Origin of the sequence: Streptomyces flavidovirens DSM 40150 (assembly GCF_000429085.1) — a bacterium.
GTDB classification, from domain to species: Bacteria; Actinomycetota; Actinomycetes; order Streptomycetales; family Streptomycetaceae; genus Streptomyces; species Streptomyces flavidovirens.
In genome coordinates, this window is record NZ_AUBE01000012.1 from 1 (window position 1) to 115,343 (window position 115,343).

A 115,343-nucleotide genomic window follows, 5' to 3' on the forward strand; every position below is an offset into this window, starting at 1 on the left:
CACCGGCGAGAACACCATCTCCTGGCGCGACCCGACACCAGCACATCAAAGCCGCATCCCAGGATGAAACAACAGGATGAAACGACCTCTTAGAGCAGAGGCTTGGCCGATTCCCTGGCGAGACGTGACCGATGGCCCTGTACGCCTGGTCCAGGCCGTGCTCAAGAGTCTGTGATGCTTCGCTGGCTGCGGCGACGCCGACGCGGAATCCCGCACCTTCTCCTCCGGCGACGCTTCTCAGAAGTCCGTTTTGCAAGCTGCCAGCTGTTCGTAACTCTTCTGCGCCGCCCTGCGGGGTCACCCCGTTCAGCCCACGCACCAGCCGTGTCGCACTCACGGAGGCAGGTATTCAGGGCAGCGGAGAGCGGAGCCCGCCCGGGAACCCTTCGCACGTCGACCGGGCGGGCCGCGTCATCCGGACTCTTCCTCGTCGGCCTGCTGGTGATCGCGTTAATCGGCAGCGCCCTTCGTCTGACCATGACGGCGCGCGCCCGAGCCCAGGCGTCACTCGTGCTGGTGGGTCCGGGCGTGGGCGCTCCACGCGGTCACCAGACTGCGAGAGGGTGAGCGGGTGCGCTACCGGATCATGCCCATTGTCTTCATCGTCCTGCTGGGCGTAACCGGCTGTACCGCTGTAACACCTCAGGTGAAGCCGCACCCGAGGGTGTTGCTGCCTGCCGGGAACCGTTCCTCACCGCTGGAACTCCAGCCGGTGCAGCAACGGCCGTCAAAGCCGCAGGCCCGTGAGGAACTCTCAGCGGCCGACAAAGCCATCAAACCGGACAAGAAACCCAGTGGGGACCGCCCAGGTCCCTCGGCCCGAATGAAGACTCCGGTCCAGCCGCGCAAGACCTACATGGGACGCGTTGTTCTCGGCGGAGCTCGCATGAAACCGTCCCCCGCTCACCAGCAAATCCTTCGCGATCTCCGCGGTCTGCTCACCTGCCGCGAACCGCCCACCGGCCTCCAGCCGCAACCGTTCACGAGCCACCCGACGCTCAGCGGACAGACCCCACCCTCGCCATAACGCATAGCAACGGCATACCGCAGGGATCACCGCACGTCACTACCCGATGCCAGACCGAAAACCTCAATAACGACCGGTCATACCTCGCCCACTTCACCCTCATGGGCGATCCGCAAATGGTGATTCAATATTTCCCCAATGGAAAATATATTCACCGTCTGCTTCCCTAAACGTAACTTCGACTCCGGCGGCTGGTAGATCGAATTCAGCGCGCAGCCACCCGTCCATTGCGAGTGCAGCAACTTCGGATCGGTAGTCACTCAATGGCGCTTGAAGCGAGACTACCTGAATACCAAGTCCTTCGGGATAGCGTGACGCCAAGATTTCTGCGTGCAGCGCCAGCCCAAAGGAGAGCCAAGCGGCATCTTTCCAGTAAAGTCCGCCAATTGGGTGGGATAGCCAAACCTGCTGGTGGATCCGCAGTGAGTGGTCGGCGGGCGGAGTGGATACAAGGGTGCGGGCTGTCAAGTTGGCAGCCAGCCCGCCAACCGGGCTGCGGAGTCGGTATTTGAATGATGTTTCCATGGTCGCCCTTAGTCGAATTTCAGCAAGTGGAATACGGAGCGACTGAAATAATTTTCGATCCCCATCCCGGTGTACCCTCTGACATGATCATAAGCGTGAGGCAGTCCGTCTCCATACAGGCGACTATGCGCCTCCATGAAAGTATCCACCTCGTCGGTTGATTTGCCGTCAACATCAAACCTGTTCATTCGCCCGAAGTCGTCGCCCGAGATCTTGAACGACAATATGTCGACCTCGAATCCGCGATCGCGGAGCCTCTGCGCGTACGCTTCTGCAGCTGCCCGGGTTTCCCACGCGTAGACGCCCTCTCCGTACTGACCTCGGGTGTCATCTGTTGGCCAGGGCTCACCACCTTGGCGCAATCGAGCTGCGTCAACTGGGTCTTGTATCGTGTGGTACTCGTGACAGGCTGCCAGCCCCAGAGGATCGGTCCACGTGTGTGGATTGTGCACGTAGGCAGTGGGGTTGGGAGCGGGGTCGAGCCCAAGAGGATCAACGGTGAGGTAGCGCGCGGTCTCCGGATCGTAGTGCCTGAAGTAGTTGTAATGGAGACCGGTCTCCGGGTCGAAGTACTGCCCAGGAAATCGCAGTGGCGTATAGGCCGTAGCCGTCCGGTTCCAAGCCGTCTTTCCCCAGAGCGTGCTGCGGGTCCGCCACGCAATGTCGCCCTGTTCGTCAACGAGTTCTGTCGGGGTGCCGACGAGGTCTGTGACGACCGCGTAGAAGCGACAGTCGATGTCCTCCTGGGAGGCGTCGGCTGCCGTAATGCGTTCCGTTTGAGTCAGGGGGCGTAGGCCGTCGTGGTCCCAGGTCAGGGTCAGCCCGCCCGATGACGTATCCGGCGCGTAAGCCGTCTGTTCACACAGCGTGGTGCCGTCCCAGGTGAAGTCGACCTGTTCCGCGATCGTTTCGGAGCCGTCTGCCGCAAGGCGCTGTTTCGCGATGCGGCGGCCCAGTGGGTCGTACAGGTAGCGCCAGGTCGTACCGTCCGGTGTGAGGACCGAGACCAAGCGGTCCTCCGCGTCCCACGTGTAGCGCCAGGTGTCCGGCTTGCTGGAGAGGCGCGGCTTTTGACGGAGTGTGATGCGGCCCGCCGTGTCGTGTTCGTAGCGGACTCCGCCCGCAGCACGGATTCGTGTCCCGGTGTAGGTACGCGGGCCCACCGCATCCTGACCCGGCATGGGGGTCGGCCAGGATGCCGATGTCTGGTTGCCCGCCTCGTCATATGCATATTTCTCCGTCCAGGCTGCCGCGTGGACCGCGGTGACCCGGCCTGCCGCGTCCAGGTCGAAGCGGCTGGATCCGTTGAGCTGGTCGTCGATGCCGACCAAGTTGCTGTCCGGGCGGTATGCGTAGGCGCGCTGTTGGATGCGCTGGTTGGCCGGTCCGAACAGCTCCTGTTTGGTCAGGCGGCCGAGGTCGTCGAAGGCGCTGGTGAGAGTCAGAGCTCCGCCGAGGTGGCGGGAGAGTTCGCGGCCTGCCGCGTCGTGCGCGAAGGTCAAGGCCCGCCCAGAGGTGCTCAGTTCGGTGCGGTTGCCTGCAGCATCGTGCTTCCAGATGCTGACCGCACCCATTGGGGTGGTGCGGCCGGTTCGGCGGCCCAGTGTGTCGTAGGTGTACGTCACCGTACGGCCGTTGACCGTCTCAGCCAGCAGGCGCCCTGCATCGTCCCGCTCCAGCGTCAGGTCTGCGTCCGGTCCGGTCGCCCGGGCAAGGCTGCCCATGACGTCGTACGCGTATGACGTCACCGCCCCAGCGGCATCCTTCTTCGCTGTGCGGCCCAGCACATCGCGCTCGAAGCGAATCAACGAACCGGAGGCTGTTGTCCGTGTCGTCAACTGGCCTGCTGCGTCATGGGTGTACGTCAGCGCCCGGTCGTCGAAGTCTGTTTCGGCTATCAGGCGGCCAGCCGCGTCGTACTCGTACCTCCAGGTGAGGCCCTGGGGGTTGGTGACCTTCCGGAGCTGGAGTTCCGTGTCGTGCTCGAACTCATAGCGGACCCCGTCCGCACCCGTGCGAGCCGACATCAGATCGAAGTGCGTGTACTCGAAGGTCGAGACCGCGCCCATCGCGTCCGTGTGCGAGGTGCAGTTGCCCTCCCCGTCGTACGTCCACGACTCCGTACTCCCGTCCGGAGCGGTGCGCCGGGCCAGCTTTCCCTCGACCGTCCACACCAGCCGCGTCCTCGCGCCCAGCGGGTCGGTGACCGCGACAGGACGTCCGAAACGGTCCCGCTCATAACGCGTCACAGCGCCTAAGGGGTTGGTGACTTCTAGAGGGAGGCCTGCGGCGTTGCAGCGGACCGTCGTCCTCGCGCCGAGTGCATCCGTCACCCCGGACAGGTGGCCCAGCTCGTCGTACGCGAAACGAGTCGTGGCACCCGAGGAATCCATCTGCTCCGTGCGATTGCCGAACTCGTCGAAGGACTGGGCGATGTATATGCCATCGGCTCCGGCGATGGAGACGGGCATTCCTTGGTCGTTGTAGCCGGCGCTGGTGTAGCGGCCGTCTGGACGGACGACCATCACTGTGCGGCCGGCCTTGTCGTACGCGTAGCTGATCGTGCGGCCCAGTGGGTCGGTGACGCTCACGGGACGGTCGTACCGGTCATATGTGGTGAGGGTGGTGGCCCCATCCGGGGCGATCTCTTTGACGACCTGAAGGTCACGGTTGACGTGGTAGCGCGTGCTGTGGCCCAGAGAGTTGGTGGCGGTGATGACCCGGTTTCCGGTCTGGGGATCGGTGTCGTCGTAGGTGAATGTGTTGCGCAGGTGACCGGCTTCGCCTGACTGAGAGATACATCGTGCCTGGTCGTCGTAGACGTACCTGTAGGACGAGTTGTTGGTGTCGGTCCAGGCGGTGATGCGGCCGAGTGAGTCGTTGGTGAAGCGGGTGGGTATGCCGGAGGATTTGGTCACCGTCGCCAGGTGGCCGTGTACGTCGTAGCCGAAGCGGACCAGTTCCTGGTCGCCACCGTTCTCTGACGCGTGGACGAGGTGCAGGGCGGTTATTCGGCCCTCGGCGGTCGTGATCTTGAGGTGATAGCCGGCCGAGTGCACGACGCCTGTCGGGGCGCCTTCGGTGTCGTACTCGAAGGTGAGCCACTGGCCCGAGCGGTCGATGATCTGCGCCAGGAGCGCGATGCCGTTGCCGTCGCCGCCCGGGGCGGCGAAGTCCCATATTCGGCCGCTCAGCTCGTCGGTGACCGTGTAATCGCCGTGGGCGTCGATGGTCAGCGGGTACCGGCCGCCCTCCAGGGGCAGAGTCGGCACGCCGGGCGCCGGGTGAGGGTAGGCCAGCATGGCCCCGTTGTCACGGATGAAAATGACGCCTTCGGCGTCGATCTCCAGGCGCTGGTCAGCGGTAGAGGTCCAGTGGGGGCCGAACCAGCGGCCGGCCTGGTAAGACGACTCGAACTGCCGGGTGAAGACCAGCGGCAGTCGGGCGGGCAGTGACACGTCGGTCTGGGACAGCGCCATCCGGCCGGTGGCCATGTCGATGGGGTCGCCGAACCACTTGCACTTCAGCTCCCGGGAAAAGTCCTTGAGCGCCCCGCCGACACCTCGGCGTGCGGCACCCGTGCCCGCTCCTCGGGCCGCTCCCCGGGCGGCGCCCTTGGCCAGCGCGCCCGCGCCCTTGGTTCCGATCAGGTTGGACAGCAATCCACCGGCGGCGTCTCCTCGGTCGCTGGACCACCCGGAGCCGATGATGCCCTTCGGGATCCGCTCGGGATGAGCCACCGTGCCGAGCAGATTCATCGCCAGCGCATGGTGCTGCTTGCTCCACTCCGCGGGATGGGTCAGGTTGTAAGGATCCAACGGGTTGAGCGTGCGCACCATCACCACCGCCTCGCCCGCACCCTTGGCGAAACCGCCGACCAGGTGCGCAAGCTCCATGCCCGAACTCAGCACATGGTCCTTGGCCTCGGCACCGAGCCGGTCACTGAACGCCGGCTTTTGCGGCGCCTGCTCCAAAGCCTGCTTCACACGGCGATACGCGTCGCGTGCCGCTTCGGTGCGCTGGCGGCGGGCCTCGGTCAGGATCTCCTGCGCCTCGCGTCGGGCCGCTTCGCCCGGGTCCTGGAAGCTACCCGGCTGGGTCGGCCTGGGGCCCGGATCACCACCCGCCGCGGCAACCTTGTTGTACTGGGTGGCGGCCTGGTTGTACTGGGCGACCTGCGCGTCATACACCTTGGCCGCGCTCTGACTCGCCCGTTGAGCACTCTCGTACGCCTCGATCGCGGCCAAAGCCTGCCCCTGCGCCCAGCTCACCGCTTCCCCGTACGCCTTCAGAGCCTTGCCGGCCTCCTCACACGAGTCGGCCGCCTTCAACCACGCCGGCGGCTGCATCCCGAACTTCTCCCGGAACGCGTCACCCGCCTTGCCCTGCCAGGCACCACTGTCCAGACCACGCAAACCCTGACCGACCGACTCGAACGCCTTGCCGAAGTCAGCCAGATGGGACGCCCGCGCCTGAATCGCCGGGGCGCTGCCGTGGATGAGTTCCCTGGGGTCATCGCTCTCGCCCAGCTGCCGCTCGGGGACATCGCCGCCCAGGCGGTTGCTCACACCTTCGCCGTAGTCCCGCACGCCCTCGGCGATCCGGTCGGCGCCCACCGAGGACAACCCGTCGGCCACCTTGTCCGTGACCCGGTGAGTGGCCTCGCCGACGCTCTCCTTCGCGGAATCCAGGGCGCCCTCAGCTTTGGCGCCGATGCTGTCGACACCACTCTTGATCGCGCTGCCTATATCGGGCAGGTCGAGCCCCATCAGCGCTCACCCCCCGCAGAACCCCCGGCAGAGCTCTGCTCTGCTTCGGGCGGGCCGTCCCACTGCCATTCGGTGTCCTCCTGCCACCCGGTCAACGGCGACGTCTCGAAGTCCTCCACCACCTGAGCATCAGCCTCACGCTTCGCGTTCTCGGCCTCCACGAAGGACTCCACGCTGTAGTCCGCGTCCATCACATGACCGATCACGTTGCCCTGGAGCATCGTGTCCTTCACGGACGTCTTCTCGATCTCCTCCTGAGTGGCATACGGGTTGCCGCCGACCTGATTCCACACCGTCTTGAACGTGTTCGCGGCATACCGTTCCTGCTCGTGATACAGCCCTGCGTTCAAGCCCAGCCCGAACGCAAAATCGCTCGCGTCCTGCATCAGGGTCCGTACTCCCCAGCCCCACCGGTCGCAGAACTCCGCGAAAATCTCCTGCAGGGCCCTGTCACCCAACTCCAACCCGGCCAGCTCCAACTCGTCGAAGCCCCGCCCCAGATTCGCATCGACATCGAGCCCGAGCTCCTTCAGCTCATCCATCGCCCGATTGATGCCCCTGGTGATCTCACCCAGCGACTCGGTATCCGCCCGGTACCCACCCCCGCCACTCATACCGCAGCCCCCACCCCATCCAGCGCCACCACATCCGGCACAATCCCGCGTACCGGCGGCAACATCATCGGAGCTGCACCTGCGACATCGACCGCGACCCCCACCAGCCCACCGATATCCGGAATCACCTGATCCACAAGCCGGGCCCCGAACACCGGCACCCACTCATCGATGACCTCGCCCCGCTGCCCGGCGAAGGACTCCAGCGTCTCCATGCTCGTGAAAGCGAACAACCAGCGGACCGGCCCCGTCGCCACCGAGAGCAACGCCCCGTCCACCACGGGCACCAGCACCTCACTACGCCGGAACTCACCCACCAGCGACCGAAGGTCCCCCTCACCAGTCCCCGCCAACTCCGTCAACCGCAACGCCAACGCCTCACCACGCATACCCGCCACCCCCGTTGCTCATTGCGTACGCGAACCCTCACCGTAACCGACAGGTCCGACAACCCTCCCTACGGCATGCGACACCGGACACGCAAGTGACGTAGAGAAGCCTAGTACTGCAACGGTCTTTGCGGTGACGGTTGGGCAGGTTCAGGTGGTATGTGGCCGCGCCGTTTGTAGTGGCTGATGCGGGCTTGGTGCTGCCGTCTGCGTCGCCAGTGTGACCAGTGCAGAACGTGGTCGACCGGGGCTGGCCGGCGGTATGTGAGGTGGTGGATCAGGCGTCGCAGTTCAGGGAGGCTCAGCGGGACGAGTCCGGGGGATCCGTTTCTGCTTTCCCTGTGCCGAGTTCGCGGGCCCGCAGGATCGTGAGGCAGGCGTGGGCGGCCATGGCGAGGGTGATGTGGCGGTGCCAGCCCGGGTAGCGACGGACCTGGTAGTCGTCCAGTCCGCACTCCTGCTTGGCGGTCTGGAAACATTCCTCGATCGCCCACCGGGCACCGGCGACGTGGATGAGCTCGTCGAGTGTGGTGCCGACTGAGCAATAGGCGATGTAGTAGGAGATCTCCTCGGGCCGGCGGACACTGCGACGGGCGATCACCCAGTGCCGCCGGTCTTCCCGGTGCCAGGGGCGGACCTCCACCCGAGCCCAGTCATAAACGCGGGGACCGTGGGCTCCGTTGCCGCAAGAGCGGCGCTTCCACTTCTGCCTCGGCAGGCCATTGAACAGGTCGTGCACAGGGTGGTCGATCGCGAAGCGGGTCACGACGGTGTCGTGGCGGGTGGTGGCCATCACGTGGAAGACGTCCGCCCGCTCCAGCTCGGTGCGCCAGCCTTTGGAGAAGCCATAGGCAGCGTCCGCGGTCACCCACCGGAACGGAATCTTCTCGTCGATTGCGCGGCGGACCATCGCCTTAGCGATGGTCACCTTCGTCTCGAAGCTGACCGCGTCGTCGATGCCGGCCCGGCGGCACCGGTCACGGTCCTCCGTCCACGACGTGGGCAGGTAGAGACGGCGGTCGATCAGCGTGCGGCCGCGTTCGGTGGCATAGGCGAGGAAGACCCCGACCTGGCAGTTCTCCGTCCGCCCGGCGGTGCCGGAGTACTGCCGCTGGACCCCGGCCGAGGCCATCCCCTTCTTCAGGAATCCGGTGTCGTCCACGATCAGGACCGCCTCCGGGGCGCCGAGGTGCTCGACCACGTAGTCCCGCACGTCGTCGAGGACCTCGCCGGCATCCCAGTCGATCCGGTTCAGCAGCCGGTGGATCCGGTCAGGGCCTGCGTGACCCGCCTCCTCCGCCAGCGCCAGCCGTTCTTCCGCTCGAGCGGAGCGATCAGCCCCTGCATGTACGCCAGAGCCGACTCACGCGGCTCCGACCTGGAGAAACGGTGCACGGACCGCTCGTGCAGAGCCTCCAGTTCACCAACCCACGCCCAGACCTCAGCAAGTTTCCCACCCATGATCAGGCCCAACGACCCGCATGCCCAACCGTCACCGCAAAGACCGTTGCAGTATTAGTGCCGTATCAGGCAACGTTCGCCCTGTTGTTGTCCCGTTCTATTGAACCGCGGCGGGAACGAGTCGCTGCTGTGGGCTGTTATAGTCCCGGCCCGACGAAGGGGGCCGCTCGTGGCCAAGGTCAACATCAGTCTCGATGCCGAACTCGTGGTGGAAGTAATGGTCCTGGCCGGTGTCGGCTCGCCCCAGGACGCCGTCGAAGCAGTCGTGCGTGACTACATCGCCCGGGGACACCGCACCGAGGCACGCACCGAGTTCAAGGAGCAGAGCCAGCACGAGGTCGAGGTCAAACCGCAGGAGCCCCAAGGCTGACCACTGTGATGCGTGACGTCGCTCCAGCTTGGTGCTGTCGCTGTCGGCGGAGGGCCTCACGCACGGGGAGATCTCTTCTCACCTGGCCGACGTCTACGGCGCGGAGGTGTCAAAGCAGACGGTCTGCACGATCACGGACTACACGAGCGCTGGGCTGCGGATGGTCTGGCGCTCACGCCGGAACACCGGCGTGGACACGGAGCCCTGTATGCCGGGCTGAACCGTGGGCGCCCGGACGTGGCCGGCCGCGGCGAGCCCTGGTCTGGTTCCCGTTGCCCAAAGCGCGAGCGGCGACCGACAGAAGCCCTGCTGACGCGCAGGGTGTTCCCGGGCCGTGCCGTACCGGTCACGCCCTGTGCAGAGGTGCAGGAGGGCGATGGTCAGTGCTGTCCTGCTCGTCTGGACCGCTTGCGGGGTTCTGTACAGACCGGATTGCCATGTGATGTCCAATCTTCCCCACGCGATAGCCGAAGGGAAGAGGCAAGTGTGTCCGGGGGGCGGCTAGTAGTGCTTCGTTAGGTTCTGGGCTGTCTGTGGCGGCTTCGTTGGGTGGGTAGAGGTTGTCCGCACGTGGTGCAGGTAACGACCCAGCACCTCAGTAGTTCCTGCAGGAGATCGAGGACCTGGTAGAGGGTCAGGCCGGTGTGCGGACTTTTGGGTCGAGGCGCCTGGAGGGTGAGAAATTCATGGGCGGTGGTGACGAGGGTGACGTGGTGGTGCGAGCCGTGCCAGGTGCGGCCCTCGAAGTGGGACAGTCCGAGTCCGTGCGATCCGCCAGCGCATCTTCGCCCATTGCACCGGGTCAGCGGCCGCAGTGGTGGCGGGCAGGTTCGATATCCAGTAGTCCGACGGAGTGTCGTGTCCGTCCGGCCATTCGACCAGGAGCGTCCGGGCGGGCAGGGCATCCAGCATCAGGCCCCGCAGATAACACGCACCCCATCGCCGCTGATCCCGCCGCGGCAGCGAGGCGAACACATCGGTAACGAACTCCGTTAACTCACCCCGGAGTCGTTCCACCTCCCCCAACCTCATGCCAGGACGATGTCCACCACCAGGTGAGATCACCACCGTAACGAAACACTACTAGGTGCCGGCGGTCTGGGTCTCGCTCACCGTTTCGCGCTGAGTAACTCCCGCTACCGGGGGTTTGTTGCTCGGGGGTGAGGAGGAACGAGAGGAGCATCACCGCGGCGGCTGCGACGGGCACGTAGCGGACGTCGGAGGCTCCGATGACAATGCCTCCGATGGCGCTGGCCACGCCGCTGCCGAGGTAGAGGCCCGCGATGTTGAGCGCCATGGCGGTCATGCCCGCCTGCGGTCCATCAGCGCCCGTGATGCGGCCCTGAATTGGAGGCGTGGGTCCCCACGCGATGATCGACCAGAAGGTGATACAGCCCCCAGGAGGATGGGGCTTCCGACCCCGCTGAAGGCCAGCCCCGAGGCCAGTGCGAGCGCCATAGCGTGTCCACCGACGACGAGTCGCAGGCGCCGGCCCGTGACGAGCCGGCGCCAAGTGGCGGCCGTCCGCGCGCCTCTCCCCCGGGCCGGTCCTGCTGTGCGCGCCTCCCTCCCCCCTTGGCTTCGCGAGCGGCGTCGCTACCCAACGGACATGGTGGCCGGTGGCTTTGGTGGGGTATGCAGTGTGCCGACCGCCGCTTGACGGGGATTCGAGAGGCCTGGCTCGCCGAGGCCGTCCGCCGCGAGCCCGCCCTCCCGTCGCCAAGAAGGCCCGCTCCGAAGCATCTTGTAGCGATTCCGCAACACACAGACTCTTCACATCGTATGACTTCGTGCGAAGATTTCGTCCCCCGTGCTCCGTGGGGCGGGCCGGGGTTACAAGGGAGAGCCTTCGTGAAGAAAACGACGTTCCGGGCCATGGTGGGCGCCGCGCTCGCGGTTGCCGCCGCCGCGGTCGTGCTGCCCGGCACCGCGGGTGCCTCTTGGTACAAGCATGCCGTTCCGGCCGGCTCAGGCACTGCCGACCGTCCAGCCGCCGACGCCTTCGGGCGGGTCGCGGATGCCGTGCTGACTGAGCGCACGGCCGCCCTGCTCGACGGCCCACAGCGCCGGCGGTCCGGGTCGCCCGCCAGTGGTGACGTGCGCCTGTCGGCCGGCTTCGTACGGTCGGAGGACGGCGCCGAGACCTCGTTGCGCGACCGGAAGAAGCGCCTGCGGGAACTGGGTGAGGCGTACACCGCCGCCGACACCGACGTGAAGGTGAACGACGTCGAGGTGCGCGGCGGCAAGGCCTCGGTCCGCGTCACCGAGTCCACCACGCTCACGTACAAGAAGATCCGGGGGAACGAGCCGGCCACCACCGGATTCCAGGCGTACCACGAACTCGCCTTCGCCAGGACGCCGGACGGCCGGTGGTCGCTCACCGGTATACGTCCCACCGATACCGGCCTCGCCGCCGTCAACGCCCCGCTCAAGGCTCCGCAGGTCCAGGCCGCGGCCGACAACGGGCTGCCGACCGCCACCCCCGCGTCCACGAGGCGGCCCTCGCGGCTGCCCGCCCGGAAGCCGACCAGCAACAGCAACGGTCTCGACTACGCGGCGATGGGAGCGTACGCGGAGAGGTACTGGAGCAGGTACAACCCCGCCTACCCCTCGTACGACAGCGCGGGTGCCGGCGGCGACTGCACCAACTTCGTCAGCCAGGCGCTGAAGGCGGGCGGCTGGAAGCACGCCCCCGGCTCCTGGGACGACTACCGCAAGTGGTGGAGCGACCCGAAGCTGGGCAACACCCTGTCCTTCGTGGGCGTCAACGAGTGGTCATGGTTCGCCCTCTCCAGCAAGCGGACGACCAACCTCTCCAACGTCTGGGCGATGGGTGTCGGTGACGTTCTCCAGATGGACTTCGACCGGAACGGATCCAAGGACCACACCATGATGGTCTCTTACCGGGACCGTTGGGGTACGCCGTACTTGACCTACCACTCCACCAACACCTACCGGAAGTCGGTGGCGAGCATCATCGCCTCCTACCCGAACGCCACGTACTTCGCCTACCGCACCTGACACAGCCGCGGCCCCCTCAGCCCTGGAGGAGGGGGCCCACGCTCGGGGGCGACGGGCAGCGTCGCGAGAACACCGGTTCCGCGCCTGGGCACGAACCGGGTCGAGCGCCCGTTCCATATTTACCCACCATGCCGGACATGCCTTGCCGTTACGCCGGAAGAAGCACCGATCGGCGGCCACGCGGACCGTACCTGGGACAAGCGGATCCGTGAACTGGTACGGCCCGACGTGCTCATCCTCGACGACTTCGCCATGCGCCAGCTCGGAGCGTCCCAGGCTGATGACCTCTACGAGCTGGTCAGCGAGCGACAGGGCAGGTCCCTGATCATCACCAGCAACCGGGCGCCCAGCGACTGGTATCCGCTCGTCGTGAACTTACCCCTGGGGAATAACGCGATCGTCCACAGGAGGAGAGAAGCGGACACCGCCGTTACGTAGCAGCGGTCCGGTTCCAGGACCCCCACTGGCCGTCGGACCTCTCCAGGAGCTGCGAGGGAGGACGAGTACTGGACGACACCGCCGCCCGGCACACCAGCCGATCAAGTCGCCGCTCGTTCAGTACTGCGACGACGCCCGTGCGATCAAGGTTCAATGAGACGCGCTCAGCCTTCGGCGAGACAGGACACAGAGTGCCCCATGTGACTGGGCACGCCAGTTGGCCCGGCTGGACAACTCCGATGCTCAGAAGTCGCTCCCAGGGGGGCGATCAGCCAGAGCGAGGCCCCTGCCGCACCGGCAGGGCCCACGCCGTTGGTGAGCCGACCAGGTTCACTGACGCCGCCCATCGCTCCTCCGGCAGCCCTGCACCCCTGTACCCCCCCGCATGCGCGTTCAGTTAGGCTAACCTTGCCTGGCTGCAGGTTCGAGCCCGGTGCCGCAGGTGGCAACCCATAGGACGGCAACCAACCCATTGGACGGAACGGGCAGAGGCAGGGCTCAGGTGAGAGACGGGGACCGGGCTAGTGCGCCGTCGTGCGCCCGCTGGGGCGGGACGCCCATGCGGATGACGGGCGTCCCGGATTCCGGCCCGGAGCTCGGGACGGGGCGGCGTGGATAGGATCGCGCTCACGGCCGGAGCCCTGTATGTCATTGTCCTGCTCCGCGCCGGAGGGACGTTCGCCGTCGGGTGGCTCGCCGGCGCCGGTGCCCGGCGCAGCAGGTTCGCCGAGCGGATCTCCTCGGCGAAGTTCCGGCGCGCCGAGCGGGCGATCCAGCGGTGGGGCGCGCCGGTGGTGGCCGTCTCCTTCCTGACCGTCGGCTTCCAGACCGCCGCCAACTTCCTCGCGGGCAGCATGCGCATGCCGTTGCCGCGCTACCTCCCCGCCCTGTTCGTGGGCGGAGCGGCCTGGGCGCTGATCTACGCGACCGTGGGGCTCGGCGTGCTAGGAGTGCTGGGAAGGCTCTTCGCCGAGCAGACGGCCCTCGGGGTGTCCGCCGTGGCCGTACTGCTCCTCGCGGTGTGCGGGGTAGTGGTGTACCGCAGAAGGAGGGCGGCCCTGTCCTCCCGTGACACCGTGGCCGAGGAATCATGAGCCCGTCCCGCGAGGGCGGATGCCGCGGCGGGCGAGATGGACGCGCACGCGGCCTCAGCTCTCCCGTCGAACAGCGCACGGGGATCGACTCGACCGCATGCGGGAGATCGCGGCAGCCGTACCCCATGCGGCAGCGGCGAGCAGCAGTGATGGCTGACAACTCCGTATCGCTAATCCCGGTCGCGCCTGCTGGCCTGAGCCGCCGGGCCCAGAGGTTCGTCGAGGTGGACGGCGTCCGTGTCCCCCGGCAGGACATTCGGCGACGCCACCGCGACGCGTGGATCGGGTACGGGATCCCCGCTGCGGAGATCGAACGGGCCGCGGCCTTCCAGGACCGCTGGGGTGGGATTGCCCTGCCTCCTGCCCCTTTCTATGAAGGCGGCCCCCGCATCCCGGACGCGGACCTTCCCGAGGGCTCGGCCACAGAGGGATGGTAGTTTCCGGCAGGGAGTTGCCGGGTGTCCATGGCCTACGGATTCATGATCGGTCCCGAAGGCGCGTTCGGGATCGACGCCTACCGCTGGACACCCCTGCATACCAGCACAGACGGATGGGTGGAGTCCTTGGCCCTTGCCGCCCACGCCCATCGCTGGGCCGAGACCGTCACAAGGATCAAGGGCAAGGCGGTGGAGGCATTGGACCTCGGCGGCTACGACCCGGTACCTGAAGTGCAGGGCCTGACCGAAACCCGGTGGCGAGGCAAGGACTCACTCATCGCCGTCTACCGAGGCGAGACCGTCGGCCTTGACGCACCTCAATGTCTCGAAGCCCACGTCTACGGCGGCCTCGACGAGTGGGGGCTCCACGGCGGCTGACCGCTCGACCTACGTGACCGGACGGGCCAACTATCGCTCAGTCACCATGTGTGTGCGCGAGCGCGCGGGAAATGGAGATGCTGGCTCCTGGCCTGCGCAGGCAGGACCTCGGCATGTCGACCGATGTGAGTGGACTGATCGAGTGTCGGCCGGGGGCCCGGCTGTGGGGCCCCGACAACGAGGACACCGTATGGGAAGCCGGCATCGACCTCTTCCTGCTGAACAGGGGCAACGCCTACGACGGATTGGCCTGCCTCCTCGGAATCCGCAACTCGTTCGGCTTCCACCCCCCTGGCCGAGGGGCGCGGCCTCCCGGATGACGCCTCCGATGGGCTGCGCAGTGAGTACGCCGCCTACGGTGGCCCGGACGACGTGCACGGCACCACCTGACTGACATGGGCCGAGCTCGCAGCCACCGACTGGCAGGAGACAGACGCCACCGGCACGCGAAGCCGCGCCTCGGCCGCGGGGGCCGATACCGACTGGGGCCGGTCTGGAGCTCGAACGTGGAGGCGGCGGCCGGCCCTGGGTGATCAGGGCGGTGACGTGCAGGATCCGGTAGAGGAGTTTCTTGGGTTCTGCAGCCGCGAGTTCGCCGTCCAGCAGGGGGACGCGGGTCCGGGCGAGGAGGTCGATCGCCGCGAGGCGCGAGGTCGGCCCATGTCAGCCAGGCGGTGTTGAGCGGGAAGTGGCGGGAGGAGAAGCGGCCGAAGCCGGTGCTCTTGCCGCACCGGATGTGGACCTCGACGGTGGTGTGTCCGCGGTGGCGGACCTCCAGTAATTGGGCCGATCCGGATGTGAACGGGGTGTCGGTGAGGATGACCTGGTGCCGCAGGTCCTCGTCCTGGTTGAAGAGCGAGAGCTGGGCTCCGGGGTGGGGACGTTCGCGCCGCCGCCGCATGGATCAGCATTCTCTGTCCGGGGCGCACACCCGCGACATCCACCAAAGCCTGCCGGGCGGTCATCGCGGCCAGCGGCAGCGCGGCGGCCTGCACATGGGTCAGCCGGGCGGGCTTGCGGACCGTTCGATGCGGGCAGCCACGCCAATGCGCAGCGCACTTTCGTGGCAGCCCTGCACGCCGCGGCAGAAGGAGGCGACCGCCGTCTGGGCGCCCACATCCTGCAATGCATGGCCCGGCAGATGTCTCACCTCGGCCACGTCGACGACGCCCCCGACCTGGTCGCGCTCGCCCAGTACGGCGCCCGCCGGCACCTCTCCCCCGCCACCACATCGATGCTCGTGGCCCTGGAGGCACGCTTCCAGGCGATCCTCGGCCGCATCGACGACAGCGAGGCGGCAGCCGACCGAGCCCTCGCCGCCTTCGACCGTGTCAACCCGGCCGACGAGGACCCTCACATGGCGTTCTTCGACGCAGCCGAACTCCAGGCCACTCTCGGCATGGCGCACCAGATCGCTGCCAGGCACCTCGACAAGGGCACGGCCCGCACCCGCCACGTTCGTCTGTCCGCCGACCTCGTGGGCGCAGCCCTCGCCGCCCGCCCTGACCATCGCCGGCGCAGCCGGGCCTTCGAGCATCTCGGCCTCGCCCGTACCCACCTCGCCGCCGACGACGTCGATGGAGCAGCCGAGGAGACCACGCACTGCCTGCAGATGCTCGGCACCGTCCGCTCCCGCCGCGTAACCGACCGGCTCGGCGAGCTGTACGCGGAAGCCGAGCCGGTCGCAGAGACAGCACCCGAGCGGGAACTGCGAGAGCGGATCCACAACCACCTCGCCGCGGCAGGCTGAGCGCAGCCGACCGAGTGAGGTCGGCGGCCGGTGACGCAGCGAGGGGCTGCCAGCCCGGCAGGTCAGAATTGGGCACGGCCTCCGATGTACTTCGTCTTCTCACACGCCATACGGTTGGACCCCTTGAATTTCACGCAGAGCTTTGTGTCGGTACCGGTCTGCAAGTTCGACCACGTGTGACTCAAGCTCTTGCCCACACGCTTCGCTGTCGCGGTATCGAAGCGCCTGCCGTCCCAATACAGCGTCACCGCCCTGCTCTCGCCCGTACGGCCCGAGACGGCGATCAGGGCGTGCTGGGACAGGCCGTAGTCGAGCGGCCGGGTCGGCCTGGCGTGTGAGACAGATCGGCAATGACGGCGCCGCGGATGGCGCCCAGGGCGCGGGCGACGTTCAGCAGCTGGTACGCCTGCGCGCGGCTGATGCCGAACTGCGCGGGCGCAGTACGGCTCCCACGGGCCTTCTCACAGGTTGCGTGGGTCGGTGTCAGTGCTGGGGGCGACGATGTTCAGTATCTACTCTGTGGACGAGAGGACACCGTGAGCACCACCTTCGCCCTGACCGTGATCGAAGAGCACGGCGCCCGTCCGGACCTCGCCGGGCTCATCGAGAGCGTGCACGCCACGATCTGTGTGATCGCCGAGGAGTTCGACGTTCCGGAGATGATGCTGACGGTGGTGCTCACCGGTGACATCACGGCGTCGGTCCGCGCGCACAGCGAGATCGAGCGGGACTTCACCCCCGAGCGGTCCGGCGGCGGCATCGTGAAGGGCAAGACGATCAGTCTGGTCCGTGACTTCAGCGAGACGGTCATCGTTCTCGATGCCGGCGATGCGACAGTCAAGGAGGAGTTGGACCAGGTGGAGCTCCTTCACCTGATCGCGCATGAGTACGGGCATGCCATCATCGGCCGACTCCGCGCGGTAGCCGGTACACGGCCGCCCAAAACAGCCCGTGACAAGACGCCGGAGGAGGCGGCCGCGATCTGGGCGTACGAGGCCGCCGACGAGTTCCGGTGCGACATGTTCTCCAACGCACTCCTGGGCCAGTTCGCCACCGTAACGCCGCGCGATGGCGGAGAGTCCAGGCCGCTTAACCTTGCCGACTTTCTCGGCGAGGACTACCGCAACGCTTTCTCCGACCTTCTCGATGATGTGCACCCTGGATGGGCCGATCTCGTCCACGCCTACCGAACGCACAAGATCGGCCTGAACGAGATGTACGGAGACTTGCTCTTCGACACCGCCGCGATGCTCAACCTGATCGCACACGCGGACGCCGTGGAGAAGGCTCGCGGGAACGAGCCCCTGCTGACCGGTTACGCGGACCACCCTGCAGTCCAGCAGCTTCTGGGCCCTGTATGGACGCACATCCGCGAGGTGCTGAATACGACTGGGACCCTGCCGCCGCTGGCCGACTTCGCAGCCGTGGACCGCGCTCTCCAGGACTGCGGCCGGCAAATGGTGGCCATGTGGGCGTCCCTGGGTGTCACCGCGCATCTGACAGAGGACGACCAGACTGTACGTCTCGGTGAGTTGACGGGCAGCCTGAGCGACTCCGTGAACGCCTCCCTCGGGATAACGCGTTCGCGTGCGTGCGAGTGGATACGCCGGTTGCCACATGTGGACACCGGTGGATCACGGCTCACATCAAGACCATTGCGGATGGCTCGCCCGCCAGCCCCGTCAGTCACCCGGCCAGGCCGACGGCCGGGAAACAGCGCCGGCGTTGGCAGCGTCCTGACTTCGCGCATGACGGAGGCGGCAGGCCGGCGCGGGTGCCGCCCCCGGCATGCGCGAAGTCAGCTCCGCGCGATAACCCTTGCATCAGAACGAGCGCCACTGCGGCGCTCGCACCGACGCCGGCACGTGGCGCCCGGGCCCCGGCCGATATGTGTCGGCCGGGGCCCAGCTCCCGTCAGCCGGTCTCGCGCCACCAGGCGGGAGACACGCTGAGTTTCCACACGTCACCCGTCGGCCCATGGGTGGCGGCGTCCACGCGGACCAAGATCCTCACGCCGGACTCGGGAACCCGGTAGCGGTGGAAGTCCGCGGCCGTCCCGTCGTCGTCCGGTTCGACCGAACAGCCGAGGCCGGTGATCGCGGCGACCAGGTCCTCGAAGGGCACCCGAGGGGCGAAGTCGCCGTACGCGCTCCGGAGGGGTGCCGGCACGGCCGACTCCGTGTCCCACCGCAGCCGGTGCACCTGAACGCTGATCCCGAAGCAGGGCCAGGCACCGTGCTCCTCCTGGAACGACAGCTCCACGAGCCCGTAGTCACGCCGCAGCAGACCTCCGTCCGCGTCGTCGACGTAGTCGGTCCCCAGCCGGTCCACCCACTCGGCGGGCTGCGCGCCGATGCCCACGCCCAGTACGTCGCCGCGGGCGGCGACGTGGGCGTAACAATCCAGATCGGACATCTACATCTTCTCCATTGCCTCGATCAGCGCCTGCAGCTCGGCCGTCCGGTCGTTGCTGAAGCGCCACTGCGGATTGCGGCCTTCCTTCATGGCCTTGGCGCTGGACTCAAAGACCTCCTTGGCGCCCTTCGTCACCCTGATCATGTCCGCGCGCACCTTGGGGTCGGACTTGATCGTCGCGATGACGGCGTCGACCTGCTTCTGCGTGGCGATGCCGCGCGACAGCCGGAACGCCTCGCCCCGGATGCCGCCCTTGCCGTCGGGGCGCAGGACTACCTCCATGCCGTCCTTCATGTTGACGTGAGCCCCCTTGGTGACCCAGTCCTGGTCCACCTGGCCGACGTGGTCGATCTCAAGGCTGCACTTGTTCTTCTTGGCATTGTGGACCAGGACGGGCGTGCTTCCGGCGAGCACGTAGTACGTGTGCAGCCGGGCGACGGTGAGGTTGTGGACCGTCTGTGGAACGGTACTCGCATCGACCGCGATGATCTGCGTGGACGTTCCCGTGCTGGTGCGCAGCCACGCCCCGGGCGTGAGGTCGACGGCGTAGGTCCAGCCGTCGGGGCCGAGCGTCCGGAACGGGTGGTGATCGGTCGCCGTGATCGTGTCCGTGCGGTCGCCGGCCGTGCCGTCGGTGTCCACGGTGACTGTGACGAGTCGCTTGTCCCCGGATCCAGTGATCAGGTCGGTCACAGGTTCCGGCCGGGTGTGGCCCGTCTCAGGATCGGTGGCCAGGACCTTGTCGCCCTCGCGTATCCGCTCGATCGGCGTACTGGTGCCGTCGCCCATGAGGACCAGAGTTCCGGCCGGAAAGCTGTTGTCCGTGACACTTCCAGCGACGCACGTGGCCTTACGGGCGTCCCTCACATGGTCTCCGGTGAGGACCTTCTTGCCGACCTTGAGCCAGCGCAGTACCACCAGCGCGCCCATGGCCCGGTCGAGCCCGCTGAGCTCCTCCTCAGTGGCGAGGTCCTTGCCCGTGACGGCCTCTATGACGCCCTTGCCGTCCCCGATCCCGGGCATCAGGTCCAGCAGCAGACCCATGCGGCGCTGCTGCTCGTCGGCGTCGAGTCCGGAGGTGCCGGAGCTCCAGGTGTCCTTGATGTGGGAGAAGTCGAACTCGATACCGGGCATCTCCTTGAGCTTCTCGGCGCCCTTCTTAATGCCCGGCACGTGCTTGTTGAGCTCGTCCATGCCCTTGTTGGCCTGGCCGATCCCCCGGTTCATGTCCCCCATGCCCTTGTTGGCCTGGCCGATCCCCTGGTTCAACTCCTCCATGCCCTTGTTGGCCTGGCCGATCCCCTGGTTCATCTGCTCCAACGCACCGTTGACCTCGCCCAGCGACTTGTTCATGTCGTCCATGGCCCGACTCATCTGGCGCAGACCGGCGTTGATCTGGCCGAAGTCCTTGCCCATTCCCTCCAGACCAGTCCTAATGCTCTTCGCGGCCTTCTGGAACTCCGGGTCGCCGACGATGGCAGCCAGCGCGAAGATGATCTGCAGGAAGGCGACGGTGACCTCGGCCAGGGCCAGGACGGTCTGGATGGTCTGGTTGACCTTCGCCAGCCGGTGATCGACATCCTCCCGTGCGGCGGTGTAGGCGGCGTGGATTCGCTTCTCCGCCTCAGCCCTGGTGGCCGGGTCGGCGATCTTGGAGGGGTCCTGCTTCACCGCCTCCTTCAGCTGCTCGAATCCGGCGAGTTCCTTGCGCAGATTGGCGAAGTGCTGGGTGCTGTCCTTGTGCAGGTAGTGAATGGCGTATCCAGCCACGCCAACGCCGACGCCGACCCGGATCGCCTTGTCGGCGAACTCCCGGTAGCAGGCAGGCTTCTCCAGCAGCGGCTTGGCTCCACAGCCGGAGTACTTGGCGGCGGCCTTGACGATTCCCGCGATCTTTTCGGTGGCGTCAGCGGCCGCCTTGCGGTTCTCGATACCCTCGGCCGCCGCCGCGGTCTTCTCCCCCAGGCCCAGGCAGAGAAAGACCGCCAGGACCGTCAGAAACGCGACAGTATGCCGCGTCATACGGTGATGCATGCGCGAACCCAGAGTCCTCGGACGAGAACTCCCCCTTTAAGTTACCGATCAGTAGCGTACATGGCGCCGCCACCGATCAGCGCGAACGGACAGGTCACAGTGGTCGGTTGATCCAGTAAATGACGGACAGCTGACCGACGGACGCGATGCGCACGTCTTCGTCATCGGGGGTCACCGGCGTCCCACTGGCGGAAGCCGCAGGGGCCGGCCGCCGCGGCGTCCAGGACGTCCCAGACCGTCTCTTCCGCGCGCTCGGGCAGCCGGTGAGCGCCTTCGCGGCCTGCGCAGAGAGCCGGACCGCGTACGGCTGACCGGTCACCGGCGCTTCCTGCAAATGTCCTCCAGGCGAAGAAGCGGTCTCGTCCTTGCCGGAGGCGAGGACCCGTCGACCGCCGGGACGGAGTCAATGCGGGCCTGCCAGACGTGGACGACCTCGTACAGCGTGGTGAGGGAGAAGGTGCGGCGAGACGCGTGGCCAGAGCGCGGCGATCGCCGCCAAGTCGAAGAACGCGAGCACGGTCAAGAGCAAGCTGAGCGCTGCACCCGTTACCCAGTCCAGGCCAGCAAAGCCCACCCACGATGCCCCCGGATGGAGCACGTCGCGAAGATGCCAGGTGGCGGCTGCCTTCACGACGACTCGCTACACCGGCCAGGCTCCACGCCAGGTACGCGACGCGTACGACGCCTGGCAGGAGCGCGATCCCGGCCTTGTCACTCCACTGCCGTGCCACAATCCGCCCCTTTGGGCCGTCCGGCCCGGCAGCCAACCCAAGGACTTGGCGCATCCGACCCAGGGGTGCATCCAGTACGAGGAACAGCAGTAGGCCCCGCCCTCCCGGCATAGCGGGCGGCGGCCGCGCGTCGCCGACGGCAGAGCCCTCCCGACCTGCGGTACCACTGGTACCGTTGGTGCTATGACGGAACCCAAAGCCATGAATCTGCGCTTCCCCGACCCGGAGCAGCGGGCTGCGATCGCTGCCGCCGCCAAGCAAGAAGGGGTGAGCCTGCAGGAATACATCCTCTCCGCCGCCTACGCCCGCGCGACCGCCGTCGAGCAGCGGTTCCTGGACGGCTTCAAGGAGTCGATGGCGCGCAGCGGCGCCGCGTTCGCCGCCGAACCCAGCACCGCCGACCCCTCCCAGGAGCAGCGGGCCGCCGAGCAGCAGGCCCGTGCCGAGCTTGAGCAGCAGAAACGGGGCCAGGCCGCGTGAGTCAGCCCGAACCGCTGCACCCGCTCGACATCACCTTCCTCCTGCACGCCGCCGAGCTCCTCGACGGCGACCCACAGGTCGACGACCTCGGACCGCTGTACGCGGCCGTCGCCCGAGTCAACGCCAGCGCCATGGAACGCGACATCTACGGCTCCCTCCACCTCAAGGCCGCCGCCCTGCTGCAGACTCTGGCGAAACTGCCGTGCCTCGAGCACTCGGGCGAGGCCTTCGCCTGGCACTCCACCGAGGCCTACCTCACCTTGAACGGCCACCGGCTCGACTACCCGCCCAAAGCAGCCGTCGCCCTCGTGCGCGACGCCGCCGCCGGGACGCTCGGCGTCGCCCGCATCGCCCGCCAGCTCCGCGACTGGACCGCCAGCTGACTCTCCCGCACCTGACCGGCGCCCCTGAGGAGCGGAACCATGGCCTACTCGACGTACATACGCCCATCGGCGGAAACCGGCACGACCCCGAGCTGACTGACCAGTGCGCCCCTCCTCGTCGGGGACGTACCCAGAGCACGACTCCACCCCCCAGGCAGTTCCCCACCCAGCGTCGCCGCTGCGGGCCGGCGAGAACTAAAGCAGCGCCCCGCCCACGAGCGCAGACCAACTGGTCCGGGTTCGCTCGCCCATCCGCGGGGGACTGATATTCATGGGAGCGGGAACGACGCGAAGAAGGCTAGCAGCGGTTCCGATCATGGCCTCTGCCTCCCCACGGCTATACGAAAAATCTTTGGTGACCTCGTCAGCGTGTTCCGCACCCGATGCCTGATCGAACGCCGCCTTGTAGATCGCGCGCGCTCGGTGGTCTTCAGGGCCGACTTCGACTCGGTCGACAGTCGGCGGGGCCGGTGCGCGGCCGGGTCGGTGTCGGCGTGGTGGCCGGGTTTCCGGCGGAGTTCACAGAGCTCATAGCTGTGCTTCCATTTCCGTCTTGCGACGCACCTGATGCACTCCACGGAGGAGAACGGCGTCAAGATCGACGCCGTCACACAGGTGCTGTCCGCGTTCACCTCAAAGTCCACCGGGCGGTACACGCGAACGTGCACCACGCGCCGTGGCGGCCTCGCAGGGGTGTAGGTGCCATGGAGAGGCTTTGCCGTCTCAGCCGATTTCCTTGAGGAACTGCCGTTGGTTGTCCAGGAATCCGTCTGCGAAGAGCGAACGCGGGGAGAAGAGTGCGGTGAGCGTGGTCTTGAGGTCGGACTGCTCGATGGAGTGCTTGACCAGTGAATGGGCCGCGTCGGGGTAGCGCTTGACCGTCAATACGCCGCCTGCATCCAGCATCTTGCGGTAGATGCGCTCGGTGTCAGCGGTGTCCACGTTGATGTCATGGCCTGCGAGGGTCAGCATCACCGGTACGCCCCGCAGGGCGCGCAGGTCTTGCGTGGCGTCCGCGGTGTAGTTCTTGGAGATGAAGCGCCAGCGGTCGGCGGTCATGCCGTCGGTGTCGCCCCGCATGGCCTTGGTGTACTCCTCGAAGGGTGCGTGGCGTTTCAGCAGCCGGCGGGTGGTGTCGCTCCTGGCGATCTCGGCCTTGGTACGGGCTGCCGATGCCCCGTCGGCGCGCAGCTCGGCGAGGAGGTTGTAGCGGCCCTGCTGCAGCCAGTTGATGGCGGGTGAGACGGCGATGACGAAGCTCACCGGTGTCTTGGCGGCGACCTTCGGCAGGACCCAGCCCGCCTGGCTGGCGCCCCAGAGCCCGATCCGGTCGCCGTCGATGTCCGGGCGGGCGCGCGCCCAGGCGATGGCGGCGGCTGCCTCGTTGGCCCGGTCGTCCATGGACTGGTCGAGCCAGTCGCCGGGTGCGCCGGCGACGCCGGGCTTGTCCCAGGACAGGGAGGCGTACCCGGCCTTGGCGTTCGCTTCCCACGTGGGCTTGTAACCGTCGTCGTGGCTGGCGTCGACGGGCCCGTCACCGTGGAGGTACACGACCAGTCCGTGGCGCTTGCGGCCGTCCTTGGGCGTGGCGAGTACGCCGTTGAGGGTGTGGCCGCCGTGGCGGATCGAAACCCGCTGCTCGTCCATGTCGTAGGAGTGCTGCCACAGCACCACACCGACGAGACCGGCGGCCACGACCAGGACGCTGACGAGTGACCACACGGCGATGCCGAGCCCGCATCGCCGGAACTGGGTTGTTGGGCACATGAGATCTGACCGCCTCTGTTCAGGGGTACGCGTGGCGCTTGAAACTATCACAGACGAAACGGTCGTAGACTTCATGATAGATTCAGATTGTTGTGGGTGGCAATGAGAAAGGGGGCACGGACATGGGACTGGACGCGATGGGCACGGGCACTGGACCGGTGACAGTGCGGCGGGGTGTTCCGGCTGGAGCCGAGCGGCGGGCGGCCGAGCTGTACTGGGACGCCTTCGGCCGCAAACTCGGCCCCGCGCTGAACCCGCCGGACAAGGCGGTGCCCTTCATCGCCGCCCACCTGAACGCCGATCGCGCGGTGTGCGCGCTCCTCGACGGGCGGCTCGTCGGCCTCGCCGGCTACCAGCTCGGCGGCCGGGCCCTCACCGGAGGATCGGCCGCCGCCGTGCTGCGCGCGTACGGACACCTGCGAGGACTGCACCGACTCCTGCTCCTCGCCCTGTTCGAACGCCACCCGGCCCCTGGGCAACTCGTCATGGACGGCATCGCCGTGGACCCGGACATACGCCGCCGCGGCGTCGGGAGCCTGCTCATCGAGGAAGTGGCCGCCGTCGCGGCGGAGCAGGACTGCCGGGAGGTCAGACTGGACGTGATCGACACCAACCCGCGCGCCAGAGCCCTGTACGAGCGGCGCGGCTTCACGGCCGTACGGACCGAGCAGACCCCCTACCTGCGCAGGCTGCTGGGCTTCGGCGCGGTGACCACCATGCACCGCCCCGTCGGAACCAGAGGAGCGAGAAAACTGTGAGCGCCGAAGCGGACCACGTCGAGGTCCCCACCCGCATGCTCGTCCACGCACTGATCCGCGAAGACGGCACCGTCGGCACGGACGAGCTGTACACCATCGCCAACACCCTCGGCATGAGCGATCAGCAGGTACGGCTGTGCATCAAACGCCTCGTGACCGAAAAACGGTTCACCCACGAGGGGCGAGGCCGCAAGGCGAAGCTGCATGCCACCGAGGACACCAAGCGTGCCCTCGCCCCCAACGCTGACTTCCTCCGGCACGCATTCCAGCAGGACGCCGGGCTCGCACCCTGGGACGGCATCTGGCACCTGGCCGCCTTCGCGATACCCGAATCGGCGCGCACCGCCCGCGACTCCCTGCGCGAGACACTCGTCCACCTCGGGGGCGCCCCGCTCCAGGGCGGACTGTACGTCTGCGCCAACGCCTGGGAGCCGTACGTCGAAGACGCGGCCCACCGCCTCGGCGCCCACGGCGCGCTTACCCTCCTCACCACGACGGACCTGCGCAGGGGCGACACCAAAGAGCCTGCCGAACTCGCCCGCCGCCTGTGGCCCCTGCAAGAGATCGCCGACCGCTACCACCGCCTCAGCCGCATCGCCCAGCCCCGACTCGACCGGCTCACCGGCCCTGCCGGACTGTCCCCATCCGCACTCCTCACCATCGCGGTCGAGTTGGCCGCCGAACTCACCCGCTCCATAGAGCCCGACCCGCTGCTGCCGCCTCAGCTCCTGCCCCAGCCCTGGCCCGGCACCCAGGCCCGAGAGCTCATCGCCCGGTGCTGGGCAGCCCTGCACGAACGAGACCACGGCGAAGCCCGCCCGGCCCTCTTCCGCCTCTACGCCGACATCACCCGAGAAGCAGCAGACCGGGCACAGCGCTTCACCCAGGGCCGCCGCAACGCGAGCAGCGGGCACTGACGTGACAGGCGTGTACTGCGGGGCCCCTGGTACAGGGCGACGATGGAAGAGGCCACGTCGTCGCCCGCTGCAAGCAGTGCGATCACCACCGTGCCAGCGGGCTGGAAGGAGCAGCCGGCCATGGATGCAGAGGGGTTCCGGGCTGATCTTGGTCCCGCCGGACGAGCGGAGCTGGGCCCTTCGCCGCCGGGTGGGCTGCTGGATGTGCTGGGCGTGGCAGCGATCGTGCTGGACGCCGACGGGCGGATCGTGTTCTGGAGCCCGCAGGCCCAGGCCTTGCTGGGGTACAGCGCTGAGGAGGCGCTCGGCCAGTTCGCGGCGCAGCTGCTGGTGGCGGAGGAGCATGTTGATCTCGTGCTGCGGTTGTTCGCCCAGGTCATGGAGGGTGAGGGGAGCTGGGCGGGCGTCTTTCCGGTGCGCCACAAGGACAGTGGCACGCGACTGCTGGAGTTTCGCAACATGCGACTGCTGGACGACCGCGGCGATTTGTACGCCCTCGGCCTGGCCACTGATCAGTCAACGTTGCAGCGGGTGGAGCGGGACCTGGCGCTGTCGGTGCGGCTGGTCGACCAGTCACCGATCGGGCTGGCCGTCCTGGACACCGATCTGCGGTACGTGATGGTCAACCCGGCACTGGAGCGGATCAACGGTCTGCCGGCCGAGGAGCACCTCGGGCGGAGTGCGCGAGAAGCGCTGCCGTTCCTGGACGCCGACAGCATCGAGTCCGGGATGCGCCAGGTCCTGGCCACCGGCATTCCGCTGCTGGATCAGTACATCATCGGCCGGACCCAGGCCGACCCCGACGCCGAGCACGCCTGGTCGATCTCGTACTACCGCTTGGAAGACCCTGGTGGGACGGTGCTGGGCGTGGCCACCTCGGCGGTGGATGTCACCGACCGGCACCGCGCTGCTCTGGATGCCGACCGGGCCCGTCATCGGCTGGCTGTGGTCGCCGACGCCTCGGTGCACATCGGCACGACACTGGATCTTGAGCAGACCTGCCGCGAGCTGGCCGATGTTGCCGTGCCGGAGCTGGCCGACATGGCAGCCGTGGACGTGCTCGACTCCGCTCTGACGGGCCAGCGCACCATCGTTCCCGCCGACGGACCGGCGCTGTTCCGCGCCCTGGCTGTCGCTGTCGCCTACCCCACCGAGGCCGCCGCGGCGGCCGACCCTCCCGGCGAAGTCACCCGCTACGACGCCGACCGCCTGGTCACCCGGGCCGTCAACACCAGCCGGCCCGTCATGGTGCCCCACGTGGGCGAGGCCGATCTGTCCCTCATCGCCCGCGACCCGCGGGCCGCCGCGCTGATGGCCCGGGCCGGTGTCCACTCCTACCTGGCTGTGCCGTTGATCGCGCGCGGTGAGGTCATCGGCGCCCTGGACCTCGTACGCGCCCGAAACCCGCAGCCCTTCACCGAAGACGACGCCACCCTGGCCGGCGAGCTGGCCGCTCGCGCCGCCGTCTGTATCGACAACGCCCGCTGGTACCAGCAGCAGCGCGACACCGCCCTGGCCCTCCAGCGCAGCCTCCTGCCCGACCCACCGCCGCGGCTGTTCGGCCTGGAGGTCGCCTCCCGCTACCAGCCGGCCGGCGTCGCCAGTGAGGTCGGTGGCGACTGGTACGACATCCTCCCGCTGCCCGACCACAAGACCGCCCTCGTCGTCGGCGACGTCATGGGCAGTGGCATCAAGGCCGCCACCACCATGGGACGACTGCGTACCGCCACCCAGACGCTCGCCGGCCTCGACCTTGAACCGACCGAGGTGCTCCGCAACCTGGACCGGATCACCGCCGGCCTGGACCCCTACTTCGCCACCTGCACCTACGCGCTGTACGACCCCCACAGTGCGCAATGCCGCATCTCCACCGCCGGCCACCTGCCACCCGTCCGTATGCGGACCGGCCACGCCCCCGAACTGCTCGACCTGCCCACCGGCGCGCCGCTGGGCGTCGGCGGCGTCCCCTTCCGTACCACCGCCATCGACCTCGACCCCGGCGACCAGCTGGTCCTCTACACCGACGGCCTGGTGGAGACCCGGGACCAGGACATCGACACCCGCCTGGACGCCCTCGTAACGCTCCTCGGCGGCCCCCACCGCGAGCTCGAATACACCTGCGACCACCTCCTGGCCGCGCTGCGCCACCCCGACGACCACGACGACGTCGCCCTGCTCATCGCCCGCATACGCCGCTAACCCCGACCCCAGCAGCCGCAACTCCGACGGATCGAGCGCCTGGGACAACCGAACAACGGCTGCCATATCTCCCAGCGCGGAGTCCGCGCCGGCGTCGAGCGGGTTCATTGTGGTCAGTATCCGCCGCCCCGCATGCGGCCGCCCATCCGGCTGCCCGCGACCACCTCGCCGGCCGCATCCGCCGCGAGATGAGCAAAGGGCCCTGTGCGGTCGCCACCGTGATCGACTCCCAGTCCGTCCGCGCGGCCCAAACCGTCTCCCGCGCCACCCGCGGTTGCGACGCGGGCAAGAAAATCAACGGCCGCAAGCGGCACCTCGTAGTCGACACCCGCGGCCTGCCTCTGATGGTGATGGGCACCCCCGTCTCCCTCAGCGACCGCGACGCAGCCAAAGAGATCCTCTTCTGCCTCCGCCTCGCCCAACCCCGAGATCACCATCGTCTGGGCCGACTCCGCCTACGCCGGAAAGCTCGTGACCTGGGCAAAGAAGCACCTCAACTTGACGGTCAAGACCGTCAGCCGTCCCCAGGACACCTCCGGCTTCGTCGTCCTGCCGCGCCGCTGGGTCGTCGAGCGCTCACTGGCTCGGATCGTGCGCGCCCGCCGGCATGCACGCGACTACGAACGGCTCATCCAGCACTCCGAAACCTTGATCACCTGGGCCGCCATCACCGTGACCAGGCATCTGACCAAGGGCTCACGATGTCTGGCCCAGTTACCCATCACTCGGCGGGCGCTGCAGCGGGAGTTGAGGCCGATGAGCAACATCAGCGCCGGGTCCGCTTCCCGCCGGGCGCCCGGCCTTCCACACCGCGTCCGGGGCGTGGTGTCGCATGCGGTGCAGGGCGCGGGGTTGGCCAGCTCGCGGGCACCGGGCCGCCAGCGCAGGCACCAGGTGCCGTCCTGCGCGGTTGCCAGGGCCACGTTCACGTGTACGCCGACAGGGACCTTGAACTTCGTGCAGGGATGCCCTCAGACGGAGCGAAGCTGTGGGCGTTCGCGCTGGCGACCTGGTCATCAGCCACTCAAAACTCGGTGGAAATGTCGCTGACGGACACTTGCGGTGGGGAGATGAAGAAGGCCGGGCGTGTTTGGAGAGCTGCGGCTACGAGGCCTGCGGCGAGTAGTGCGGCGATCAGCGGGGCGGCGATGAGGGCGGCTCGGGGGCGGGGCGGACGGGTGCGGCTGCGGATCAGTGCCGCCGGGAGCCCGGCCGTGAGCAGGAACAGTCCCAGCAGAGCCAGTGGGCTGACCGCCAGGACCTGGGCGATGTCCATGGGGTAGAGCCAGCTGGTGAGGTGGCGGGCCCATTCGCCAAAGGATACGAGGACGGTGGTCAGGGGTGCGGCGGCGATGGCGGTGGGCAGTCCGCGGGCTCCTGCCAGGAGGATCAGGGTGCCGAGGCAGGCGGCGCCGGCCAGTGCCGGCGCGCACATGTTGGCGAAGTGAAAGGTCTCCTCGGGCCCGCCCGGTCCTTGGGTCAGGGGGATCGTCCAGCGGGCGATGAGTCCGCCGGCCGCGGCGGCTGCGCTGACGACCAACACGGTGTGCACGGTCAGGATCGGGGTGTTGTCCAGGCACCGCCGTTTCGCTGCCCGGCGCATATAGCCAGGGGGACGGCGCAGGAGCCACCACGAGGTCAGCAGGGCAAAAGCGGCCATCGCTGTGCCGACCACAGCAGGCGTGCCGGCCAATGCGTGGCTGATGTATCCGTTCCACCAGTCCATCCAGCCGCCAGTTGTCTGATCCTCACGGTAGATCTGGAGACTTCTGGCAGTCCCCAACCCGAACCAGAACGCGCCGGTGAACAGGGCCGCGTTGACGGCAGCGACAACCAGCCAATGCCGGCTTGTCAGGACGCCTCCGGCGTACCGACGGGACCACAGGTTTGCCAGTGCCCAGCTGCACCCCGCCGCGCCTGCCACGGCGACGGGCACGGTCGCCAAAGTGATCCAGGTGCCAAGTGGCAGTAGCCCCAGCTCGAAGGTGAGGCCGGTGGACCATATCGGTGTCAGAAGTCCCATCAGCACGCCTGCAGGGAGGGCCAGCAGCAGACGACGGGGTGGTACGGGGTGCCCCAGAATGCCGGCGGTCAGGGCGTTGCGCCACAGAGGCACGCCCCACGTCACCGCGACCGCCAGACCTGCTATCAATCCCGCGCTGTCCAGCGAGTCGCCCCACGGCACGAGCTTGAACGGCCCCTGGGGAAGGGTGAACGACAGCGCCGGCACCGACATGCCTGCTAGCAGGCCGATGGCTGCCGCTCCGGTCATGGAGCCATGCTGGGCCAGTTCGGGGTGGCGTAGGGCGGTCAGGCGGTGGGTGGCTGCGGGGTGCAGGGCCAGCGGACGGCGCCACCATCGCACATCACGGGTCGAGGTGCCGGCCAGGAGACTCTCCAGCGCGGTGGAGGAGCGGCCGTGGACCGAGCGCAGGTCCGCTTCGTACTCGCGGCGCCGCAGCAGCGCTGCCGCCACCAGAAAGGCCACCGCCAGCAGAAACAGAACCCGCAGGGCGTACTCCAGGCTGTAGAGGTTGATAAGCCCTAGTAGGAACGACAAGGGAGATGTGAGCAGCGCGATGACAGGCACCGTGCCCACCTTAGGCAGCCAAAAGGAAAAATAGATTTGCAGCTCGGGGATCAGCAGGACTGCCAGTACGGCCCATCGGACGCCACGGGTCAACCAGACCAGGGTGACGTCTCCGGCGGCGGCGTGTGCCGTCTCGTGCCGGATGATGGCCTCGACCTGCTCGGGCGGCAGGCCCAGGGCTCCCGGCGGGAGGATAATCCGTGCCCGCCTGCGGCGATTCAGCGTGAACGCCTCGCGCAGCCGAAGCCCACCCCACAAGACCTCCGGGGTCCGGGAGAGCCCCAGGTCACGGGCGGCTTGCTCCGCCCAGTCCTGCCATGCGGGCGGGGCAGGACTGCGACGGCCGGCCTTACGCAGCAGCAGGCGGGGCAGCAGCCACATCAGCGCCAGGCCAAGGCCGAGCGTCAGCGCCGTGGCCCCCAGCACGAACCAGCTCTGCGTATTGTTCATAGGCGCAGCACAGGCGTGAAGGCGCGTGACCGCCGCGTCCCACCGCTCCACGTTGGACAGATCGACTGGACCGATGGCCTCCGCCGCACGGTTGAACTCCGCAGCACATCGACCTTGAGCCTTTCTCGCCTCGCTGCCGTAGGCGAGGTTATAGGTCCTCCACCCGACATAGCTGCCAGCCAGAAGCATGACGAGCAGCAGCAGCGCGTACCGGGCGCGGCCGGGCGAGGGCAGCTTTACTGGATGCCACTCCGTCGCTGGGCCGCCTTCATCTGCCGGGCACGGAGGGCTGGATGCGGGTGCGGTCACGAGGCGCCCTGAGCCGGATCCTCCAGAATGTTCAGCACCGTGGTGACGATCTGCTGGGCCCGGTCCTCAGTGATCTCCAGGGTTGCCGCGCCCGTTTCGAGCAGCAGCCGTATCTCACGCAACTGCTCGGCACCTAGCCCGGGCCTTCCCTCACCGCTCGCGGAGTCGTTCTCCTGGCAGTCCGGGCTTTGCGGCTCCCCATCGTCGTCGCCCGCCCTGTTGCGACGGCGGCGCAACAGGGCAGCGGTCCGCTCGCGGGTGGCCTGGCTCAGTGCACCGATGGCCTTGTCCGCCACTCTGCCCGCCACCGCCGAGACGAGCAGGGAAGCCATCCACAAAACTTGAGGGGTGACCAGCGCCAGGTCCACTCCCATCCCCACCGGAGCCTGTACCCGGCGCCCGGCAGTCGCACCACGTGGATTGGCCCGGAACTCAGCCAACACAGCATCGAACAGCCCCTGCTCCGCAGGGCAGACTCGTGCCACAGCCTCTCGGCCCAGACCGGCGACAACGGCCCACTCCTCCTCACCGTGGCTCACACAGGGGCCGCAGCGCCCTCCCCTTCCGCGCGCCCTTGAACTCCGCACAATTCGGCGCCATGGCATGGCCATTACCCATCCCCTTCTGCCCTGCCGTCTCGTGTCCGGCATCCCCCCCGGTGACGGCACATGCATGTGCCGTACCCTCTGCCCATCGCCCGCACTCCCTGCGCTGCCCCCCAATAGGGTGGCAAGGAACTTGTCACCCATGTTTGCTAAGGTCCAGCGGCGGGTGCTGCGTCGAGTCACCAGAGACATAGGACGGGCCATGTGAAGGCGATAACGAGCCGAGCATAGCGACGGAGGCGGCTGACGGCCGCAACTTGGCGAGAGCTGGGCGTAGGGGAGTCCGTAGTTCGGCCGTCGGACGGGTGGTCTGCTCCTTCAGAGGCAGCGGCCCACAGGCGCCCAAGCGCACCATCAGCCACCACTTCGGCCTTTTCAAGGGGCCCCACGTCGGCGGTGGAGGTCGCGGCCGCACGCGCTGCCCGCCGTCATGCGGCGCCCAGCGCGTCGGGTAGGCCCGGTCGGCCGGTGCTGCGGTGTCACGGGCAGCCCAGCCGCGACGAACAGCGGAGGTTGTCCCAAAGGCCGAGGGCATGGCAGGCGAAGGCCGTTCACAACGAGCGGGACGGCACCCGGGCCCTGATCAAAGTCCTGCTGATGGGCCGCCACGTCGCCCACGAACACCTGGTCGCCGGACTTGCCTCCGCGTTCAGGGTCGGCGCCCTGACCGCGGACGCGGTCGCCCTGGAGGCCTGGAAGGCGGCCGAAGCCGACGAGTCGCGACCCCGTTATCCCCTCCGAGCCGGAAGGGACGAACGTGAGCTCTCTGACCGAACGGTGGCTTGCCCAGCTGCCGCCCGACGCCCGGCCGCTGCCTCAGTCCCGGCCTACGACCAGCTGCCGCAAGCCCAGCAGCCGACCGACCGCCCGCCATCCAGGGAGAGATGCCGTGACGCTCAAACGCCACCGCGGGCTGACCGAACAGGCCGCCACCGCCGCCGTCGACCAGGCATCCTGCATGCTCCGGCTGCCGACCATCCGGGCTCAGTTTCCTGACCCGGCCGAAGCCGCCGCCCGCGACCACATGTCCTATAGCGGCTTCCTCGCCGAACTACTGATGGCCGAGCGCGACGACCGAGCCCGCCGACGCTCCGAACGGCGCATCAAGGCAACGCAGTTCCCGCGGAAGAAGCCGCTGCGGGCCTTCGATTTCGAGGCCAACCCGAACATCGACGCCACTGTCATCCACACCCTGGCGACCTGCGAATGGGTCAAGAAGCCCCTGCCGCTCTGCCTAATTGGCGACTCAGGCACCGGCAATCCCCACCTGCACATCGCGCTCGGCACCGAGGTCGCCATGGCCGGCTTCCGACTCCGCTACACACTCGCCACTCGCCACTCGCCACCAAACTGGTCAACGAACTGGTCGAAGCCGCGGACAAGAAGATCCTGACCAAGACCATCGCCCGCTACGGACGCGTGGATCTCCTCTGCATAGAGGAGCTGGGCTACATGGAGCTGGACCGACGCGGGGAAGAGCTGCTGTTCCAGGTGCTGACCGAACGCGAGGAGAAGAACAGCGTCACCATCGCCTCCAACGAGTCGTTCGGAGGATGGACCAGGACGTTCACCGATCCACGACTCTGCGCGGCCATCGTCGACAGGCTCACTTTCGGCGGGCACATCATCGAGACTGGCACCGAGTAATACCGGCTCGCCAGCACCAGCGCGGCCTGGGCACAGGGCACCGCCGCAGGCTGATCACTCCTGGTCCTTCCCCGATGGACGCTGCGAATGATCAACCCTGTGACTCCTGCGGTTTGATTTCTACCTCGCGCAGACGCTGGTCCTTGAGTTCCGTGCGTGCCTCCGTGCGATGGCCACGGGCGATATAGTCGCGGACGACTAGTTCGACGGCGTCCTGGGGCGATCCAACACCAGCAAGAACCATCACTTCTACCACCAACTCGGCATCGATACTGATACTAACTTTGGCCACGGCTCTCCCCTTCGTCGTGTCGTGCCCGGACTCTAACCGCTCAAGGCCGTTGGCGCATGATCACGATTCGATGGCGCACTCGGGGACGGACCGGCCCCAGCTTGTCGGTTCACATCGACATTTTCGAGCTGTCTGATCGCCAAGTGTTGCCCGAGACCGTCTACAAACTTGCTCACTCTCGCTTACGAAACCACAGCCTCGACGACGCCCAGGCGGAGGCCCTCACATGGTGAACACCCCGCACACCAGGGGAAGCAGGCCCGTCCGCACCAGCGCCCATACCTCGCCGGCGGAAGGCTTGCCCGGATCAGGTGCGCAGGCGTGAGAACCAGCCGCTTGCCTTCTGATCTGGTACCTGGTCCTGCTCCTGGAGCTCGCCGTCGGCCTGCTGATCGGCCTCGACAGCCTGGCCCTCGTACGAGTCGCACAGGGTCGGGTGCCACCGCCGTCCCGGCATCGGGTACGCCGCGGCTGCCTTCCACCGGTCAGCGGCGAACTCCGCCCCACAGTTAGCGCAGACGGGACGACGGGTCTCACACTCGGCTGCCTTCTGCTCTGCCATGCGCCGCAGCTTTGCCTTGTACTTCTCCTGGCGGTGTCTCATGTGCCCCCGCCCTGGGGCTCGGGAGGGCGGGGGCACGGGGGCGCACACCGACCTCGTCGAGCTCCGTTGTAGGTCCAACTGTTTACCCGTCAGAGAACCCATGGTGGGCTCACCCAGCCCCGGGGCAACGCGATACGGCCGTGGCAGATGGGGGTCAGGCACTTGATCCGACGGCCGTGACCAGCTCGCGCACCCCAACTACTTGGCTGTGCCGTGAGCGCAGGTCGCTGACGATTCTCCGGATGGCTGGCCGGTCGCGGACCTCGCCCGGCGAGGCCCGCAAAGCGGACAGCAGCTCAGCGGCCGTCTGTTCCGGCTTGCCCCGTTGCCACCAGGCCCGGCCAAGGCTGGTATGCATGCGTCCCTTGTGCTCGGCGGTCTTGAACTGGGCGGCGCGCAGGCCGCGTCCGGCCTCGATGGCGGCACCCGCGTCACCGAGCGCCGTGTACGAGGTGGTGCAGAGCATCTGGGCGTACGCCGACGCTTGCGCTCCGGTCTTGAGGCCGGTGTCCTCCACTTTGGTGACCGCCACGAGGATGTGCCGCTGCGCTGCGGCCTGTTGGTCCTGGTGGCGGAGCACGATGCTCAGTTCCCGGACCGCCGCCGGCGGGGACGAGCGGCGATCCGGACTGGTCGGCGTAGATGGTCGCCCGGTCAGCACTGAGCCGCGACTGGGCGTACTTGCCGATCTTCGTCAATACCTGGGAAGTCAGGCTGTAGCAGACGGAAAGGCGTGCGAGGTGTATGTCCTGCTAGCCCTGGGCGGCCTGGTTGCGATCTTGGTCGTGGTGATCACGTTCTGTGGGACGTGGTGTTCTGACGAATGGCCAGTGAGCCCGGCTGGAGTCGTTGTTGCCACAGGGCATCAAACCGGGCCGTCCGCCGGTGTGGACGCGGCGGCAGCTGATAGACGGCATACCGTGGCGGACCCGGACACGTGCCCCCTGGCGGGACGTGCCGGAACGCTACGGGCCCTGAGACCGGGTCTATGACCTCTTCCGCCGCTGGCAGCGCGATGGCACCTGGCCAGGATCGTCACCCAGCTCCAGGTCGAGGCGGATGCGAAGGGCCTGATCACCTGGGACGTGAATGTCGACTCAACCGTCTGCCGGGCCCACCAGCACGCAGCCGGGGCAGCGAGAGGGGGGATCTGCAAAAGGAGCCGCCCGGCGGCATCGCCGTCGAGCCGGCCGACCACGGCCTCGGACGCTCCCGAGGCGGTCTGACCACCAAGATTCACCTGGCCGTCGAGCAGGGGCAGAAGCCTCTGTCGGTGCTGATCACGGCTGGGCAGCGAGGCGACTCTCCGCAGTTCGAGTCGGTCCTGGACGCGATCCGGGTGCCGAGGATCGGTTCTGTTCGACCCGGTAGGCGACCGGACCATGTGCGGGCCGACAAGGCGTACGACTCCCGCCGCAACCGGACCTACCTGCGAAGACGCGGTATCAAGGCGACCATTCCAGTCCCGGCGGACCGAGTCCGTAACCGCCAGAAACTCGGCTCCCGAGGCGGTCGGCCGCCGAAGTTCGACAAGACCGACTACCGCGAGCGCCACGCGGTCGAGTGCGGGATCAACCGCTTCAAGCGTCACCGGGCCGTGGCCACGAGATACGACAAGCTTGCCGTCCGCTACGAGGCGACCGTGCTGGTGACAGTCCTTAACGGATGGCTGTGGCCAGCAGGTTTGCCGTCGACCTCAGTCTGTCGGTGTCGGCACGGCGCAGGCGTCGGCGACCGCCCGCGTGTCCCAGTAGAAGGGACGAACCTCGGTGATCCGCCCGTCCTTGACCGTGATCGCTTGCAGAATCGGGAAGCTGAGTTCACGGCCGGTCGCACGAGCGCGCGCACGGACCTGTGTGAGCACGACCGCGGTCTCACCGGTGGCAAGAAACTCCTGCTCCACCATGTCGAACGACTCCCACACCTCTCCCATCATGAGGAAGAACTGCGTCATGCCGTTGTGCCCACGCCAAGTGCCTCCATAGGGCAGAGCATCTGCCTGATGCAGCTCGACATCCGGCGCAAAGAAGGGGGCGAGCAGATCGAACGAAGCCTCGCCAGGGCCTCCAGCCGCCAAGTACTCCGCCTCAGCCGCATACATGCCGGTGAGGACTGTCACTGAGTCTGTAGTGGATGACATCGTCATGCCGCCAGCTTGATCACCACATCAGGCTCGTGCTGGCGGCAATCAGACATCGTTGTGCAGCGCGGTCGGCACTTCCGCAACGCCCTAGCCGCGTGCTTCCGTTCGCCTCGACACTCGAAGGCGCCAGCCACGCTTACTGGGCTACTCCGTACGAGCCGTCCCCCAGCGCCATAACAGCATTGCCGGCGGACTGCTACGCGCCTACTACGTCAACGACCGCATCCTGGCCTGGACGCGATCCTGCCACGGCCCGACCAGATCAACGACCGGTACTACGTCAACGTCGACCAGACCTTCCCAGCCGTAACACTGGGGCCACTGCCCCCGCCTGGCGGAGTTGCCCATGGCCGGCGTCTCGTCGCCGGCCGTCGTACCCCCGCCCAGGGCGGCTCGCCCGCCGCGTGCCTGGTCGCCGCCAATCGGGGCCGCGTAACGGCGCCATGCATCCAGCGCGGAAACGAGGATCCCGGCAGGTGCGGCCCAGGCGGCCCTCAACACGCTCCACACTGACAGCTAGCGTTTTCGGTTCTCTCGCCGCGTGGTGATCCCATCGCTGATGAAGACGACGATACCGAGGGTGCCGAGGCCCACCCCGGCGTAGCCGACGAGTTCTCCACGGGCTTCGTTCTTCTTCTCCTCGTCGTAGCTAAAGGATTCGCCACCTACCCTCATGCACCACTGGCCGGGTCTCATCGGGCTGCCGTCGCACTCAACGGCGTTGCTGTTCATGAGAGCCTCGGCGTTGATGAAAAACATGGTCATGCCGACGATGAACAGAGCCCAGCCCAGGACCCTGAGCCATGGCCGTCCTGAGCTGCGCATTCAGCAGTTCCTTTCCGTCCGATGCCAGCAGGCGACGCCCGCGCGTCCAGGGCTCAGGTCATGTTGAGGTACGGCAGGGGGCCGGCCGGCTGCGCGGCGGTCACGCGGCGGATGACCGCGATCGCGAGGATCGCGCACAGGATGTTGAGGCTCTCGTCGACCGGGTTGCGGTAGTCCGTCTGGTCGAGGACCAAGAGGTGGAAGGCGACCGAGAGAGGGCCGTCGAGGAGCCAGACGAACCACCAGGCGTTGATCAGCCAGGCGTCGCGGGGCGGGCCGCCGGCCCGGTGGATGTCGAGGGTGATGCGGCGCGGCAACCACCACATGGCGAGCGGGATGACCCAGGCGCCGACGGCGAAGCCCGGGGTGTACTTGTGGCTGCCCGGGGCGAGGACCTCGGCGTTGTAGCGGACGCGGTGGAACCAGACCAGAAATGAAATCCAGCACGACACCTGGAGCACGGCCGGAAGCGGAACCAGGTCCTCGGCGAGCCATGGCGAGTCCTTGCCGCCGGTCGCGATGATGTAGACGTCGGTGATGGCAGAGGTGGCGATCAGTGACTGGACGAGGAGCGCCGGTCCGTTCGGCTTGCGGAATCTGTAGCGGGGCGCCCGCGCGGCGGCCGGTCCGACCGGCGCGTTGTACGCGTTCATGAATGTCCCCCCAGGGATACGGTGACGCCGCCGTGGTTCGTCACGGCGGCGATGATCACCGGCATAGTAGGTGCGTTCCGGCGGGGCGTCCAAAGGGGTGACGCCCCTTTGGACACGACCGGGCCGGACCCGCGGCGGAAAGTGTCAGACAGGCCCTGGGGCCCCAGCGGGCCTCTGGCCGTGGCTTGACCAGCGCGTTCGATGACGCCGTGCGCCCCGTCGTAACGGCTGCGGCTACGGCTACGGCTACGGCTACGGCTACGGCTGCGGCTGCGTGTTCTGCGCGTCGGCGGTGGCGCGCTGGGTGCGGAAGTTCTCCCGGTAGGCGTCGTATACAGAGGCGGTGCGGTGCTCAGGGTCCGTGGAGTCGTCCCACTTCAGGAGGGCTTCGTCGTTACCGATCAGGCCCGACTTGGTGTAGGGGTGGCTGCCGGTGAAGACGATCTTCTGGTTGTTCTTGCCCTTGTAGGTGCCCTCGATGAGCAGGTACTTGGTGTGGGTGGCGGTGTGCGTGCCGCCCGCCGCGTCGTAGAGCTTGTGCAGGTCGATACCGCCGTACCGGGTGGGTTTGTTGAGGATCTGCTCGACCGCGGTCCCCGACGCGTCGAGGTCGCGGTAGACGACGTCGACGTAGCAGCCCGCGTCGTCGAGGTCCCACAGCTTCTGCGCGACTTCCGGCCGGGTGATCCCGTGCATCGCGACGCGGATCACCGTGCGGCCGTCGGCGGTCCCGTAGCCGGTGTCGTTGCCGTAGCAGGCCGGCTTCCCGTTGACCGGGTTGTCCACCGTGCTGAGGATGTTGACGATGACGTCCGTGGTCGCCCGGGGGAAGAAGTATGCCTTGGCCCGGCCCGCCCGGGTGTCCATCAGCACGTCGGAAACCTGCTTGGACGGGTCCGCCTGCGCCTCGGCCTGACGTTTGAAGTAGGCGGCGTAGGCGCCGTACAGGGCGTGGTTGTCTGCCACCGTCAGGGCGTCGTTCCAGGACTTGCGCCGGTCCCAGGTGGTCATGTTCGCGGAGGACTGCACGACCACGTTGTCCACCGGCACGGTGGCGGTGGCGCTGCCCTTGGTGCGGGAGAACAGGTAGAACTTGTTGTGGTTGACTCTGGGCCAGCCGTCTGCCGGGTTCGGGTCCTTCGCCAGGCACGCCTGCTTGTCGGCGCACAGCCGCACCCAGGCGTCGCCCGAGCCGGCCGGCTTCTTCGCAAGCCCTGCGGCGAGCAGGTCGTACATCGGGCCGCCCTCCCAGGGCCGGCGGGTCTCGCTGTCCAGGATCACCTGAACGTTCACCCCGCGCAGGTGCGCCGCGTTCAGCCGCTCCACCACCCATTTGGAGCCGAACACGTACGCGGAGATCATGATGTCGGGACCCGGGAACCGCGCCGTCGATGAGCCGGGCGAGGTGTGTGGGTATCGCGTCAGTGCGTGCCGGGTCGGGGCTAGTGGGGTCGTTGAACAGTGCGCCGGTCGTCACCGCAGGGGCGGGCGTGCCGCCGTCCGCGAGAGCGGGCACTGGGGCTGTGGTGCCGAGGAGGGCGAGGGTGGCTGCTGTTGTGGTCGCCATCCGGGCAAAGTTGATCTTGATCACGAACGGTGAACCTACCCAGGCAGGGCCCGGGGGCTGCCACCGACCCTGAGAAGCCCCAGTGGTGTACGAGGCGCTGAGCAAGCCAAGCCACCGCCTGCGCGATCCCGGTCCGCCGGTCGCAGTCGAACATCCCAACGTGGCGCCGGTCACGGTCCCTGTCGTGCCAGCTTGCATGCGGTTGACGCACACCGCTCAACCCCCCAGTGCCTTGGCGAGACCGACGGCCAGCGCGTCGACGGGCGGCCTTTCCGGCGAGCCGTCGAACGGCAGTGGCTCCCCAGGTCGTTTCATCGGTCGGCAAAGGGCGCAGTGCCGTTTCCCGTCGAGCATGTCGGCGAAGTGCTTCCCATGACGTTGCCCGCCTGCGCCGATCCGGCTACAGGTGAGAGGAGGAGCCTCAAGGTGCCTTCATCCACGTCCGCGACCGACGACCAGTACCTGTACGCAGAGGCCCAACGCCCGGGGTGCCTCACAAGCGCCCGACAAACGCGCGATTGCTTCCGAAGAAACGACCTTGGCCGGTAGCTATTGCAGCGGTCGCATCAGTGTGCGGCTTCCAACGCGGCTCGCCACTGCGGGCTGTCCACGTAGTGGTTGTCGAAGTGCTCGGAGGACTCCTTGATCTCCTGCGGGCTCGCCTCACCCCGCATCACCCGGCCGAGCAGCCGGAGGTAGTCGAAGCGCGGCATGCCCGGAGAGAAGACGAACAGCACGTCGGCTTCCGCGCCGGGAGCCGCAGCGAAAGCGTGCGGAGTGTTCGGCGGTACGAGCAGGAGATCGCCCGCGTCGAGGACCTTGACCACGTCGTCGACGAGCACCTGCAAGGAGCCGCCGATGACGAAGAAGAGTTCGGATGCGCGGGTGTGGAAGTGGGCCGGCGCACCAACCGCGCCTTCGGCGAACTGCGAGCGGTAGCTGGTGAGTGAGCTGCCGTCGGTGCCGAAGTCCGCCAGCAGCGTCATGACGCTGCTGGGGTCACTCGTGGTCTCCGCAGTAGCGGCGCGCGTGAGAACTGGCGTGAGTATGGTGGCGCTCATGGTCGTACTCCCTTGACTGAGCTGCGGCTACGGGCATCTCCCGCGGCCTTGTGTAAACAAGTCTGAACAACGAAGGGACCTATTGCCGGGTGCATTCCTGTACCCGAATCACGGGTCAATTTTGGTTACTCCCGCCTCTGTCGCGTTGCCCTCTTCGCGGGCGAAGCCGCGGGTGCCCGTACTGAGGGGGGAGGACCAGGCGTTGTTCCTCGCGTTGGCCAGCTACCAGTTCGAGCGATGATGTCGGGTCCGCCTGTTTGCGCGGGGAAGAGTGACCTCACGCCGACCTCATCTGCCTCTGGCCGCCCCGCCTGCCGCAGCCGGGACAGGCTCAGTCGAACCGGTGCTTGCAACGACACTGAATTTAAGGCTGTGCGACACGCGGCGGTGTGCGCACAGTGCAGGACTTCTCAACATTCCCTGCATCCCGGTGTATTTCGTTCGTGCGGTGCTCAGTTGGCGTGATGCCGTAGGCGTCGCGGAAGGCGCGGGTGAAGGCGCTGGCGCTGGAAAAGCCCCAGCGGGCCGCGATGGCCTGAACGGGCTGGCTGCTCAGGTCTCGGTTCGTCAGGTCGGCGCGGCAGCGTTCGAGCCTGCGTCGGCGAATGGATGCGGCGACGGTGAAGGGCTGCTCGCGGAAGAGGCCGTAAAGGGTGCGCAGGGAGATGTTGTGCCGGTCGGCGACCGCCTGGGGCGTAAGGTCTGGGTCACTGAGGTTGTGCTCGATGAAGGCGGTGATCCGCTGCAGCATCATCTGGGCGCGGGCCTCGGCCGGGGCCTCGGTCATGGCCCCTGCCTGCTGGGCCAGGCAGGCGGCGGCCAGGTCGAGCGTGATGGTCCCCATGCGGTGCAGTTCCTCGGGCCCGCACTGCGGGCCGTGGTCGAGCAACGTGCTGAGAAAGTCGGTGAGGACCGCCGCTGTTCCCCGGCCGGCGGGTATGCGCTGCGCGAGGAGGCGGTCCAACCTGCCCGACCGCAGGGGCATGGCAGCGCGTGGTATCTGCAGCACGACAGCTTGGACGCGTCCGTCATCGGAGACACCGCAGTTCTCCATCGGGCGGGACGTGTTCGTCAACACCAAGTCCTTCGAGACCACAGACTCCTTGCCGCACTGGGAGATACGGAAGGCGCCTGCAGTCACCCATGCCAGCTGGTACTGCTCGGGATCACCTCGGCGGACATGGGCCGCTGTGCGTCGTGACCACACCGGTGTGAAGTCGAACCTGGAGACCCGAACAGGGCCGAGTGCCAGGTCACTGATCTCGGCCGCGAAGTCTGTCGCATGCTTCGTGCTGAGCGTGACGGGCATCAACTCGCTGGAAACCGTCTCGCAAAACCATTCGAACCTGTCCCCTGTCGGCACGGCCGCAGCCGATGCACCTGACCATCCCACGAACAATCCCCCTTACTCCGGCGTGACCACAGACTGGCCCTTGCTGCTTTGGCAGGCCAGACAGGAGACCCGGGCCGCCGACGTTCACCCAGTGCACTTCAACCGTCCACGCACCACGGCCAGCACGAGGGATGCACCCGCATTGAACAACACCGGCCAGAGCGTCAAATACCGCAGGCGTTGGCCTTCCGGCCTGTCGGAGCGGTGTTGACTGCTCCACTGGGCAGCCACTGAGCGCCGTAGTTGGCCAGGTGCGCTGTCAGCCGGCCTGCGGGGCGCGGGCACACGCCTGGGCTCGCCCCGGATTCCGGAGCGGGCGGGTTCAGCGTGTGGCTCGCCGGGGAAGGGCTCCCCCGTTCGCAGGCGCCATCCCGGTCGTAGAGGATGACTCCAATCCAGTGCCGCCGCCCCTGCTGCTCCGAGCATCCCTCCCCTGCACCGCGGCCGCGTCCCCGGCCAACGTCGCCCGCGCGCTCAGAGCCGCCTGCTCGGGCTGCACCTGTGCCACGGCCGCAAAGTGCTGGGTGGCCTCGGCTGAGGTGTAGGAGGAGGCGAAGGTGAACGCGCGCGGGGACGGCCCATGCGCCCGCAGGTCCGCCAGCCGTTCCAGAGCCTCGCCGACGGTCGGAAGGTGCCCGGCGGGGACCCACCAGAGCACCAGATGCGCCTCGACGTGCCGTTGGAACCATTCGCGGCGCCGCCGCATCACCTCCAGGTGCCCGCTGCGGTAGCTGAAGTCCCACAGGGCCTCCGGTGTCTCCCACACCGTCAGGTTGACGATGACGTTCTCACCGGCCGGGCGCAGGCCGGTGGCGTCGGCCGCCCCGTCCTCCGCGAGCCGCCACACGAAGCCGGGCGAACCGTCGGCGGCGGCGTTGACCGGATCGAGCAACTCGACGAACGGCGCCATGCGCGGGTCGTCGAGGGGGTGGCGGAGCGTGGCGACGTTGAGCTGGGCAAGGTGAGCGGCATGCGCGGATGCGGTCATGGCCTCATCCCAGCATGGTCACTTTTCTATGTCAACATCCATTGTTTTAGAAGTCTCGACCACCACGCAGCACTCCCCCGGCCGGGGGTCCATGCGGGCGCGCAGCGGACCGTCCGCACCGAGCAGCCCCTCCAACAGCGCGAGATTCATACCGCACACGAGCGGCGGGAAGCGCTCGGCGACAGCGTGGAAAGGGCAGTTGCGCATACGGACGACGCGTGCCGCCACCCCGGTCGCCTCCTCGACAGCCTCGGCATCCCGGACGCCCGCGACCCTTTCCACGTGCGGTTCATAGCCGCGGGCGGCCAGCACCTCCATGGCCTCTTCGAGACCGCCGCAGGGCGCCGACGTGCCGCGCAGCGCCTCACCCCGGCGGTACGCGGCCGCACACAGCCCGGCGTCCAGTCCGGCCTGCTCGGCAGCCTCGGCGAGCAGTTCGGCGGCGGTGCGATAGTCGCGGGCGGGCAGTGACACCGACCGCTCGTCCCGCGCCCGCGTGTACACCTTGGCCGGACGGCCCGCCCCCGGCCCCGAGCGGCCCGTCAGGCGGCGGCTACCGCATTCCAACAGGCCGGCGTCAGTCAGTTTGTCGAGATGGTGCGCAGCGAGCGTGCGCGCCACTCCGGCTGCCTCGGCGGCCTCGTTGCGGCTGACCTCACGGCCCTGCGCCGCCACGTACTCATACAGGCGGCGCCGCACCGGATCCCGCAACACCGCAATCGCGTCAATGTCCTCCACCCGGCCAATTCTAAGAGCAACACAGGTTGGAAATAGCATTCCTATGCCGGGATGGTTCCCGGTTCACGGACACAGCAGCGGAAGCTCGGCCTTGGTCTGCAGGGCACGGAGAGCCGCGGACGGGTCGTCGGTGCAGGCGTTGTCGGGCCTCCCGTTTTGGGCCTGGGTGAAGGAGTTGTCGACCGATGGCCAGGCCCCGGTTTTCGGTGTCAGCGGCTCATGCCCGCACCATGCGGCGTGCCAGTCCCTGGTCTTCTGCGCCGGTGGGTGGGCCGCCGATGAGGAAGGTCATGCGGTCGTCGAGGTTGCCGAAGGCGAAGGGGATGTCCGCACAGTGCCAGGCCAGCACGACTTCATGAGATCAGCATCGCGCTGGATGTAGCGACGCGCAGCATCTGCGCCGCGGTGCTGCGTCCGGTGGGCACGACGTCGGTGGACGCGGCGATCTTCTCCTCGCTCATGGCTCCTGTCTACGACGGCGATGCGACCGGGATGGGACGCGGGCAGCACCCTGCCGGGATTTCGCCGGGGCCCGCACGCTCGGGGTCGCGCGGGCCTCGGCGAGAGAGGCAGCAGCCGTAAGGTCCGGTCCTGTCATCGGACCGCAGCCTGTGCTCCCTGTCTACGGGTCCGGCTGGACCGACGCGACCGCCAGCGGGCAGCATTCCTACGGCGATCACTCGCCCGAGCGGTCGCGCGGCCGCCGACGAACCGCAGGCCACGCTGTGTCGTCGCAAGGAGCATGCGCAGCAACGAGCAGCACATCACCGAACCCGGCTGGTGGTCCTGGACGTCACCGCCGCCGACGAGGACACCATCCGTGAGATGGTGGACGGCCTCCAGCAGCAGTGGGCCACCTCCGGCATCACCCCGGTATGGCGTACGCCGGGAGAGGCCAGGGGCACGGCACGGGTGTACGCGGACATCCGGCGCCCCCGGCACCACGGACTAGGGTCTGTTGTGAAGTCAAATCTTGGTCGTGTCTGATCACGTTCTGTGGGACGTGGGGATCTGACGAACGGCTAGTGGGCCCGGCTTGAGCCGTTGCTGCCGCGGGGCCTCAAGCCGGGCCCGTCCGCCGGTGTGGAAACGCCGGCAGCAGCTGATAGTCATTCAGTCGCGCGAGTCTGCGCCCGAGGCGAACACACGTCGGCGAGCTAGGCATCCGCAGCCGCTGACCTACCAACTGAACGTGGCAAGTGCCCGGTACCTAAAGGCACAGAGCACCAATCGACGGGTTCCAGTCGTGATGCTTGGATGCCGACCGGTTCCACACGCCGTTTACCCTGAGGTCACCGTAGACAGTGTTCCGGCCGCACTCGATCTTACGCTGCGATGAGGGGCAGCCGCGAGTGAAGCCCGAGTTGAGGACAGAGGTCTCACAAGGAGTGAGCAGGCCGTCGTCCCACGTCTGCTTGACGGTGCCTTCCAGCGAGATGGCTTTGCCACTGTTGTTCGTGACGACAAGCCAGCCTGCGGCCCACGTGCTCTTGCTACCCGTTCCAAAAACCATACAGGCTTGAAAGCCGACGCCCGGTACCGCCGTGTGCTGCTTGGTCGGCCCGCACTTCCACGTGGAGTTCGTGTCTACCGGCTCCCAGTTAATGGAAGCGGCAGCGGGGCTGGCTGTCAGCAGGGAGAGTCCCATGGCAGCGGTGGCGAGACCTATGACGTGCCCAATTTTTCTCGCAAGACACTTCCCCTCAGCCGAACGGTCGTTCTTTACCTGGTGATACTCACATCTGGTGCCTTACCGACCCGAAGTCGAGGCTCGTCCACCGGTCCTGTGGCGACACCCCCGCACCCCGGAACCGTCACGCGTAACGCCTCCTGCCGGTGTACGTGGCGACCCAGAAGTCTGATGATCATAATCGAAGCGAACTAAAGCACGATGGAGCCAGGAGCGACTCGTCAATCCGGGACCGCGTGACGGTCAGAGCACTTGGTACTCACCTGTGCCGACACCTTCGGCAAGATGGCACAGCGGCGGAGGGCCGGCGTACTGGCGCGGGGAGGGATGGGCTTAGAGATCGCGCAGATAGGTGCGGTGAGGAGCCCTGTCGCGAGATAGGCACAGGCCCTGGCAATCGCGTAGTTGCCACGCTCTATGACCACCCGAGGTCTGCCTCGAACGTGGCTGTACGCCTGGCCGAGAAGGTGCAGAGGATCTGGGGCTTGCTCAGATCGCCGGTGCAGCTATCGGGGAGCGAGTTGCGGCGGAGATGAGAATTTCGCGGGTAGCCGCCCTGCTGCGGCAAGGGCGCGGCCGACTGGGTGGGCGTGGGCGCCTGCCGGGAGGTTTCCGCGGCGACCGCTGAGTACCACGTCGATGGAACCCTTGGTGCTGTGCAATTCCCTGGTTCGGTCCAATCGCCGCAGTGTTTAGCGAGCGACCGCCTCCGCGCTGTCGTACAGGGTGGTTCCGGCGGGCAGGCTCTGCAGGATCTCTGGCGCCACCAGGGGATAGTACGTGCATCCCAGCACCACGGAGTCGCTAGTCCGCCATCAGGCGATCCGTGTAGTCACTCGACGTGGTCCGGACGGTTGCCCACACGGCGATGCCTTGGCCGGTTGCCGCGGCCGATTTCACGGCGGGCACGGTTCCGACCACAGGCACACGGAGTGAGGAGGCCAAGTCCTGAGTCGATCAATGCCACCGTCATGGGGTCAAGTTACCAGCCAGGTCTGGCCGCCTGGCTGGACTGGTACGGCCCATGGACCACTGCGAAGCTCCCCGAAGGAGTAGGCGCGGGCACGGTGGCCGGTGAAGGGCCCGTTTTGAGCCCGCTCCCGCCGATCACTTCTCGCGCACACTGGCTTGGAGCCGGCGCGGATGGTGGTCCGTCACGGGCGGCGGCGGGGACGGTCCTCTCAGCGGTGAGTGGTCCACGCTCGGCGGATCAGGCTGCGGACGGTGATGATGGTGTCGGCGAGGTCGAAGAAGGCATTAATGACGGTGGCTCGGCGTTCGTAGCAGCGAGCGATGCGGTGAAAGCCGTTCTGCCAGGCGTGGGTCCGTTCGACGTGCCACCTCTGGCTTGCCTGGATGGGCGCCTTCTCGCCCTTGTGCGCGATGCGGCCGTGCAGGCCGAGCGCGGTGAGTTCGGCGCGGGTCTTGTCCGAGTCGTAGCCGACGTCCAGGTGCGCGGTGATGTCGTCGGGCAGCGGTCCAGGCGGTCCAGGGTCGGGGCGAGCAGCGGGGAGTCGTGGCGGTTCGCTCCGGCAAGTAGGCGCCCCAGCGGGGTTCCGTAGCCGTCCGTCACGCCCGAGCGTTTCAGCCCTGTTGGCCGCGGTCGACCGGTAAGCGCCCTGTGACCTCTCCGCCGCCGGGGACTTTGGTGATGGAGCGGTCTACGGTGATCTGGTCGAGGACGAGGCCGACGATCCGGTCGTAGGACTCCAGGGTGATTTGCTTGAGTTTGGCGAAGACGCCGGGCCGGATCCACTCGTCGCGACGGTTGCGGATCGTGGTGGCCGAGCAGGTCGTGTCGGCGATCGCCTGGTAGGACAGCCGAATCGCAGGAGCTGCAGCATCTTGTCGAAGACGATCCGGTCGCTGATGCGTGGGCGGTGGTAGCCCAGCGGATGCGTCGGTGCGTACGTCGATCGCTCAGGCAACAGGGCGGCGAATTGGTCTCAGAGTGGTCGGTCAGCCATGATGGAAGTACAGGCACAGGTTCCCGGTGATCACAGAGCGTCGCAACTCTATGATCGCCAAGACCTGTGCCTGCTTGGCTACCGGGCCACCACCGCCGTGCCCATCTGCGCGGCCTCTTAACCCGGGTGGCCCCCCAAGCGCTTCAGCCGCCCAGCCGCCACCGACAACGCGGGCTTGCCCAGGGTCGGGTCGCCTTGGGCTGCCGCGCCGCCGGGGGGAGGCTTGCCCAGGTCAGGTCCGTGGGCGCGAGAGCCAGCCAGTCTTCTGCTCGGGTACCTCGTCCTGCTCCCGGCGCTCGTCGTCGGCCTGCTGGTCGGCGGCCTGCTGGTCGGCGGCGACGGCCTGCGTCTCGCACGAGTCGCACAGGGTCGGGTGCCACCGCGGCCCTGGCTGGTTGAGACTGTTCGCAGTCTTGACCCCACAAGGTTGTTGATGTCACCTGCGCCTGTTTTCGCGTGGAGGACAGACCTTAACTCTTGACGGCCTCTGCGATCTGCAGGGCGGTTTGGGCGGGCGTGAGGTGCGTGGTGTCGACGACCTCGGCCTCGCGGTGTAGCCACGTGCGGGCCGCCTGGGCGTAGGGCTCAAGGTATTTGAGGCGGAATGGGGAGGGACCAAGAAGAGTGTCCCCCTCAATGCGCCCGCGGAGGGTGTCTTGGTCAGCGTGGAGGACGAAGTGCCGTACCGGAATGGCATGTTGGGCGAGGCCCGTGCTGATCTCGCGCCAGTACTGCTCGACCAGGACAGTCATGGGCATCACCAGAGTGCCACCGGTGTAGTCGAGTACGCGACGGGCGGTCTCGACTACGAGCGGCCGCCACGGCGGCCAGTGCTGGAAGTTGCCCGTCCAGGGCAGCCCCGGCTTGATGTCCATGAGCGTCTCGCCGACCTTCTCGGCGTCGAACACCCGTGAATCCGGGATCATCTGCTGCACGAGTGCACTGGTCGTCGTCTTGCCTGCGCCATGGGTGCCGTTGAGCCATACGATCACGGGATACGACGCTAGCGCCGTATGGGGCGCAGTTGGTCTCAACCGCCAAGATCACCTGTCGCCTGTCTCGAAAAGTCGCACCGACTGGGCATGTCGCCCAGTCGGTGACAACAAGCCTGCCCAAGTGCCAACTAACGTGCTTCGGCTCAAGGGCGCATCGGCGGTAGCCGGTGCTTGGGGTTCAGGAGTAGTCGATGTCGGTGAATTCCACGCTCAGGTCATTCGCTCGTCGGCCGCCGTCTTGTGCGGGGCGCTGAGAGCCGATCTGCGCCCCGGATGGCGGGATGGGCGCCGGGGGCGGTAGACCCGGCGGGGCAGCCCACCGTGGGTCTCGTCTTCAGCTGTTTCAGCACGCTTCCGCAGCCGCTCCCCCCTGGCGGCTGGACGGTCAAGGGCGTTGTTCGGCTGGCTCTTTGTCAACGGCTGGTAGCCCCGCATGTACTCGGAACAGCTGTTGGCGTACCGAGGTGACGGCAGTGGACACGGCGCCTGCCACGCTCTCGGCCTGGCCACCGTCAGTACGCCTGACTTGCGAATCGTCGCCGGTGAGTTCCTGGTCCACGTTCATGCTGGGCGAAAAAGAGTGTGCGTGCGCTGAAGACATGGCGTGCGGAATACAGGCCGGCCAGGAGTTGAAGCGGCGTATCCGGAACGAACGGTGGGAGCAGGAGAAGCGGTGGCGGGAAGAGGACCGAGCCGCACGACACAAAGTCCCAGGACAACGCCGTCGACCTGAGCGAGCACAACGTAACCTCAAGTCCGCCGCCCGGATCTCCTATCTGACGCTGGTCTGCCATGAAAACACCTGGACCTTCATGGCCACCGAGGCCTACGGCATCTGGAGGCCCCATTGGACTCAAAGCACCGTTGACTTCTACGTCTGGTGCCTGGGCCGGCACGAGGTCGAGCAGTTCACCGAGGACCCGAACTTGCCGAAGTCCCGTATCACCAAACACGACAACGGAATGCAGAAGATCGTTCTGTCTGGGCACAGCTTGGTGCGCCTCCTCGACAAACTACGCGACGGGACCGCGGCTGACGATGTTGTGCGCGCCCCCATTGCACGCGTCCAGCGCGAGGCGGGACAACCGTCGACTCGGGCATGTCCGCGTCCTCGACATCGTCTGGGGCGTGTGGCGCCACGACAGGCCAGGAGACCGGTCGACATATGAGCGTTCCAGGGGCGGCAACTCCGCAACTCAGGCCCCGCCGGGCATCCCGGCAGGGCCTTGTTTGTGCACGAGACGGAAGAGCCCCCTCGCGGCAACGAGGAGGCTGAGGTCGCTGCCTTCCGGACATGGAGACCACGACGGCCCCGTGACTCAGGGACGCACTTCCATTGACGGGCCTTCGTACCAAGAACGCAAGAGAATCTGGAACATTGAAGGCAAAAAGCCTCACTGAGCTGCGCTGACAGGTACAGGCTGTTGGCGTGGGAATGTTCCACTTTCCCCTTCGGCCATTTCCCCGCAACTCCCTGCCGGGGATGCTGGTTTCGTGAGCCCTCTGCATTCGACGCCGGCAAGCGTCGAAGGGTTCCCCTTCTTCCGGACATCCCACGAGATCGCAGCACCGCTGGAGGCACCCGTGACTTCCCGTTACCGGATGATCGTCATCACCGCATCGCTGGCAGCGCTCGCCGGCCTGACGCTGGTCATGCTCAACATGGGCCAGTCGGCGGCCGCGATCACCACCCTGATTGCCGCGATCATCCTGGGCGTTCAGCAGCTCGTTCAGGCGTTCAATGGTCCCCCGACTGCGGGGCGTGTTCAGGCTGAGCCCGGTGTGGCGGTGCCGACGAGCAGCCATACCGGTGAAGCGGAAGCGAACATTCGGGGTGAGGACGGCCAAGACGAGAGCGAAGAGCACGTCGCATGAGTACCGCACCCGAATCGGCGCCGAAACCGAAGAGAGTGCCCCGTCGTCCTCGGAGGCCGGGTGCGCAGCCCAACAAGCGCGGCCCGAAGCCCGGGGGGATCAGTCCTGCGGTCAAAGAGAACCACCGCGCATGGCTCGTTCCGATCCGCACCGCCTATCTGGAGAGCGGGATGACCGTCAGGAGTCTCGCAGCGGGCTGGCAGCCGTCCCGGGTCTCCGAACTGATGCGGGGAACCGGGGACTACCCCCGGTATGAGTACGTGCTGTCGATCGCCAGGGCGCTCAAAGTCACCCCGGGCACCCTGCCGGTGAAAGAGCTCCGCATCTCCTGGAAGCTCGGTGCTCAGGACCTCGGCAAGACGGACGCATGGATCGACAAATGCCTGCACGAGGAGGCGAGGCGCATTGCTCGCCGCCGCACGTGGGGGCAGGCCTTGGCCATCGTCGCAATGACCACCTTGACCGCATCCCTGTTCCTGGGCATGCAGCAGACCGAAGAAGACCGCTTCTCGGACCCGCCCATGACGACACCCACCACGGGACCGACGCTGGGGCAGGATGAGGGACCGGAACCGGAACCGGCCACCCCGCCTCCAACCACGTCTCCACCTCTGCCGCTTGACCGGCTCAAGCCGTACCCCGTCGAGCCAGAATCGCTGCCCGCCGAACACATGGCAGCGTCGGATGAGGACATGCCGGTCTACGTCGGCGTTGCGCGAGGTCGTCCAGACGTGCGGTGGAAGCTTCCTGCCGACACCGTGGTGCCCGTCGACTGCGTGACGGAGCTCAAGGACGAGATCTTCGTCCGTATCGCCGGAAAGCCAGGTGGCTTCGTCAAACCAGCCGACAGCAGTTATCTCACCAAGCTCACTCCCGGTGAGCTTCCGGACTGTCAGCTCAAGAGGTGAAGCAGTCGCTCGGCACCCTTTTCACCCACCAGTGCCGAGAAGCGCCCGGACGCTCGAAGCGGCCCGTCCTCGGACGGGCCGCTTCCTGGCGTTGAGGAACGCGTCAAGTCGCTACGGACTCCTTCGTCTGCTCGGTCACGCGGGTGGGCCTCGTAGGCCGGAGCGGACTTCTGGTCCGTCAGTGCGGGCCGGGCGAACGAGGCGAGTTCGTCGGCGCAGCTCCGCCAGGGCGAGCAGGTGCGGTACTTCCACGCGAGGGCTTCCAAAGTGTGGCGGTGGTCGGTCCACCCCGCCACCGACGGGATCGGCGGCATGAGCGGCTCGATCCGGCCCCCACATTGCATCAGTGATCACCAACCGATCAGACACTTCCGATCAACTGACCAGTCCACCGAAGAGACACTCTTTAGTCGCGGCGAATCAGCTCGGGGTCGATGCGCCGACCGACGAGAGGCAGCGTTCCGGCGGCGGCCGCCGCCGCAACCACGCCCGCCGTAGCGATGGTGAGCAGTGGGATGCCGGAGGTGTCCCAGAAGACCTCGCCGACCCCGGTGATCAGGTAGCTGGGTTTGGCGCGTTTGCCCGCAATGAGTGCCAGGGTGAGGCCGATACTCCGTGGCAGTACGACCTGGGCGCGTTGGACGGCCCGCATGGTCCTCGCGCGGGCACCGATCAGGGTGATGGCGGTGACTTGCGCACGTCGTTGGGTCCTTGGAGGTAGAGAGGACCGGGACGTTGCCGTTGCGGGCTCTTGTTGTCGGCGATCGAGGTCGCCGAGGTGCATTCGCTGTACCTCACTGGTCGACCAGCGCGTACAGGCTGGACACCGCGGCGCCGCGCCGCCGCTTTGCCTCGATCGTCGTCATGCCCGCGTGCAGGCTGGTCGCGCCGTGGGCGTAGGCGTCTTCGACGGGCAGGTAGTACATGAGGTTGAAGTACAGGTGGGGTGCCGGATGCTGCCGGTCGATGGCGACCGCACGGATCCACGTCGTGGTCCCGTAGTGGTAGTACAGGCAGACTCCGATCATCCGCTGCCTGTCGTAGGCGGCCACCACACGGGCTTCGCTGCCCATGGCCGCCGCCTGCCGCTTCAGCAGTCCGGTCATCGCGTCGATGCCGTCCCGGTCATGCCCGTGGTCCTGCTGATGTCCGGCGAGTAGAACCCCGGCGTCCTGGAAGCAGTCCGCGAGCGTCTGGTGGCGCACATCGAGCCCGGCCGCGGCGAAGTTACGGCGTTCGCGGCGTATGCCGACACGGCGCTGCGACGGCAAGGAGGCGATGTAGTCGTCGATGCCCGCGCCGGGTAGAGGGATGAGAGCGTCGTCCTCGAGGTAGACGGGGCGTTCGGTGTAGAAGTGGGCGAGCTGGGTGGTGGCCCGGGTGGTGAGGTAGGGCCACCAGTGCGTTGTGTGGTGGCCCTTGGCGAAGTGGCGTGCGGCGTCTCGCAGCAGGATGAGGCAGGCGTCTCGCTGTCCGGTTGCGAGGCCGGGGGCGGTGAGCGGGGTGTTGTGGTAGCCGCGCCGCGCCCCGGCGATCACGCGAGGCCGCAGATGTGAGGGCAGCACGGTGCCGGGCTGGTAGTAGTCGTTCGGTTCGTCCCGCACCAGATAGAGGGGTGCGGCGGCGAGCAGGTTTCCTTTGCGGTCCCGTACGAGCGCATACGCGCACGTGGCGGTGGGGTCTTCCTCTTCGCCGGCGAGCCACTGGTGGGAGAGGTAGAGGCCGGCAGGCCGGGCGAGATGCTCCCACTCGGCGGCGGGGACGGCGTGGATGGATTCGACGATGCTCGTGATCACCGGGGTTTCCTTCGGCGGTGACGGTTGGGGGCTTTGAGGGCGGGCGCGGCCAACATGGCGATCAGGCAGAGGGTGGCTTCGATACCCCACGGCAGGAGGGGCCCGGCTTCCAGCAGCAGGGTGAACAGGGCAGGAGCGGCGACCATGCCGATGGCCCACGAGAACTGGTACAGGCCCTGCGTGAAGCCCCCGGCCGCCTCGGGGGTGAGGCTCACGGACAGTTCGCTCAACGCTGGGCCGAGAAGGATTTCCGCCACGCTGAACAGCGCTATCGCGACCACGAGGGCCGCCCAGGCGGTGAAGGCGAGGTGGGGCATCGCAGGTAGCGCGAACGCCCCCATCCCCACCGCCATGATCAGGTATCCGGCTGCCACGGCTCGGCGGGGGATCTTCGGCGCCAGGTGCGCGGTGACAGCTGTCGAACACCCGGAGACGATGACGGTGTTGATGACGAACAGCACACTCGCCGCCGCCGCGGGAAGCCCCAGGGCGCGGGTGGTGTAGAGGGCGACAAGCACAGCGAGGATGGCCTGAGCGAGGACGTACGGGATGTTCGCGGCCACGAGCAGCAGGTAGCGGCGCATGTTGTCCGACCGGGTCACCAGCGCACTTGGTGCCGCGTCGTCCGGTTGTGGTGGAGTGGTGGTGAGGGCGGCGAAGCAGGCGGCGGCCAGCAGGTAGGTCGCGGCGTCAAGCGCGATCATCCACCACAGCGAGCCCTTCCCGAACACCGCCAGGGCACCTGCCGCGGCGGCGGACCCGGCGGCCAGGCCGATGTTGCGCAACGAGCCGGTGAACGCGAACCACGCCCGGCGCTCCTCGGGTTCGGTGACGTGCGTGATCAGAGTGCGTTGTGCGGTGAAGTACATGTTGATCCCGGCCTGCACCAGCACGTACGCGCCGGCCACGTGCCACAGCTCGCCCGCCAGCAGAAACAGGGTGAACCCCGCGGCGGAGAGGATGTTCGCCCACACCACGACCCGTTTCGGCCCCACGCGGTCCATGAGGCGTCCGGCGAGGAACGTGACCGGCAGAGCGATGGCCTGCCCCACTGACACCGCCACGCCCACCTGCGCCAGCGGCAGACCTTGTACGTCGGTGAAGTACAGCAGCCCCAGCGGCAGGAGCATGCCGTTGCCGACGGAGTCGATCAGGTTGCCGGTGATGAAAAGGCCGTGCCCCCGCAGTACGGGCAGGCCAAGGCGGTCTGCGGGGCGGGGGCGGGGGCGAGCCGGCGTCGTTACGCTCACGGGCTCAGCAGGGCAGCGATCTTGCCCATGACATCGGCAGCGGGAAAGCCGGTCGCCTGGCGCAGCTCCGTCAAGGCTTTCACGGTTTTGTCTTCCTCGCCTTGGGCGAGGGTGACCACGACGATGTCGCCGCGGGAGGCACCGTCGATGACCAGCTCATGCGCGGTGACCACCTCAACGCGTTCCCGAAACTGGGCCACTACCTCCGGGGGGATGCGGTCCTCGGCGACGAATTCGATCGCCCACCCGGCCCGTTGCACCATGCCGGCGGCGAAGGGAAGGCCACGGGCCATGCGCGCGAGGGAAGTAAAGGTGTTTGTGCCCGACGCTGCGCACGACAGAGTGGTGGCGCCGCCGATGCGCGGGTTGATCTCAAGGATCACGAACTGGCCGCCGGTGTACACCATATCGACGTTGACCGACCCGCACACTCCCAGATTCCCGCACAGGGTGACCAGAGTGCGGGCCACTTCGACGAACGCGGCGTCTGCTTCCGTACGGGGACCGCACCAGCGCAGGTCGGCGAAGGTGAACACCGGCTCCGCCCCGGCGCGTCCGGTCCAGCACAACGGCAGAACTTGGTAGGAGCCGGGCCGCCCCACGATGTCCACGCTGCACAGGTCGCCTTCGACGACCTGTTCCACGACTGTCGACACCTCCGGCGGGGACGCGAGGTAGGACTCCAGATCGGCGAGGGAGTGCAGGGTACGGATGCCCATGCTGGTCGAGTCCCACACGGGCTTCGACATCAGGGGATAGCCGATCTGTCCGGCCTGCACGCGCAGCGCGTCCGGGTAGCCGGGCACCGACAGGCCCCGCCCTGCCAGCAGGTCGGAGTCGGTACGGAATCCGTCAGGCACCTTCAGTCCGGCCTGTTCGCAGAGCTGCTTGGTCTCCCACTTGTCCACCAGCAGCATCGTCGCTGCGAGGGGTGTCATGATCGTCGGGATGCCGACGGCCTCCAGGAACGCCTTGGCCGTAGCATCACGCAGCGCGTTGTCGCACGGCAGCGAAATCGACACCGCCGCATCCGCTCCCCAGTCGGCGACCGCGCCCGCAAGCTCCCGTGGCGTCACGCCCCGATCAAGCCGTTCCCGGTACCCGGGGAAGTCGTTGTCACCGGCACTGCCGCTGGTGTAGAAGAGCCCGGCCTCGATCCCGTCGGCCGCGAGCCCGCGTACGGCCTGCTGGATGTAGGGGTCGGCGCGCTGAATGCCCACCGACCGTAAGAACGCTATCTTCCGCACCTTTTCAGCTCACTTCCACTCGGGACCCGGCGGCCACCTGATCGGCCAGCCTGCGGACTTGATCAACCGTATCCGCGTGGGCGACCACGTGCCCGATCCGGCAGGCCGAATCCGCCGGCTCCGGCACCATGTCCCCGGGCCGAAGATGCAACTCGCTGTGCGTACCAGGCGTTTTCGGGATGGACACCTTCCGCAGCACCCCGCCACGCTCGGGCAGCAGGAACCGGATCGTCGCCGCGTCCGTATGGGGGGTGACCGTGTCGGGGACCCGGCCGAGCACGGTCTGAAGGTAGGCCACGGCTTCACTCACGCCCGTCGCGGCCTCGACGATCTCACAGAGGTTGTCCCCCGGCAGGCGGGCGCCGGTCTCGATCACATACGGCGTCTCCGAACCCGGGGGGATCTTCACCTCCGTGTGCGCGATACCGTTGCGCACGCCGACGGCGAGCGCTGCCCGCGCCGCGGTGTGCTGCACCGTCCTTGCGAGCGGCGAAGGCAGACCGGAGGGGCAGGTGTGCCCGATCTCGATCCGGTACCGGCCCTCGGTGGTGTCCTTCCTGACAACCGGCAGAGGGTAGGCCACCCCGTCCGCGACCACCGTTTCGCACGAGTACTCCTCGCCGGGGATGTACTCCTGCACCAGAGCCCGCGTGTCGAGCTTCAGGCCGTGTGGGTAGGCGTGCGTGTACTGCTGGGCCGCGCCGACCGCGCAGGCGAGCTGATCCGGGCCGTCCACCACGGACACACCCCACGAGCCGCCCTGCTCCGCGGGCTTCACCACCAGCGGCCAGCCCAGCTCGTGCGACCGCGCCACCTGGTGCGCCTCGGCCACATCGTGTACGACCGTCCAGCGGGGGGCGGGGATCTTGGCGGCGGCGAACGCCTCACCCATCAAGATCTTATTCCTGGCCGCCCGCGCGAGCAGAGGATCGTTACCCGGCAGGCCGACCCGCCCGGCGAGCAGCGCGGCGAGCGGGGTGAACAGCTCGAAGCAGGCAGCGACACCCGCGACAGCGCGATGCCGGCAGAAGGCCTCCATGTCTTCCAGGGCCTTGTGGGTATCGGCGAGATCTGTCGCGCAGACTCCCGCGAGGGCTGATCGCAGCCAGTCCGGGTAGCCGTCGTAGATGTCCTGGTGAGTGGCCGCGTACAAGCGCAACCCCAGCCGGTCAGCGGCCTCGACGAGGAAACGCCCCGCGTTCCCCATAGGCTCGATCACCAGCACTCCCGGCCCGCGCGGGCCCGCACCCATTGTCATTCCACCAGCAAAGCCGCGGGGTGAGGGTAAGGGCTATGGGCCTGACAGACGAAAACAACTCACCCCACAGCCTGCACTGTTGGAGCAAGGTCCAATCAACTGGTCAGTAACCACAGCCCATTTGGTGCGCATGGCCCATGGAATCCTACAAGCGTCCCGTGGTCGGATCGCTACGCCAGGTAAACAGCATCCGCGACCCGAACGGGGAAGCAGCATCGTGACCAGCCTGAACCAACAGCTCGCCGACTACATTGACCAGGGCGTCGTCCCGCCCTACCAGTACTCCTACCCGCCTCGCTCCACCTACCGCCCCCTCCCGGAGGGCAAGTGGAGCATCCCCGACGTGTGGGCCATGGACCTCGCCAACTACCAGGTCCCCGAACTCAACCTCTACCTGCACGTCCCCTTCTGCGACCGCAAATGCGGCTTCTGCAACCTCTACACCATCATCAGCACCGACCAGGATGTCTTCGACGCCTACACCGACGCCCTGTGCACACAGATCCGAGATCACGCCGAGATCATCCAGGCCCGGCGCCTGCGCACCATCTACATAGGCGGCGGCACCCCCGCCCTGCTCAAGCCCCGTCACTTCGAGCAGATCTTCACCACTATCGCCGACATCTACCCCAACTGGCGCTCCACGGTCGAAGAAGTCGCCGTCGAAGCCACACCGTCCTCCATCGCTGACGAACCCGGCGAGTTCAAGGCCCTCATCGACATGGGCCTCACCCGTGCCAACGTCGGCATCCAGTCCCTCGTACCCCGAGAGATCCGCGAAGCCGGCCGCGGCGGTGAGGACGAAGGCGTCATCCGCCGCGCCATCCACACCGCACACGAACTCGGACTGCCGGACCTGTCCACCGACCTGATCATGGGCTTCGCCGGACAGACCCCGGAAACCTGGCGCCACAGCGTGGACGAACTGGCCAAACTCCAGCCCACCACCATCAGCACCTACTTCCTGACCGTGCGGCCGGACGCCTGGTTCTCCAAGACCGGCGCCTACCAGTACATGTGGCAGCCCGAGTTGTACGACCGCTACGACTACGCCCGCCAGGTCTTCCTCGATCACGGCTACGTCCAGGAAGGTTCCGTCCGCTACAAGAGGCCCGGCCGCGGCGGCTACGTCCAGAAGGTACTCACCTTCCACGGCGTCCCCCTGCTCGGCCTCGGCGTCGGCGCCCGCTCCTATACCAGCGTGCTCGACTACATGACCGGCGGCGTGAAGCCCTCAGCGGCGGAGGTCGCCGACTACATCAAGAGGGCCAGGAACCACGAGCTCGCCCCCGTCACCGGCTTCGAACTGACCGGCGAGGAAATCGTCCGCAAGCGCCTCGTCCTCGACTCGTTCGACCTCGACCTCACAGAACTCGACCGCTTCAGCTACCAGCAGCACGCGGCCGAGTTCGAACCCATCCTCGACGCGGCCGAGGTCAACGGCCTCATCCACCGCCTCGGCCGCCGCATCCAGCTCACCCCCAAGGGCTTCAAATACCGCGACGTCCTGTCCTGGATGTTCTACTCCGAGTCCGTCAAGGACCTCGACCGCGAGTACTACGAAAACCTCCACGCGGCGAACAGGCGCGCCCAGAAGACCATGGGAGCAACCCCCGTGCGCATCACCGGAATCGACCTGCGCGAGGGAGCCGCATGACCGGCCTTTACATCGCGGCGGGCGGAGGAGGAGACCCGATCGGTACCCTCATGGCCGCCCGCACCATCTCCGTCAATCCGGCCCCGCCGCGGATCGCCACGTACGCATGGGAACGACCCGAAGTCGACCCCACCCACAGGCCCCTCGGGACAGTGGACTTCGCCGGGCTCGCCCGCGAAGCCGGCGGCGCCGCGGCATTCACGTCGGCCACCCGAGCCCGCTTACCGGCCGGATCCACCATGCCCGGCCTCGCCAGGGATCTGCCTGCCAGGCTGCTGCTGCTCGACCCCACCCATGGGCTCTCCTCCCTGTCACGGCAGATCGGCTCCATGGCCAAAGCCGCAGGTGGCCGGATCCGCATCGTAGACATCGGCGGCGACATCCTCACCCACGGCAACGAGCCCATGCTGTGCAGCCCGTTCGGGGATGCTTACACGCTCGCCGCCTGTCACCTCACCGGCATCCCCACCACCGTCTACATCGCGGGCCCCGGCCTCGACGGAGAAATCGGCGAACAACTCCTTCTGGAACGCCTCACCGGACACCACCAGCACCACCCCCTCACACCCAGCCGGGGAGCAGCCTCAGCAGCCGCCCCCGCACTGGCATGGCACCCCTCCGAGGCATCCGCACTGTGGGCCGCCGCCATCCACGGCGCCCGCGGCGCCGTTCGCGCTGCCCGCGACACTATCCATCTCACCGATGTCTCCCCACGGCTGTACCACCTGCCGCTTCAGGAAGCCGTCGGCCACAACCCGGTCGCACAAGCCCTCATCGACGAGCGCCCAGCATCCCTGGAGGCGGCAGCCGACCTCTCTCACCGGCTCACGGGCATTCACGGGCTGGCACCCGAACACAACCGGACACCCCATCACCCGCCCGCCGGGAGGATCGACTTCCTCAACCAGGACGAGGCCATGAAGACCCTCCGCGAAGCGGCCGACGGAGCCGACCACGTCACGCTCCGGTACGCCGCCCGCACCCTCGGCCTCGCCTGGACGGACATCCCAGCCCTGCGAAACATCCTCGACGCCGACACCCCACTGCTCCAGCTCGCCTGAGCTGCACCCCGAAGGGCCCGGCATCCATGGTGTGATGCTGTTGGCCACGACACGGCGTTGAGGCGCGGGACCTGCACAAGGAGCCCTCCGCACTTACGGCAACCGAACGGACCGGGCCCCGCTCAGCTACGCTCTACTGCCTGTAGCCTCGCAAAATGCCCGTTTCAGCCGGTGCCTGGTGGGCACTCGTGTGGTGAGTGAGTGGAAAGTGGGCATGGCCTACTCGGGGCTCGGCCGCGGTACCGGGTCGAGCCCCGAGTCACGCAGCCCCAAGGCGCGTTCGGCCTATGGGCTCATCTTGCTCCTCCGGTGGCACCACCGCGTGCAGGTGAATAGTCCTCCCCGTTGAAGGTCCGCGGCATCCAGTACGACGCACCGGGCCGGGACTCCAACCGCTGCTCGACGGGTGACACCCACGAGGAGTATCTGACGGTCAAGAACTACGCGTCTCGTCCGCGACCGTGAACCTGAAGGGTTACGTCGTCAAGGACGCGGCCGGCAACCGTTTCGCGTTCACGGCCAACCACTTCCTGCGGCCCGGCGACTACGTGAAGCTGCGAGGCGGCAATGGCACCGACTCCGACTCCGACAACGTCGTCTACCGCGACAACTGCAACTTCATGTGGAACAACGACCGCGACAACCTCTACCCCTACAAGCCCTCCGGCAGCCGCGCGGACATCCGCTCCGAGAGCAGAGAGCGGCAACGGCTACATCACCTCCACTAACCCGCACCCGCTCATGCTTCCGTCGCCCGGCGGGCGAGGGAAGCATGAGCGGGCACTGCGGGCCGGCCTCGATAGGACCCGGTCACCGTAAAGTCCTTGCAGCGGTCGCGTACCAGGGCGAGCAGCAGCGCCTGGCCGAACCGAAAGACGCGAAGGCGAGACCGCCCGGTGCGCCGAGCACGATACGGGGTTCACCGAAGACCGCACCGCTGGAAGGCGACGAGAGGGTGGTCGACCCTTGAGCGGCGCATTCCACGCCGTGCGCACTGTCAGCGGAGGGATCCCGCCGCCCATGGCCCCAGAGCGGTCCACCGCACGGCGCAGCCGGGCAAGCGCGTTCAGGAATCCGTAGAGTCCGGAACGCCCGCCCACCAGCTCCCTGGTGATGCTGTGCCCGACGACGATGCTCGGGCCCAGGACCCTGGTCGTCATGCCGGGAGCCGCAGTCGCGATCCGCTCGCCGGCGACCTTGCAGTCGCGGAAGTGCCAGCCGGATCAGCGAGCCGCGCCGCGACTGCCGCAGTGCCGTGCCGCCCGGTCGGCCGGGGTAACCAGCAGGGCCCGAGCGCGCCCCGGCCGGGTCAGCCGAGGCGGCTCTTGAGATCCGCCGGCTTCTGCGGCTTTCACAACTCGCCCGAGCGCCCCGACAGCAGCGGGCCGGACACCGGCCGGGGCGTGCGTAGATTGCCTGGTTGACCTTGCCCCTGGGGAAGACAGGAGCGTAGTGGGCATGGAGGAAGAGGCACTGCTCAGCATCGGCGCGTTCGCCCGTCGGGCGCGTTTGTCGCACAAGGCCCTGCGGCTGTACGACCGCCAGGGTCTGCTGCCGCCTGACCATGTCGATCCCAGCACCGGCTACCGGTACTACCGGGAGAGCCGGCTCGGCGCGGCCCGGCTGATCGTGCGTTTACGCGGGTTGGACATGCCGCTGGCTGAGGTCGGCGCCGTTCTCGCCGTGCCGGCCCCAGAGGCGGCCCGGCTGGTGGCTGCGTACTGGGACGGTGTCGAGCGCCGCCACGCCGCGAAGCGCGAGTTGGCGGCGCACCTCCATACCCATCTGCTCGGAGACGAAGGGAACCTGGACATGTACGAGATTGGGCAGCGCGAGGTGCCGGAGCAGCTGGTGCTCACGGAGCAGCGGCACGTCACACCACAGGAGCTTCCCGACTGGATCGATGCGGCCCTGGGCCGGCTGGCCGCGGTGGCCCACGCGAACGGAGGGTTCTTCGGCCATCCGTTCGTCGTCTATCACGGAGAGGTGAACGAGGACAGTGACGGTCCCGTGGAGGTCTGCGTCCCGGTAGACCCGGCGCGCGCGGCCGAGTTCCCGGTCGCCAGTCGTACCGAACCGGCCCATGCGGAGGCATACACCCGCGTCACCAAGGCACAGGTGGCCTACCCGCACATCCTCTCCGCGTACGACGCGGTCTACGCCTGGGCACAGAGCGAGGCCCGCACCACGTCAGCTGCACCCCGCGAGATCTACTTCGCGGACTGGTCCGAGACCGCCCCGACCGACCCGGCCTGCGACATCGCCGTCCCCCTGGCCCACTGAGCGGGTAGGGGATGCCCGGCGGGGTCATGCCCCCGCCGGGGGGCTGGTCAGGGCCAACACCACCCAGGCCAGCCGCCCAACCGGCAACAGCCGCGCCTACCATCTGCGACCGGCGACAAATGAACGGCCCGGCGTACTCGCCAAGGGCCGACACCGTGAAGGACACGCCGCTGATGGACGACCCTCACAAGCGCCTGGGTACGCATCAGTGCCTGTGTCAGATCCGGTGATCTGTGACGTTCTGCGATTGGTGGCAGAGTTGTTCGAATGGTGTCGGGGACGGGGCTGTGTTCGGGCAGGAGCAGGATGGTTCGCACGCGAAGCGGGGTATTTCCGGTCGTTTGTGGTGACCTTGAGTTGAGCGGCGGAGCCTGTCAGGCAAATGCAGGCCGGGGCTTCTGCGGCCGGTGAAGTGCCGGCCCTTTTGGGTCCGTCCGGGGAGTGTTCACCGTGGCCCAGGGGATCGGCCGTGTGCCGTGTGAGCGTTTCGATGATCTGGTGGACCAGTCGGTTCGGCTGGTCCGGGTGATGACGGGGTGCCAGTTCACGCTGGCGGACATTGCGTTGGAGATCGCGCCGTTGCGTACGCACGGCGGGAACATGTCGCTCGGTGAAGAGGACCAGCCCGGAGTGGATGGCCTGTTACGCTTGTTCGCCGAGGCGATAGGGCTGTCGTTCCATACGGTGCGAACGTATCGGTGGGTGGCCGCACGGTGGCCGAAGGACCAGCGCCAGGACGGTGTCTCCTTCGAGGTCCACCGGATTCTGGCGTCGGCGCCGGATGCGTACGAGCTGATCCAGCATCCGCCGGTCGACGAGCGGACAGGGGAGTCCCGGTAGAGCGGGGACGCCGCGAAGCGGGCGGCGGGCTGGCCGACCGCGACGCCCGTGTCGGTGGCGGAGAAGGCCGAGGTGATCCAGGATCTCGCGCAGGACGAGCAGGTGGCGGCCCTGGTGGCATGTGACCTGCTGCACCGTCCGCAGGTGGCTTTTAGGGCGATGCGAGACCCGCAGGCCCGTGAGCTGGTCAGTCAGGCTCAGTTCGACCAGGCCGGACTTGTCGAAGACGGTGAGGGGGAGGACTGGTGGGACGAAAGCGACGCTGCGGAAGTGGAGGAGGGGGTCGTTGATCCCGTGACGATCGTGCGGGGTTTCCACCGGGCGATGGAGTTCACGGACTTGATCGGAGTCTGCCAGTGGGCCGGGGCGAGCCAGCTGGTGCGGGCTGCGCGGACGGGAGTTCTCCGAGTCGCAACTCTCGCGGTGTTACGGCATTTGGAGAAGATCAGGGCGACTGCTGACTGGATCGAGAGGGCGGTCTCGACCGGCAAGGTGGACCTGGACGAGGCTCTGGCCAAGCTGCTGCGGGGCCAGTAGTCATGAAGCGGCGGGCGGGGCTGCCCGCTCATGTTCATGCCGAAGCGGTACGCAAGGCCCTGCAAGAGGCACGGCCTGACGGACTGCACGGGAAGCAGCTGGCCAAGGCCACCCAGCGGTCCCCCGCGCAGGTCTGGACTGGGATTACGTTCCTGCGCAGGGTCGCGGTCAAGGAAGGGCTGCCGCCCGTGACGCACAACCGCCGGGACGGCTTCCAGCTCTCGGAGGACCCCGGAGTCTGGATCGCTTACGAGCGGGCGGTCCTCGAGGCCGAGTTGCACCGGATGACGAACTTCATCACCGGGATCGTCGCCCCGCACACCAAACGCGCCCCGAAGGACAAGTGGCCCGCCTGGTCCTGGAACAGCTCGGAGGGATCAGAGCCACCCTCGAAGTCCTCACCCGCATGGAACGGCCATGACCAGCCCGGACATGGGGCAACCGGCCGCGAGGGAACGGCACTGCCCCAGCGACATGACGGACGCCGAATGGGCCGTCCTGGAGCCTCTGCTGCCACCGCTGGCCTGCACCCAGCCCACGGGCGGACGCCCGGAGAAACACCCGAGACGCAACGTCGTCGACGCCATCCGCTACGTCAACGACAACGGTGTGAAGTGGAGGTCCGTGCCCGTCGACTTCGGCATCCCCTGGCGCACTGTCTACGGATTCTTTCAGCGCTGGCGGGCCAGCGGGGACCTGGCCCGCATCCACGCCGAGCTGTATGAACAAGTCCGCGTCCATGGCGGCCTCAACCCCCGCACCGTCGCGGTGATCCTGGACTCCCAGTCCGTCAAGGGGGCCGAGACGGTCGGCAAGGACTCCCGCGCTTCGACGGCCACAAGATGATCAATGGAAGGAAACGGCATCTGGCCGTTGACATGCGAGGCATGCCCCTGACGGTGATGGTCGCCGAAGCCTCCCCGTACGACAGCGTCCCTGCCCGTGACCTGCTCTTCCGTCTCCGCCTCACGCACCCCGAGGTCACCGTCGTGTGGGCGGATTCCGCCTACGGCGGCCCCCTCGTCGACTGGGCCCGCTCATTTCTGGGCCTGACCCTCAAAACGGTGCCCCGCAAGGACCAGGCCGGCTTCGCCGTGCTCGCGAAACGGTGGCGCGTGGAACGGGCCATCTCGTGGGTCATGCGAGCCCGCAGAAACGTCCGGGGCTACGAACGGCTCATCTCGCACAGCGAAGCCCACATCACCTGGACCACCATCACCCTCATGGCCCGCCGCCTCACCCGCCCTCCCCGACCGCCACGCACCACGCCGCACCTCCCCGAGCCGGTGAAAACAGCCACCCCCAAACCCACGCCGATCCGCCTCCGGATGCAGCCCCAGACGATCCGGCTGGCCCCTGCTGTCTTGCGCTGACCTGGGGCTACGCGCCCACCGGTCCGGTCGGCGGGATCGCACCGACCGCCCCCTCCAAGCGCCAGGAGCCGATCTGATCACTCCGTTACGGGCAGGCATTCGGCGAGCAGATCGACGATGTCGCGCCAGGCTCGCTGTGCGTGTCGTGGGTGGTAGCCGACGCCCGGGGGTGTGGTGTGGTTGACCGGTGGGTGGTGGAAGGCATGCAGGGCCCCGCCGTAGACCACGCAACGCCAGTCGACGCCCGCGTCCCGCATCTCGGCGGTGAACGCTTCCCGTTGCGCGGGCGGCATGATCGGGTCTTCCGATCCGACCCCCGCCCATACGGGGCAGCGAATGCGTGCCGCCTCGCCCGGTCGGCCCGTGGTCAGTGCGTTGACCGTACCGATCGCGCGCAAGTCGACTCCATCGCGCCCGAGTTCCAGCACAATCGCGCCCCCGGTGCCGTAGCCGATTGCGGCGACCCGGTCGAGGTTCGTCCGTGGTTCGGCGCGCAGCACATCAAGTGCAGCATGGCCAATGCCCCGCATACGGTCGGGGTCTGCGAGCAGCGGCATGCAACGGGCCAGCATCTCCTCGGGGTTGTCCAAATAGCGCCCGCCGTGGAGGTCAAAGGCCAGCGCCACGTATCCCAGCTCAGCCAGGGCATCGGCTCGGCGGCGCTCGACGTCGCTGAGCCCCGTCCCCTCAGGCCCGATCAGGACTGCGGGCCGACGCTCATCGCCGGCAGGGAGCGCGAGGTGCCCGACCATCGCGAGAGCATCGGCCGGGTATTCGACCGTACGTGTTGTGATCGTCATGAGGCTGGACCGTAGTGACCATCCAGCCAGGTCGGGCCGGTGTTCACCGTCGGCAGAAGGTGGTCCGTCGCGGCTGCACGAGGATTGTGTCAACTCCCCTAGTGGCATCCCGATCTCACAGAGCGTTACAGACCGTCGGTTCTGGCACAGCTACTCAAGAAGTGGCTTCGAGAGGACGAGCGCAGCAGTAAATGCGTGATCCGGTCCTCAGGATCGAGCCCGCAGCCGAGGACGACAAGCCGAAGACGCGTACGAGCGAGGTTAGTTGCTGGAGGTGCCCAGCCCTCTGCGTCTCTCCCAGGAGCCGAAGCCACAATGGAAGTGGCTCCGGGTGATCAGCTCGGGGTGGCTAACCGGGACCCCCGAATGAGCATGGCGGTCCGTTCAGCCCCGTGACGAACAAGGCTGCTCTCTCCACCCGCCGGGTATCCACACGGGGCGGCGTCACCATGAGGTCCGCTTGATCAATTGCCCCATATCGAGACATTGGCAAGGTGTGGGTGGGATCGGGTTCAGTGCACTGCTCGGAGCCGGTCCTTTGCCGTGGGCTTCCCGTAGAGGACGAGGTTTTCGAGGTACCGGCCGGCCGCTTGGTCGTACCGTCCGGCGCAGGTGATCAGGGCCAGTCTGGGGGCGCCGTCACGGTTGAACAGGTCGGCGGGCAAGGCGTCCTGTCGGTAGGTGCGGCGCGCCGTGATGCGGTAGGCGTAGGCCCGACCGTCGGCGCCGGTCAGCACCACGCGGGCGCCGAGCGGCAGGTCGTGCAGCAGGGCGAACGTTCCCAGCCCGCTTTCCCTGGTGTCGACGTGCCCGGCGACCAGAACGGTTCCGCGTGAGGCACCGGGAGCCGCGCCCAAAGCCCACCATCCGCCGACGTCAGGCTCTTCGGGCACGGCCAGCACCCCGTCGACCGTCGCTGCGACCGGCACAACGTGGGCCTTGAACCGCCCCGGTCCCCGGATGCTCTGGGGTGGTGAGGCCAGCGCAAGGCCACCTGCCACCGTGCCCTGAACGGGAGGCAGCGGGCCCGCATCCCTGAGGGAGAGCTGCGGGCCGCTGATCATCACCCACCCGGCTGCCATGGCGCCCAGACCGCTCGCCGCCACCGCCCCGGCGGCGAGCCGGCGTCCTGACACGGCCTACGGCTGGTCGGCGGAACGGCGCCGGTTGCGCAGGACCCAGACCGCCCCGCAGGTGGCCAGAAGTCCACCACCGGCCAGACTGGCTACGCCCGCCAGGGACAGTGAGCCGTCGTCGGCGGCCAGTTGTCCACCGGTACCGGCATGGACCTTGCTCGCGTCCTTGCCCGCGTGGCAGACACCGCCCCGGACCATGTCGAGGTGCATCGCCACCACAGGTCGCGCACTGCGAGCAGCGGCCTTGACCTCGGCATTCTGCCCTGCTGACAGCTCTCGGTCGATGAGTGCCAAGGTCGCGGTGTGCGCGGCCTCCTGTGCCTTCAGCCACGCCGCGTCGTAAGCGGGCGTACCGGCCTTGGCCCGAACGGCGGCCAACTGCTTTTCCTGCTCGGCGGTCGGGGAGCCGGGCAGCGTGATGCGCAGCTTGCCCGCCAGCATCTTTACATCCGTGTCCAGCTTGGTGTGGTCACGCACCAGCACCCGGCCGACCTTCTCCACACACTCGGTGGTCGCGTGCTTCTGAGCGTCCTCGCCTGCGGCGATCTCCGCCAGATTGCCTTGGTGGGCCGCCTTGACGAACATCGTGTCCTGGGCACTCACGGTGGCCGCGAGCGCGGGCGTCACACCTATGCTCGACAGGAACATCACGGCTGCGGCGACAGGCGCCAGTCGTATGCGCATGGAAACTGCTCCCTTCCTTGCGGCAGGCAGCGCGTCATCGGCCGCCAGACCGCTCCATGGAATGGGCGCGCTCGATACAGCGCCCGGCAGCATCCATCCCGCAAACACGCCGAACATCCACAGGTGCAGCCTTGAATTCACACCAATGGCCGACATGGCGGGTGTCCGGCGAAGGACAACCCTCTGCGCGGCCATCGCGGGTTACGGGGAGTCAACCGCTGGAGGGCTGTGCCCCTTCCCCGGACGTCGGCACGTAGGCACGTAGGCACGTAGGCCACAGTGGCGTCCAGACGCAGCCTGACCAAGCGCAGCGGGTGTCTCCCCGCGCCTCGGTCGATCGCGGCGTCCGCGCTGACTTCGGCCACCAGCTCAGGGACGACCAGGATCGGACTGAGGGGTTCACAGCTGCCCCATGTGGTCGTGAACCGTACTCCGTCCATGGATGGTCGGAGCCGGCGGCGGTGAGGGTGTCGGTGAGCTGGCGGGCGGTGTCCGGCTTCAGCGGTGTGGTGCGGCCGACCGGGCGCAGCTGGCCTTGTTCGCCGTACCGTCCAAGGACGAGCAGCTGCGGTCGGCTCAGCGTGCCGGTGACGCCTCCGACGATCGCTTCGGTGGTCTCACGACAGCGGACCTTGAACCAGCCGCGGGCGCCCGGCATGTATCGCTGTCCGAGCCTCTGGGTGACCCTCCACGCCCCTTCCGTCCAGGAGACACGGCCTCACAACGCCTCGCTGAGGCATACCAGCTGACGCTGCCCCAGCTCCTCGACAGCGCCGACATCACCTTGAACCGCCACAGCACACAGGTCCTGTGTGGTGGATGATGACGGAATGGCGAACTTGACTAGACGAGTCGAACTTTTCACCGGGAACGACGACGATCCTCGGTTCAGCGGCCCTGCCACCGGTGACGAGCGGCAGATGCTCGTCGGCTTTCTGCAGGGACAGCGTGCGACTCTGCAGCTGAAGTGCACCGGCCTGGACGGGCAGTTGTCCCGGCGGGCCGTGGAGCCGTCCACGCTTTCCCTGCTCGGTCTGATCCGGCACCTCGCGGATGTAGAGCGGCGCTGGTTCCGGCAGGTGCTGGCTGGACAAGATGCAGCGCCCCTCTTCTCGTCGAGTGCGGCCCCTGACGGGGACTTCGACGGTGCGGTGTCCGACCCCGCGGTCATCGCGGCGGCGTGGGAGGCGTGGCGTTCGGAGGTGGAGTTCGCCGACCGCTTCGTCACCGAGGCACCCGACCTCGACATCGAGGGCCACGACGCGTGGCGCGGGACGGTGTCACTGCGCTGGGTGGTCATCCACATGGTCGAGGAGTACGCGCGGCACAACGGGCACGCCGACCTGCTTCGGGAGCGGATTGATGGAGCGATAGGGCTGTGAGAGCCGGGGAGAGCGCGGCCGAAGGTCGCTGGTGTGCGGTAGGAAGCCGACCAGCTCAAGTGCTTGTGGCGTACGGCACCGACGTCGATGGTCTCCCGCGACACCGGTGCCGACCGTCAGCGGACCAGGAGAGACTCGAAGCAGCCCTCTTCCCCGGCCACGACGACCGCCGATCCGGCACAGGGCGAGTTCGGCGGGTACGGCGGGTAGGGCTCGGCGGTGAGCGACGGGACCGGATCGATGCCCAGGCCAGGCCGGCGAAGGCTAGCGAACTTTCCCGCCCACTCCGCGATCCTGATCGTCTTCTGGGCCAGAAGCCCGCGCGGGCCCAGGCGTCGGCGAGCGTCGTGGGGCTGGTCGCGGGAGTGCTCTGGAGGCAGACCTCCTCGCGCAGTTGACGCAGCTCTACCGTAGCGGTGTCCGCCAGCGGATGTCCGCCCCGGAGTGCGACCAAGGGTGCATCCTTCAGCAGCACGGTCGTCGTGACACCGTCGGCGGGCGTCAGACCGGGCGGGTAGTCGCTGACGACGGCGAGGGCGGATATTCCGGTCCGTCGGGCGTTGCATCAACGTGCTGGTCGGGCCTTCGGCCGTACGGTCTCCACCCTGGGCCTGGGTGTGTGAACGCGCGCAGCGCCGTGGGCAGCAGCGAGATGTTCGCCGTGGCGAAGGTGCCGACCCGCACCGAGCCGCCCTTGGCCGGTGTGCAAGGCGGTGAGCTCCCACTCGGCTCGTGCCAGGCGTTCGAGCACCTCTACGGCGTGCCGGTGCAGGGTGCGTCCGGCCGGGTTCAGGCGTACGCCGTGGCGGGCCGGCCCCCCTCCCGGCTGCTCCAGCGCCGCGATGCGCCGGGACACCGCGGATTGGTTGTAGTTGAGCGGGGCAGCGGCCGGTGAACGGTCCGGTGACGGCGACCGCCACCAGCAGACGCAGCGCGTCGGTCGGCGACGCGCCGTCTGACCGAGGCGCTCGTCGCCTATTACCGTGCGGCGCATCAGGTGCACGACAGCGCCCGCCCGCGGCCGGTGGACTTTCGGGGAATCGGGAGATCGCCGGGGACTGGCTTCGCTTGCGGCGGAGGCGAAGGGGTGGAGTGACAGCGGCAAACCTGCAGACAAGTGGTTCGAGGCGCGGAGCCAGGCAGTGGAGTGGCACCAGATCGTGGGTGAGCTGTACCAGCAGGCACGGGGGCTGGGATGACATCAGCGTGTACCGCATGGTGGGGCGAGGTTCCATTGGCCGGATCAGCATCTCGCCCGCCCCTGCTCAGAGCGGCGACACCGTCGCAACAGCAGTCCGCGTGTCTGGCGTGGCCAGTCGCAACGCCGCGGGCCTCGGGGTCAGTTCAAGCGGCGGAGGACTCGCCTTGCGTCACTGGTCCAGCGCATCGGATCGATGGTCCCGCGTCTCTCCGGCCTCCTCCTCGCGACGAGGGCCGGGGCGTGGCTGCCCGGCGCACCCGGCGTCGGCGGTGTGCCGCGCCCCGGTGACCGCCGGGCGCGTTATTTGCGGGGGCCGATGGCGTTGTAGGCGGACAGCCAGCCGATGCCGAGGTGGTCGCCACGTGTGAACACCGCTCCCCCGCGGTTGTGTCCGGAGGTGGCTGAGCCGGGGCCGGGCAGCGGGTAGGGAAGGTCGGTGGTGGTGCCGTCGCTGGTGTGACGGGCGACCATGGGGTCGGTCCACAGGTGGACCTGGGTACCGCGTGGTGCGCGGATGCGAATGCTGTCGGGGTGGTGGTCGAGGTCGATTCCGGTGGTGCGGGTGGCGAGCAGTGCGCGGTAGTCGTCGGGGTGGAGGCGGCAGGTGCTGGGCGGTGTGGTGCCGGGCCAGTCGGGGGCATCGATGCCGCGCTGCCGGGCGGCGCGCCACATGAGGGGGACGAGGTGGTGGGCGTGGGCGGGGGTGGCCATGCGTTCGCACATCCACAGCAGGCGGCCGGAGCCACGGCGGGGGCCGAGGGTGCGCCAGCGGATGCGCTGGGTCAAGTCGGCTGCCACGACGGCGGCCCAGGGGTGGATGGTGCCGAGTTGGCCCTGGGCAGCGAGCCAGGCGAGGTAGCGGCGGGCTTCGTCGAGGATCTGGGCCATGGAGTCGACGGGGATGCCCAGGATGTAACTGCTGCGGGTGCGGAACGCCTTGGGACTGTTGGCCACCAGGAGCAGTACGGCGCGGGCGAGGTCGCCGGCAGCGGGTTTGTCCTCTTGCTCGTCTTGCGGGGTGCGCGGGGTGTCGGGGGCGTCGGTGTGTCCGCCTGTGCGCAGGACCTGGTAGAGAGCGGTTTTGGCACGGTCGGTGAACGGGGCCTGTTCGAGAACGGGCAGGCGGGTGCTGAGCAGGGTGATGAGGGTGTCCTCGGCGTCGTCGGGGTTGTCGGGGGCGGGGAGGAGGCGCAGGACGTCGGTGAGGGTGGTGGCGACGTCGGATTCGACCATGAAGCGGCTGGTGAGTTTTCCGGTCTCGGTGATGGTCAGCCGGTCGTTGCCGCCGGGGTCGGGGGTGCGGTGGAGGTATCCGGCGTCGTGGAGGAAGTCGAGGGCGTCATGGAGAGGGTCGAGGTGGTGGTGTCCCTGGTGGTGGGCGAAGGTCTTGGTCCACCAGGTCTCGGCCTGGTCCAGGTCGGCCAGCCGTCCCTGGACGGCCTCGGCCAGGACGTGGTCGGGCAGGTGATCTCGGATGCGTGAGGTGACGGTGTATCCGGCGGCAAGGCGGGCCTGCCATTCAGCACGCTGGGCCGGGCCGGTCAGCAGGTAGGCAAAGCCCTCGCGTTCACCGGCTCCGACCCGGCCGGCCCGGCCGAACATCTGCTGGACCATCGAGACCTCGATGCGGTCCATGCCAACCTGGGTGTCGCGGACGATGACAGCCCTGGCGGGGAGGTTGACGCCGGCCGCGACGGTTGAGGTCGCGACCAGGATGTCGGCCTGACGGGTGCGGAAGGCTTGTTCGGCCTCGCGTTTGTAGGGCCAGTCGCGGTAGTGGAGGCGTACTCCGGCGCGGGTGCACAGGCGCTCGACGAGTTCGCTGTCGTCGGCGTCGGCGCCCTTGGCCGGCACGCCGCGGTCGGCCGCCAGGGCGAGAGCGGTAGCACGTACGCCTCGTTTGCTGCCGCAGAAGACCAGGACGCTGCCGTGGGTCTCAGTGAACCCGCGCGCGAGACGTACGGTGTGCGCGGTGCGGATCTGGGCGCGGGTTTTCCAATCCGGGTTGTCGGCCGCTTCGGGCAGTACGGGCAGTTGCCAGGTCAGGCGTGTGGGGCGCCACGGCGAGCGGATGAGGCGGGCGCCGAGCCAGTCGGCGACCTGCTCGGCGTTGGCGACCGTGGCGGACAGACCGACGATCCGGACCTGGGTGCTGTCTTCGCGGACCCGGGCGAGGAGTGCTTCAAGTACAGGGCCGCGAGTGGGGTCGCCCAGCAGGTGGATCTCGTCGACGATGAGGCAGCCCACCTCGGCCAGCGCGGCTCGCAGGGAGCCGGTGCGACTGATCGCCTCGAACTTCTCAGTGGTCGCCACCCACAGGTCCGCGGTGCGGATGAGCTCGGCGTCGACGGCGTACTCACCGGTCAGGCGTACGACAGTGCGGCCGGCACTGCGCCAGGTCTCGAGGTCGCGGTCGAGTTCGTCGGTCAGGGAGCGCTGGGGTACGAGCCAGGCCGCTTTGCGGCCACGGGTGTGGGTCTGGAGGGCTGCGACCATGCCGATGGCGGTCTTGCCCGCGCCGGTGGGAGCGACGATGACTGTGTGCTCGTTGTTTTCCAGGATGGCCGGGATGGCCGCAGCCTGGACGGGGTTGAAGGCGGGGTGCGGCAGCAGTCGCTGCCAGTCTGCAGGGACAAGGCTGGTGACGGGAACGTAGGTGGCCATCTCGTTCGAGGGCAGGTCGGCCAGGGCGTCCCACTGCGCGGCGAAGGCGTCGCGGGCGGCATACGCGGCCGGGCCTGCCGCCGGCGCGCCGGCATTGAGGGGACGGGTGGTCAGGTCAGTGGGGTTGCCCAGGTCGCCGACCGTGCTGATCTGCTCAGCCTCAACCCAGTGCCCGGCGCGGCGGACCCGGCCACCGTGGTCGGTGAGGAAGGCACGCAGCGGGTCGAATTCCGGTTCTGCGGGGGTGATAGCGCGGATGTCCTCGGCTGCGGTCAGGGCTTGCTTGGACGGCCGCCATCCGGGGTCGGTCACCTTGCACCACAACAGGGCACGCTTCTCGGTCTCCGCGGGGAGGGGGAGGTCGGGCGGCCAGACGGGAGCGGGCTGACTGGTGGGAGATGTGCCAGGCGGGACGGATCCGATCGCGGTCACTGTCACGCCGGGGCCTGACGTGCGGGGGCCCAGGAGAAGGCCTGCCGCCGGCTTGGGGAGCACGGCCGGGGTGGAGGTGGCGCGCCTCGGTGGCGTGGACATCGCCGGAGCGGTCACGGCGGCACGGGCGCCGGGAAGGGTTGTTAGCTTGTCGTAGGTCTTCACGCCCAGGTCAGCGAGGGTGTATGCGCGCGGGCAGGCCGGACAGACCACGGCGACATAGCGATACTGACGACCCGCTGACTCGTACGGGCGGCGCAGCGAATGCAGCGGTGTCTCGCAGGCGGGGCACGAGCGGAGCACCTGTTCCTGGTAGGACCATCCCGGTTCCCGGAAACGGGCCAAGACGTCCTCCTCGTCGAGGACGGTCCCCCATCGTTGCCGGACAAGCTCCCCGACCGTGACCGGGACCGTCTCTTCCTTGGACTCACGCACACCCTCAACCCTGCCAGCCAACCCCACTAACATTCCATCGGCTACGACAAAGTCGAACAGGCGATCCCCGTCCACCGTTTGCTGGAGCACGCACGCGGTCGCGGTCGCTAGCATGCGGCTCGGTTTGATGCGGGTGAAGAAATCCGCAAGGGGCGATCCGAAGCCGAGGTTCGGGACATGGATCTCTCCCAGGGTGCTTAAAATGAATGTCGTTTTATAGCTGGCCCTCTGTTGGCCACCTGTCGCCCCTGGCGGTGGCGTGCGTCGCAGCGCGTACCCTCACCAGATTGCCGGGATCACGCCGGGCGGCGGTCGGCGGTCGGCGGTCGGCGGTCACGGTCTTGCCCCTCGCAGACAACCGGAGCACACATGCGTCACCCGGAAGGACTGGCCCAGCCGCAGCAGCCGCCGGACCCCACGCCCGAATCGGCGCCTGCGCAGAGCACCGCCGGTAATCTCCCGGTCCCTCTGATCGTGGCCGGTCTGGTCTTGTCCCTGCTGGTGGGCGAACTCGGCTACTCCCTGTTGGGAAACGACACATGGCTCAGGCATCCGGGATTCACTGCGTGGCAGACCGTCGTTGTGGCCATCACCGTCCAGGCTTTGCCTTTTCTACTGTTCGGCACACTGATCTCCGGAGCTGTCAACGCCTTCGTACCGGCTGAACTGTTCACACGCGTACTGCCGCGCAATCCCGCGCTTGCCGTCCCCGTGGCGAGCGCCGCAGGTGCGGTGTTGCCGGGATGTGAATGCGCCTCAGTACCGGTCGCGGGCAGCTTGATCCGGCGTGGCGTCACGCCGGCGGCTGCCTTCGCATTTCTTCTCTCGGCGCCTGCCATCAACCCGATCGTGCTGGCGTCGACCGCTGTGGCATTCCCCGGCAGCCCTGAAATGGTCGCGGCCCGGCTAGCCGCTTCACTGGCAACCTCTGCGGTCATGGGCTGGCTCTGGATGAGATTCGGCCGCGAGGACTGGCTGCGGATGCCTGCCCGGCACTCCGGACATCAACCCGGCCGCAGTCGCCTCAACGAGTTCCGGCTCGGTTTCCAGCACGACTTCCTGCATGCCGGAGGCTTTCTTGTGCTCGGTGCGATGGCCGCCGCAGCGTTCAACGTGACCGTGCCGCGCTCGGTCCTCGACATGTTCGCAAGCTCACCGTGGATGTCGGTGCTCTTTCTTGCGGCACTGGCCGTCGTACTGGCCGTGTGCTCGGAGGCCGACGCATTTGTCGCCGCCTCCCTGACCGGCTTCTCCCCCACTGCCCGGCTGGCGTTCATGGTGGTCGGGCCCATGGTGGACCTGAAGTTGATCGCACTGCAGGTGGGCACCTTCGGCCGGGCGTTCGCGTTGCGCTTCTCGGCAGCGACGGCGGTGACGGCCGTGACGTGCAGCGTTGTGGTCGGATGGTGGCTGCTGTGAAGCCGGTGCTCCAGCCGATGCTGCTCCTCCTCACGGGGGCGGCGATTCTGCGCGTCTCCCTGTTCAGCGACATCTGCCTGCGATACGTAAAGGAGGGCCTGCAGCCATTCCTCATCGCTTCGGGGTTTGTGCTGGTCTGCTTCGGACTGGTGGGTGCGTTGGGTACGTCGGGTGAATTGCGCCACGGGCTGCGATTCATCATGCGTCGAGAATCGACAAGTTCCGCGCCGGCGGGTACCGCACCTGCTCACGACGGGCATGATCACGCCGACGTACCAGGCATCGCCTGGCTGCTCGCGGCCCCCGCGCTGGTCCTGCTGATGTTCGCACCGCCTGCCCTCGGCTCGTACACAGCCGCGCGTGACAGCCCGAAGGTCGTCGAGGTCTACGACCATTTCAAGCGACTGCCCGCGCAAGGGCCCGTACCCCTTTCGCTGACGGAGTTCACCGCCCGCGTCCAGCAGGATCGCGCGAAAAGTCTCGGGGGGCGCACCGTTGTACTGTCGGGATTCGTCACTCCGGGCAAGAACGGAACGTGGGACCTGACCCGGTTGCTCGTGGCATGCTGCGCGGCCGACTCCCAGTCCCTGACGGTAACCATGCACGGAGTCCCGGCACCGCCCCCGGACACCTGGGTCAAGGTGACGGGGACCTGGCACCCGAGCGGCGCCCTGGGCACCGCATCCGCAGCCCTCGCTCTTGACGTGCGATCACTCGAACGCATCCCCCAACCGCTGAGCCCGTACAAGGATCGGCCGCCCAGCGCTTAGGGCACACGTGTGTGCTGAGGTCGGGCGCCGGGGCGGCGTGGCCGGGTGGGTGTGCACACGCGAGAGCCCCACACCGGTGCGCGGTGCGGGGTTCTCGGTACGGGAAGTGCCACGGTTGTTACGAGTCGGTGGCATCACGGGAGTTGAGGGCGATGGCTTCGGCGGGGCAGAGGCCGACGGCCATCCTGGCGGCGGCTCGGTGCTCGGGGGCAGGTGCGGGGTGCAGGAGCACCACCAGGCCTTCCTCGTCGTCCTGGTCGAAGACCTCGGGAGCCGTCAGGGCGCACATGCCGGCGCCGGCGCAGAGGTCACGGTCGGCGCTGAGACGCAGCGGCTCTCGTGGGTCGCTCACGGCGCTACTCCTTGTCCCAGGTGACGGGCAGGTTGATCACGCCGTAGATGTTGGAGCGGTCGCGCAGCGGCACCTCCTGCGGCGGCACCGCGAGGCGCAGGGTGGGGAAGCGGGCGAAGAGCGCCGGGAACGCCACGGTCATCTCGACGCGGGCGAGCTGCTGGCCCAGGCACTGGTGGGCGCCGTGGCCGAAGGCCAGGTGCCCGGTGGCCTTGCGGTGGATGTCGAGCCGGTCGGGGTCGGGGAACTTGTGCGGGTCGCGGTTGGTGGCCTGCACGGAAATGGTCACCGTCTCGCCCGCCCTGATGACTTGGCCCTCCACCTCGACGTCCTCTAGCGCTGAACGCGGCAGCGGGTCGGCCACGCTGAGGTAACGCAGCAGCTCCTCCACCGTCTGCTCGGCGAGGGCCGGGTCGGCGCGCAGGGCGTCCAGCTGCTCGGGGTTGCTGAGCAGGGCGAAGGTGCCGAGGCCGAGCATGTTCGCGGTGGTGTCGAGCCCGGCGGCGAGCAGCAGCCCGCCGATTCCGGCCAGCTCCTCGTCGGTGAGGTCGGAGGTGGTGAGATCGCTGAGCAGGTCGTCGGTGGGCTCGGCGCGCTTGGCGAGGACGAGTTCGCCGAGGTACTGGAGCAGCGCCGTATAGGCCTCGCCCTTCGCCTCCGCATCCGCCGTCTGGTCGAAGATCGTCGCCACCTGGCCCTGGAAGCGCTCCCGGTCGGCGTACGGCACGCCGAGCAGCTCGCAGATCATGAGCGCGGGCACGGGCTGCGCAAACGCCTCCACCAGGTCTGCCGTGGGCCCGGCCTGCTCCATCGCGTCCAGGCATTCGGCAGTTAACTGCTCGACGCGCTCGGTGAGTTGACGCATCCGGCGGACGGTGAACTTACCGGTGAGCAGGCGCCGGTAGCGGGTGTGCTCGGGGGCGTCGAGGCCGATGATGTCGCCGACCGGCGCGGGCGGCAACTCCCCCGACACCATCCCCTCCATCGGCACCGGCAGGTGCAGGAGTTCGTAGCGCGAGCTGAAGCGTGGGTCGGCCAGGATCGCGCGGGCCGTGGCGTGGCCGGTGACCAGCCAGCCCATGTGTCCGTCGGCGTAGCGCATCCGGCGCAGCGGCTTGTCGCTCAGCGCGGTGAGTCCGGCGGGCGGGTCGAGGGGGCAGCCGGTGCGCCGGCGTGGGCAGGGTGGGCGGCTCATCGGCGGTGGTGCCGTCGGTGGTGGTGGTTGCGGCGGCGGTGGTGGTTGCGGGCGTCGGGTCGTACGACATGGGGCCTCCTGCATCGTCGGGCGGGTGTGAGTGAGGGGTGGTGCTAGTCGGTGAAGTGGTTTGTGGTTACCGCTTCGCGCCGGTCCTGAAGGTGCGGCGCGCCCACACGTAACCGACCAGCGAGAGCGCCACGCACCAGGCGAGGCCGATGACGGCGCTGGAGCCGATCTCGGTGCCGAGCCACAGGCCGCGCAGGGTCTCGATGATCGGGGTGAAGGGCTGGTACTCGGCGAACCAGCGCAGGCCGGTGGGCATGGCCTCGGTCGGCACGATGGCGCTGCCGACGAACGGCAGGAACGTCAGCGGCATCGGGATGTTGCTGGCGGTCTCCACGTTCTTGGCGACCAGGCCGATGCCCGCGGAGAGCCAGGTGAGCGCGAGCGTGAGCAAAATGAGCAGGCCGATGGCGGCGAACCACTCGACGGGTGTCGCGCTGGGGCGAAAGCCCATCAGGAGGGCGACGCCGATGACGAGCGTGACGCTGGTCATCGTCTGGATCACACTGCCCACGACATGACCGGTCAGGAACGAGGCCCGCGAGATCGGCATCGTACGGAAGCGATTGACGATGCCCTCGGTTTTGTCGACGCACACGCTGATCGCGGTGGTCAGGGCGCCGGAGGTGGCGGCCATCAGGATGATGCCGGGCGCCAGGTAGTCGATGTAGTCGCCGCTGCCGGTGGGCAGGCCGCTGATGCCGGTGCCCAGGGCGCTGCCGAACACGTAGTTGAACAGCAGCAGCATCACCAGGGGCATCGCGACGACGGTGACCGTCAGGGACGGGTAGCGCAGTGCCTTCTTGAGGTTGCGCCGCAGCATCGTCCTGGAGTCTCTGGCGGCGTACGACATGGTGGCCATCAGGCGTTCTCCTTGGGCGATGCGACGGTGTGGGCGGGGCGGGGCCGGCCGGTGAGGGTCAGGAAGACGTCGTCGAGGTCGGGGGTGTGCACGGTGAGCGACTCGGCCTGGACGGCGGTGGACTCCAGGGTGTAGAGGATGGCCCGCAGGTTGGGGATGGAGCCGTCGCTGGGGATCTGCAGGGTGAGGGAGTCCTCGTCGCGCGTGGCGATGCCGAAGATGCCCGCAGCGGTGTCCAGGGCCCGGGCGTCGGCGAACCGAACCCGGATGTGGCCGCCGGGGATACGCCGCTTCAGCTCGTCGGCGGTGCCCTCGGCGATCAGCCTGCCGTGGTCCAGCACGGCGATACGATCGGCGAGTTGGTCGGCCTCTTCCAGGTACTGGGTGGTCAGGAAGATGGTCACGCCGTCGTCCGCTACGAGTTCGCGGATGATCTCCCACATGGTGCGCCGGCTGCGCGGGTCGAGCCCGGTGGTGGGCTCGTCGAGGAAGATGATCCGCGGATCGCCGACCAGGGTCATCGCCAGGTCGAGCTTGCGCCGCATGCCGCCGGAGAAGGTGACGGCGGTCTTGCCCGCCACCTCGGACAGGTCGAAGCGGCGTAGCAGGTCCTTGGCGCGGCGCTTGCCCTCGCGGCGGTCGAGGTGGTGCAGGTCCGCCATGAGGAGCAGGTTCTCCTCGGCGGTCAGCAGGTTGTCGACGGCCGAGAACTGGCCGGTGACGCCGATCGCGGAGCGCACCGCGTCGGCGGCCCGGGTCAGATGGCGGCCGGCGACCCAGGCCTCGCCCGCGTCGGCGTCGATGAGTGTGGAGAGGATCTCCACGGTGGTCGTCTTGCCGGCGCCGTTCGGTCCGAGCAGGGCGAAGACGGTGCCCTCCGCGATGTCCAGGTCGATGCCGTCGAGCACGAGCTTGTCGCCGTAGGACTTGCGCAGTCCGGTGGCGGTGATCGCCGATGCCGACGCGTTCGCGGCGGTCGGCGCGGATGTCTGGGTGGCAGTCATGCCGCATTCCTTTCGGGGGTGGGCAGTTGGAGGTACGCCGGGTCAGGCGCGGCGGATGATGATGTCTCCGACCCCGGTCTGCGCGTGCACCTCGACGGTCTCGTCGGAGTCCGCGGGGCCGGCGGAGGAGGCGAGCGAGTTGCGTACCGTGCCGTACTTGGGGTTCAGGTCGAGCCAGGCCGCGGTGCCCTCGTGAATGCCCACCTCGACGTCACCGACGGAGGTGCGCAGATCGATTCGGCCGCGGGTCACGTCGCCGACGCGGATGCGGCCGTTGGAGGACATCGCGTCGACCCCGGCGTGGGCGACGCCGACCTCGATCCGGCCGTTGGCGGACTTGGCCCCGACGCTGCTGTGCGCGATGCCCACGGAGATGTCGCCGTTGGCCGCGTTGGCCTTCAGGCCGCCGGTGACCTCGCCGATCTCGGTCGCGCCGTTGCCGTTCTTGACGGCCGCCGCGCCGGCGACCTTGCCGACCTCGATACGGCCCGCGCCGATGACTTCGATGTCCCCGGTCGAGCGGGCCAGGCGGATGTCGCCGTGGTCGGTCTTGAGGTCGGCGCCCGCCACCTCGTCCACCTGGAGGTCACCGAGTGAGGTCTTGAGCGTGACCTCCCCGAGGCGGCCTTCGCAGAAGAAGCCGCCCATGGCCGTGGTGCCCCGGACATCCGACCCCGCGGGCAGTTCGACGCTCACCTCGATGGCGCCCGGCTTGCCGAACAGGGACCGCTTCTTGGGCGTCTTGACCGTCAGGCGGCCGCCCGAGCAGGTGACCTGGGTCTGCTGTACGGCGCGTACGTCGTTGTCGTCGGATCCGTTGCTCGGCAGCACCTCCACGACCGTGTCGGTGCGCTTGCCCGCGGTGATGCGGGCGGTGCCGACCTCCAACTCGAAGGTGGCGGAGATCGGTTCGTGCGTCTCGAAAGTAGGCATGGCTGTCCCGTCCTCTTGGCTTGAGTGGTGATCCCGCCGGTGAGGCGGGTGATGGGTTACGGGCTGATGGGTTACGGGGTGAATGGGTTACCGGGTGATGGGTTACGTCGGCCGGATCGGTGATCCGCCGGTAAAAGTGGGGGGTGGGCCGGGCCGGCGGCCCTAGCGAACCCAGCCGGTGAAGCCCCGGCTGCCCGAGTCCTTGCTGCGCCCCGGCGTGCTTGCGCGCTCCCCGCCGTCAAGTGCGGTGGACACGGCCCGCACCAGCCAGGCGTTGACCGACAGGCCCTCCGCTGCCGCGGCGTTCTCAGCGCGGCCCTTGAGGTGGGCGGGAAGGCGGAAGTTGATCCGCGCCATGGCGCCGTCGTCGGCGTCCGCGGGCGGCGGCGGTGGCGGCGCGGGTACGGCGGGGGCCGTGACCGGCGTCTGCGGCTCCTGGAACGGCTCGGGTGCGGGCGGCGGCGTCACCACGAACTCGGGGTCGAGCCCGCGCAGCCGCACGTCGACCGAACCGGGCGCCAGCTCTCGGGTGACCTCGCCCATGGCTGCGGACAGCACGTTGAGCAAGGTGAGCCGGGTGGCGGACTCCAGGGGGGCGGTGAGCCGCTCGGCCAGGGCGCGGGCTTCGTCACCGCCGGTGTCCGCCGCGACGGCGAGTTCGTGCCGGAGGTTTTCGACGTAGGGCGTGAGGTCCATGACGCCATCATGGCAGATTTGTGGCGCCATGGCGAGCCAAATTGGCTCCCCTATGGCGCTACCGCCTCTGACCTGCCGCTTCTTCACCTCGATGGCGCGGCATGACGCCTTCCGATGAGGACCATGGCTTGCGATGGCGCCATAGCGATGCCATGGTGGCACCACTTGAGCGGCAGATCTGGCGTCACCGGGGTGCCGTCTGGGTCATCTCCCAGGCCTTTCCCTCTTCTCGCCACCGCACGCCGCTCAGCCCTGTACATCCGCTCTCCCCTGCCCACTGACAGGAGTTCCCAGCCGTGGCTACTTTCCTCTACAAACTGGGCCGTCTCGCCTTTCGGCGGCGATGGCTGATGGCGCTGCTCTGGGTGGTGATCTTCTGCGGTGCGGGCTTCGCCGCCTCCTCCTCCCCGGCGCCGCCCGCCGACACCTTCTCCATGCCGGGCACGGAGTCGCAGAAGGCCTTCGACCTCCTTGAGGAGAGGTTCCCGGACGCGAGGGCCGACGGCGCCGGCGCGCGAGTCGTGGTCCGCGCGCCCGAGGGCGAGAAGATCTCCGCCCCCGCGCAGAAGGCCCACGTCGCGGCGCTGGTCGCGCAGTTGAAGAAGTCCCCGCAGGTGGCGTCGGTGAGCGACCCGTTCACGACGGAGGCGGTGAGCAAGGACGGCTCCACCGCCTACACCGTCGCCACGTACAAGGTCCCCGCCGCGATGGTCGGCGACAAGGCGCACGACGCGCTCGACGACGCACTGGCCAAGGCCCGCGACGGGGGCCTGACCGCGGAGGCCGGCGGTGACGCCGTGAAGATCGACGCTGCGATGGGCGGCACCGGCGAGAAGATCGGCATCCTGGTCTCCGCAGTGGTCCTGGTCCTCACGTTCGGCTCGGTGATCGCCGCCGGGATGCCGCTGCTCACGGCTCTCATCGGCGTCGGCATCGGTATCGCCGCGATCACGGCGCTCGGCGCCACCCTCGGCCTGTCCAGCACCACTTCGACCCTGGCGATGATGCTCGGCCTCGCCGTCGGCATCGACTACGCCCTGTTCATCGTCTCCCGCTACCGCGCCGAACTCACCGAGGGCCGCGACCGCGCCGACGCCGCAGGGCGGGCGGTCGGCACCGCGGGCTCTGCAGTCGTCTTCGCCGGGCTCACCGTCATCGTGGCCCTCGCGGGCCTGGCCATCGTGAACATCCCGATGCTCACCAAGATGGGCCTGGCCGCCGCGGGCACCGTCGCCATCGCCGTACTCGTCGCCCTCACCTTCGTGCCGGCGCTGCTCGGCTTCGCGCCGGTCAAGGTCCTTCGCCGCCGGGACCGGGGGCGGTTCTCCGGCAAGCCGCTCAGCGCCCGCCGGCAGCGCAAGGCCGCCAAGTACGCCGAGAAGGACGCCCGGCGGGGGCCCAACCTCGGTTCCCGCTGGGCCAGTTACGTCCTGCGCCACCCCGTCGCCGTACTGCTCCTGGCCGTCCTCGGCCTCGGCGCGGTCGCCGTGCCCGCCGCCAGTCTGGAGCTCGGCTTGCCCGGCGAGGGCACCATGGCGCCCGACACCACCCAGCGCAAGGCCTACGACATGCTCTCGGAGTCCTTCGGCGCCGGGTTCAACGGGCCGCTGATGATCACCGTGGAGGGCCAGGACGCGGCGGCCGCCGCCAAGAGGGTCGGCGAGCGGCTGGCCGAGCGGGACGGCGTCGCCGCCGTCACCCCGGCCACGCCCAACGAGGCCGGCGACACCGCGATCCTCAGCGTCGTCCCGACGACCGGTCCCACCGACGACGGCACCGAGGACCTGGTCCGCTCGATCCGCGCCCTCGCCGACGGCTTCCGAGCCGACACCGGTGCGGAGGTGCTTGTCACCGGCCAGACCGCGATGTTCATCGACTTCTCGCAGACCCTGGACGACGCGCTGCTTCCCTATCTCGCCCTGGTCGTCGGCCTGGCGTTTCTGCTGCTGATGGTGGTCTTCCGCTCGGTCCTCGTCCCGCTCAAGGCGGCTCTGGGCTTCCTGCTCTCCGTGGCGGCGGCGCTCGGCGCGGTGGTGGCGGTCTTCCAGTGGGGCTGGCTCGCCGATGTCTTCGGCGTCGACCAGCCGAGCCCGATCATGAGCACGATGCCGATCTTCATGATCGGTGTGGTCTTCGGCCTCGCCATGGACTACGAGGTGTTCCTGGTGACCCGCATGCGGGAGGCGTACGTCCACGGGGCGCGCCCCGCCGAGGCCGTAGTCACCGGGTTCCGCTACGGCGGCCGGGTGGTCGCCGCGGCCGCCGCCATCATGATCAGCGTGTTCTCCGGCTTCATCGTGGAGGACAACGACTTCATCAAGATGATCGGCTTCGGCCTCGCGGTCGCGGTGCTCTTCGACGCCGTCATCGTCCGCATGACGATCGTGCCCGCCCTGTTCGCCCTGCTCGGCGAGGGCGCCTGGTGGCTGCCGCGCTGGCTCGACCGGCTGCTTCCCCACCTCGACGTCGAGGGCGAGAAGCTCTCCCGCATGGCTCCGGCCCAGCGGGTGGCACCTGCGCGCCGCGAACATGAACTAGTCGACTAGGCAACCGGGTTGACCGTGGTCAGGCCCAGCGGCTCGGCGCCGCTGGGCCTGCCGTGTGCGGCGACCGCGTACCTGCGTCTACCGGGCCCTTGCCGTCGGTCAGCAGGGTGATGGGCTCTCTTGTGGTTACTCGGAAGCTGTAGGAGAGTGGCCGCTGACCTGACAGAACGCACTTTTCGGTGGCTGAGGAACCTTATGGTGACCAAGCAGTTCACGGGCGCGCCCGAGGAAGCGGACCTGAGGCGCGCGGACTCTCTGGCGCGGGAGATCTTCTCGGATGTCGCCAACAAGTGGGCGTTCCTGATCATCGAGTCTCTCGGTGAAGGCACCCTGCGCTTCAGCGAGTTGCGGAACGATGTCGAGGGCATCAGCCACAAGATGCTTACCCAGAACCTGCGCATGCTGGAGCGTTACGGCCTGGTCGAACGCAAGGTGCACCCCACCGTGCCGCCGCGAGTCGAGTACACGCTCACCGAGCCGGGCCAAGCCCTGCGAGCCACAGTCGACGGAATGTGCGGCTGGACCCACCAGTACCTCGGTCACATCGAGGCCTCCCGCCGCCGCTTCGACGCCTGACGTGCGGGCAGCACTGCCGGCGTCCGGATGCGATGCGTACGGTGGCCTGGCCTGCCGTATGACGGTGATCCGGCTTGAGGGCCCCTTGCTCGCGTGGTGGGTCGGGCGCAAGCTGGTCTTATGGCTGCGCACGACGGCCCTACGCTCATCACTTCCGTACAGAGAGCCTTCCGTCTGCTGGAAGCGGTGAGTGCGCACGAGAGCGGCGCGCCGGCGAAGCAGTTGGCGCGTGAGACGGGCCTGCCTCTGGCCACCGCCTATCACCTGTTGCGGACACTGGCTCACGACGGGTACGTACGGAAGCTGGACGACGGCGGGTTCGTCATCGGGGATCAGTTGGACGCGCTGCGTGCCGGAGGTCGCGTGCAGACGCTGCTCAGCCGTATCCGCCCCGCACTGGCCGCTTTGCGGGACGACCTGTCGGCCGCCGCGTACCTGACCTTCTACGAGGAGGGCGAGATCCGAATCGCCGAGATCGTCGACAGTCCCCGGGCACAGCGGGTCGATCTCTGGGTGGGATTCGAGGACGCCGGGCATGCCACCGCGCTGGGCAAGTGCGTGCTGCGCGAGATGGACGAGGAGTCCCGCAACGACTACCTTTCCCGGCACTCCCTCGAAGATCTCACGCCCCGGACCATCACCCACCGTTCCGAGCTGATCCGGCGGCTCGAATCGTCGACCACCGACCCGGCTGTCACGGACCTGGAGGAGTACTCCCTCGGTACGGTCTGCATGGCGGTGCCCGTATACAGCGGCGGCGTTCTCGGCTCGCTCGGTGTGTCCATGCGGGCGGACCGGCTCTCCCGCCTCGACGAGGTGCGAGCGCGTCTGCTGCCGACAGCCAGTCGCGTGACCAGGGGTCTTTCGCTCACTATCTGAAATTTCCGTCCTTGTGGCGCCCGCACGGACCCTGTTCTCTGGACGAAAGGGACATTCGGGAGGATGCGCCGCCACGAGGAGAGGACTGCGGACCACAACATGAGTCAAGCCCGAGACCATGGAGCCGGCTGGTGGCCGACGGGAACGCTCACATGGACCCGGACCGGAGCCGGCCCGCAGTTCGCGGCCGGCACTCCCGTGCTGATCGTCTTTGTCGTTGTACTCCTCGACCTCGTCAGCGGAGCTGGGATGGTCTGGCTGCCGCTGCTCGCCGCCGGTCCCGCGCTGGCCGCCGCCACCACTCGGCTGCCGGGGGTTCTGTGCGTCGGCTTCCTCGCTGCCGTTCTGGGCGCGGTGCTCGGCATTCGAGACGGTGTACCGGGTCGCGAGCTGGCGATCGTGCTCTCGGCGCTGGTCGCTGTGACGCTGGCCAGTGGCCTGGCCAGCGGGCTGCGCGTGCGCCGTGAGCGGGTGCTCGCGGCCGTGCGCTCGGTCGCCGAGGCCGCCCAGCACGCCCTCCTGAAGCCCGTGCCCGCGACGGTCGGCCAGTTCCAGGTGGCCGTCCGCTACAGCGCCGCCGAGGCGGAGGCCCGTATCGGCGGGGACCTCTATGCGCTGGTGCCGACGCCGTACGGGGTCAGGCTGATCGTCGGCGATGTGCGGGGCAAGGGGCTGCCCGCGGTGGGCACCGCCGCTCTGGTGCTGGGTGTCTTCCGTGAGGCGGCCTACGACGAGCCTGACCTCCTCGACGTCGTCGGCAGGATCGAGCGAAGCCTGGCGCGCAATCTGGGTTCCGACGACTTCGTGACCGCCGTGGTCGCCGGATATCCCGGCGCAGGGAGCATGGAGGTGGTCAACTGTGGGCACGCTCCGCCGCTGATGGTCCGCGATTCCGACGTCCTGGTTGTCGAGCCGACCCATCCGGCTCCCCCGCTCGGGTTGCGTGCTCTTACCGGCGAGAGTCCGAGCCTTCAGATACTGCCCTTCGCCGACGGTGACCAGCTGCTCCTCTACACCGATGGTGTTACCGAGGCCCGCAACCACGCCCGTGAGTTCTACCCGCTGGTCGAGCGGGTGGCGCGGCACCTGTCCGACGAGCCGTCCCGCACTCTCGCCGCGCTCCACGACGAGCTGCTGGCGCACGTCGGCGGTCGGCTCCACGACGACGCGGCGCTGCTCCTGCTCCGGAAACCGGCCGCTGTCGGCTCGGCGGCATCCGCTGCCTAAAGGAGGTCCCGTAACTGATCTTGGGGGCGATGGCGGAAGGGGTGATCGGGGCGCGGTCGGCTCGTTTATCCGGTAAGGGTGAGGTTGTACAGGCGGGCGACGCAGAGCATGTCGTGGTGGACGCCGTCGCCTTTCAGGCGGCAGTCGCGGAGGATCGTCCAGCCCTTCATACGGGCGAAGGTGTGCTCGACGCGCTCCTGAACTCGCTTGTAGTGGCGCCAGTTGGGTTGGTCCGCCAGTACGCGCCGACCAGCAGCACACGGTCCGCCAGCGGCAGCCTCCACGGCCGTCCGCGACCCGGGGCGTCGGCACCCTCCCTACGCAGCTGAGTCACCAGCTTGCTCAAGGCGCGCGGGCTCAGCCCAGTGAGCGGGGCTGTCCAGGACGGCTCCGCTGCCGTGATCACACCAGCCATCCGGAGATCATTTCAGTTGCCGACACCCCTCCCATGACTGATCCTGGGCTCCGAGCAAGCAAGGGGGACAAGATGGGCCTGATGCTCTTCCCAGGCGACGAGGACGTGGCGAGCCCGGACATCTCCTGGTCCTACACCGGCTTCAGCATGTTCAGGAAGTGGTTGGCCCAGGCCGAGGGGTTCACGCTCGCCGAGATGGACGGCTTCGGCGGAGATCGCCAGTGGTGCAGCGTCTCCACCACGCTGGCGCCACTACTCAATCATCCAGACGACGGTGGCCCCCACCTCGCGCCCGCTCAATGCGCGGCCATGTTGCCCCGACTGGAAGCAATACTCGACCAACATCAGCCTGACGACAGCGACCCCGCCCTCCGACGGCGCATCGAAGACGTCAGTCAGTTGGTCACCGTCCTGCGGTTCTGCGTGGACAAGGACGTTGAGCTCATCTTCGGCTAACCACGGGAGCGCGGAGTGACCCGTCGTTGAGGGGATGGCCTGCGGTTACGGGACAGCCTTCAGAGCGGGGCGATGCCGGCGCCGAGCTGAGTTGCGAACAGCGGGGCATAGCGCACCATGAGAGGGTCTGAAGCCAAGGCCGTCGTACTGCAGCCACGGTGAAATACCAGGCGCGAGGGCCGCGGGGTCGCCGCGCGTCATTCGGACGCCGCTATGACCTTGCGTACGTTCTCCAGGCTTCCGCACCCCTCCTTGAGCAGCCGCTCGCGCTCGCGGGCGAACGCCTCGCCCAGCTCGGCCCGACGGTCGTCCGCGACGAGTTCCCTGGCGTGATTGAGGAGCGTACGTTCCTCCTCGTCCAGATGATGGGTGATGGCCTCGGACAGCTCCTCCAGCTTCTCGTCCCAGTCCTCCGAACCCACTTCGGGCACCTCCAGGAGAGCTGCCAGGGCCTTGTTGCCCTCCGTGTGTTCCTCTTCGCCGTGGTCGACCTCGTCGTTGTCGACCTTCCGGTAGCGGCGCAGCGCCGGGTAGACCTCCGCCTCCTCGGCCTCACCATGGGCGATCAGCAGGTCCGCGAACTCCCTGAGCGCGGCGGCCCGGTCCTCCTCCACGCTCCGCATCGCGCGGAAGAGGTCCTCCATCCGCCGGTGGTCCTGCGTGATCAGCTCCACCACGTCGGTCACGTCGCCTCCTGAGTTGTGCGAGTACGTAGATCGAACGCCTTCCCCGTAATCCGCACGTCATCCCCTGACGGGACGCTGAGCGGGAGGGACTGGCGGTACCCGCCGGGAGGTTGAGTTCAGGTCGAATGGTGCTCGGTCGGGCCGATGGCAGCGTGGCGCGGCATCGCACGTCATGAACGAAGCCGTGTTGCCGCGGTGAAGGGCTTCCACCGCGGCGAACCGGCCAATCAGGGGCGGTTCCACGCTGTCGGCTTGACCCGCTGCCAGACCAGCCAGCCAAGCGCTTGGTGGCCAGCGGCATTCGGGTGGTACGACTCCACCAGGGGGTTACTGAACCCGTTGATCCACTCGGGATCCTCACAGATGGCGTGGCCCTTGAACGACGGCTCGACTTCGGCGAAGTCAAATTCATGCTTGCCGGCCTCGATCCGCAGCACGTCATTGAGCGTGTGGGCCGCTCCATTCATCTCGGTGCGAACGTCGTTGGGAAGCCCGCCGTCACCCAGGCAGGTCGGGTTGAATGTGGGAGTGACCAACTTCGGGTAGCCGACCACGACGACCTTGGCGTTCTTGGCCTTCAACCCGATCTTGTCGTAGAGCTTGTCGAGCCTTCCAGGAAGGACGTTCAAGTACTGCTGCTGGATCCACCTCAGGTCGTCCATGCACGGGCGTCCGAGCACCGCGCACTCGAGCAGCACATCCGCGAAGCCGAAGTCGTTGGCTCCGACCTGCACGGTGACCAGCTTGGTTCTCTTGCTCAGCGTCCGGGTCTGGTTGTTCCTCACGCCACTGACGGTGGCGCCGCAGTACGCCTGGAAGTCCAGCTGGGCGCCGAGCGCGGCGGCGACCCGACGCGGGTACGCCTTGGTTGAGTTTGGAACCCGGATCTTCGCCTCCTCGTTGATCCAGCAGTTGTGGGAGTTTGCCGTCGGAGATCCCGCACCGATGCCTGCCGCCACCGAGTCGCCCAGCGCGACGTACTTCATCGGCCGGGGAGGGCCGGCACCCTGGGCTGTCCCCGCTCCAGCTACCGCCATTGCCCCCGCCAGCGCCAGGGCTGTGATGCGTAGTGCGCTCCTGGTTTTGCCCATCGTTTCCGTCCCCCTTTGGCTGCCTGCGCTCGGCGTACAGCCCCGATTGTCTGCGCCGGGGCCAGTGGCTCCTCCGGCGTTTTCGGCACACTTGAGCCTGCGCCCTGGAGCTTGGGGAAACCTTGAATGAAATTCCAACGCCGAGCCCAAGCTCCAAGCGCCCACGCAGATTTGCTGTGATGGGCAGCCCCCATGCGCACGCGCGGCTAGAGGCTGGGTCAGCTGAAATGTCAACAGGCGCTTACGAGCGTCGGCGAGTAGGCCGACACGGCGCCGCAGGGCGGCACTTGTACTCCTTGAACGCTCCCGGCATCTGTGCCCGCAGCTCTCGTCTGCCCAGGCCTCCCGGCACCAGGGGCGCCCGTCCGCATCCCCCGGTTTGTACGTTGTAATGAACTTGTAATGCCCACGCCCGTCCTTGGCATGCTCAGAGGCCGTACGCTCCGTAAGCCCTCGCTCCACAGTTTCAACAGCTGCAACGCGAGGCGACACACTCATCACTTCCCTGCTCCCGTGGGGTGGCTCAGCCAGAACGGGCAGCAGGAAGCACAGCAAGCAAGTGGGGAATTTGATGTCCACCGACGTCCGCACGTCCGCGCCCGCCGGCGCTCCTTCCAGCCCGGTTGTCACCTGGCTGCTCACCCTGGTGACCCTGGGTATCTACTGGCTCGTCTGGTACTACAAGGTCAACAAGCAGGTGAAGGCGATCGACCCGACCATTGAGGTCAAGCCCGGCATGGCGGTCGTTGCCGTCACCCTCGGCTCGTTGCTGATCATCCCGCCGTTCGTCTCGATCGTGAAGACCGGCTCCCGCATCGCCCAGGCACAGCGTGCCGCCGGCGTGACCTCCGACTACTGCTCCGGCATCGTCGGTCTGCTGCTCGCCTTCGTCCTCGGCCTGACCCCGCTCTACTACCAGAGCAAGCTCAACACGGTCTGGGCCGACCGCGCCTGATTTACCGCCACACACGCGGGTCTTACACGCGGGTAGGGGACGGAAGAGCGATTTGCTCTTCCGGCCCCTACCCGCTTCGCGTCCCCGCCGGACCGGCGAGCCAGAGACGATCCCGCCCCTTGTGGCCGGCGCGCCTTTGCCGAACGGCCGCGTGCCGTGGAACGCGAATGCGCCAGGGCCGGCGGCCGGTACGGTGTCCGGCTGCTCGTCGTCGCCACGCGTCCAGGCCCAGCCACATCACGCCAGTGGGCGAGCGGCACGACTCCGCTGGGCGTCTGCGGCGTGCGTCCGCGTCCGCCGCGAGCCGGCTCGGGCGGCCGCAATCCGCGCCGGGCGAGTCCGTAGCGGAAACAGGACCGGTCGCGCCGGTGGAGAGCCGCAAACGGTGGCGGCCACCGGATCGGCGTACCGCGCTTTTCGATCAGCGACTCCCGGCACTGTTCCGGCGAATTGATCGCGAATGATGATGTCGCGGCGGTGCCATATTCGGCCCCTTCGCCTATTGCGCCCCAGGTGCTCAATGCCGCTCAATGCTGCTCAAAGCCTGCCCGTTCCAGCCAGTCGGGCCATGGCCGAAAGGGCCTCTTATCGGTGTCGCCGGCATCTGCTTCAGTGAGGTCTGTTGCGCGCCCGACAAATTGGAGGAGGCTCCATGGCTGAAGTGAGAAAAGTGGTCAGGCCCGCGGTGACCGCGTCGTCCCGGCCCTGCGCGTTCGTATCGCCCGACAAGGGCAACGCTCCGACGATCACCCCGGTGCGGAAGGACGTACAGGCTGCCCCTGCCGCTGCTGAGCAGCGGAAACAGGACACGCCTGCCTGAGCCCCGACGCACCTCCTGGCCCCCGCCGGAGACGGCTGGGTCCTCTTACGCCGCAGGCGGGGCACACCACGCGCCCCGCCTGCGGTGGCCGATTGTTCCGATGCCTTGTCGGACGCTCCGATACGCAGGGAGAGGCCCGTCCATGCCGAATTCGATCTATCAGTCCTCGCTTTACGTCCGTACGCTGCGTTCTGCCGAAGATCGTGATTTCACCGCTTTCGGCGGCCGTCTCGGTACGTATGACGGAAGCGAACGCACCATGGCCTTCCATTCCCTGTACGGAAATGCACGGCTGGTCGACCGGGACATTGTAGAGCTGCTCAAGGACGCGGCGAACGGTATGACGCCGGAGCAGTTGCTGGAAAGGATCGACGAGGCTTCGCTTCGCGATCTCATCGAGGCGCGCTATCTGGTGGAGGCCGGCCGTGACGAGGCCGAGGAGATCAACGCGCTGCTGGAGAGCCGGCAGGCCGTGCTCAGCAGCGGGGTCTTCCACTCCTCCATCCAGCTCGTACTGACGAACGCCTGCAACTTCTCCTGTCAGGGCTGCTTCGCCTACAACTTCGACGGCGGTGTGGAGGAGCGGAACACCTCGGGCGAGACCGTGAAGCCCGGCCCCGTTCTCGTCGAGCTGCGCCGGTCGCGGCCGGACTCCGGGCCGACGCTGGCCAAAGGCGACTGGAACCACGGTTCCGACTCCGGGCGCAACCCGTCGATGCACATGTCCCTGGACGTGGCGGAGAAGACCGTCAAGGAGGCCATCGCCCTGCGCAAGGCCAATGGCGGCGGGCACCTGACCGTCTCCTTCTTCGGCGGTGAGCCGACGCTCGCGCGGGGCACCATCCTGCACGTACTGCGCACCTTCGGGGACAGTTACGACGGCGTCTCCCTCTCGTACGACCTGACGAGCAACGGCTCGCGCATCGACGACGAGCTGCTGGCCGCGCTGGCCCGCCACAAGGTGGACACCACCGTCTCCATCGACTACCTGGTGCCGGAGACGGGCGAGTTCCGGGGCGGACAGCAGCAGCGGACCGCCTGGCCCGTGGTGCGCAAGGCCATTGTGGACATGAAGGCCGCCGGGGTGCCGGTCAGCATCACCACCGTGCTGTCCCAGTTCACCTGGGACAAGTGGGGTACTCCGCTCATCGACTTCGTCGCCGAGGCCGGCCTGGACTCGCTCGATGTGATCGTGTCCTTCCAGGCCAAGGAGTTCTTCGACCGGCACAGTCCGCACGATGTGGCGCAGCGGCTGCTGCACGCGGTCGACTACGGCCGCGAGCGCGGCGTACAGCTCAGCGGGTACTGGTACCAGACGTTCCAGATGATCATCGACGAGCGCAAGTGGGCCGCGCAGGCCGACTACAAGACCTGCCCGGCGGTGGGCCGCCAGCTGTCCATCGAGCCGAACGGCAGCGTCTTCGCCTGCAAGGCCACCGCCCGCAAGCTCGGCACCATCGACGACTGGCAGGGCATCTTCGCCTCCGACGCCTACCAGGACTACGGCATGCGCGCGTACACCAACGGCCCCGGCTGCCAGGGCTGCGAGCTGCAGGGCACGTGCTCGGGCGGTTCGGCGGGGGCGCTGGAGGAGGAGAACGGGTCGATCCAGCTGATGTCTCCCGGCTACTGCGCCTACATGCGCGAAGTGGTCCAGGGGCTGCTGGAACGGCACCACGCCCAGACCGCCGCCTTCGCCTGACGCCCCCGAGAGAGAGCGGTACGGTTTCGTGGCAACGATCGGAATGCACTTCGGCCATGACGCGGGCGCCGCCCTGACCCAGGCGTCGGGTTACCACGTCATCGAAGCGGAACGGCGCCTGGGCCTGCGCCACGTGTGCGGCGGCAACGAGCAGTTCGCGCGGACCGCCGCCGACTGGCTGGCCGAGCTACGGGACAGAGCCGAGTCACCGGTGACCCGTGTGGCCGTGGCCGACTGGTACACGCCGGTGTGCCGCGTGCTGCCCCCGGCGCTGGTCGAGCTGGTCGGCAAGGACGCCTGGTGGGCGCGGCCCGGCGGAAACCTCCTCAACGCCGTAGTCCGCCCGGTGGACCTCGCCGGCTGGCCACTGGCGGAGTGTCTGGGGCAGGTCGAGCTGACCGTGGTACGCCACCACTACGCGCACGCCGCGCTCGCCTACTACACGTCGGGGGCCCGCAAAGCCCTGGTGATCGCCCTGGACGGCACCGGCAACTACGCCGAGAACGGCATGGTCTGCCTCGGCGAGGGCGACCGGCTGACCCCCGTGCTGTCCTTCACCAACCGGTCGTGCCCGCGCTTCGGCCTCGTCTACGAGGCCCTGGCCCGGCGCGTCCACGGCAGCCAGTTCGACACCGGCAAGCTGCTGGGACTGTCGGCGACGGGCGAACCGGACCCCGCGCTGCTCCCGGTACTGCGCGCCATGCTCGTACCCCAGGGGGCGCGAACCCGCTCACCGGACCTGTACGAGCCCCTGGACGAGGACATGCTGGCCGGGACGGCCCTGCGCTATGCCGACAGCTCGTGGGAGTACGACCCGGACAGCGGGGGCTACCTCGACGCCGGACTGGCGGATTCCTCGGACGACGATGTCGTGCACTCCTACGGCTCGGTGTTCCCCGACGAGATCCGTACCGCGGACGGCCGCCGGACCGAGGTGGGGAGCAGCCCCGGCGACCGCGTCTGCCGGGACCTGGCCGCAACGCTCCAGGCGGCCGTCGAACGCGACCTGGTGAACCTGGTCACCGGCATCAGCGCGCGCTTCCCCGGCTACTCCACGCTCTGCTACGCGGGCGGCTGCGCGCTCAACATCACCGCGAACAGCGCCCTGGTGGAGTCGGGACAGTTCACCCGGGTCCACATCCCCACGTGCTGCGACGATTCCGGTATCGCGCTCGGCGCCGCCCTGGCCGCCGCCGATCCCGCGCAGCGCCCGGCCCCGGCGGCCGGCCCGCCGGGGGCGCACCTGGTCTACGCGGGCGCCCCGTTGGCGGTCGCCGAGGACGGGGCGCGGAACTCGGCGCTGCGGGCGGGGCGCGCCGTACGGACCTGGGCCACAGCGGTGGCGTTCACCGAGGCGGTGGCGGAACTGCTGGCCGGCCGCGGGTGCGTGGCCTGGCTGGAGGGCGGCATGGAGACCGGGCCGCGCGCCCTCGGGCACCGTTCCTTGCTCGTCTCGGCGCACTGGTCCGGGGCGCGGCAGTACGTCTCTCAGACGATCAAGGGGCGGGAGTGGTTCCGCCCGGTCGCCCCGCTGTGTCCCGCGGAGGATGCCGAACGGTACTTCACCGGCCCCCTCGACCACACCGACACCATGCTGTTCGCCGTACGCGTCAAACTCGAACGGGCCGAGCTTCTCGGCGAGGTGCGGCACATCGACGGGACCGCGCGGCTCCAGACGGTACGGCCCGCCTCTCATCCCGCACTGCACGGGCTCTGCCGGGCCGTCGGCGCCCGTACCGGTCTGCCCGTGCTGATCAACACGAGCGCCAACGGCGGTGGCCGCCCCATCCTCAACCACCTCGATGACGCCCTGGAGCTGCTGGCCGGCACCGCACTGGACGCCGTCGTCCTGCCGGAACAGCGGCTGGTCATCGAGTGAGCCGAGTGAGCCGAGTGAGAACCCCGCGCGGGGAGTTGTTGTCCGAAAGCGAGCTGGTGAACCCCTCCACCGTATTCGACCATGTGAGGGCGCTTCACCCGTCGGAGGTGCGTCGGTGAACACAGTCCAGCTGAGGGACATACACAAATCGCTGAACCTGCGGGTGCTGTCCCCGCAGGACTGGGACCAATGGACCACCGAGGGTTATGTGGTGGTGCGGGAAACGGTGCCCGAGCGCAACGTCACCCGGCTCACCGAGGCACTGTGGGACTTCCAGGACATGCGGCCGGACGACCCGTCCACCTGGTCCTCCGCCCACACCGGCAACGAGCGGCTTCCCGGACACAGCGGCCTCGTCGAGATGTACAACCACCAGGCGCAGTGGGACAACCGGCAGACGCGGCGGGTCTACGACGCCTTCGTCGACATCTGGGACCGTACGGACCTGTGGGTGACGATCGACTTCGCCAACGTCAATCCGCCCAACCACGGCTCCCGCGCGTTCGCGGGTTTCGTCCACTGGGACGTGGACACCTCGGTCGATCCCCTCCCGGTGAGCTGCCAGGCGGTGCTGTCCCTGACCGAGGGCAACGAGGACATCGGCGGCTTCCAGTGCGTACCGGAGATCTTCACCGAGTGGGACACCTGGGTGAAGGGCCAGCCCGAGGACCGCGACCCCTATACCCCGGACATCACCGGCTACGGCATCACCACCCCCCGCGTGCATCCGGGCGACCTGATCATCTTCAACAGCCTGCTGCCACACGGGGTGCATCCGAACGTCTCCCGTGACCAGGTGCGGATGGCCCAGTACATCTCCATGGCCCCGGCCTGGGAAGAGAACGAGGCGCTGCGGGAGGCGCGTGTCCGGTTCTGGCGGGACCGTGTGCCACCGCACCCTCCGGAGGGCGGACTGCGCAAGGAGGAGCACACCCTGTACGGACCCGCCGAGCTGACCCCGCTCGGTGAACGGTTGCTGGGGCTGCGGAGCTGGCATGAGTGACCGGCGCCCCCAGCCCGTGCTGCCTGGGGCCCGCCGGCCTGTGCCCGTAGCCCGTCGGCACGCGGGGAGAGGGCTTGGCTAGCGCCACCCCTGGGACGTCCGCCGCCCGGCCGGGTCTCGGCGGGCCGTTTCGGTGGCTGTGGGTGTCCACCGCCGCGTCGAACGCGGGCGACGGCGTCACCCGCACACTGCTGCCCCTGCTGGTCGTCGCCAGCCACCCGGAGCCCGCGGCGGTGGCCGGGCTGACGGCGGTCAACATGCTGCCCTGGCTGCTGTTCGCCCTGCCCGCCGGGGTGCTGGTGGACCGTCTGGACCGCCGGCGCATCGTGCTGTGGAGCAATCTGCTGCGCGGCGCCGTGCTGCTGGGCGCGATGGCGGTACTCGCCGGAGACCGTCCACTCGCCGTCCTGTACGTGCTCGCGTTCGTCCTGGGCATTGCCGAGACCCTGGCCGACACCGCGGCGCCCGCGATGCTTCCGCGCATCGTCGGACAGCGGGATCTGGAGCGGGCCAACGGCCGGCTGTCCGCCGCGCAGATCGTTTTCAACGACATGGCGGGCCCGCCGGTCGCCGGCCTGCTGGTCGGCGTGGCCGCCACGGCGGCGCTGGCCACCGGCGGTGTGCTGTACGCCATGGCCGCCGTCCTGCTGCTGGGGCTGGTGACCGTGGAGCGGGACCGGGCCGGGCAGGCGACCAGCGGGCCCGCGGAGCCCGTACGCACGGGAATCCGGGCCGGGTTGCGCTTCGTCCTCGGCCACCGCACGCTCCGGCTGACGCTGGCGGCCAGCGCGCTGTACGGGCTCGTCTTCTCCGCCACCTTCTCCATGCTCGTACTGCTCAGCCACCGGACGCTGAAACTGGACGCCACCGGCTACGGGCTGCTGCTGACGGCCGGCTCCCTGGGCGCGGTGGGCGGCAGCTGGCTCGCGCCGAAACTGGCGGAGCGGCTGCCCGTGGTCCGGCTGGCCCGCTGGTGTCTGGTCGCCTCGGGACTCGCGTACGCTGCTCTGGGCCTGGCCCGCACTCCGGCGCAGGCCGCCGTCGCGCTGCTGTGCAACGGCGTGTTCATGATGGGTTGGAACATCCCCGTCATGTCCCTGCGGCAGCGGCTGACGCCCGAGGAGTTCCAGGGCCGCGTGATGAGCGTGTCCCGGCTCTGTGCCTGGGGCGCCATGCCCGTCGGTGCGAGCCTCGGCGGACTGCTGGCCGAGGCCCTGTCCGTACCGGCCGTCTTCGTCATCTGCGGTGGTGTCCTGGCCGCGGGTGCGCTGCTGCTGCTCGCGCCGCTGCGTGCGGACGGTTACGACGGCCCGGCTGTGCAGGCCGGGCCGCACCCACGGCAGAACTCCGATCCCTCGACGAAGGAGTGAACCTTGACCGCAGAGCCCTACGACACCGTGATCGTCGGAGGCGGACCCGCCGGCCTGAACGCCGCCCTCTACCTGGGCCGTTCATGCCGCCGCGTGCTGCTCGTCGACTCCGGTGACGCGCGCAACATGGCGGCCGGCGTCATGCACAACGTCCTCACCAATGACGGGGTGGACATCACCGACTTCCGCGCCAGGGCCCGAGCCGAACTGGGCGCGTACGACGTGGCGTTCCGGGACGACGAGGTGGTCTCGGTGGAGCCCGACGGTGATCACGTGGTGACGACCACCAAGGAGTCCGGCACCTTCCGCAGCCGCACCCTGCTCTACGCGGCCGGCGTGCGCTCCGAGCTGCCTCCGGTTCCGGGCCTGGCCGGTCTGTGGGGCACTTCGGTGTTCGAGTGTCCGTACTGCCACGCCTGGGAAGTACGCGGCACATCCTTCGGCGTGTACGGCGGTGTCGTCCCCGGTGAGTGCCTGGCGGCCACCCTGACCGTCTGGTCCGACTCCGTCACCTACCTGTCCGACCGCAGGGAGCTGCCCGAGGACGAGCGGGAGCGGCTGACGGCGGCGGGCATCCCCACCGTCACCGACAAGATCGCGCGGGTCTCGGCGCACCCGGAGGGAGTGGCCGTGGAGCTGGCGGACGGCCGGTCGCTGACCTTCGGCGCGCTGTTCCTCCACATGGACACCGAGCCGCGCGTGGAACCCCTGCGCCCCTGGCTGCGGAGCGACGACCTGGAGTCCGTACAGACCGACGAGCGCGGGCGCACCCGGCTCCCCCGACTTTACGTGGCGGGGGACCTCGGCAAGAACATGCAGCAGGCCGCCATGGCCGCGGCCAGTGGAGGTCTGGCGGCCATGGCCATCAACGCGGACCTCATACGGGAGGACCGCCCCGGTTCCCTCCCCGCTCCGCCGCCCGCTCCGGCGCCGTAACGCCCCCCGCGTCCACCGACCGGCACCAGGGACGGGAGACCCGCCACCGTGCAATCACCCCGAGCGCAACTCGCCCCGCAGATGGAGCACTACACCTTTGTCCTGGAGGACCAGCCGTACCTGGGCTTCTTCCAGTACGGCAACGAGAACACGCCGGTCTACAGCACCGACGAGCACGGTTTCCGCGTCACCCGTGGCCCGGGTGACGCGGCGGCGACCGTCTCGGGCGAACGGCCGCCCGGCCCGGTACGGCTGCTCGCGGGCAGCTCGGCGACGTTCGGCGTCGGGGCCACCGGCGACGCCGCCACCGTGCCCTCGCGGCTGTGGACGCGGCACGCGCCCCGGCTCCCCTGGCTCAACTTCTCGGGTCAGAGCCACAACTCCGCGCAGGAGCTGATGCTCCTCACCCTGTTCCGGCACCACCTGCCCGAGGTGGCGGACATCGTGCTGTTCTCCGGTGTCAACAACCTGGTGCTGAGCAGGCTGCCGACGGAGCAGCAGGGCCGTCACGGCGCGTTCTTCGAGTGCGGCGCCGCCCCCGACACCGTACCCACGCCCGAGGAACGGATCGACCGGGCCGCCGGTCTCACCGTGCGGCACCTCAGTACGTGGAAACTGCTCGCCACTGCCATGGGCGCACGACTGACGTTCGTGCTCCAGCCACTCGCCCCCTGGGTGCGGGACGAACCCACCCCGCAGGAGAAGCTGCTCTTCGACGAGCTGGACGACGTCTCCAACTTCCGCCGGCTGCACAACGACATCTCCACCATGGAGGTGGGCCGGAAGTACGCCGAGGTGATCGGCGCCGGGTGCGCCGGGCTGGACGTGCCCTTCCTGGACATGAACGCCGCGCTGGCGGAGGCGACCACGCCCGACGAGTGGCTGTTCATCGACCGGGTGCACTGCACCGACCTGGGCTACGACACCGTCGCCCGGCTGCTCGCCGGGCATCTCGACCTCACCTGAGGAGCCACCCATGTCCGTGATCCGGCGACTCCTGGGCAGGCTGCGGCGCCGGCCGCCCACCGCGGCCCGGCCGCCCGAGCGCTCCCGTACCCCTCGCCAGGACCACCAGGACCGCCGGTCGGGGCTGCGGCCCCAGTCCGAGGACGACGCGTCCATCTACCCGCTCTTCTGATCGCGGCCGCGGCCGCGGCCGTCGCCACTGGACCGAGGCGTACGAGGAACGGGAACGGGAGGGCACCGATGCCGGAACTGATCCTGGGCATCTCCGCGTACTACCACGACAGCGCGGCGGCCGTCGTGGCGGACGGCGTCCCGCTGGCCGCGGCCCAGGAGGAACGCTTCAGCCGCCGCCGTCACGACCCCCGCTTCCCGGCCGGGGCCGTCGACTACTGTCTCAGGGCCGCCGGGGCGAAGCTCGGCGACATCGCCGCCGTCGCCTTCTACGAGGACTCCGCCCTGAAGTTCCGGCGGGCCCTCGCCACCTGGCTGGCCACCGCGCCCCGCGGCTTTCCGGCGTTCCACGACGCCTTCCCGCAGTGGCTGGCCTGGAAGCGGAACGCCACCGGGGAGGTACGGCGCAACCTGCGGGCGCGGGCGGGCGACGGCGGCGCCCTGCCGCCCGTCGTGAGCGGGCGGCACCACGCCTCGCACGCGGCTTCCGCGTTCTACCCCAGCCCGTACGAGTCGGCGGCCGTACTGTGCGTCGACGGGGTCGGCGAGTGGGCGACGACCAGCATGTGGCACGGCCGGGGAACGCGGCTCAGCGCGCTGGGCGAGCTGCGCTTCCCGCACTCACTGGGCCTGTTGTACTCGGCGTTCACCTACTTCTGTGGCTTCAAGGTCGACTCCGGCGAGTACAAACTCATGGGGCTCGCGCCGTACGGGAAACCCCGCTACGCCCAGCTCATCCGCGAACGGCTCATCGACATCAAGCCGGACGGCTCGTTCCGCCTCGATCTGCGGCACTTCAGCTATGTGTACGGCCGGGTCATGACCGGACGCGGCTTCGAGGAGCTGTTCGACGGGCCGCGCCGGGAGCCCGAGGGCCCGCTCACCGAGCGCGAGTTCGACCTCGCGGCCTCCGTCCAGCAGGTCACCGAAGAGGTGATGCTGCGGCTCGCCAGGACGGTGTGCGAGCGCACCGGGGAACGGCGCCTGTGCCTGGCCGGCGGGGTGGCCCTCAACTGCGTGGCCAACGGCAGGATCGTGGCGGAGGGCCTCTGCGACGAGGTGTGGGTCCAGCCCGCGGCCGGTGACGCGGGCGGCGCACTGGGCGCCGCCCTGGCCGAGTCCCACCGGCGCGGTGCGCCTCGCGCGCACGTCGGCCGGCGCACCGACGCCATGTCGGGAGCGCTGCTCGGGCCCGCTTACGCCGCCGAGGAGATCGCGGGGTTCCTCGACCGCCACGGCGTCCCGTACACCCGCCTGTCCGGGGACCGGCTGGCCCGGCGGGTGGCGGCGGAGATCGCCGCCGGGCGGATCGTCGGCTGGTTCCAGGGCCGCATGGAGTTCGGCCCGCGGGCGCTGGGGGCCCGTTCGATCCTCGCCGACCCGCGCGATCCCGGCATGCAGTCCACGCTGAACCTCAGGATCAAGTTCCGGGAGTCCTTCCGCCCCTTCGCCCCCGCGGTGCTCAGCGAGGACGCCGCGCGGTGGTTCGACCTCCGCCAGGAGAGCCCGTACATGCTGCTGACCGCTCAGGTCGCGGCCGAACAGTGCCGTGACGGTGACGGTGACGGCGACGGCGACGGCGCTGACGCCGGCGCGGGCGATGACCTGACGGGGCTCGGCCTGCTCCGGGTCCGGAGGTCCACGATTCCGGCGGTCACCCACGTCGACCGGTCCTCCCGCGTGCAGACGGTGGGCCCGCACGACAACCCGCCCTTCCGCCGGCTCCTCACCGCCTTCCGGGACCTGACCGGCTGCCCCCTGCTGGTCAACACCTCGTTCAACGTCCGTGGCGAGCCCATCGTCAACACGCCCCAGGAGGCGTACACATGCTTCATGCGCACCGGGATCGACCTGCTGGTACTCGGCGACTTCCTCCTGGAGAAGCAGGACCAGCCGCCGTGGCGGGACAAGGAGGACGACTGGCGTGACGCGATCCCGATGGACTGACCTCGCGCGCCGGCCGGCGCTCGCCGCCCTCTACTTCCTCGTACTCACGCCCATCGGCCTGTGCGTACGACGGATCCGCGACCCCCTGCGACGCTCCTGGCACGCCTGCGCCACCACGTACTGGGACCACCCCTGAACCTGCCCCGGCCCCGGGGGGGGACCGGGTGCCGGCCGGCCCGCGCGGAGGCGCGGTCAGGCCGATCCGCGGCGTACCAGCTCGGTGGGGAGGATGACGGCGGAAGGTTCCTCCCCCGCGATCCGGGCGAGCAGCATCCGTACCATTTCGGTGCTGATCCGGTCCCACGGCTGACGGACCGTGGTGAGGCCGGGCCGCGTCGACAGGGCGGCCGGCGAGTCGTCGAAGCCGCCCACCGCCACATCTTCCGGCACCCGGCGCCCGCCCCGGCTCAGGGTGTCGAGTACCCCTTGGGCCATCAGGTCCGATGCCACGAACACCGCGTCCATGTCGGGCGCCCGTTCGAGGAGCAGTTCGGCTGCCGCCTCGCCGCTCGCCCGGCTGTAGTCGCCCGGCACGATGAGCGACTCGTCGACGGGCAGACCGCATTCGGCCAGTACGTCGCGGTAGCCGGCGAGCCGCTCGACACCGCCGGGAGTGTCCGCGGGGCCGGTCACCGTGGCGATGCGGCGGCGCCCCGAATCGTGGAGGTAGCGCACCATCGACCGGGCGCCGTCCCGGTCGTCCGCCGCGACGTAACTGACCCGCGCACGCTGCCCGAGCGGCTTGCCGCAGGCGACCACGGGGACGCTCGCCGCGTCGAGTTCGCTCACGACCGGGTCTCCGGAGTGGCTGGAGACGAGCAGTACGCCGTCGACGTGCCCGCCTTCGATGTAGCGCAGGTTGCGCCGTCGCTCGGCCTCGGTTCCCGCGATCATGAGCAGCAACGGGATGTCCCGGGCGGCGAGCGCCTGTGTGCAGGCCCGCAGCAGCACATTGAAGTTGGGGTCCTCGAAGAAGCGCTCCTGTGGTTCGGTCAGCAGGAACGCCACCGAGTCGGACTTGCCGGTGATCAGCGAGCGGGCGTGCCGGTTGACGACGTAACCCGTCTTGCGGATGGCGGCGTTGACGGCCGCCTGCGCCGCCGGGCTGACATAGTGCCCGCCGTTGAGTACGCGCGAGACGGTGCCGCGCGAGACGCCCGCCTCACGCGCCACGTCGTGGATCGTCACCGATCGCCGCTTGCCGTCTGTACCGCGGATCATGAATTTTTCCCCTCGTTCCCTGCGGTCAGGACTTTACGGCTCCGGAGAGCAGGTCGAGGCTCCAGAACCGTTGGACGACGAGGAACAGGGCAATGAGCGGAACGATGGCCAGCAGGGCGCCGGTGATCACCAGCGTGTAGAGGGCCGGGGTGTTCGAGCCCTGGGAGAGCAGGGTGAACAGTCCCACCGTCATGGGGAACTTCTCGTCGTCGCCGAGCATGATGAACGGCAGCAGGAAGTTGTTCCAGATCGCGACGAACTGGAAGAGGAAGATCGTCACCAGGCCGGGCGACATCATCGGGACGGCGATCCGCAGGAAGATCCGCCATTCGCCGGCGCCGTCCACCCGGCCCGCCTCGACGAGTTCCGTGGGGATCGCGGCCCCGGCGTAGATCCTGCCGAGGTAGACACCGTACGGGGAAAGGATCAGCGGCAGCAGTACGGACAGGTACGAGTCCGTCATGCCGGCCTTGGCCATCAGCAGGTACTGGGGGATGGCGAGGATGACCGGGGGCATGAGTACGCCCGCCAGGATCACGTTGAACACGGCTTCCCGGCCGCGGAAGCGGTAGAGGGCCAGCGCGTAGCCCGAGAGGGCGGAGACGATCGTGGACAGCAGGGCGCCGAGGCCCGCGTAGAGGGCGGAGTTGGCCATCCAGCGCCAGTAGATGCCGTCGCGGTACGCGCCCAGGTCCGCGAGGTTGTCGGCGAAGCCGGTGCCGGGCAGGAAGGTGAAGGTGGAGAACAGCTCCGTGCCGGACTTGGTCGAGGCCACCAGCACCCAGGCGACGGGCAGCAGGCAGTAGAGGGCGCCGAGCAGCAGGGCCGCCGTGGGCAGGAGGGCGGTCCGGCGGGGACCCGGCGGGCCCTGGGAGGTGCCGGGCGTGGTGCCGGGCGCCGGGGCCGCCTTGAGGAGCGTGCTCATCGGTTTCCTCGGTGCTTCGTAAGGGAGTTGGAGACCTTCAGCAGGGCGAAGGAGAGGACGAAGGAGGCGGCGGCGAGGACGACTGCGGTGGCCGAGGCGGCGTACACGTTTCCGCCCAGGAAGGCGTCGTTGTAGACCTTCATCAGCGGGCTCCAGGTGGTCGGGATGCTGTTGGTCAGCGGCCTGAGCGTTGTCGGCTCGCCGAAGACCTGGAGTGTGGCGATCACCGAGAAGAAGAAGGTCAGCACCAGGGAGGGCGCCACCATGGGGATTTTGATACGCAGGGCGATCTGTACGGGCGTCGCGCCGTCGAGCCTGGCCGCCTCGTAGACCTCGACGGGAATGGAGCGCAGCGAGGTGTAGATCACGATCATGTTGAAGCCGGTGCCGCCCCAGACGGCGATGTTGGCGAGGGACGCGAAGAGCGGTCCGCCGTCGAGCAGGTCCGGCTGCGGAAGCCCCAGCTTGCCGAGGAGGTGGTGGAAGGGGCTGACGTCCGGCAGGTAGAGGAAGCCCCAGAGCAGGGCGGCGATCACGCCGGGGATGGCGTACGGGAGGAAGATCGCGAGCCGGGAGAAGGAGCGGGCGCGGACCCGCTCGGTGTCCAGGAGCAGGGCGAACAGCAGCGCCAGGCCGAGCATGACGGGGACGACGATCGCGCCGTAACCGAACACCCGCAGGGCGGCGTGGCCGAGTTCGGGGTCCGTGAGAGCGGCGGTGTAGTTCTGCAGGCCCGCCCATACCTCGGCACGGGCGCCCTTGCCGAGTCCCAGGCCCCGCACCTCGGCCTTGTGGAGGCTGAGCCAGAGCGCGTACCCGATGGGCAGGGCGAAGAAGAGCGCGAAGAGGACGGCGGCCGGGAGGAGGAAGCCGTACGGGGCCGCCTTGGCCCCGTACGGCTTGCCGCGACCGCGCGCCTTGCGGCGGGTGGCGGTCATGGTCACGGAGCGACCTCGAAGCCCTGCTTCTTCAGGTCCGCGACGGTGGCGTCCCGCATGGCGGTGAGGGCCGCGCCGAAGCCCGACCTGGTCTTGGCGGCGTGGGCGAACTTGTCCTTGAAGGCGGTGTAGGCGACGTTGACGTTGGGGCCCCAGGAGGCGGGGGCGGTGGTCTTCGCTATGGCGGCGGCGCGCATGTAGAAGTCGGGCTGGTTGGCGAAGAAGTCGGGGGCCTCGGCCAGTGCGCCGCTGGTCTGGGCGGCGGTGGCGGCCGGGTAGATGCCGCTCTCCTTGACCAGCGCGGCCAGCGCCTGCGGGTCGGTGTTCAGCCAGGTCGCGAACTTCGCGGCGGCCGCCTTGTGCCGGGAGTCGGTGGTGACCGCGGTGGTGGAGCCGCCCCAGCTGCCGGTGGCGTTGTCACCCTTGGTCCACTGCGGGAGCGGCGCCATCGCCCACTTGCCCTTGGTTTCGGGCGCGGCGGTGGTCAGGGTGCCGGGCGCCCAGACGGCGCTCACCCAGGCGATCTGCTTGCCGGTGTTCAGGGCCTTGTTCCAGGCGGGGGTGTACATCGGCTGGTTGTCGACGGCGCCCTCCTTGACGAGACCGCCCCAGAAGTCGGCGACCTTGCGGGTCGCCGGGTCGTCGATGCCGACCTTCCACTTGTCGCCGTCGACGGTCCACCACTGGGCGCCGGCCTGCTGGGCGAGCCCGGCGAACAGGCCCGAGTCGTTGGAGGAGAAGGTGGTCAGCGCCTTGTCCGGGGCCTTCTTCTTCAGCGCGCGGGCGGTCTTGGCGAAGTCGTCCCAGGTGGTGGGGGCGCTGAGTCCGTACTGCTTGAACAGGTCTTCCCGGTAGTAGAACATCATCGGCCCGGAGTCCTGCGGCACCGCGTAGACGGCGTCGGTACCGAGGGTGGTCTGCTGCCAGACGCCCGGCGCGAACTCCTTCTCCGTGTCGCCGATTTCCCTGGAGATGTCGGCGAGGGCGTCGTTGCTGACGAGCGTCGGCAGCGCCTGGTACTCGGCCTGGACGAGGTCGGGGGCCTGGTGGGCCTTGGACGCGGTGATGATCTTGGCTACCAGGTCGTCACCGGCCGCCTGCTTCTTCACGGTGACCTTGATGTCCGGGTTCTTCTTGTTCCAGAGGTCTGCCACCTTGTCCATGCCGGGCGCCCAGGCCCAGTACGTCAGCGAGACGGGCCCGGAATCGGCCTGATCGTCACCGCCGGACGATCCGCAGGCGGTGAGCGCGGTCGCGCCGAGTGCGACAGCGGTGGCGGTGGCCGCGAGGCGGCGGTGGAGCGTGTGGGACATGGGGCAACTCTTCCTGACCGAAGGGACCTCCCTGTTCATCGGGGAGGTCGGCCCTGCATCTGTGAGCGTTCACAGTAGAGAAACGTTCCAGACACTTGTCAATGGTTGTTCGTGTGCGGTTATGTTGCACTACCGCATCGATCAACGCGTGTGCACGTTCCCAGATCATCACGATCCAACGTCTCAAACTCCCACGTCTCAGGAGAGATTCATGCCGGACACTGCTCCCCATGGCCTGCACGGGCTCGCCTTCGGCGGGGACTACAACCCCGAACAGTGGCCGGAAAGCGTCTGGCAGGAGGATGTCCGGCTGATGGGCGAGGCCGGCGTCACGATGGTGAGCGTCGGCATCTTCTCCTGGGCCCTGCTCGAACCTGAGCCCGGCACCTACGACTTCGGCTGGCTCGACCGGGTCATCGATCTGCTCCACGCGCACGGCATCCGGGTCGACCTCGGTACGCCCACGGTGGTCCCGCCCGCGTGGTTCTACCGCGCCCACCCCGACGCCCTGCCCGTCAGCCGTGAGGGCGTGCGGTACGCGTTCGGCTCACGCGGCGCGATCTGCCACAGCTCCCCCGCCTACCGCGAGGCCGCCGCACGGATCACCACCGAGCTCGCCCGGCGGTACGCCGCACACCCCGCCCTCGCGATGTGGCACGTCCACAACGAGTACGGCGTTCCGGTCAGCGCCTGCTACTGCGACACCTGCGCCGCACACTTCCGCCGCTGGCTGGATGCCCGCTACGGCTCCGTCGAGGGGGTCAACGAGGCCTGGGGCACCGCCTTCTGGGGCCAGCACTACACCGCGTACGACCAGATCGACCCGCCGCGCACCGCCCCGACCACCGGCAATCCGGCGCAGCAGCTCGACTACCGCCGCTTCGCCGACGCCACCATGCGGGAGAACTTCGTATCCGAGCGGGACATCCTGCACCGGCTTTCCCCCGGCATCCCCGTCACCACCAACTTCATGACGGCCCTCAGCCAGTGCGACTCCGTCGACTACTGGGCCTGGGGCCGCGAGGTCGACGTCGTCACCAACGACCACTACCTGATCACCGACGGACGGCGCACCCACGTCAACCTCGCCATGGCCGCCGACCTGACCCGCTCCGTCGCTGGCGGCGCCTCCTGGCTGCTGCTCGAACACTCCACCAGCGGTGTCAGCTGGCAGCCCCGCAACCCCGCCAAGCGCCCCGGTGAGATGGCCCGCAACTCCCTGGCCCACGTGGCCCGTGGCTCCGAGGGCGCCATGTTCTTCCAGTGGCGCCAGTCCCGGCGAGGCGCCGAGAAGTTCCACTCGTCGATGCTGCCGCACGCCGGCACCGACTCGCGGATCTGGCGCGAGGTGGTCCGGCTGGGCGCCGACATCGGCTCGCTGGCCGCGATCCGCGGTACCCGTACCGTTCCGGACGTGGCCATGGTGTGGGACTGGGCATCCTGGTGGGCGCAGAGCCTGGAGTGGCGTCCCAGCCAGGACCATGACGCCCGCGAGCGCGCGGACAGCTTCTACGAGACGCTCTACGACCGTCACCTGACCGTCGACTTCGCCCACCCCGAGGCCGACCTGTCGGCTTATCCGCTGGTCGTCGTGCCGGCGCTCTACCTCGCCACCGAGGCCGCCGGGAACAACCTCCGTCGCTACGTCGAGAACGGCGGCACCCTGGTCGTCTCCTACTTCTCCGGCATCGTCGACGAGCACGACGCCGTGCACCCCGGCGCCTGCCCGGGTGCGCTGCGCGACGTACTCGGCCTGACCGTCGAGGAGTGGTCACCGCTCGGTGAGGGGGAGTCGGTACGGATCGCCGGCCCCCGTGACACATCGCTCACGGCCGATGTGTGGACCGAGTTCGTGGTGCCGCGCGGGGCGCAGACCGTATGGACGTACGCCGACGGACCGGCCGCCGGCGGCCCCGCCGTCACGCGTCACCGCCTGGGCGAGGGCACCGCCTGGTACGTCTCCTCCCGGCTCGGCGCCGTCGCGCTGGACCCGATTCTCGGCGCCGCCTGCGAGGACGCCGGCATCGCGCCCCGCACCGAGCTGGCCCGCGACGTCGAGGTGGTACGCCGCCGCGGTGACGGCGGCGAGTACCTCTTCGCCATCAACCACACGGAGCACGACACCAAGGTGCCGCTGGACACGCCCGGCACCGAACTGCTCACCGGAGAACACACCGCGGGCCACCTGCCCGTACCGGCGGGCGCCGTCAGGGCCGTACGGCTTCACACCTGACCTGCCCCCGAACGAACCGCACCGTCTCCCCCGCCCGCCCGCCACCGTCGAAGGGACCTCGACGATGTACGTACGACCAAGAGGCACATTCCGCACCCTGCTCAGAGCCGCCGCCCTGCCCGTGCTCGGCGCCCTGCTGGTCACCGCCCTGCCCGGCCGGCAGGCACACGCCGCGTCCACGCTCACCAACCCCGGCTTCGAATCGGGTACTTCGAGCTGGTTTACCTACTCCGCCACCGGTCAGGATTCCGCCTCGTACGCCGAACCGGGCGGACACGGCGGCAGCAGCCGCCTGGCCCACTGGTCGTCCACCGCCTACAAGGTGGAGACGTACCAGTACCTGTCCGGGCTGGCCAACGGCAGTTACACGCTCAGCGCGTGGGTGCGGTCCAGCGGCGGCCAGAATGCCGCGTACCTCGCTCTTCGCAACTGCGGCAGCGCCGAACAGCGCACCGATCTGCCCCCCACCCCCAACGGCAAGTGGATACGCCTCGTCACCTCGGTCAAGGTGACCGGCGGACAGTGCACGGTCAGCGTCAACTCCGACGGCAGGGCCGGGAACTGGCTGAACGTCGACGATCTCACCTTCACGCCGGGCTCGACCGGGCTCGCGGTGAAGGGCGCCGATGTCTCCATGCTCAAGAAGAGCGAGGACTTCGGCGGCGTCTACCGCACCAGCGGCGGCACCACCGGCGACGGCCTCGCCGTCCTGAAGTCCGCCGGCGCCAACTACGGCCGGCTCAAGGTCTGGGTGGACCCGGCCGACGGTTACAGCGACAAGGCCCGCGTCCTGCAGATGGCCCAGCGCATCAAGGCCCAGGGAATGAAGCTGCTGGTCGACTTCCACTACTCCGACATCTGGGCCGACCCGGGCGCCCAGACCAAGCCGGCCGCCTGGGCCTCGCACTCCTACAGCCGGCTGACGACGGACGTGTACGACCACACGTACGACGTCCTGAACGCCCTCAAAGCGCAGGGCACCACCGCCGACATGGTGCAGATCGGCAACGAGATCAACACCGGCCTGCTCTGGCCCGAGGGCTCCACGGACAACTGGGACCAGACCGCCGGGCTGCTCAAGTCCGGGATCAACGCGGCCAGGGCGGTCTCACCGACGACCCGGATCGCCCTCCATCTGGCGCACGGCGGCGACAACAGCCTGTACCGCTGGTGGTTCGACAACGCGAAGGCGCGGGGCGTGAACTTCGACGTCATCGCCCTGTCCTTCTACGGCTACTGGCACGGGCCCCTGTCCGACCTCCAGGCCAACCTCGACGACATCTCCGCCCGCTACGGCAAGTCCGTCATGGTCGCCGAGACCGCGTACCCCTTCCGGCTGGACAGCAAGGACAGTCACGAGAACATCATCGACCTCACGAGTGAACTGGTCGCCGGTTACCCGGCGAGCACCGCCGGGCAGGCGGCCTGGCTGCGCGACGTGATGAACGTCGTCGAAGCCGTGCCGGGCGGCCGCGGGCTGGGCGTCATCTACTGGGACCCGACCTGGACCGCCGTCACCGGCAACGGCTGGGATCCGGCCGACCCCTCCTCCGGCAACGGCTGGGAGAACCAGGCGCTGTTCGACTACGACAACAGGCTGCTGCCCGCGGCGAACTGGTTCAGCCACCGCTGACGCCATCAGCGCGGCGCGCGGGAACCGTCATGTCCTTCGCCCACGCATGCGTGGGCCGTCAGCGGAGTCCATATGACCGAACATTCCACCCGGCTGGAGCCCCCGAGGGCGCCGGGCGTCTCCCGTGACGCTCCCCTCTTCAGTACGGCCGCCGTGGCCGCCTCCTGCGTGGGCTTTGTCCTCATCGGTGCACTCCAGGCTCTGTACGGACCCGCGATCCCGGCGTTCCGTGCGGAGTTCGGCCTCTCCCCCTCGGCCGCCGGTCTCGGACTGAGCGCGCATTTCATCGGCGGTGTGGCCGGTGTGCTGCTCTTCGACCGGTTCTTCGGCCGGACCGGCAACCGGCGGCTCCTCGGCGCCTCCTACCTGCTGATGGCGCTCGGGGCCGCGGGCTTCGCCCTGGCGCCGAACTGGCCGCTGGGCCTCGCCATGGCGCTGGTCGCCGGGCTGGGCTTCGGCGGGATCGACTACGGACTCAACCAGCTGTTCGCGATCGGCTTCGGCCGCCGCTCGACCGCGATGCTGAACATCCTCAACGCCCACTTCGGCATCGGCGCCATCCTCGGCCCGGTGCTGATCGGCGCGGTCGGTGCGGAGCACTACCCAGCCGTCTTCCTCGCCTTCGCTGTCGCCAACCTGCCGCTGCTGCTGTGTCTGAGAGGTGTACGCGGCCAAGCACCGAAGGCCCCCGCCGAAGGCACCGGGCAGGCCGGAGCCGGCGGACAGGCCGGAGCCGGCGGGCAGGTGCTGGGCCGCAGCCTGGGCACCCTCATCGCGGTCTTCGTCGCGCTCTACGTCCTGCATGTGGGCATCGAGGCGGGCGTCGGCGGCTGGGAGCCCACCCACCTGGAGACGGTCGGTTACGGCGCGGGGTTCGCCGCCACCGCCACCTCGGTCTACTGGTTGATGATGACCGCCGGCCGGTTCCTGGTCGCGCCCCTCGCCCTGCGGTTCCGGGCGCAGACGATCATCACGGTCTCGTGCGCGGGCATGACGGTATGCCTCCTGCTCGCCTCGGTTCCGGGGCTCGCCCCGTACGCGTACGCCGGCGTCGGCCTGTTCATCGCACCGATCTTCCCCACCGGGCTGCCGTGGCTGAACCAGGCGGCGCCGCAGGCGCGCAGAGCCGGGGCGATCGTCATCGCCGCGTCCATGGCCGGCGGTGTCGCCGCCGGGCCCGCTCTCGGCAAGGCCATCGAGTGGTCCGGCGTCCGCTCCGTCCCACTCGTGCTGTCCGTCGTCTCGGCACTGTGCCTGGCGTCGGCACTCTGGCTGGTCCGCGCCACACGCCGCACCACCAGCCCACCGCGCTCGGCGGGATCCACGTAAAAGCCACAACACAGCCGCGTCCGCCGAGCCGCGGTTGCGTTCGTATGCGGACGGGCAGTGATGTGGCCATGATCAATACTGCGCTGCCCATCCCCACCGCTGCGGGCGGGCTCCCGGTCCTCGGCCACGCGATACCGCTCATGCGCGACAACCTGCGCTTCATCGCCTCGCTGCGCGACTACGGCCCCCTGGTCAAGATCTACCTTCAGCCCGGACAGCCGACGATCGTCGTCAACCGCCCGGACCTCATCCGCAAGATGCTGGTGGACCTCGCCCCCAACCTGGACAAGGGCCGCTTCTTCGAGAAAATGGGCCAGGTTCTCGGCGGTGACAGCGTCGTCACCGCCGCGGGCGCCGCACACGTCCGTGCCCGGCGCCAGTTGCAGCCCGCCTTCCGGCACACGGAGATCGCCCGGTACGTCGATCTCATGCGCGAAGAGGTGACCAGGACAGTCGAGTTCTGGAGACCCGGGCAAGTAGTGGATGTGCGCGAGGTGATGGTGAAGTTGTCGCTCGACATGCTCGTGGCGACAGTGTTCTCCTCCAGCCTCGACGAACGGGCCTTTCATCAGCTGCGACGCGATCTGTCCATCGTGATGAACGGCGTCGGGACACGCATCATGCTCCCCGACTGGGTGGAAAAGCTGCCGCTGCCCGCGAACCGGCGCTTCAACGCGTCACGGGCCGCAGTCCGCGCGATCATCGGTGACGCTGTGGACGAGTTGCGGGCGTCGGGGCACGACACGGGAGACATGCTCTCGATGCTGTTGCGGGCGCGGGACGAGGAAACCGGCGCCCCCATGACGCGGCATCAGGTCTGCTCGGAGATCCTGACGCTCGCGGTGGCCGGTACGGAGACCACGGCGTCCGTCCTCAGCTGGATTCTCTACGAGCTCGCGCGGAACCCGGAGGTGGAGGAGCGCCTTCACCGCGAGCTGGACAACGTACTCGAAGGGCGGCCCTTGACCTTCGACGACGTCAGCAGACTTCCCTTCCTGCGCAATGTCATCACCGAGGCACTTCGCCTGCACCACACGGGATGGCTTGTCACCCGGCGCACCCTCGCGGCAACTCGTCTCGGGGACTGGGACATACCTGCCGGTACCGAACTCGCGTACTGCCAGCACGCATTGCACCGCGACCCCGCACTCTTTCCGGATCCCTTGCGTTTCCATCCCGACCGGTGGCTGGACGAAAAGCAGGTCGCGGCTCTTCCCGAGGGGGCCTGGATCCCGTTCGGTGCGGGGAAGCACAAATGCATCGGCGACCATTTCGCCCTCACGGAACTGACCACAGCGATTGCGACGATCACCAGGTCGTGGCGGCTCGAACCGTCGACCGGCCGGGAAGTCCGGCCCGTTGCCCGGGCCACCGTGCGACCCAGCACTCTGCTGATGAAGGCGAGTGTCCGGAGCAAAGCAGGCCGGACACCGGCGTGAGCCTCCAACCGGGCGGCCAGGACGGCACACCGCGCTGTTACGCCGCTGCCCGTCAGAAGCCGGACCCTCCCTGCCCTCCGAGGGCGGCCGTACGGAGACCCCGTGCGCGGTAGCTGTCGGCGTCGAGGGTGATCACTTCCGCGTGGTGGACGAGGCGGTCGACGGTCGCCGAGGCGACGCCGGCATCGCCGAACACCTCGTCCCAGCGGCCGACCGGCCGGTCACTGGTGACGATCAGCGAGCCCCGCTCATAACGGTGCGAGACGAGCTGGAAGAGGAGGTGGGCCGCCTCGCCCTCCAGGGGTACGTAACCGAGTTCGTCCACGATCAGCACCGGATATTCGCCCAGCCGGGCGAGCTCCTTCGCCAGCCGGCCCCCGGCCTTCGCGTCGCCGAGGCGGGCGGCCCACTCGGCCGCTGTGGCGAACAGGACCCGGTGGCCGGCCTGGCACGCCCGTACGCCCAGCGCGACGGCCAGGTGGGTCTTGCCGGTGCCCGGAGGGCCGACCAGCACCACATTGCCTTTGCGGCCGATGAAGTCGACCTTGCCCAGCCTGGCGAGGGTCTGCGGGGCGGGCGACCGCAGGTGACTGTCGTCGAACATCTCCAGGAACTTGCGCGCGGGGAACCCGGCCGCCTCGATCCGCTCCTCCGCCGCGGAGCCCGGCTCCCCGTCCCCGCCGTCCCGCTGCCGCGGCACAACCACCGGCTCCTGCGACCCGTGGTCAGCGTGACCTCTGGTCTCGTGCGCGGCCATGGGGCCGGACATGTACGCGAGGATCGCCGCGGAGGCGATGAACGCCATGTGGATCACCGTTCCCCAGAGCAGGTCGTGCCGGGGTGTGTGGTGCACGTCCACGAACATCTGGAGCAGGTGCACCGAAGAGATCCCGACGATGGCGGTGGCCAGCTTCACCTTCAGCACATTGGAGTTGACGTGCGAGAGCCACTCCGGCTGGTCGCGGTGCCCCTGGAGCCCGATCCGGGAGACGAAGGTCTCGTAACCCCCGACGATCACCATGATCAGCAGATTGGCGATCATCACGACATCGACCAGCTTGAGGACGGCGAGCATGACGTGGGTCTCGTCCGCCCGCCCGCTGATGACGTGCTCGATGAGAAGCCACAACTCGTTGAAGAACTTGTAGACGTAGACCCCCTGCGCGGCCACCAGGCCGAAATACAGGGGCGCTTGGAGCCACCGCGTGGCGAACAACGCACACCCGAGCGTCGTCATGGTCGAGGGGGGCAGGGCAGAGCGGGACAACGGCACCTCCGGCAAGGGAAAGAGATTCGTATTCTTGTGGGCCGACGCCGAAAATCTGAATTCGAGCCACCCTTTGGGATGAATAGAAATTCAGTAGGACAGGCCCTCTCACGGCCCACCGAAACGACGGGGTGCCGCGGCTCCCAACGGAGGAATCGTTTATCCCGCACACGGCGGACGGGCGCCGGGGAATGGGTGCGACAAGTGGTTACACAGGCTCTGGTACGAAGGGCAGCAGCTCGTCCGCGCCTGGCTGTACGACGGCGCAGCTCCCCTCGGGGACCTCGTTCCAGACACCCGGAAGGTCACCCAACGGCTCCGACACGATGAGGCGCGTCTCGGCGGAGACGCCCCGCAGGAAAGCGAGGTCGGGGTGGAGCGCCCGCACGCTGTCCGCCCGGCTGCTGTAGAAGAGTGACCGTGACGCCCCATGGCTTGAGTACCGGAAAGCCCACAGCCGCTCACTGTCGGTAACGGCGATGGTCATCTGGAGCGGAAGTTCCACCCCGTGCTCACGCCCCAGACCCTCGATCAGCCCGGCCATCCGGGCAACGGCACCTGGTGCGTCCTGGTCCAGGCCCAGGGTGATCGCCAGGTAGAACATCACCTCGGAATCCGTCGAGCCCTCGAGCGAGGAGAACAGCGCGGGGTCGACCGCCAGACAGAGGTCGCGCCGGATGCGGTGGAAGTCGGTGATCGCCCCGTTGTGCATCCACATCCACCGGCCGTGGCGAAAGGGGTGGCAGTTCGTCTGTTGCACGGCGGTGCCGGTCGAGGCGCGGACATGGGCGAAGAACAGCGATGAGCGTACGTGGTCCGCGATCTCCTGCAGGTTGCGGTTGTTCCAGGCGGGACCGGTGTCCCGGACGATAGCCGGCGTATCCGCGTCGGGTCCGTACCAGCCGATACCGAATCCGTCGCCGTTGGTCGTCTCGACTCCCATCCGCGAGTGGAGACTCTGGTCGATCAAGGAGTGGGCGGGCTTGTACAGGATGTCGCCGAGGAGGACGGGGGTTCCGGAGTAGGCGAGCCATCGGCACATGGAGAGCAGTCCTTCCCGGTCGGCACCGCCCGCGCCGCAAGCTGCCCGCAGCGCCCGGCGAACGCGCCCGGCCAGGCTCTGTCGGGCCCTGCTCCGAGGCTGCGGGCGCTACGCGGTGTGCTGCGGGCCGAGGCGGCTTCTTCAGTCGGTCGGGTGCCCGGCATCACCGAAGGGAAACAGTCACGATGGGTGTCTGCCTGCCGGCCAGGCGAGTCAGTATGGGCGGCTGTACCGGGCCAGGCGGGAGCGGGCGTCACGCTCGGTCAGCCCGAGAGCCGTGCCGATCGCCTCCCAGGGCACTTCGTCGGCCTCGGCGTAGCAGGCGGCCGAGCGACCGATGCGGCTGGTCATGCGTTCCAGGGTCCCCACGGCCTTCAGTGCGGCCAGCGGTGCTTCATCGGCCAGGACGGTGAGCTGGCTGCCCAGACGGTCGAGCAGGTCCTCCAGCTCCGTGGGCAGGGGGACCGTTCGCGCTTCGACCTGGCTGATGTGCTGATCCCAGTCGGTGCGCGGTCCCGACGTATCAGGCTCCGGCGTCCGCAGGTGGCCTGTTTCCACGGCGGACCAGTCGATCGGATAGCGGGTCTTCCCCCGCCAGCCGCACGAGCACGATGCCCGCATTTCCGTCGCCAAGGGCCTGCCCAGCGTGCCGTTGTAGGCCCACCATTCGTTGGTCTCGGGCATGTGGCTGCCGCTCCCGAGGTCCAGATATACCGGCCTCGGCTCGCTTCCGTCGGCAAGGACCGCTCCCACAACGCCTTCATGGGATGCCGCGAACTTCTCAGTCTTCCACCGCACGGCTGCTCCTCCTCGCAGAACCCCCGCCCCTCCCGTACAGCCCGAGCATGCCGGAATCGGGGGGTCAGCGACCGCCGATTGCTCAAATCGGTCAGAGGGTGCCTGCTCAGCCCTGCTGCTCGCTGATGTTGACCAGCCAGGTGATGCCGAAGCGGTCCGTGCACATGCCGAAGACATCGCCCCACATCTGCTTCTCGATCGGCACCGAAACCGTGCCGTCGGCGGAGAGCTTGTCCCAGTAGCCGCGCAGTTCGTCGGAGTCGTCCCCGCTCACGCTCACCGCGATGTTGTTACCGGGCTTGTACTCCACCCCCGGCGGGGTGTCGGCTGCCATGAGCGTGAAGCCGCTGTCGGTCTCGAGCATGCTGTGCATGATCTTGTCGGCGGCGTCTCCGGCTTCCTTCTCGCCGAAGTCACGGAACGTGTTCACCGTCAGGGTGCCGCCGAAGACGCCCCGGTAAAATTCCATGGCCTGGCGGGCGTCGCCGTCGAAGCTGATGTAGGGGTTGAGCCGAGAAGGCATGACATCTCCCTTGCATGACGGTATGTCAGTTCTGGCAGATTAGGCGATGTGCGGGCGCCGGCCGGGGCGACTCCCCGGCCGGCGCCCGGCCAGGTACTCCGCGATGCGGTCCCACCATGTGCGGATGTCGGCGCGCGTACGGGCCACACACAGATCGGCGTGTGGCAGGAAATGGGCCAGTGCTTCCGCGGTCGACAGCGGGTGGCCCGGGTCGTCCGCCCAGGCCAGGATCAAGGCCGGCCGGCGCAGCGTGGCGATCGCGGAGGGGGGTGGCAGGTCGGAGAGTGCCAGGCCGCGCAGGAGGGACGGCAGTACGCGCTCGGCCGGTGTGGGTGGGAAGGCGGGGACGTCGGCTACGACCGCGGGGCGCAACTGTTTCCGCGTGGCGGCGAGCCAGGCGTCCATTCCCTCTCGTTCGATGGTGTCGGCGGACGCCCGGTTGGCCCGCGCATACGCCTGTCGCGTCG

At 68.3% G+C, this 115,343-nt stretch carries 87 protein-coding genes and 20 pseudogenes (1 of these 107 running past the window's edge); 50 read left to right on the plus strand and 57 right to left on the minus strand.

The genetic code is table 11. The features are described 5' to 3' along the window. Window positions 1–901: 901 nt before the first annotated feature. The 6 genes and pseudogenes from G412_RS41780 to G412_RS0117725 form a co-directional block, all read right to left on the minus strand. Window positions 902–1,032 (minus strand): annotated as a pseudogene (locus G412_RS41780) (IS630 family transposase); the annotation flags it as partial. A gap of 94 nt (window positions 1,033–1,126) precedes the next feature. Beyond that, on the minus strand, window positions 1,127–1,552 hold the full coding sequence (locus G412_RS39710) for a hypothetical protein (protein WP_157839118.1): 426 nt from the start codon (window positions 1,550–1,552) through the stop codon (window positions 1,127–1,129). Between the two features lie 8 nt (window positions 1,553–1,560). Then, window positions 1,561–6,321 (minus strand): putative T7SS-secreted protein, encoded by a 4,761-nt coding sequence (locus tag G412_RS34900; RefSeq protein WP_051338432.1) that lies wholly within the window; start codon window positions 6,319–6,321, stop codon window positions 1,561–1,563. Next, on the minus strand, window positions 6,321–6,863 hold the full coding sequence (locus tag G412_RS34905) for a hypothetical protein (RefSeq protein ID WP_157839119.1): 543 nt from the start codon (window positions 6,861–6,863) through the stop codon (window positions 6,321–6,323). Before G412_RS34905 ends, G412_RS34900 begins: the two co-directional genes overlap by 1 nt. A 68-nt stretch (window positions 6,864–6,931) precedes the next feature. Then, entirely contained in the window at window positions 6,932–7,324 is a 393-nt protein-coding gene (locus G412_RS0117720; protein ID WP_037649175.1) for an SseB family protein, read from the minus strand. Between the two features lie 301 nt (window positions 7,325–7,625). Beyond that, window positions 7,626–8,785 (minus strand): annotated as a pseudogene (locus tag G412_RS0117725) (IS701 family transposase). Between the two features lie 169 nt (window positions 8,786–8,954). On the opposite strand from G412_RS0117725, the gene G412_RS0117735 reads away from it, so the two are divergent. Both G412_RS0117735 and G412_RS41785 read left to right on the plus strand, forming a co-directional pair. Beyond that, a complete protein-coding gene (locus G412_RS0117735; RefSeq protein ID WP_028813263.1) occupies window positions 8,955–9,155 on the plus strand; it encodes a type II toxin-antitoxin system VapB family antitoxin in 201 nt (66 codons plus the stop codon). 28 nt (window positions 9,156–9,183) lie between these two features. Further along, window positions 9,184–9,333, plus strand: a pseudogene (locus tag G412_RS41785) (transposase); the annotation flags it as partial. 472 nt (window positions 9,334–9,805) lie between these two features. Here the strand turns inward: G412_RS41785 and G412_RS40965 are convergent. Beyond that, window positions 9,806–10,055: pseudogene (locus tag G412_RS40965) on the minus strand (IS701 family transposase); the annotation flags it as partial. Beyond that, a pseudogene (locus G412_RS41790) lies at window positions 10,056–10,187 on the minus strand (IS701 family transposase); the annotation flags it as partial. Between the two features lie 819 nt (window positions 10,188–11,006). Between G412_RS41790 and G412_RS0117745 the strand changes: the two are divergent. From G412_RS0117745 to G412_RS40970, 5 genes and pseudogenes are all read left to right on the plus strand, one after another. Further along, window positions 11,007–12,176, plus strand: a complete 1,170-nt coding sequence (locus G412_RS0117745) for an amidase domain-containing protein (RefSeq protein ID WP_244283070.1) — start codon at window positions 11,007–11,009, stop codon at window positions 12,174–12,176. A 171-nt stretch (window positions 12,177–12,347) separates the two neighbouring features. Next, window positions 12,348–12,551: pseudogene (locus G412_RS34915) on the plus strand (ATP-binding protein); the annotation flags it as partial. Between the two features lie 674 nt (window positions 12,552–13,225). Continuing rightward, on the plus strand, window positions 13,226–13,708 hold the full coding sequence (locus G412_RS0117755; protein WP_028813265.1) for a DedA family protein: 483 nt from the start codon (window positions 13,226–13,228) through the stop codon (window positions 13,706–13,708). A 149-nt stretch (window positions 13,709–13,857) separates the two neighbouring features. Beyond that, window positions 13,858–14,523 (plus strand): annotated as a pseudogene (locus G412_RS34920) (hypothetical protein). A 77-nt stretch (window positions 14,524–14,600) separates the two neighbouring features. Continuing rightward, a complete protein-coding gene (locus tag G412_RS40970) occupies window positions 14,601–14,843 on the plus strand; it encodes a hypothetical protein (RefSeq protein ID WP_244283114.1) in 243 nt (80 codons plus the stop codon). Between the two features lie 205 nt (window positions 14,844–15,048). On the opposite strand, the pseudogene G412_RS40975 reads toward G412_RS40970, so the two are convergent. Continuing rightward, window positions 15,049–15,415, minus strand: a pseudogene (locus G412_RS40975) (IS1380 family transposase); the annotation flags it as partial. Next, window positions 15,414–15,545 (minus strand): annotated as a pseudogene (locus tag G412_RS40980) (NADP-dependent oxidoreductase); the annotation flags it as partial. The pseudogenes G412_RS40980 and G412_RS40975, both read right to left, overlap by 2 nt. A 38-nt stretch (window positions 15,546–15,583) precedes the next feature. Between G412_RS40980 and G412_RS34930 the strand changes: the two are divergent. Both G412_RS34930 and G412_RS0117775 read left to right on the plus strand, forming a co-directional pair. Next, window positions 15,584–16,273, plus strand: a pseudogene (locus G412_RS34930) (NsdA family TPR-like regulatory protein); the annotation flags it as partial. A 536-nt stretch (window positions 16,274–16,809) separates the two neighbouring features. Next, window positions 16,810–18,225 carry a hypothetical protein gene (locus tag G412_RS0117775; RefSeq protein WP_157839120.1) on the plus strand — a complete coding sequence of 472 codons (1,416 nt, stop codon included), beginning with the start codon at window positions 16,810–16,812 and terminating at the stop codon, window positions 18,223–18,225. On the opposite strand, the gene G412_RS0117780 is transcribed toward G412_RS0117775, so the two are convergent. Both G412_RS0117780 and G412_RS40985 read right to left on the minus strand, forming a co-directional pair. Further along, complete coding sequence (locus tag G412_RS0117780; protein WP_028813267.1) at window positions 18,188–18,688, minus strand: hypothetical protein; 501 nt, start codon at window positions 18,686–18,688, stop codon at window positions 18,188–18,190. The two genes, G412_RS0117775 and G412_RS0117780, sit on opposite strands and share 38 nt — an antisense overlap. After that, window positions 18,689–20,710 carry a polymorphic toxin-type HINT domain-containing protein gene (locus tag G412_RS40985; RefSeq protein WP_051338436.1) on the minus strand — a complete coding sequence of 674 codons (2,022 nt, stop codon included), beginning with the start codon at window positions 20,708–20,710 and terminating at the stop codon, window positions 18,689–18,691. Window positions 20,711–21,636: 926 nt separating this feature from the next. Here G412_RS40985 and G412_RS0117790 point away from each other — a divergent pair. Next, entirely contained in the window at window positions 21,637–21,933 is a 297-nt protein-coding gene (locus G412_RS0117790; protein ID WP_244283072.1) for a type II toxin -antitoxin system TacA 1-like antitoxin, read from the plus strand. Beyond that, complete coding sequence (locus tag G412_RS0117795; RefSeq protein WP_028813269.1) at window positions 21,930–22,316, plus strand: hypothetical protein; 387 nt, start codon at window positions 21,930–21,932, stop codon at window positions 22,314–22,316. Before G412_RS0117790 ends, G412_RS0117795 begins: the two co-directional genes overlap by 4 nt. A 723-nt stretch (window positions 22,317–23,039) precedes the next feature. Here G412_RS0117795 and G412_RS0117805 read toward each other — a convergent pair. Continuing rightward, complete coding sequence (locus tag G412_RS0117805) at window positions 23,040–24,083, minus strand: alpha/beta hydrolase family protein (protein WP_051338437.1); 1,044 nt, start codon at window positions 24,081–24,083, stop codon at window positions 23,040–23,042. A gap of 122 nt (window positions 24,084–24,205) precedes the next feature. Here G412_RS0117805 and G412_RS0117810 point away from each other — a divergent pair, with 122 nt between their 5' ends. The 4 genes and pseudogenes from G412_RS0117810 to G412_RS39170 all read left to right on the plus strand — a co-directional run. Next, on the plus strand, window positions 24,206–24,841 hold the full coding sequence (locus tag G412_RS0117810; RefSeq protein ID WP_037649127.1) for a GNAT family N-acetyltransferase: 636 nt from the start codon (window positions 24,206–24,208) through the stop codon (window positions 24,839–24,841). Window positions 24,842–24,876: 35 nt separating this feature from the next. Continuing rightward, window positions 24,877–25,758 (plus strand): PaaX family transcriptional regulator C-terminal domain-containing protein, encoded by an 882-nt coding sequence (locus G412_RS34945; protein ID WP_051338462.1) that lies wholly within the window; start codon window positions 24,877–24,879, stop codon window positions 25,756–25,758. 120 nt (window positions 25,759–25,878) lie between these two features. Next, window positions 25,879–27,957, plus strand: a complete 2,079-nt coding sequence (locus tag G412_RS0117820; RefSeq protein ID WP_028813272.1) for a SpoIIE family protein phosphatase — start codon at window positions 25,879–25,881, stop codon at window positions 27,955–27,957. 155 nt (window positions 27,958–28,112) lie between these two features. Continuing rightward, window positions 28,113–28,650, plus strand: a pseudogene (locus tag G412_RS39170) (transposase); the annotation flags it as partial. A gap of 331 nt (window positions 28,651–28,981) precedes the next feature. On the opposite strand, the gene G412_RS0117830 reads toward G412_RS39170, so the two are convergent. Beyond that, complete coding sequence (locus tag G412_RS0117830) at window positions 28,982–31,186, minus strand: M48 family metalloprotease (protein WP_078607101.1); 2,205 nt, start codon at window positions 31,184–31,186, stop codon at window positions 28,982–28,984. A 116-nt stretch (window positions 31,187–31,302) separates the two neighbouring features. After that, on the minus strand, window positions 31,303–31,638 hold the full coding sequence (locus G412_RS0117835; protein WP_157839121.1) for a hypothetical protein: 336 nt from the start codon (window positions 31,636–31,638) through the stop codon (window positions 31,303–31,305). A gap of 1,162 nt (window positions 31,639–32,800) precedes the next feature. On the opposite strand from G412_RS0117835, the pseudogene istB (G412_RS34950) reads away from it, so the two are divergent. After that, window positions 32,801–33,558: pseudogene (istB, locus tag G412_RS34950) on the plus strand (IS21-like element helper ATPase IstB). A 91-nt stretch (window positions 33,559–33,649) separates the two neighbouring features. On the opposite strand, the gene G412_RS38205 reads toward istB (G412_RS34950), so the two are convergent. The 3 genes and pseudogenes from G412_RS38205 to G412_RS34960 all read right to left on the minus strand — a co-directional run. Next, window positions 33,650–33,850 carry a type II toxin-antitoxin system VapB family antitoxin gene (locus G412_RS38205; RefSeq protein WP_078607103.1) on the minus strand — a complete coding sequence of 67 codons (201 nt, stop codon included), beginning with the start codon at window positions 33,848–33,850 and terminating at the stop codon, window positions 33,650–33,652. A gap of 307 nt (window positions 33,851–34,157) precedes the next feature. Continuing rightward, a complete protein-coding gene (locus G412_RS34955; RefSeq protein WP_037649130.1) occupies window positions 34,158–34,412 on the minus strand; it encodes a hypothetical protein in 255 nt (84 codons plus the stop codon). 196 nt (window positions 34,413–34,608) lie between these two features. Beyond that, window positions 34,609–35,206: pseudogene (locus tag G412_RS34960) on the minus strand (transcriptional regulator); the annotation flags it as partial. Window positions 35,207–35,294: 88 nt separating this feature from the next. Here G412_RS34960 and G412_RS38210 point away from each other — a divergent pair. Next, window positions 35,295–36,126, plus strand: a pseudogene (locus G412_RS38210) (IS5 family transposase); the annotation flags it as partial. Between the two features lie 24 nt (window positions 36,127–36,150). On the opposite strand, the gene G412_RS0117855 reads toward G412_RS38210, so the two are convergent. From G412_RS0117855 to G412_RS41630, 9 genes are all read right to left on the minus strand, one after another. Further along, complete coding sequence (locus G412_RS0117855) at window positions 36,151–36,600, minus strand: nuclear transport factor 2 family protein (protein WP_028813276.1); 450 nt, start codon at window positions 36,598–36,600, stop codon at window positions 36,151–36,153. Between the two features lie 513 nt (window positions 36,601–37,113). Then, entirely contained in the window at window positions 37,114–37,422 is a 309-nt protein-coding gene (locus G412_RS0117865) for a hypothetical protein (protein WP_028813278.1), read from the minus strand. Between the two features lie 53 nt (window positions 37,423–37,475). Next, entirely contained in the window at window positions 37,476–38,075 is a 600-nt protein-coding gene (locus G412_RS37220; protein ID WP_028813279.1) for a DUF4328 domain-containing protein, read from the minus strand. A 258-nt stretch (window positions 38,076–38,333) separates the two neighbouring features. After that, window positions 38,334–39,437 carry a phospholipase D-like domain-containing protein gene (locus G412_RS34970; RefSeq protein WP_051338439.1) on the minus strand — a complete coding sequence of 368 codons (1,104 nt, stop codon included), beginning with the start codon at window positions 39,435–39,437 and terminating at the stop codon, window positions 38,334–38,336. Between the two features lie 771 nt (window positions 39,438–40,208). Beyond that, window positions 40,209–40,703, minus strand: coding sequence for a cupin domain-containing protein (locus G412_RS0117880; RefSeq protein WP_028813280.1), 495 nt, complete (start codon window positions 40,701–40,703; stop codon window positions 40,209–40,211). A 364-nt stretch (window positions 40,704–41,067) separates the two neighbouring features. Beyond that, entirely contained in the window at window positions 41,068–42,066 is a 999-nt protein-coding gene (locus G412_RS0117885; RefSeq protein WP_244283073.1) for an AraC-like ligand-binding domain-containing protein, read from the minus strand. Window positions 42,067–42,418: 352 nt separating this feature from the next. Then, entirely contained in the window at window positions 42,419–43,084 is a 666-nt protein-coding gene (locus G412_RS34975) for a DUF3291 domain-containing protein (protein WP_078607105.1), read from the minus strand. Between the two features lie 18 nt (window positions 43,085–43,102). Further along, entirely contained in the window at window positions 43,103–43,822 is a 720-nt protein-coding gene (locus tag G412_RS0117895) for a helix-turn-helix transcriptional regulator (protein ID WP_028813282.1), read from the minus strand. A 217-nt stretch (window positions 43,823–44,039) separates the two neighbouring features. Next, the gene (locus G412_RS41630) at window positions 44,040–44,171 is read right to left on the minus strand and encodes a hypothetical protein (RefSeq protein ID WP_341860591.1); all 132 of its coding nucleotides are present in this window, start codon (window positions 44,169–44,171) and stop codon (window positions 44,040–44,042) included. 431 nt (window positions 44,172–44,602) lie between these two features. Here G412_RS41630 and G412_RS34980 point away from each other — a divergent pair, with 431 nt between their 5' ends. After that, window positions 44,603–44,809 (plus strand): DUF6207 family protein, encoded by a 207-nt coding sequence (locus G412_RS34980; protein ID WP_244283076.1) that lies wholly within the window; start codon window positions 44,603–44,605, stop codon window positions 44,807–44,809. Between the two features lie 1,884 nt (window positions 44,810–46,693). Here the strand turns inward: G412_RS34980 and G412_RS38215 are convergent. Both G412_RS38215 and G412_RS0117920 read right to left on the minus strand, forming a co-directional pair. Beyond that, window positions 46,694–47,496: pseudogene (locus G412_RS38215) on the minus strand (IS5 family transposase). 453 nt (window positions 47,497–47,949) lie between these two features. Then, on the minus strand, window positions 47,950–48,471 hold the full coding sequence (locus tag G412_RS0117920; protein ID WP_028813283.1) for a P-loop nucleotide/nucleoside kinase family protein: 522 nt from the start codon (window positions 48,469–48,471) through the stop codon (window positions 47,950–47,952). 1,497 nt (window positions 48,472–49,968) lie between these two features. On the opposite strand from G412_RS0117920, the gene G412_RS0117925 reads away from it, so the two are divergent. Next, the gene (locus G412_RS0117925) at window positions 49,969–50,349 is read left to right on the plus strand and encodes a hypothetical protein (RefSeq protein WP_157839123.1); all 381 of its coding nucleotides are present in this window, start codon (window positions 49,969–49,971) and stop codon (window positions 50,347–50,349) included. Beyond that, complete coding sequence (locus G412_RS0117930; RefSeq protein WP_157839124.1) at window positions 50,346–51,257, plus strand: helix-turn-helix domain-containing protein; 912 nt, start codon at window positions 50,346–50,348, stop codon at window positions 51,255–51,257. Before G412_RS0117925 ends, G412_RS0117930 begins: the two co-directional genes overlap by 4 nt. Window positions 51,258–51,451: 194 nt before the next feature. Here the strand turns inward: G412_RS0117930 and G412_RS40520 are convergent. The 6 genes and pseudogenes from G412_RS40520 to G412_RS0117955 form a co-directional block, all read right to left on the minus strand. Continuing rightward, a pseudogene (locus tag G412_RS40520) lies at window positions 51,452–51,626 on the minus strand (transposase); the annotation flags it as partial. Window positions 51,627–51,663: 37 nt separating this feature from the next. Further along, a complete protein-coding gene (locus G412_RS0117935) occupies window positions 51,664–51,909 on the minus strand; it encodes a hypothetical protein (protein WP_028813286.1) in 246 nt (81 codons plus the stop codon). Between the two features lie 142 nt (window positions 51,910–52,051). Continuing rightward, on the minus strand, window positions 52,052–53,053 hold the full coding sequence (locus G412_RS0117940) for a GNAT family N-acetyltransferase (protein ID WP_028813287.1): 1,002 nt from the start codon (window positions 53,051–53,053) through the stop codon (window positions 52,052–52,054). Continuing rightward, window positions 53,050–54,303: an MFS transporter gene (locus G412_RS0117945; protein ID WP_028813288.1), complete on the minus strand. Its 1,254-nt coding sequence runs from the start codon at window positions 54,301–54,303 to the stop codon at window positions 53,050–53,052. Before G412_RS0117945 ends, G412_RS0117940 begins: the two co-directional genes overlap by 4 nt. Then, window positions 54,300–55,523, minus strand: a complete 1,224-nt coding sequence (locus tag G412_RS34990; RefSeq protein WP_078607107.1) for an ATP-grasp domain-containing protein — start codon at window positions 55,521–55,523, stop codon at window positions 54,300–54,302. The genes G412_RS0117945 and G412_RS34990 overlap by 4 nt, the downstream gene beginning before the upstream one ends. Before the next feature lie 31 nt (window positions 55,524–55,554). Beyond that, complete coding sequence (locus tag G412_RS0117955) at window positions 55,555–56,769, minus strand: ATP-grasp domain-containing protein (RefSeq protein WP_167546471.1); 1,215 nt, start codon at window positions 56,767–56,769, stop codon at window positions 55,555–55,557. Between the two features lie 256 nt (window positions 56,770–57,025). Here G412_RS0117955 and G412_RS0117960 point away from each other — a divergent pair, with 256 nt between their 5' ends. The 6 genes and pseudogenes from G412_RS0117960 (at window position 57,026) to G412_RS41635 (ending at window position 64,636) form a co-directional block, all read left to right on the plus strand. Continuing rightward, window positions 57,026–58,465 (plus strand): coproporphyrinogen-III oxidase family protein, encoded by a 1,440-nt coding sequence (locus tag G412_RS0117960; RefSeq protein WP_028813290.1) that lies wholly within the window; start codon window positions 57,026–57,028, stop codon window positions 58,463–58,465. Then, on the plus strand, window positions 58,462–59,526 hold the full coding sequence (locus G412_RS34995) for a DUF1152 domain-containing protein (RefSeq protein ID WP_051338440.1): 1,065 nt from the start codon (window positions 58,462–58,464) through the stop codon (window positions 59,524–59,526). Before G412_RS0117960 ends, G412_RS34995 begins: the two co-directional genes overlap by 4 nt. Before the next feature lie 345 nt (window positions 59,527–59,871). Continuing rightward, window positions 59,872–60,224 (plus strand): annotated as a pseudogene (locus tag G412_RS35000) (lamin tail domain-containing protein); the annotation flags it as partial. Between the two features lie 760 nt (window positions 60,225–60,984). Beyond that, a complete protein-coding gene (locus tag G412_RS0117975; RefSeq protein WP_028813291.1) occupies window positions 60,985–61,809 on the plus strand; it encodes a MerR family transcriptional regulator in 825 nt (274 codons plus the stop codon). Between the two features lie 600 nt (window positions 61,810–62,409). Then, window positions 62,410–63,186: pseudogene (locus tag G412_RS40995) on the plus strand (DUF6192 family protein). Between the two features lie 432 nt (window positions 63,187–63,618). Beyond that, window positions 63,619–64,636, plus strand: a pseudogene (locus G412_RS41635) (IS5 family transposase). On the opposite strand, the gene G412_RS0117990 reads toward G412_RS41635, so the two are convergent. From G412_RS0117990 to G412_RS0118000, 3 genes are all read right to left on the minus strand, one after another. Beyond that, entirely contained in the window at window positions 64,637–65,359 is a 723-nt protein-coding gene (locus tag G412_RS0117990) for a dienelactone hydrolase family protein (protein WP_037649137.1), read from the minus strand. It abuts the pseudogene before it with no gap. Between the two features lie 512 nt (window positions 65,360–65,871). Then, window positions 65,872–66,495 carry a class F sortase gene (locus G412_RS35015; RefSeq protein WP_157839126.1) on the minus strand — a complete coding sequence of 208 codons (624 nt, stop codon included), beginning with the start codon at window positions 66,493–66,495 and terminating at the stop codon, window positions 65,872–65,874. Between the two features lie 3 nt (window positions 66,496–66,498). Further along, window positions 66,499–67,179 carry a DUF4142 domain-containing protein gene (locus tag G412_RS0118000; RefSeq protein WP_244283083.1) on the minus strand — a complete coding sequence of 227 codons (681 nt, stop codon included), beginning with the start codon at window positions 67,177–67,179 and terminating at the stop codon, window positions 66,499–66,501. Between the two features lie 830 nt (window positions 67,180–68,009). Between G412_RS0118000 and G412_RS0118010 the strand changes: the two genes are divergently transcribed. Then, window positions 68,010–68,561, plus strand: coding sequence for a DinB family protein (locus tag G412_RS0118010; RefSeq protein ID WP_028813295.1), 552 nt, complete (start codon window positions 68,010–68,012; stop codon window positions 68,559–68,561). Window positions 68,562–69,180: 619 nt separating this feature from the next. Beyond that, window positions 69,181–69,456: a hypothetical protein gene (locus tag G412_RS39190; protein ID WP_157839127.1), complete on the plus strand. Its 276-nt coding sequence runs from the start codon at window positions 69,181–69,183 to the stop codon at window positions 69,454–69,456. A gap of 606 nt (window positions 69,457–70,062) precedes the next feature. Here the strand turns inward: G412_RS39190 and G412_RS0118020 are convergent. Continuing rightward, window positions 70,063–73,293, minus strand: coding sequence for a DEAD/DEAH box helicase (locus G412_RS0118020; protein ID WP_244283089.1), 3,231 nt, complete (start codon window positions 73,291–73,293; stop codon window positions 70,063–70,065). Between the two features lie 369 nt (window positions 73,294–73,662). Between G412_RS0118020 and G412_RS0118025 the strand changes: the two genes are divergently transcribed. Together G412_RS0118025 and G412_RS0118030 are read left to right on the plus strand one after the other, a co-directional pair. Further along, window positions 73,663–74,712 (plus strand): permease, encoded by a 1,050-nt coding sequence (locus tag G412_RS0118025; protein WP_078607117.1) that lies wholly within the window; start codon window positions 73,663–73,665, stop codon window positions 74,710–74,712. Window positions 74,713–74,729: 17 nt separating this feature from the next. Continuing rightward, window positions 74,730–75,482, plus strand: coding sequence for a TIGR03943 family putative permease subunit (locus tag G412_RS0118030; protein WP_244283090.1), 753 nt, complete (start codon window positions 74,730–74,732; stop codon window positions 75,480–75,482). 118 nt (window positions 75,483–75,600) lie between these two features. Here the strand turns inward: G412_RS0118030 and G412_RS0118035 are convergent, their stop codons facing one another. From G412_RS0118035 to G412_RS0118060, 6 genes are all read right to left on the minus strand, one after another. Next, window positions 75,601–75,834 (minus strand): ferredoxin, encoded by a 234-nt coding sequence (locus G412_RS0118035; RefSeq protein ID WP_244283091.1) that lies wholly within the window; start codon window positions 75,832–75,834, stop codon window positions 75,601–75,603. Window positions 75,835–75,838: 4 nt separating this feature from the next. Beyond that, complete coding sequence (locus tag G412_RS35020; RefSeq protein ID WP_037649139.1) at window positions 75,839–77,029, minus strand: cytochrome P450; 1,191 nt, start codon at window positions 77,027–77,029, stop codon at window positions 75,839–75,841. A 136-nt stretch (window positions 77,030–77,165) separates the two neighbouring features. Next, window positions 77,166–77,957, minus strand: a complete 792-nt coding sequence (locus G412_RS0118045) for an ABC transporter permease (RefSeq protein ID WP_028813301.1) — start codon at window positions 77,955–77,957, stop codon at window positions 77,166–77,168. Further along, complete coding sequence (locus G412_RS0118050) at window positions 77,957–78,961, minus strand: daunorubicin resistance protein DrrA family ABC transporter ATP-binding protein (protein WP_028813302.1); 1,005 nt, start codon at window positions 78,959–78,961, stop codon at window positions 77,957–77,959. The genes G412_RS0118045 and G412_RS0118050 overlap by 1 nt, the downstream gene beginning before the upstream one ends. Window positions 78,962–79,003: 42 nt before the next feature. Next, window positions 79,004–79,894 (minus strand): DUF4097 family beta strand repeat-containing protein, encoded by an 891-nt coding sequence (locus G412_RS0118055; protein ID WP_028813303.1) that lies wholly within the window; start codon window positions 79,892–79,894, stop codon window positions 79,004–79,006. Between the two features lie 162 nt (window positions 79,895–80,056). After that, window positions 80,057–80,590 (minus strand): histidine kinase, encoded by a 534-nt coding sequence (locus G412_RS0118060; RefSeq protein WP_028813304.1) that lies wholly within the window; start codon window positions 80,588–80,590, stop codon window positions 80,057–80,059. Window positions 80,591–80,886: 296 nt separating this feature from the next. Here G412_RS0118060 and G412_RS35025 point away from each other — a divergent pair, with 296 nt between their 5' ends. The 4 genes from G412_RS35025 (at window position 80,887) to G412_RS0118080 (ending at window position 85,818) form a co-directional block, all read left to right on the plus strand. Next, a complete protein-coding gene (locus tag G412_RS35025) occupies window positions 80,887–83,136 on the plus strand; it encodes an MMPL family transporter (RefSeq protein WP_037649142.1) in 2,250 nt (749 codons plus the stop codon). Window positions 83,137–83,331: 195 nt separating this feature from the next. Continuing rightward, window positions 83,332–83,712, plus strand: a complete 381-nt coding sequence (locus G412_RS0118070; protein WP_028813305.1) for a winged helix-turn-helix transcriptional regulator — start codon at window positions 83,332–83,334, stop codon at window positions 83,710–83,712. A gap of 120 nt (window positions 83,713–83,832) precedes the next feature. Then, window positions 83,833–84,591, plus strand: coding sequence for an IclR family transcriptional regulator (locus G412_RS0118075; RefSeq protein ID WP_028813306.1), 759 nt, complete (start codon window positions 83,833–83,835; stop codon window positions 84,589–84,591). Between the two features lie 99 nt (window positions 84,592–84,690). Beyond that, on the plus strand, window positions 84,691–85,818 hold the full coding sequence (locus G412_RS0118080) for a PP2C family protein-serine/threonine phosphatase (RefSeq protein WP_208857900.1): 1,128 nt from the start codon (window positions 84,691–84,693) through the stop codon (window positions 85,816–85,818). Between the two features lie 65 nt (window positions 85,819–85,883). On the opposite strand, the pseudogene G412_RS38230 reads toward G412_RS0118080, so the two are convergent. Then, window positions 85,884–86,233, minus strand: a pseudogene (locus G412_RS38230) (hypothetical protein). A gap of 72 nt (window positions 86,234–86,305) precedes the next feature. On the opposite strand from G412_RS38230, the gene G412_RS0118090 reads away from it, so the two are divergent. Further along, window positions 86,306–86,689 (plus strand): hypothetical protein, encoded by a 384-nt coding sequence (locus G412_RS0118090; RefSeq protein ID WP_028813308.1) that lies wholly within the window; start codon window positions 86,306–86,308, stop codon window positions 86,687–86,689. 197 nt (window positions 86,690–86,886) lie between these two features. On the opposite strand, the gene G412_RS0118095 is transcribed toward G412_RS0118090, so the two are convergent. Both G412_RS0118095 and G412_RS39720 read right to left on the minus strand, forming a co-directional pair. After that, complete coding sequence (locus tag G412_RS0118095; protein ID WP_037649144.1) at window positions 86,887–87,375, minus strand: hemerythrin domain-containing protein; 489 nt, start codon at window positions 87,373–87,375, stop codon at window positions 86,887–86,889. A 227-nt stretch (window positions 87,376–87,602) separates the two neighbouring features. Next, window positions 87,603–88,466 (minus strand): SGNH/GDSL hydrolase family protein, encoded by an 864-nt coding sequence (locus tag G412_RS39720; RefSeq protein ID WP_157839128.1) that lies wholly within the window; start codon window positions 88,464–88,466, stop codon window positions 87,603–87,605. Window positions 88,467–89,037: 571 nt separating this feature from the next. Here G412_RS39720 and G412_RS35035 point away from each other — a divergent pair. From G412_RS35035 to G412_RS40205, 11 genes are all read left to right on the plus strand, one after another. Beyond that, a complete protein-coding gene (locus tag G412_RS35035; protein ID WP_051338445.1) occupies window positions 89,038–89,421 on the plus strand; it encodes a DUF4234 domain-containing protein in 384 nt (127 codons plus the stop codon). Between the two features lie 652 nt (window positions 89,422–90,073). After that, window positions 90,074–90,241 carry a hypothetical protein gene (locus tag G412_RS39725; protein ID WP_157839129.1) on the plus strand — a complete coding sequence of 56 codons (168 nt, stop codon included), beginning with the start codon at window positions 90,074–90,076 and terminating at the stop codon, window positions 90,239–90,241. Between the two features lie 142 nt (window positions 90,242–90,383). Next, a complete protein-coding gene (locus tag G412_RS0118110) occupies window positions 90,384–91,943 on the plus strand; it encodes a radical SAM/SPASM domain-containing protein (RefSeq protein ID WP_028813310.1) in 1,560 nt (519 codons plus the stop codon). A 28-nt stretch (window positions 91,944–91,971) separates the two neighbouring features. Next, entirely contained in the window at window positions 91,972–93,822 is a 1,851-nt protein-coding gene (locus tag G412_RS0118115; RefSeq protein ID WP_244283092.1) for a carbamoyltransferase C-terminal domain-containing protein, read from the plus strand. A gap of 115 nt (window positions 93,823–93,937) precedes the next feature. Continuing rightward, complete coding sequence (locus tag G412_RS0118120) at window positions 93,938–94,825, plus strand: phytanoyl-CoA dioxygenase family protein (protein ID WP_208857901.1); 888 nt, start codon at window positions 93,938–93,940, stop codon at window positions 94,823–94,825. A gap of 74 nt (window positions 94,826–94,899) precedes the next feature. Further along, the gene (locus G412_RS35045) at window positions 94,900–96,195 is read left to right on the plus strand and encodes an MFS transporter (protein WP_051338446.1); all 1,296 of its coding nucleotides are present in this window, start codon (window positions 94,900–94,902) and stop codon (window positions 96,193–96,195) included. A gap of 3 nt (window positions 96,196–96,198) precedes the next feature. Further along, window positions 96,199–97,131, plus strand: a complete 933-nt coding sequence (locus tag G412_RS0118130) for an NAD(P)/FAD-dependent oxidoreductase (protein ID WP_028813313.1) — start codon at window positions 96,199–96,201, stop codon at window positions 97,129–97,131. A 48-nt stretch (window positions 97,132–97,179) separates the two neighbouring features. Beyond that, complete coding sequence (locus tag G412_RS0118135) at window positions 97,180–98,097, plus strand: SGNH/GDSL hydrolase family protein (RefSeq protein ID WP_028813314.1); 918 nt, start codon at window positions 97,180–97,182, stop codon at window positions 98,095–98,097. Between the two features lie 10 nt (window positions 98,098–98,107). Next, complete coding sequence (locus tag G412_RS39730) at window positions 98,108–98,269, plus strand: hypothetical protein (RefSeq protein WP_157839130.1); 162 nt, start codon at window positions 98,108–98,110, stop codon at window positions 98,267–98,269. Between the two features lie 68 nt (window positions 98,270–98,337). Next, window positions 98,338–100,215 (plus strand): carbamoyltransferase family protein, encoded by a 1,878-nt coding sequence (locus G412_RS0118145; protein ID WP_028813315.1) that lies wholly within the window; start codon window positions 98,338–98,340, stop codon window positions 100,213–100,215. Next, window positions 100,193–100,351 carry a hypothetical protein gene (locus G412_RS40205; protein ID WP_167546472.1) on the plus strand — a complete coding sequence of 53 codons (159 nt, stop codon included), beginning with the start codon at window positions 100,193–100,195 and terminating at the stop codon, window positions 100,349–100,351. Before G412_RS0118145 ends, G412_RS40205 begins: the two co-directional genes overlap by 23 nt. A 56-nt stretch (window positions 100,352–100,407) precedes the next feature. On the opposite strand, the gene G412_RS0118155 is transcribed toward G412_RS40205, so the two are convergent. The 4 genes from G412_RS0118155 to G412_RS0118170 are packed head-to-tail and all read right to left on the minus strand — an operon-like array spanning window position 100,408 to window position 104,612. Then, a complete protein-coding gene (locus tag G412_RS0118155) occupies window positions 100,408–101,436 on the minus strand; it encodes a LacI family DNA-binding transcriptional regulator (protein WP_028813316.1) in 1,029 nt (342 codons plus the stop codon). A 25-nt stretch (window positions 101,437–101,461) separates the two neighbouring features. Beyond that, entirely contained in the window at window positions 101,462–102,361 is a 900-nt protein-coding gene (locus G412_RS0118160) for a carbohydrate ABC transporter permease (protein WP_028813317.1), read from the minus strand. Continuing rightward, the gene (locus G412_RS0118165) at window positions 102,358–103,299 is read right to left on the minus strand and encodes a carbohydrate ABC transporter permease (RefSeq protein ID WP_028813318.1); all 942 of its coding nucleotides are present in this window, start codon (window positions 103,297–103,299) and stop codon (window positions 102,358–102,360) included. Before G412_RS0118165 ends, G412_RS0118160 begins: the two co-directional genes overlap by 4 nt. A gap of 2 nt (window positions 103,300–103,301) precedes the next feature. Next, window positions 103,302–104,612, minus strand: coding sequence for an ABC transporter substrate-binding protein (locus tag G412_RS0118170; protein WP_028813319.1), 1,311 nt, complete (start codon window positions 104,610–104,612; stop codon window positions 103,302–103,304). 211 nt (window positions 104,613–104,823) lie between these two features. Here G412_RS0118170 and G412_RS0118175 point away from each other — a divergent pair, with 211 nt between their 5' ends. The 4 genes from G412_RS0118175 (at window position 104,824) to G412_RS35050 (ending at window position 111,246) form a co-directional block, all read left to right on the plus strand. Further along, window positions 104,824–106,845, plus strand: a complete 2,022-nt coding sequence (locus G412_RS0118175) for a beta-galactosidase (protein ID WP_028813320.1) — start codon at window positions 104,824–104,826, stop codon at window positions 106,843–106,845. 64 nt (window positions 106,846–106,909) lie between these two features. Then, window positions 106,910–108,478 carry a glycosyl hydrolase 53 family protein gene (locus G412_RS0118180; RefSeq protein ID WP_037649149.1) on the plus strand — a complete coding sequence of 523 codons (1,569 nt, stop codon included), beginning with the start codon at window positions 106,910–106,912 and terminating at the stop codon, window positions 108,476–108,478. Between the two features lie 72 nt (window positions 108,479–108,550). After that, window positions 108,551–109,807 carry an MFS transporter gene (locus G412_RS0118185; protein WP_028813322.1) on the plus strand — a complete coding sequence of 419 codons (1,257 nt, stop codon included), beginning with the start codon at window positions 108,551–108,553 and terminating at the stop codon, window positions 109,805–109,807. 68 nt (window positions 109,808–109,875) lie between these two features. Beyond that, complete coding sequence (locus G412_RS35050) at window positions 109,876–111,246, plus strand: cytochrome P450 (RefSeq protein ID WP_037649151.1); 1,371 nt, start codon at window positions 109,876–109,878, stop codon at window positions 111,244–111,246. A gap of 52 nt (window positions 111,247–111,298) precedes the next feature. Here the strand turns inward: G412_RS35050 and istB (G412_RS0118195) are convergent, their stop codons facing one another. The 5 genes from istB (G412_RS0118195) to G412_RS35055 all read right to left on the minus strand — a co-directional run. Continuing rightward, window positions 111,299–112,519, minus strand: coding sequence for an IS21-like element helper ATPase IstB (gene istB / locus G412_RS0118195; protein WP_341860592.1), 1,221 nt, complete (start codon window positions 112,517–112,519; stop codon window positions 111,299–111,301). Window positions 112,520–112,721: 202 nt separating this feature from the next. After that, complete coding sequence (locus G412_RS0118200; protein WP_028813324.1) at window positions 112,722–113,555, minus strand: class II glutamine amidotransferase; 834 nt, start codon at window positions 113,553–113,555, stop codon at window positions 112,722–112,724. A gap of 213 nt (window positions 113,556–113,768) precedes the next feature. Next, window positions 113,769–114,353 carry a hypothetical protein gene (locus G412_RS0118205; RefSeq protein ID WP_028813325.1) on the minus strand — a complete coding sequence of 195 codons (585 nt, stop codon included), beginning with the start codon at window positions 114,351–114,353 and terminating at the stop codon, window positions 113,769–113,771. A 106-nt stretch (window positions 114,354–114,459) separates the two neighbouring features. Continuing rightward, window positions 114,460–114,876, minus strand: coding sequence for a VOC family protein (locus G412_RS0118210; RefSeq protein ID WP_028813326.1), 417 nt, complete (start codon window positions 114,874–114,876; stop codon window positions 114,460–114,462). 39 nt (window positions 114,877–114,915) lie between these two features. Continuing rightward, a protein-coding gene (locus G412_RS35055) for an alpha/beta fold hydrolase (protein ID WP_208857902.1) crosses the window boundary here: on the minus strand, window positions 114,916–115,343 show its 3' portion. 421 nt of this gene lie beyond the right edge of the window; only the last 428 of its 849 coding nucleotides appear in the window; its start codon lies off the right edge, out of view; the stop codon is at window positions 114,916–114,918.

Coding starts and splice junctions, on each gene's coding strand:
- G412_RS39710 (WP_157839118.1), bottom strand. CDS start 1,552: ATGGAAACATCATTCAAATACCGACTCCGCAGCCCGGTTGGCGGGCTG.
- G412_RS34900 (WP_051338432.1), bottom strand. CDS start 6,321: ATGGGGCTCGACCTGCCCGATATAGGCAGCGCGATCAAGAGTGGTGTC.
- G412_RS34905 (WP_157839119.1), bottom strand. CDS start 6,863: ATGGATGAGCTGAAGGAGCTCGGGCTCGATGTCGATGCGAATCTGGGG.
- G412_RS0117720 (WP_037649175.1), bottom strand. CDS start 7,324: ATGCGTGGTGAGGCGTTGGCGTTGCGGTTGACGGAGTTGGCGGGGACT.
- G412_RS40970 (WP_244283114.1), top strand. CDS start 14,601: ATGCTGGCTCCTGGCCTGCGCAGGCAGGACCTCGGCATGTCGACCGAT.
- G412_RS0117780 (WP_028813267.1), bottom strand. CDS start 18,688: ATGTCCGATCTGGATTGTTACGCCCACGTCGCCGCCCGCGGCGACGTA.
- G412_RS40985 (WP_051338436.1), bottom strand. CDS start 20,710: ATGACGCGGCATACTGTCGCGTTTCTGACGGTCCTGGCGGTCTTTCTC.
- G412_RS0117790 (WP_244283072.1), top strand. CDS start 21,637: ATGACGGAACCCAAAGCCATGAATCTGCGCTTCCCCGACCCGGAGCAG.
- G412_RS0117805 (WP_051338437.1), bottom strand. CDS start 24,083: ATGTGCCCAACAACCCAGTTCCGGCGATGCGGGCTCGGCATCGCCGTG.
- G412_RS0117810 (WP_037649127.1), top strand. CDS start 24,206: ATGGGACTGGACGCGATGGGCACGGGCACTGGACCGGTGACAGTGCGG.
- G412_RS34945 (WP_051338462.1), top strand. CDS start 24,877: ATGCTCGTCCACGCACTGATCCGCGAAGACGGCACCGTCGGCACGGAC.
- G412_RS0117820 (WP_028813272.1), top strand. CDS start 25,879: ATGGATGCAGAGGGGTTCCGGGCTGATCTTGGTCCCGCCGGACGAGCG.
- G412_RS0117830 (WP_078607101.1), bottom strand. CDS start 31,186: ATGCTTCTGGCTGGCAGCTATGTCGGGTGGAGGACCTATAACCTCGCC.
- G412_RS0117835 (WP_157839121.1), bottom strand. CDS start 31,638: ATGGCTTCCCTGCTCGTCTCGGCGGTGGCGGGCAGAGTGGCGGACAAG.
- G412_RS34955 (WP_037649130.1), bottom strand. CDS start 34,412: ATGGCAGAGCAGAAGGCAGCCGAGTGTGAGACCCGTCGTCCCGTCTGC.
- G412_RS0117855 (WP_028813276.1), bottom strand. CDS start 36,600: ATGACGATGTCATCCACTACAGACTCAGTGACAGTCCTCACCGGCATG.
- G412_RS0117865 (WP_028813278.1), bottom strand. CDS start 37,422: ATGCGCAGCTCAGGACGGCCATGGCTCAGGGTCCTGGGCTGGGCTCTG.
- G412_RS37220 (WP_028813279.1), bottom strand. CDS start 38,075: ATGAACGCGTACAACGCGCCGGTCGGACCGGCCGCCGCGCGGGCGCCC.
- G412_RS34970 (WP_051338439.1), bottom strand. CDS start 39,437: ATGATCTCCGCGTACGTGTTCGGCTCCAAATGGGTGGTGGAGCGGCTG.
- G412_RS0117880 (WP_028813280.1), bottom strand. CDS start 40,703: ATGAGCGCCACCATACTCACGCCAGTTCTCACGCGCGCCGCTACTGCG.
- G412_RS34975 (WP_078607105.1), bottom strand. CDS start 43,084: ATGACCGCATCCGCGCATGCCGCTCACCTTGCCCAGCTCAACGTCGCC.
- G412_RS0117930 (WP_157839124.1), top strand. CDS start 50,346: ATGAGTACCGCACCCGAATCGGCGCCGAAACCGAAGAGAGTGCCCCGT.
- G412_RS0117935 (WP_028813286.1), bottom strand. CDS start 51,909: ATGCGGGCCGTCCAACGCGCCCAGGTCGTACTGCCACGGAGTATCGGC.
- G412_RS34995 (WP_051338440.1), top strand. CDS start 58,462: ATGACCGGCCTTTACATCGCGGCGGGCGGAGGAGGAGACCCGATCGGT.
- G412_RS0117975 (WP_028813291.1), top strand. CDS start 60,985: ATGGAGGAAGAGGCACTGCTCAGCATCGGCGCGTTCGCCCGTCGGGCG.
- G412_RS0117990 (WP_037649137.1), bottom strand. CDS start 65,359: ATGACGATCACAACACGTACGGTCGAATACCCGGCCGATGCTCTCGCG.
- G412_RS0118000 (WP_244283083.1), bottom strand. CDS start 67,179: ATGCGCATACGACTGGCGCCTGTCGCCGCAGCCGTGATGTTCCTGTCG.
- G412_RS0118010 (WP_028813295.1), top strand. CDS start 68,010: ATGGCGAACTTGACTAGACGAGTCGAACTTTTCACCGGGAACGACGAC.
- G412_RS0118025 (WP_078607117.1), top strand. CDS start 73,663: ATGCGTCACCCGGAAGGACTGGCCCAGCCGCAGCAGCCGCCGGACCCC.
- G412_RS0118030 (WP_244283090.1), top strand. CDS start 74,730: ATGCTGCTCCTCCTCACGGGGGCGGCGATTCTGCGCGTCTCCCTGTTC.
- G412_RS35020 (WP_037649139.1), bottom strand. CDS start 77,029: ATGAGCCGCCCACCCTGCCCACGCCGGCGCACCGGCTGCCCCCTCGAC.
- G412_RS0118045 (WP_028813301.1), bottom strand. CDS start 77,957: ATGGCCACCATGTCGTACGCCGCCAGAGACTCCAGGACGATGCTGCGG.
- G412_RS0118050 (WP_028813302.1), bottom strand. CDS start 78,961: ATGACTGCCACCCAGACATCCGCGCCGACCGCCGCGAACGCGTCGGCA.
- G412_RS0118055 (WP_028813303.1), bottom strand. CDS start 79,894: ATGCCTACTTTCGAGACGCACGAACCGATCTCCGCCACCTTCGAGTTG.
- G412_RS0118060 (WP_028813304.1), bottom strand. CDS start 80,590: ATGGACCTCACGCCCTACGTCGAAAACCTCCGGCACGAACTCGCCGTC.
- G412_RS0118070 (WP_028813305.1), top strand. CDS start 83,332: ATGGTGACCAAGCAGTTCACGGGCGCGCCCGAGGAAGCGGACCTGAGG.
- G412_RS0118075 (WP_028813306.1), top strand. CDS start 83,833: ATGGCTGCGCACGACGGCCCTACGCTCATCACTTCCGTACAGAGAGCC.
- G412_RS0118080 (WP_208857900.1), top strand. CDS start 84,691: ATGAGTCAAGCCCGAGACCATGGAGCCGGCTGGTGGCCGACGGGAACG.
- G412_RS0118090 (WP_028813308.1), top strand. CDS start 86,306: ATGGGCCTGATGCTCTTCCCAGGCGACGAGGACGTGGCGAGCCCGGAC.
- G412_RS39720 (WP_157839128.1), bottom strand. CDS start 88,466: ATGGGCAAAACCAGGAGCGCACTACGCATCACAGCCCTGGCGCTGGCG.
- G412_RS35035 (WP_051338445.1), top strand. CDS start 89,038: ATGTCCACCGACGTCCGCACGTCCGCGCCCGCCGGCGCTCCTTCCAGC.
- G412_RS39725 (WP_157839129.1), top strand. CDS start 90,074: ATGGCTGAAGTGAGAAAAGTGGTCAGGCCCGCGGTGACCGCGTCGTCC.
- G412_RS0118110 (WP_028813310.1), top strand. CDS start 90,384: ATGCCGAATTCGATCTATCAGTCCTCGCTTTACGTCCGTACGCTGCGT.
- G412_RS39730 (WP_157839130.1), top strand. CDS start 98,108: ATGTCCGTGATCCGGCGACTCCTGGGCAGGCTGCGGCGCCGGCCGCCC.
- G412_RS0118145 (WP_028813315.1), top strand. CDS start 98,338: ATGCCGGAACTGATCCTGGGCATCTCCGCGTACTACCACGACAGCGCG.
- G412_RS0118155 (WP_028813316.1), bottom strand. CDS start 101,436: ATGATCCGCGGTACAGACGGCAAGCGGCGATCGGTGACGATCCACGAC.
- G412_RS0118160 (WP_028813317.1), bottom strand. CDS start 102,361: ATGAGCACGCTCCTCAAGGCGGCCCCGGCGCCCGGCACCACGCCCGGC.
- G412_RS0118165 (WP_028813318.1), bottom strand. CDS start 103,299: ATGACCGCCACCCGCCGCAAGGCGCGCGGTCGCGGCAAGCCGTACGGG.
- G412_RS0118170 (WP_028813319.1), bottom strand. CDS start 104,612: ATGTCCCACACGCTCCACCGCCGCCTCGCGGCCACCGCCACCGCTGTC.
- G412_RS0118175 (WP_028813320.1), top strand. CDS start 104,824: ATGCCGGACACTGCTCCCCATGGCCTGCACGGGCTCGCCTTCGGCGGG.
- G412_RS0118180 (WP_037649149.1), top strand. CDS start 106,910: ATGTACGTACGACCAAGAGGCACATTCCGCACCCTGCTCAGAGCCGCC.
- G412_RS0118185 (WP_028813322.1), top strand. CDS start 108,551: ATGACCGAACATTCCACCCGGCTGGAGCCCCCGAGGGCGCCGGGCGTC.
- G412_RS35050 (WP_037649151.1), top strand. CDS start 109,876: ATGATCAATACTGCGCTGCCCATCCCCACCGCTGCGGGCGGGCTCCCG.
- G412_RS0118200 (WP_028813324.1), bottom strand. CDS start 113,555: ATGTGCCGATGGCTCGCCTACTCCGGAACCCCCGTCCTCCTCGGCGAC.
- G412_RS0118210 (WP_028813326.1), bottom strand. CDS start 114,876: ATGCCTTCTCGGCTCAACCCCTACATCAGCTTCGACGGCGACGCCCGC.